Source organism: Dyadobacter psychrophilus, from assembly GCF_900167945.1.
Lineage (GTDB): Bacteria > Bacteroidota > Bacteroidia > Cytophagales > Spirosomataceae > Dyadobacter > Dyadobacter psychrophilus.
Genome location: NZ_FUZA01000002.1, coordinates 1,555,051 through 1,645,603, shown reverse-complemented (window position 1 = coordinate 1,645,603; position 90,553 = coordinate 1,555,051). Strand labels below are relative to the sequence as shown.

Annotated in this window: 73 protein-coding genes, 1 tRNA gene and 1 pseudogene (1 of these 75 cut by a window edge); 37 read left to right on the top strand and 38 right to left on the bottom strand. The window is 46.1% G+C overall.

The features are described from left to right. Positions 1-488: pseudogene (locus B5X68_RS13825) on the bottom strand (hypothetical protein); the annotation flags it as partial. Positions 489-1,065: 577 nt separating this feature from the next. Between B5X68_RS13825 and B5X68_RS13820 the strand changes: the two are divergent. From B5X68_RS13820 to B5X68_RS29225, 3 genes are all read left to right on the top strand, one after another. Further along, positions 1,066-1,138 (top strand) — tRNA-Lys (locus B5X68_RS13820). 250 nt (positions 1,139-1,388) lie between these two features. Next, complete coding sequence (locus B5X68_RS29230) at positions 1,389-2,156, top strand: phage integrase SAM-like domain-containing protein (RefSeq protein WP_229208403.1); 768 nt, start codon at positions 1,389-1,391, stop codon at positions 2,154-2,156. Next, on the top strand, positions 2,147-2,698 hold the full coding sequence (locus B5X68_RS29225) for a site-specific integrase (protein WP_229208402.1): 552 nt from the start codon (positions 2,147-2,149) through the stop codon (positions 2,696-2,698). The genes B5X68_RS29230 and B5X68_RS29225 overlap by 10 nt, the downstream gene beginning before the upstream one ends. A gap of 357 nt (positions 2,699-3,055) precedes the next feature. On the opposite strand, the gene B5X68_RS13805 is transcribed toward B5X68_RS29225, so the two are convergent. The 6 genes from B5X68_RS13805 to B5X68_RS29465 form a co-directional block, all read right to left on the bottom strand. Then, positions 3,056-3,322 (bottom strand): DNA-binding protein, encoded by a 267-nt coding sequence (locus tag B5X68_RS13805; protein ID WP_229208401.1) that lies wholly within the window; start codon positions 3,320-3,322, stop codon positions 3,056-3,058. A 180-nt stretch (positions 3,323-3,502) separates the two neighbouring features. Then, positions 3,503-4,060 carry an antirestriction protein ArdA gene (locus B5X68_RS13800; RefSeq protein ID WP_082215238.1) on the bottom strand — a complete coding sequence of 186 codons (558 nt, stop codon included), beginning with the start codon at positions 4,058-4,060 and terminating at the stop codon, positions 3,503-3,505. Positions 4,061-4,984: 924 nt separating this feature from the next. Beyond that, positions 4,985-5,620, bottom strand: coding sequence for an FISUMP domain-containing protein (locus tag B5X68_RS13795; RefSeq protein ID WP_082215237.1), 636 nt, complete (start codon positions 5,618-5,620; stop codon positions 4,985-4,987). Positions 5,621-5,764: 144 nt separating this feature from the next. Further along, positions 5,765-6,451: a hypothetical protein gene (locus B5X68_RS13790; RefSeq protein WP_082215236.1), complete on the bottom strand. Its 687-nt coding sequence runs from the start codon at positions 6,449-6,451 to the stop codon at positions 5,765-5,767. Between the two features lie 322 nt (positions 6,452-6,773). Continuing rightward, the gene (locus B5X68_RS13785) at positions 6,774-7,550 is read right to left on the bottom strand and encodes an ABC transporter permease (protein ID WP_082215235.1); all 777 of its coding nucleotides are present in this window, start codon (positions 7,548-7,550) and stop codon (positions 6,774-6,776) included. Between the two features lies 1 nt (position 7,551). Beyond that, the gene (locus tag B5X68_RS29465) at positions 7,552-7,890 is read right to left on the bottom strand and encodes an ABC transporter permease (protein WP_374754819.1); all 339 of its coding nucleotides are present in this window, start codon (positions 7,888-7,890) and stop codon (positions 7,552-7,554) included. Between the two features lie 361 nt (positions 7,891-8,251). On the opposite strand from B5X68_RS29465, the gene B5X68_RS13775 reads away from it, so the two are divergent. After that, on the top strand, positions 8,252-10,171 hold the full coding sequence (locus B5X68_RS13775; protein ID WP_082215233.1) for a T9SS type A sorting domain-containing protein: 1,920 nt from the start codon (positions 8,252-8,254) through the stop codon (positions 10,169-10,171). A 224-nt stretch (positions 10,172-10,395) separates the two neighbouring features. Here the strand turns inward: B5X68_RS13775 and B5X68_RS29215 are convergent, their stop codons facing one another. After that, on the bottom strand, positions 10,396-10,692 hold the full coding sequence (locus tag B5X68_RS29215) for a hypothetical protein (protein ID WP_229208399.1): 297 nt from the start codon (positions 10,690-10,692) through the stop codon (positions 10,396-10,398). Positions 10,693-11,560: 868 nt separating this feature from the next. On the opposite strand from B5X68_RS29215, the gene B5X68_RS13760 reads away from it, so the two are divergent. The 3 genes from B5X68_RS13760 to katG all read left to right on the top strand — a co-directional run bounded on the left by B5X68_RS13760 (position 11,561) and on the right by katG (position 17,041). Further along, positions 11,561-11,893, top strand: coding sequence for a PadR family transcriptional regulator (locus B5X68_RS13760; protein WP_082215231.1), 333 nt, complete (start codon positions 11,561-11,563; stop codon positions 11,891-11,893). Positions 11,894-11,895: 2 nt separating this feature from the next. Then, the gene (locus B5X68_RS13755) at positions 11,896-14,547 is read left to right on the top strand and encodes an ABC transporter permease (RefSeq protein WP_229208398.1); all 2,652 of its coding nucleotides are present in this window, start codon (positions 11,896-11,898) and stop codon (positions 14,545-14,547) included. 220 nt (positions 14,548-14,767) lie between these two features. Further along, entirely contained in the window at positions 14,768-17,041 is a 2,274-nt protein-coding gene (gene katG, locus B5X68_RS13750; protein ID WP_082215229.1) for a catalase/peroxidase HPI, read from the top strand. A gap of 55 nt (positions 17,042-17,096) precedes the next feature. On the opposite strand, the gene B5X68_RS13745 is transcribed toward katG, so the two are convergent. Both B5X68_RS13745 and B5X68_RS13740 read right to left on the bottom strand, forming a co-directional pair. After that, complete coding sequence (locus tag B5X68_RS13745) at positions 17,097-18,509, bottom strand: RNA polymerase sigma factor (protein ID WP_082215228.1); 1,413 nt, start codon at positions 18,507-18,509, stop codon at positions 17,097-17,099. Positions 18,510-18,589: 80 nt separating this feature from the next. After that, on the bottom strand, positions 18,590-20,662 hold the full coding sequence (locus B5X68_RS13740; protein ID WP_082215227.1) for a tetratricopeptide repeat-containing sensor histidine kinase: 2,073 nt from the start codon (positions 20,660-20,662) through the stop codon (positions 18,590-18,592). A 117-nt stretch (positions 20,663-20,779) separates the two neighbouring features. Here B5X68_RS13740 and B5X68_RS13735 point away from each other — a divergent pair, with 117 nt between their 5' ends. Genes B5X68_RS13735 through B5X68_RS13715 form a run of 5 tightly spaced genes read left to right on the top strand, consistent with a single transcriptional unit; the run spans position 20,780 to position 23,272 of the window. Beyond that, positions 20,780-21,103 carry an ArsR/SmtB family transcription factor gene (locus B5X68_RS13735; RefSeq protein WP_082215226.1) on the top strand — a complete coding sequence of 108 codons (324 nt, stop codon included), beginning with the start codon at positions 20,780-20,782 and terminating at the stop codon, positions 21,101-21,103. Between the two features lie 2 nt (positions 21,104-21,105). After that, entirely contained in the window at positions 21,106-21,588 is a 483-nt protein-coding gene (locus B5X68_RS13730; protein ID WP_082215225.1) for an SRPBCC family protein, read from the top strand. A gap of 7 nt (positions 21,589-21,595) precedes the next feature. Beyond that, the gene (locus tag B5X68_RS13725) at positions 21,596-21,976 is read left to right on the top strand and encodes a DoxX family protein (protein ID WP_082215224.1); all 381 of its coding nucleotides are present in this window, start codon (positions 21,596-21,598) and stop codon (positions 21,974-21,976) included. Between the two features lie 46 nt (positions 21,977-22,022). Further along, positions 22,023-22,589: a DUF4256 domain-containing protein gene (locus B5X68_RS13720; protein ID WP_082215223.1), complete on the top strand. Its 567-nt coding sequence runs from the start codon at positions 22,023-22,025 to the stop codon at positions 22,587-22,589. 17 nt (positions 22,590-22,606) lie between these two features. Next, entirely contained in the window at positions 22,607-23,272 is a 666-nt protein-coding gene (locus tag B5X68_RS13715; protein ID WP_082215222.1) for a DNA alkylation repair protein, read from the top strand. 4 nt (positions 23,273-23,276) lie between these two features. Here the strand turns inward: B5X68_RS13715 and B5X68_RS13710 are convergent, their stop codons facing one another. Together B5X68_RS13710 and B5X68_RS13705 are read right to left on the bottom strand one after the other, a co-directional pair. Continuing rightward, positions 23,277-24,017 carry a LytR/AlgR family response regulator transcription factor gene (locus tag B5X68_RS13710; protein ID WP_082215221.1) on the bottom strand — a complete coding sequence of 247 codons (741 nt, stop codon included), beginning with the start codon at positions 24,015-24,017 and terminating at the stop codon, positions 23,277-23,279. Positions 24,018-24,023: 6 nt separating this feature from the next. Further along, positions 24,024-27,221, bottom strand: coding sequence for a histidine kinase dimerization/phosphoacceptor domain -containing protein (locus B5X68_RS13705; RefSeq protein ID WP_082215220.1), 3,198 nt, complete (start codon positions 27,219-27,221; stop codon positions 24,024-24,026). Between the two features lie 107 nt (positions 27,222-27,328). On the opposite strand from B5X68_RS13705, the gene B5X68_RS13700 reads away from it, so the two are divergent. Continuing rightward, the gene (locus tag B5X68_RS13700) at positions 27,329-29,482 is read left to right on the top strand and encodes a xanthine dehydrogenase family protein molybdopterin-binding subunit (RefSeq protein WP_082215219.1); all 2,154 of its coding nucleotides are present in this window, start codon (positions 27,329-27,331) and stop codon (positions 29,480-29,482) included. A gap of 38 nt (positions 29,483-29,520) precedes the next feature. On the opposite strand, the gene B5X68_RS13695 is transcribed toward B5X68_RS13700, so the two are convergent. Continuing rightward, the gene (locus B5X68_RS13695) at positions 29,521-30,465 is read right to left on the bottom strand and encodes a LytR/AlgR family response regulator transcription factor (RefSeq protein ID WP_229208397.1); all 945 of its coding nucleotides are present in this window, start codon (positions 30,463-30,465) and stop codon (positions 29,521-29,523) included. Between the two features lie 103 nt (positions 30,466-30,568). Continuing rightward, complete coding sequence (locus tag B5X68_RS13690; RefSeq protein WP_082215218.1) at positions 30,569-31,507, bottom strand: proline dehydrogenase family protein; 939 nt, start codon at positions 31,505-31,507, stop codon at positions 30,569-30,571. Between the two features lie 406 nt (positions 31,508-31,913). Between B5X68_RS13690 and B5X68_RS13685 the strand changes: the two genes are divergently transcribed. Further along, entirely contained in the window at positions 31,914-34,271 is a 2,358-nt protein-coding gene (locus B5X68_RS13685) for an ABC transporter permease (RefSeq protein ID WP_082215217.1), read from the top strand. Between the two features lie 110 nt (positions 34,272-34,381). Beyond that, positions 34,382-39,751, top strand: a complete 5,370-nt coding sequence (locus B5X68_RS13680; protein WP_141110282.1) for a S8 family serine peptidase — start codon at positions 34,382-34,384, stop codon at positions 39,749-39,751. A gap of 29 nt (positions 39,752-39,780) precedes the next feature. Here the strand turns inward: B5X68_RS13680 and B5X68_RS13675 are convergent, their stop codons facing one another. Then, a complete protein-coding gene (locus B5X68_RS13675) occupies positions 39,781-42,561 on the bottom strand; it encodes a vWA domain-containing protein (protein WP_082215215.1) in 2,781 nt (926 codons plus the stop codon). Between the two features lie 159 nt (positions 42,562-42,720). Between B5X68_RS13675 and B5X68_RS13670 the strand changes: the two genes are divergently transcribed. The 4 genes from B5X68_RS13670 (at position 42,721) to B5X68_RS13655 (ending at position 49,534) form a co-directional block, all read left to right on the top strand. Further along, positions 42,721-43,728, top strand: a complete 1,008-nt coding sequence (locus B5X68_RS13670) for an aldo/keto reductase (RefSeq protein WP_082215214.1) — start codon at positions 42,721-42,723, stop codon at positions 43,726-43,728. Positions 43,729-43,731: 3 nt separating this feature from the next. Then, on the top strand, positions 43,732-44,643 hold the full coding sequence (locus B5X68_RS13665; protein WP_082215213.1) for a helix-turn-helix domain-containing protein: 912 nt from the start codon (positions 43,732-43,734) through the stop codon (positions 44,641-44,643). 142 nt (positions 44,644-44,785) lie between these two features. Beyond that, complete coding sequence (locus tag B5X68_RS13660; RefSeq protein ID WP_082215212.1) at positions 44,786-46,015, top strand: GDSL-type esterase/lipase family protein; 1,230 nt, start codon at positions 44,786-44,788, stop codon at positions 46,013-46,015. Between the two features lie 60 nt (positions 46,016-46,075). Further along, entirely contained in the window at positions 46,076-49,534 is a 3,459-nt protein-coding gene (locus tag B5X68_RS13655) for a PVC-type heme-binding CxxCH protein (protein ID WP_082215211.1), read from the top strand. Between the two features lie 71 nt (positions 49,535-49,605). Here B5X68_RS13655 and B5X68_RS13650 read toward each other — a convergent pair whose 3' ends face one another. Continuing rightward, positions 49,606-50,496 (bottom strand): NAD(P)H-binding protein, encoded by an 891-nt coding sequence (locus B5X68_RS13650; protein WP_082215210.1) that lies wholly within the window; start codon positions 50,494-50,496, stop codon positions 49,606-49,608. 80 nt (positions 50,497-50,576) lie between these two features. Here B5X68_RS13650 and B5X68_RS13645 point away from each other — a divergent pair, with 80 nt between their 5' ends. The 5 genes from B5X68_RS13645 to B5X68_RS13625 all read left to right on the top strand — a co-directional run bounded on the left by B5X68_RS13645 (position 50,577) and on the right by B5X68_RS13625 (position 54,394). After that, complete coding sequence (locus B5X68_RS13645; protein WP_082215209.1) at positions 50,577-50,942, top strand: winged helix-turn-helix transcriptional regulator; 366 nt, start codon at positions 50,577-50,579, stop codon at positions 50,940-50,942. Between the two features lie 43 nt (positions 50,943-50,985). Further along, complete coding sequence (locus tag B5X68_RS13640; RefSeq protein WP_082215208.1) at positions 50,986-51,768, top strand: class I SAM-dependent methyltransferase; 783 nt, start codon at positions 50,986-50,988, stop codon at positions 51,766-51,768. An 11-nt stretch (positions 51,769-51,779) separates the two neighbouring features. Then, the gene (locus tag B5X68_RS13635) at positions 51,780-53,096 is read left to right on the top strand and encodes a BNR-4 repeat-containing protein (protein ID WP_082215207.1); all 1,317 of its coding nucleotides are present in this window, start codon (positions 51,780-51,782) and stop codon (positions 53,094-53,096) included. A 74-nt stretch (positions 53,097-53,170) separates the two neighbouring features. Then, entirely contained in the window at positions 53,171-53,917 is a 747-nt protein-coding gene (locus B5X68_RS13630; protein WP_082215206.1) for a ThuA domain-containing protein, read from the top strand. A 114-nt stretch (positions 53,918-54,031) separates the two neighbouring features. Next, complete coding sequence (locus tag B5X68_RS13625) at positions 54,032-54,394, top strand: DUF1304 domain-containing protein (RefSeq protein ID WP_082215205.1); 363 nt, start codon at positions 54,032-54,034, stop codon at positions 54,392-54,394. A 62-nt stretch (positions 54,395-54,456) separates the two neighbouring features. Here B5X68_RS13625 and B5X68_RS13620 read toward each other — a convergent pair whose 3' ends face one another. Continuing rightward, a complete protein-coding gene (locus B5X68_RS13620) occupies positions 54,457-54,828 on the bottom strand; it encodes a hypothetical protein (RefSeq protein WP_082215204.1) in 372 nt (123 codons plus the stop codon). A 651-nt stretch (positions 54,829-55,479) separates the two neighbouring features. Between B5X68_RS13620 and B5X68_RS13615 the strand changes: the two genes are divergently transcribed. Then, positions 55,480-56,775 (top strand): AAA family ATPase, encoded by a 1,296-nt coding sequence (locus B5X68_RS13615; protein ID WP_082215203.1) that lies wholly within the window; start codon positions 55,480-55,482, stop codon positions 56,773-56,775. A gap of 1 nt (position 56,776) precedes the next feature. Further along, positions 56,777-57,622 carry a DUF4435 domain-containing protein gene (locus tag B5X68_RS13610; RefSeq protein WP_082215202.1) on the top strand — a complete coding sequence of 282 codons (846 nt, stop codon included), beginning with the start codon at positions 56,777-56,779 and terminating at the stop codon, positions 57,620-57,622. Positions 57,623-57,693: 71 nt separating this feature from the next. Here the strand turns inward: B5X68_RS13610 and B5X68_RS13605 are convergent, their stop codons facing one another. Then, positions 57,694-58,203: a DUF4411 family protein gene (locus tag B5X68_RS13605; RefSeq protein WP_082215201.1), complete on the bottom strand. Its 510-nt coding sequence runs from the start codon at positions 58,201-58,203 to the stop codon at positions 57,694-57,696. Further along, a complete protein-coding gene (locus B5X68_RS13600; protein ID WP_082215200.1) occupies positions 58,200-59,372 on the bottom strand; it encodes an XRE family transcriptional regulator in 1,173 nt (390 codons plus the stop codon). The genes B5X68_RS13605 and B5X68_RS13600 overlap by 4 nt, the downstream gene beginning before the upstream one ends. A gap of 337 nt (positions 59,373-59,709) precedes the next feature. Between B5X68_RS13600 and B5X68_RS13595 the strand changes: the two genes are divergently transcribed. Together B5X68_RS13595 and B5X68_RS13590 are read left to right on the top strand one after the other, a co-directional pair. Continuing rightward, complete coding sequence (locus B5X68_RS13595) at positions 59,710-59,958, top strand: SymE family type I addiction module toxin (protein ID WP_082215199.1); 249 nt, start codon at positions 59,710-59,712, stop codon at positions 59,956-59,958. Positions 59,959-60,078: 120 nt separating this feature from the next. Next, positions 60,079-60,687: a dihydrofolate reductase family protein gene (locus tag B5X68_RS13590; RefSeq protein WP_082215198.1), complete on the top strand. Its 609-nt coding sequence runs from the start codon at positions 60,079-60,081 to the stop codon at positions 60,685-60,687. 9 nt (positions 60,688-60,696) lie between these two features. Here B5X68_RS13590 and B5X68_RS13585 read toward each other — a convergent pair whose 3' ends face one another. Next, positions 60,697-61,773: a spore photoproduct lyase family protein gene (locus tag B5X68_RS13585; protein ID WP_082215197.1), complete on the bottom strand. Its 1,077-nt coding sequence runs from the start codon at positions 61,771-61,773 to the stop codon at positions 60,697-60,699. An 86-nt stretch (positions 61,774-61,859) separates the two neighbouring features. Next, the gene (locus B5X68_RS13580) at positions 61,860-62,435 is read right to left on the bottom strand and encodes a helix-turn-helix domain-containing protein (RefSeq protein ID WP_082215196.1); all 576 of its coding nucleotides are present in this window, start codon (positions 62,433-62,435) and stop codon (positions 61,860-61,862) included. Between the two features lie 134 nt (positions 62,436-62,569). Here B5X68_RS13580 and B5X68_RS13575 point away from each other — a divergent pair, with 134 nt between their 5' ends. The 3 genes from B5X68_RS13575 to B5X68_RS13565 all read left to right on the top strand — a co-directional run bounded on the left by B5X68_RS13575 (position 62,570) and on the right by B5X68_RS13565 (position 66,195). Then, the gene (locus B5X68_RS13575; RefSeq protein ID WP_082215195.1) at positions 62,570-64,813 is read left to right on the top strand and encodes a M28 family metallopeptidase; all 2,244 of its coding nucleotides are present in this window, start codon (positions 62,570-62,572) and stop codon (positions 64,811-64,813) included. Positions 64,814-64,976: 163 nt separating this feature from the next. Continuing rightward, a complete protein-coding gene (locus B5X68_RS13570; RefSeq protein WP_082215194.1) occupies positions 64,977-65,525 on the top strand; it encodes a dihydrofolate reductase family protein in 549 nt (182 codons plus the stop codon). A gap of 208 nt (positions 65,526-65,733) precedes the next feature. Continuing rightward, complete coding sequence (locus B5X68_RS13565) at positions 65,734-66,195, top strand: YMGG-like glycine zipper-containing protein (RefSeq protein ID WP_229208396.1); 462 nt, start codon at positions 65,734-65,736, stop codon at positions 66,193-66,195. Positions 66,196-66,289: 94 nt separating this feature from the next. On the opposite strand, the gene B5X68_RS13560 is transcribed toward B5X68_RS13565, so the two are convergent. Further along, entirely contained in the window at positions 66,290-67,861 is a 1,572-nt protein-coding gene (locus B5X68_RS13560; protein ID WP_082215193.1) for a M81 family metallopeptidase, read from the bottom strand. Between the two features lie 178 nt (positions 67,862-68,039). Between B5X68_RS13560 and B5X68_RS13555 the strand changes: the two genes are divergently transcribed. After that, complete coding sequence (locus tag B5X68_RS13555) at positions 68,040-69,323, top strand: Gfo/Idh/MocA family protein (RefSeq protein ID WP_082215192.1); 1,284 nt, start codon at positions 68,040-68,042, stop codon at positions 69,321-69,323. A gap of 301 nt (positions 69,324-69,624) precedes the next feature. Here B5X68_RS13555 and B5X68_RS13550 read toward each other — a convergent pair whose 3' ends face one another. Next, positions 69,625-70,953, bottom strand: a complete 1,329-nt coding sequence (locus tag B5X68_RS13550; protein WP_082215191.1) for a rhamnogalacturonidase — start codon at positions 70,951-70,953, stop codon at positions 69,625-69,627. Between the two features lie 137 nt (positions 70,954-71,090). Between B5X68_RS13550 and B5X68_RS13545 the strand changes: the two genes are divergently transcribed. Both B5X68_RS13545 and B5X68_RS13540 read left to right on the top strand, forming a co-directional pair. Beyond that, the gene (locus B5X68_RS13545; protein WP_082215190.1) at positions 71,091-71,627 is read left to right on the top strand and encodes a glycosyl-4,4'-diaponeurosporenoate acyltransferase CrtO family protein; all 537 of its coding nucleotides are present in this window, start codon (positions 71,091-71,093) and stop codon (positions 71,625-71,627) included. Between the two features lie 117 nt (positions 71,628-71,744). Further along, positions 71,745-72,173, top strand: coding sequence for an EthD family reductase (locus tag B5X68_RS13540; RefSeq protein WP_082215189.1), 429 nt, complete (start codon positions 71,745-71,747; stop codon positions 72,171-72,173). 14 nt (positions 72,174-72,187) lie between these two features. On the opposite strand, the gene B5X68_RS13535 is transcribed toward B5X68_RS13540, so the two are convergent. Continuing rightward, a complete protein-coding gene (locus B5X68_RS13535) occupies positions 72,188-72,640 on the bottom strand; it encodes a VOC family protein (RefSeq protein WP_082215188.1) in 453 nt (150 codons plus the stop codon). A gap of 275 nt (positions 72,641-72,915) precedes the next feature. Between B5X68_RS13535 and B5X68_RS13530 the strand changes: the two genes are divergently transcribed. Continuing rightward, the gene (locus tag B5X68_RS13530) at positions 72,916-73,293 is read left to right on the top strand and encodes a RidA family protein (protein ID WP_082215187.1); all 378 of its coding nucleotides are present in this window, start codon (positions 72,916-72,918) and stop codon (positions 73,291-73,293) included. 66 nt (positions 73,294-73,359) lie between these two features. Here B5X68_RS13530 and B5X68_RS13525 read toward each other — a convergent pair whose 3' ends face one another. The 8 genes from B5X68_RS13525 to B5X68_RS13490 all read right to left on the bottom strand — a co-directional run bounded on the left by B5X68_RS13525 (position 73,360) and on the right by B5X68_RS13490 (position 83,195). Beyond that, entirely contained in the window at positions 73,360-73,788 is a 429-nt protein-coding gene (locus B5X68_RS13525) for a VOC family protein (protein WP_082215186.1), read from the bottom strand. A gap of 281 nt (positions 73,789-74,069) precedes the next feature. Further along, positions 74,070-75,086, bottom strand: coding sequence for a hypothetical protein (locus B5X68_RS13520; RefSeq protein WP_082215185.1), 1,017 nt, complete (start codon positions 75,084-75,086; stop codon positions 74,070-74,072). 154 nt (positions 75,087-75,240) lie between these two features. Next, positions 75,241-75,453 (bottom strand): hypothetical protein, encoded by a 213-nt coding sequence (locus tag B5X68_RS13515; RefSeq protein ID WP_082215184.1) that lies wholly within the window; start codon positions 75,451-75,453, stop codon positions 75,241-75,243. Beyond that, positions 75,450-75,833: a hypothetical protein gene (locus B5X68_RS13510; RefSeq protein ID WP_082215183.1), complete on the bottom strand. Its 384-nt coding sequence runs from the start codon at positions 75,831-75,833 to the stop codon at positions 75,450-75,452. The genes B5X68_RS13515 and B5X68_RS13510 overlap by 4 nt, the downstream gene beginning before the upstream one ends. A 220-nt stretch (positions 75,834-76,053) precedes the next feature. Further along, a complete protein-coding gene (locus B5X68_RS13505; protein WP_082215182.1) occupies positions 76,054-80,223 on the bottom strand; it encodes a hybrid sensor histidine kinase/response regulator transcription factor in 4,170 nt (1,389 codons plus the stop codon). A 256-nt stretch (positions 80,224-80,479) separates the two neighbouring features. Then, positions 80,480-81,439 (bottom strand): alpha/beta hydrolase fold domain-containing protein, encoded by a 960-nt coding sequence (locus B5X68_RS13500; protein ID WP_170916641.1) that lies wholly within the window; start codon positions 81,437-81,439, stop codon positions 80,480-80,482. Positions 81,440-81,529: 90 nt separating this feature from the next. Continuing rightward, positions 81,530-82,846 (bottom strand): outer membrane protein assembly factor BamB family protein, encoded by a 1,317-nt coding sequence (locus B5X68_RS13495; RefSeq protein ID WP_082215180.1) that lies wholly within the window; start codon positions 82,844-82,846, stop codon positions 81,530-81,532. Continuing rightward, the gene (locus B5X68_RS13490; RefSeq protein WP_141110281.1) at positions 82,818-83,195 is read right to left on the bottom strand and encodes a DUF4890 domain-containing protein; all 378 of its coding nucleotides are present in this window, start codon (positions 83,193-83,195) and stop codon (positions 82,818-82,820) included. The genes B5X68_RS13495 and B5X68_RS13490 overlap by 29 nt, the downstream gene beginning before the upstream one ends. A 245-nt stretch (positions 83,196-83,440) precedes the next feature. Here B5X68_RS13490 and B5X68_RS13485 point away from each other — a divergent pair, with 245 nt between their 5' ends. Together B5X68_RS13485 and B5X68_RS13475 are read left to right on the top strand one after the other, a co-directional pair. Beyond that, complete coding sequence (locus B5X68_RS13485) at positions 83,441-84,199, top strand: histidine kinase (protein ID WP_170916640.1); 759 nt, start codon at positions 83,441-83,443, stop codon at positions 84,197-84,199. A gap of 265 nt (positions 84,200-84,464) precedes the next feature. After that, a complete protein-coding gene (locus tag B5X68_RS13475) occupies positions 84,465-85,214 on the top strand; it encodes a LytR/AlgR family response regulator transcription factor (RefSeq protein WP_082215176.1) in 750 nt (249 codons plus the stop codon). Here B5X68_RS13475 and B5X68_RS13470 read toward each other — a convergent pair. The 6 genes from B5X68_RS13470 to B5X68_RS13440 form a co-directional block, all read right to left on the bottom strand. Next, the gene (locus tag B5X68_RS13470) at positions 85,211-86,062 is read right to left on the bottom strand and encodes a sigma-70 family RNA polymerase sigma factor (RefSeq protein WP_082215175.1); all 852 of its coding nucleotides are present in this window, start codon (positions 86,060-86,062) and stop codon (positions 85,211-85,213) included. The two genes, B5X68_RS13475 and B5X68_RS13470, sit on opposite strands and share 4 nt — an antisense overlap. A 228-nt stretch (positions 86,063-86,290) precedes the next feature. Next, the gene (locus B5X68_RS13460) at positions 86,291-86,764 is read right to left on the bottom strand and encodes an OsmC family protein (RefSeq protein ID WP_082215173.1); all 474 of its coding nucleotides are present in this window, start codon (positions 86,762-86,764) and stop codon (positions 86,291-86,293) included. A 17-nt stretch (positions 86,765-86,781) separates the two neighbouring features. Beyond that, positions 86,782-89,010: a xanthine dehydrogenase family protein molybdopterin-binding subunit gene (locus B5X68_RS13455; protein ID WP_082215172.1), complete on the bottom strand. Its 2,229-nt coding sequence runs from the start codon at positions 89,008-89,010 to the stop codon at positions 86,782-86,784. Between the two features lie 5 nt (positions 89,011-89,015). Next, positions 89,016-89,483, bottom strand: coding sequence for a (2Fe-2S)-binding protein (locus B5X68_RS13450; RefSeq protein WP_082215361.1), 468 nt, complete (start codon positions 89,481-89,483; stop codon positions 89,016-89,018). Positions 89,484-89,647: 164 nt separating this feature from the next. Continuing rightward, positions 89,648-90,373 (bottom strand): LytR/AlgR family response regulator transcription factor, encoded by a 726-nt coding sequence (locus tag B5X68_RS13445; protein ID WP_082215171.1) that lies wholly within the window; start codon positions 90,371-90,373, stop codon positions 89,648-89,650. Further along, on the bottom strand, positions 90,354-90,553 hold the 3' portion of the coding sequence (locus B5X68_RS13440) for a sensor histidine kinase (RefSeq protein WP_082215170.1). 907 nt of this gene lie beyond the right edge of the window; the window shows 200 of its 1,107 coding nt (coding positions 908-1,107); its start codon lies off the right edge, out of view; the stop codon is at positions 90,354-90,356. The genes B5X68_RS13445 and B5X68_RS13440 overlap by 20 nt, the downstream gene beginning before the upstream one ends.

The window sequence follows — 90,553 nt, the reverse complement described above, 5'->3', positions numbered from 1 at the left end:
GTTCTCACACCATCGCCTCCGCGGAATGTACCCAGCATCAAACCATCTGTAATAGGCTTGTTGTTACAAGGGATCATGTTGCCTTGCTGTGTTCCCAGGTAATTGTTACCCATTGTACTTGGGTCAATGGAGTTGATACATGAGTTAACAATCCGGTTTCCGTCCGTGTTGTTAGGAAACTTATTGTTATCCATGTGCAGCAGAATGGCCGTGTTATCAAATGCCTGCGATTTGCGGCTCTGATCAGGGTTACCGTCCCATCTAATGTAGATCCTGTTCTGATGGATGATTGTGTATACAGGCTTTCCACCTACATTTCCCAGGAACTCGTCGTGAGTCCATACCATTGGCTGAGACGTTCCAGGTTTTGTTCCGCAGACTACCTGCGACGCCACAGCCATTTGCTCTTTCCGTAACGCATCATCCGAGGTTGCCGCCATGAGGCCCAGCAACCCGCTCGCGAAAATTAACTTCTGTAAAAATTTCATCAATCTTAATCAGGTAAATGTTGAAGAACTAAATTTTAATGGGAAAAAAAATGCGTAACAAGACTCCGGAACCGCCGAAGTTTGTCGTTTTCAGGTGAAAGGGGCGAGCCCTGATTTGAAAATTCTGACTGAAGAGTGTAACTCCTTGACAAAGAGTATGTAATGTTATTAGGTAATTTATTTTGTCACAGATAGAATATGTTTGTAGTAGAATAATCCCTCGAAATGTAGTAATAATTTATTTAGTAACAACGGGGAAAAATAAAAATTATGAATGCGTATATGAACCGTTAAATAAAAAGTTCCCCGCCTTCAATATAATTTTCAATACAAAAGCAGCGTCAGCGCCCACGGCAGGCTATTTTTTGGGAAGGATTAAGAAATTGTAAAATTTTTGAAAAATTTTTGGCCAGCCATATGTCTTTAAAACAGAAGGTTAGACACGTCTGAAAATTTACTGACACAAAAACTTTTGTCCTCGATTTGGAAGGAAATATTTAAAATGTACCTTTGCACCACGATTGAGGAACGGGACACGAGGTAAAAAAGCTGAGGCTAGCAGTTTAATTAGCAAAACGATTCCGTAGCTCAGCTGGTAGAGCAATACACTTTTAATGTATGGGTCCTGGGTTCGAATCCCAGCGGGATCACTGAAAGCGCCTCAAAGGGCGCTTTTCTTGTTTAAAATGGTCGGAAAATCAGCCTGTTGAAGATTTGTGAATCATTCCTGATCAAAGTAAACCAACCGATTCGGTTACCTTTTCGGTTACCTATCTGATTTTCTAAATTAGGTAACCGAATTTCCGATAATAGCTTGTGTGATGTGATTTTGAGGAAATCGATGCGTCGCCTGCGGGATGTCCCCATAGGGAAACATTAGATCACTTAAAAGTGTGAAGGATGAAAAGCAATCAGAAACTTTCGATCCTGTTCTGTCTCTTCAAGGCCAAAGCGACCAAAGACGGCAAAGCGCCAATCTATGTCCGGGTTACCATCGAGGGACTCGAAGATGAAATCTCCCTAGGAAAAAAGATGCACCCAGACGACTGGTGCTCCAAAACCAAAAAAGTGACCGCGCCTGGCATGGAAGGCAAATTGATCAATATTGCTATTGATCAGACACGGACTGCGCTTACTTCCCAATTCATGGTGCTGCAATCCCAGTTTGAAAGCATTACACCAACCATGCTGAAAAACGTCTTCAAAGGAAAGCCGGTAGAGGACAAGCCTGACGCCTGCAAGCAAGCTTTGAAGAAAGAACAGACGCTGCTCGAAGCATTTGATGAGCACATCGAAAAGTTTGAGCTGATGGTCGGACGCGGGATGCGTTCCGACAATACGCTTCGGCACTGGCGAAAGCTTAAAAGGCATGTCACTGCCTTTATTAAATATCAGTACAAATGCTCCGACCTCAAATTTCCGCAGCTGTCCGGCCTTTTTGCAGAAGAGCTCTATGACTACCTGACCCTTCATAAACCCAAACCGCTTGCCGAGGTTTCTGCCAGGAAAGATGTCAAGTCGACCAGGCAAATAGTAAGATCGGTGTCAAAAAGGATTTCATTACCAGAAACCCTATGGAAGGTTTCAAGTGCTCTGGTGGGGAAGTGGAGGTTATCCCGCTGGAATTCGAGCAGGTCGAGCGCATCTACCGAAAGAAGATGCACGTAGAAAGGCTCGCCGAGGTCCGGGATGCATTCATCTTCCAGTGTTTCACTGGATTTGCCTATCAGGATATCTATAACCTAACCCGCGACAGTATTGTGCTGGTCGGCACAACCAGGGAACGGTGGCTGTTGCGCAAACGCGGAAAGACCCAGGTCGGCGAAATGGTGCCTATCCTGCCGATCGTTGATGAACTGATCGACAAATACAGGGACCATCCTTACTGTATCACCTTTGACAAACTGATCCCTGTAAACAGCAATTTTCGCTACAATACCTATTTAAAGGAGATCGCAGACCTGTGTGATATCCGAGACATTACAGGAAGTATCCGAAAACTTGACACCCATGATGCCCGGCATTTCTTTGCAGATATAATGCTAAACAATGGCGTCCCCTTGGAAGATGTTAGTAAGATGCTTGGCCATAAGAACATCCGGACGACGATGCGGTACTGTCGCGTGAGAAAATCCAGGATCAGCGAAAATGTGGCAAAAGTCCGCCAAAAGCTCTTTTCAAAGACGGGCAGCCTTCGGCGTGTTGCGTAAATAAGCGAAGCCGTGGCCAGGCTTGGTCACGGCTTCCTATCAATACAGCTCATACCAGAGACGCTGAATATGTACTCGTCATTCATCCTAACCTCGGTACCAAATCCATGTCCAGGCAAGCTTCTTCCAGTTTCTCAGCGGCTTACTATGATCGTCTAGCCATTTGCGCTGCTGATAATGCATAAAGAAATCTATCGCCTGTCTATTTGGAGATGATTGTTGGGAGAAGTAAACGCTGACTTGACGCCAGCTGGGCGGGACCTGGCTGCCGAACCCATTCGCTGCCGTGTTGCGCTTATTTTTCATTTGCCCATGGGTATTTTGAAACGTTCAAACATCTTCTCGATATCCTCGCGGTCATAATAGATCACCCCCCCCAATGCGCATATAGCCCAGCTGACGATTTGCCCGAAGCTGGTGAAGTTTGCCAGGCGATATATCCAGCAGCTTTCTTACTTCCCTGGATTTGAGCCATTGCTTGGTTTGGGCCGCGCTGCTCGGTTTCAGCATTATCCGCAACTGCTCGAGCATTTGATCTTTACACTTTTCCAGATCTGCCAGTGTGACCAGCTGATTGGCGTAAACGGCGGCATTCTTTTCGCTTTTCTTTTCCTCTTTTACCATTGCCTGTTTCGTTTTCTTATTTGACCAAATTGAAGCACCACAAAGGCAGTCAGTGCCCTTCGCAATACTCGTTGGCTGAAAATAGTGCCGACAATCCAGATTTTTGTTCCCATTTTTCTCATGGAATAAAAAGAAAAAAGCTGCAAGATGCTGGCCTGCATCGTGCAGCTTAGACAATCTTCAATAATCAATGAATATGTGTCCACCGTACTCGCTATGTCCATCCAGGAATAGGTCCCTGGCGAAGGATTCATAATCAAAGTAACGCTCGAGAGCAGCTGGTGCTCCGAATAGCATCCCGGCATCTTCAACATATTGGTAAGCGTAATCGAGCTTGGCATCTTTCATCGCGCCTCCAAAGTATCCGCGGTAGTTCTCCCTGAAACATTCGAGTTGATCTTCCAACTCATATCCATTGGAGGGCCAGCTGTTAATGTGGTTGCTATAGATCTCAAATGCTTCGGCGGTATCTTCATCCATTTCGCTGATCGCTTCAAAGTATGCGAAAGCAATCTGGTGCAGGCTGCATTCAGAGATCAGGAAGTCCGGGATGTTCTCCCAGTCTTGAAACATCAATTCCGGATCCAGCTCATTCCGGTGGAATTCGAAGCAGTCTTGCAGATAGTCTTTGAGGTTTTCGTAATCTGAAAGGTCAAACCATTTACCAAACAGTGAACCGTTGTTGTATTGACCATAAGTACCAACGTAGATTCGTGGAGCTTTCTCGAAATCGTTCATGATTGAAAGGCATTTAAGTAGCTAAGGCCCCAGCTTCGTGCTCAGGGCAATCGCTGCCTTCCACTCAAAGAAGAAATGACGGGGCGAAGCCCCTTGGTGCAAGCCCATCCGGCGGTTTAAGGTGCGGCGGGCAAATGCGGGTTTAGCTAAAAAGCCGGATGACGGAGTGCAGGCTTGCAGCCGTCATTTTTTGCTTTGTAACTTTCGTTTGCGCCGGTCACAGTCTAAGTAAATTCAAATTATAAATTCTCATACAACTCATGCGAGGGCAAAATATCAGACGTTGATATATAAGATGGCAATTTGAGACACAAGCAATCATCTGTTGTTGTTTGGCTGACCTGTGTAAACTTCAGGACTCTTTTGCACGAAAATTTTAAAATTAAATTGCCCTGATATAGGCTTTACGACTTGCAATTGGAGGGAAAAGAAATCCAGGACAAGGCAAAATACTGCAATGCGGTTTGGGCCCGCGTCGGTAAAGCTGCCATGGAGGGCTAAGTCAGAAGGCAAAAGAAGAAGCGATTCACCCGGTGCAGCTGCCGATCCGGAACGAATGGGAAAGCAATCGGTGTCTCACTGAATGGCAACTACATAGCAGTTGGGACAAGGTTGGAATAGTGGTTGATTCTCAGTATCTTTCTTTTAGAAAACTACATGGCTATGAAAAAGCTACTTCGCTGGATACGCATAATTATATTCTACCCTTTCCGGTTATTTGGTATAACCAACGGGCGCATGATCATTTATAAATCGTTAGATGTAGAACCATGAAAAACAAGATCGTAAGCTGGCTCGTATTTATACTTTGCTTTCCTTTCTATGGGCCTATGAGATGGCGTAAATAAAGGAAAGTGTTTTTGAGTGATATTCAGGGAAGTGTCGTAATTCGACATAGTCGTTGCAAAAAGCTAATGGCTTGCCTTAATCCCGGACCAAACGAACTGAGATTCCGACAGGAACTTGAACATCCCAACGGAACGCTTTTTTTAAATTTCGTTTATTGCTACTTGGAGGGCCGCCATAGTGAAAGTTCCACCCCCAGACTTTATCAACCGAATTAGTAAGTGTGGACGTCCAAAAGATACCTAAAACACCTTGGGCAAAATAACTGCCATCAGGTTTCCGGTGACCTCCTGCTGGCGCGTCGAACCCGCTGCTATTTGTACCGTTACCGTCCTCATTCCAGCCTTTGGTGCTTTTTAACGCTTCACCGGCGCTGTCCTTGCCGCCAAAATGATTCACAAGAACAGCCCATTCGCTATCCGTCGCTAAATGCCAGCCGCAGGGGCAGGCTTTTTTCGCTGCCTCCCAGGTGTAAAGCAAGCCCAGCTCCTTCCGATTATTTTCATTATCATCATAAGCATAGCTGCCTTCCACTTTATAGTTCAGGTTTTGTGCCAACCAGGTAACGGTTTTGCCGGTTGAGTCTTCCTTAAAGCTCATCGTTTTATACGTTTGACCATCGCGCGAGTCAGTGAAGGTGCCAGTAGATTGGGCAATTCCTTCTTGTGTCAAAAACAAGGCAGCAAGCACGGTAAAGATGTATTGTTTCATCATTATTGTTTCAGATTAAACGTTCAGGAAAATTTGAACAAGCCTTGCAGGATTTTTTCAGCGGATCATCAGGATAATTTTTATTGCCAACGAATAACGCTGTTGGTTTTATTTGCGAAAACCAATATTGTGACGTGTTGCTACTGTCTAGTTATCTGCGTCTAAGTATGAAACAACCCTTTGAATATCAAGTAAATTTGAAAAGTCTATGTCAGTCGATCTCAGATATCTTTTTATATCCTTATTTTTTTTAGCATAAAGCTTAAAAAGGCTTTTTTGTGAAACTGATGAAATAATACCGTTAGAATCGACGAAATGATATGTTGTTTTCAAATGGCGCTTCAATGGTAAGACAGTGTTTTGCCAGTGAAATTCACTGTTGGCATTAGAAATATAGAGAGAGGTAGGTATTGACGAAGATGGGTTGTCTAAATATTTTGGGGACGAAGTAGATGCCGGATTGGTATTATCAACATACTTGGTGATCATGCCAATTCTACCCTGTGAGAAAGCAGATACAATTTCTAGGTCATTATCTTCATCTTTGGGAGCGAGTATAAACTCGCATCCACTTACTAATATGCGATCTATTAAATACTTATTAGTGAGCAGAAGTGTGTCACCATGACCATTGATAAACTGTAATTTACCGTATCCTAAGTGATAATTCACTAATACTTTACGAGACGTTTTATTTCGAAAGTAAATGACACTTTCTCTGAAGTTTTCAAACCTAAAAGCATGAAATACACTATCGACACTCTTAGGCACATTTGTTGGAGCAGGATATTTTAGTGATCCAAATAACAAAAGGGACATTAGAACATTTATCATACGCTTGTTATTGTTTGCATAAGTTCTTGACTATCAAACAAAAGATGCACGTTTAAGCCTCGTATACTCTATTGTACATAAAAATTTTATCGTTAGGCGCAATGCAGATCTGGAACTATCAACAGTTACCTCGTACCGCAGGCAACATCATTTAGAATCACCTGAGACAACCGCTGTTAAACAAACCTAGCACTGCTAAAAATCACCGTTAAAACGGTGCAAAACATTTCTAAAATTCACAGACAGACATTAATAGTAATTGTAACCATTTAAAAGTTATTCCAACAAGAAAGTAGTCATGTGACCATTGTTCATTGTGAGGCTAATCACTTTTTAACGATCTTACAGGGTTCATTAATGCCGCTTCTATACTTTGGAAACTGACCGTAATCAGAGCAATAACGATCGATAGCATCGCAGCAAATACCCACCATTCGCTATCAATCCGGTAATTAAAGTCTTGCAACCAGCGAGTCATCATATACCAGGCAATTGGGAAGGCAATCAGAATTGCAAATAATACAGGTCTAAGAAAGTCTGTTGACAGTAGCGTCACAATGCTCGCCACCGAGGCCCCCAGCACCTTTCGAACACCAATTTCTTTGGTGCGTTGCTCGGCTGTAAATGTGGCCAGACCAAATAAACATAAACAAGAAATGAGGATAGCAATTGTAGTAAATACAGTAAAAAGCACCTGAACACGTTGTTCAGCGCGATACATGTTGTCGAAACTTTCATTTAAAAAAGAGTATTCAAAAGGCTGACCTGGTGCAACTTTCTTCCATCTGCTTTCCAAAACGGATAGTAAGGATACCATATCTTCGGTTTCTAGTCTCAGTGATAGCGCATCCCTATTTTTGCCTGCGACGATATCCGTATCAAGCATAAGGCACAACGGTTCAATCTTAGTCCGTAGCGTTTCGTAATTGAAATCTTTCACAACCCCTACAATTGTTAATTGTTCACCACCTTGTTTGTGAATGGTTTTACCAACCGGCTGTTTATAGCCAAGCTGTTTGGCGGCACTTTCGTTGATCACTACACGATCAGAATCGGTCACTTGACCCTTTGTAAAATAGCGGCCTTGAAGCAACGTCATTTTAAATACCTGCCATTATGCCAATTGAAGCAGCGAACGAAAAAAGCCCGATTGCACTTGGGATACTCAAGAGCTCAGATAATGATAGACTTAGAGAAGTCAATGTGTTAAAAAGAGGCAGTAAAGAGAAGACCAGCCCCAATGCACAGAGCATGGATATGAAAGCTATCAACATGGATTCGGACAAGAATTGCGATACCAAACCTTTTCGGGTAGAGCCTAATACCCTCCGAACTCCAATTTCCCTGGCTCGCTTGATGGAGCGGGCTGTTGTCAGATTAATGAAATTGACAACAGCGATCAGTAAGATGAACAATCCAATACCAGTGAAGATATACACATACTCGATACTACCGTTTGGCGTTAGCTCGCCTGCCCTTGGGGAATGAAGGTGAATATCAGTCAACGGGATTAGCGAATATCGAAAGTAGTTTCCTTGCTTTCATGCTTCGGCTAATGATGTGCTGAAGAATCGCTCCTGGCTATGTTAATGATCTATTCAACCTATTTCTTGAACAGGATAGAACCTACTGCAAATTCTGCAAGGTATTCCATTCCGCCTGTCATAAAGTACTGACAACTAACGCATAAGTATAAAACATTTACTTAATACTTAACTATGAATGGCTATAATTTTGGGATAAGCCACAATTTCTGAAAAGTACGACACGAAATTTAACTTCAAAATAACCCTTTACGCTGTGAAAACAATACTACTGATATTGGCACTTATTTGTGCGAACCTGACTGGCCACGCACAATGGAGCACAGATCCGATGCAAAGCAATCTAATACGTCAGGGAACGAACACGATAAGAGAATTTACCCATCACACAGATAATAATGGTGGAACGTTCCTTGTCTGGGAAGATTGGAGAACGTTTGGGCCAAATATCTACGCACAACGCATTACAACGGAGGGGTTACCTCAATGGGGCGAAAATGAGGGCCACATCGTGCGTGCCATGCAAGGGAACGATGAACTGATTGCAACTATCGATGAAATCGGATCGATAAGTGATGGAAATGGCAATGCCATCATTGCATGGTCAGATACACGGGATGGCTCCCATGTTTATGTTCAAAAGATTAATGGAACTGGTCAGACACAATGGCAATTTAGGGGAATTAACATATGCACCGATTGCCATGGGGAAAGAGTTAAAATTGTAGGTGATGGAAATGGCGGAGCTATTATCGCCTGGAGAGGCATTAAGGGTACTGATTTTAGTCAACCATCAGAAGTTTATATTAATCGAATCAATAGTGACGGTGTAGGCGTATGGCAAAATGAGGTTATTAAAGTCACTCAGAGCGAAGAGTTTGGTAATGATTTTTTAAATATAGTTAGTGATGGAAACGGGGGCGCAATATTAACCTGGAAGCAAAACTCGGATTGGGAGTATAGCCCTAATCCAATGCTCGCACAACGAATCGATCAGAATGGCAATGCACTTTGGGACGCTGATGGGGTTCCTATGGGTATTATTAGTTCCGGCATACATCAACCTAGTTCCATTGCTGATGGCAATGGTGGAATAATAACAGTTTGGTATGACGTCCGTAATTCTTCCGGGAATCTGTATGCGCAAAGGATCAATTCGGACGGACAACCTCAATGGACACTTGGAGGACTGCCCGTTTGTACTGCGACTGAAGATCAGACTAATCCCAGGATCATCAGTGATGCGCAAGGAGGCGCGATCATCGCTTGGCAAGATGCGAGAAATGGCTCTTCTGATCATGACATCTACGCGCAACGGATCAATACAAGCGGCCAGGCTCAATGGACAGCTGACGGAATACTTGTATGTGCGCGACCTTCCAATCAAGTTGGTCCACAAATGACCCCTGACGGCGAAGGCGGGGCTGTCGTGGGTTGGACTGACTACCCGGTTGACGACATTTTCTATGACGAGGCAGATGCATACGCCCAGCGCCTGAATGGCGCAGGAGCTTTACTTTGGGGAAACAATGGCGCCCCGGTTGCCATTGGAGGAAGTCAGGGCCTCGTGGCAGTTACCAATGACGATAACGGAGGTTTCGTTGTTGTCTCGCGGACTGGTGACAGCATATTTGCATCCCGCCTCAACAAAGATGGCTCGCTTCCAGTAACCCTGGTCTCTTTTGAGGCCCACAAGGAAAATAACAACGCAGTTCTAACCTGGAAAACCAGTCAGGAAACCAATAACAAGGGTTTCGAAATCGAACGCAGTGATGATGGGAAGCATTTCGAAAAGATTGGCTTTGTAGACCCATACAGTTACAGCTCAGACACCATTCGCAGCTATCAGTATCTGGACACAAATCCTTTGTCAGGTTCCAACTACTATCGCCTGAAACAACTGGATCATGACGGAAAATCTGCGTACAGCAAAATCGCAAATGTTAATATCGGCAAGGTTTCCCGTATGTCCGTTTATCCAAACCCTACGATGGGAGATCTTTTTATCGAAACAGAGCGCGCCAGTGGACGTATACAGATCACAGACATGCTTGGCCGGACTGTTTTTGAAAAGCGTATGGTTAAGCCCAGGACATATATTGATGTCAAAGGTCTGTCGCCGGGAATGTATATTCTCAGGGAGGGGACATCCAGTCAGGTTTTTGTGAAGCAATAAATGTTGGACCAGCTGGCTGACCACAGACAAGCTAATGCGAAGCTAACTACTCTGAATCGGCGGCTGTCTTAGGTTTTCTTCCACGCGGCTTTCCGGTATATTCCGGTTTTGGTGCGGAATTTTCAAAGGTAGCTGATATCCTACAGCTCCTTCTTCATAACGAAACATTCTGACAGAGAAGTTCACCTTCGCACTTTCGAAATCAGTTCCTCCCTTCTTTAATATCAGTGCAAAGGAATAACATATCCGCCACGTCCGCTTCTTTCAAATGAAAAAGCCTGCTCAACACTTCCTGATGGAACCAGGTACAATGACTTGATTTTCCTTTTACCCATGTCTGTGCCGATCTTGAACTGGGTTGACGCAGCATTGATACCTAGTTCCTCTAAGGTAACAGACGGAAATACTAGTTTGCCAGTGGCAGAGATATAGCCGGTTGGCAATGGCTTCGCTTTGCGTGCCGATTTCTGAACCTGCACGTTTTCTTCTGGCGCAAAGAATTTTATTGATTTAATTTTCATTGGTGCTTTTTATGGGTTATTTCCCGCTAAAATAGGTTACTAAAAATCTGCTGAGCCTACAACCAGCTAGGGGACATTAATTACCGTAGAAGGTAATGGCCAGATGTACAATTGTAATACAATTGACTCTGGCCCGCCCAAACGCTCCGAAGTCGCTGGCGGAAGAATTTTATAAATTTTCCTATCTTTGAATCAATTGCAAGCTGACCACCACAATTTGGTGAGTGACAAGGTGAGTACCAGATTTGACAGGACGTAAAAACTTGATAAACAATTTGTTATCTTGAAAAATATGATCCCAGCGGGATCACTGAAAGCGCCTCAAAGGGCGCTTTTCTCGTTTAAAATAATCTGAAAATCAGCTTTCCGAAGATTATTAAACCATTCGTGATCAGAGTAAACCAACCGATCCCGTTACTCGTCTGATTATCCAAATTAGGTAACCGATTTCCAAAATAATTGGTATGATGCTGTTTTGAGGAAATCGATGCGTCACCCCGAGTATCTGGTGCTTCAAAGCTAACGCGACCAAACACGGCGAAACGCCAAGCTATGTCCGTATCATCATTGAGGGGCTCGGCGATGAAATTTCTTTGGGAAAAAGTGTGCACTCAGACCACTTGTGTTCCGAAGCCTAAAAATGACTGCTTGCAAAGGGTTCTGCCAGAAAAGAAATATATGAACACTAACTAAGTTCGAGCGGCAGCTGACCAGCCAGTTTTGCTCTCGATTCCGAACAACTTATGTTCGGAATCGGACATTGCGATATTTCAATTAATTAGTCAGGAGCGTCAGAGGACGCTTTTTTCTTGGCGAAAAAAACAGGCAAACTATTTGTATGACAAAATAGAGACTAATCATTTAAGTAATGAAAAGAACCAATTTAGGTGAATTTGAAGAGATTGTATTGCTTATTGTAGCCATACTGGACGGAGATGCATACGGTGCCACAATCAATCACGAATTGGAGCGTCATACAGGACGAAAGGTAACTTTTGGAACCGTCCATAATACATTGATCCGCCTGGAAGAAAAAGGGTGTTTAACATCAAAGCTTGGTGGAGCTACTACGGAAAGAGGGGGCCGGCGCAAGCGTATTTTTGTTGTAACAGCACTTGGTAGTCGCGCAATCAATGACATTCAGCAACTTCGAAACGAGCTTTGGCAGATGGTTCCTCCTCACTTTTTGAAACTTACTTGAATATGAAGCCAGGAACTGCACCCCATAATCAAACTCCCCCGCGCTGGGCTCAGCGACTTCTCTCGTGGCTTCATCCCTCCGACACCTTGGAGGAAGTGCAGGGAGATATGGAAGAATTGTATGGATGGTGGTATAAGGAAAGAGGCCGCCTTTATGCAAATATCCGTTATCTGATTAGCATCGTATCGGTAATGCCACCCTTTATCCGTCGTCGTCAAACCCGTCAAAATTATCGCCAACCCTTATTAATACATCCAGCCATGATTCGAAATTATTTCAAAGCCGCATTCAGGAGTCTATCGAAAAATAAACTCTATTCGTTTGTCAACCTTGCCGGACTTACACTGGGTCTTGGTGTTGCTATCACGCTGTTCTGGATTGTCCGCTTCGAGTATAGCTTTGACCGTTATCACTCAAAAGCAGATCGTATTTATCGCGTCAATTCAATAGATAGGTTTGGCGAGCAACAGCCGCACATTCATCAGACCATTATAAAAACATTAAAAACGCAGTTTCCCCAGATCGAAAAAGCGGCGAACTTGTACGGCTGGGGCGCCAAGACTGTCAAAGCAGGGACGAAAATTTTTAACCAGAACAATGTCTTTTTCACGTCTGGGGATATGTTTGATATCATTGATGCAGAATGGATTGAAGGATCGCCTAAACAGTCTTTGAACGCTCGGGGAAATGTGGTAATCGATGACGAAACTGCCCTAAAAATGTTTGGTGGAAACGCGATGGGCAAAACCTTTCGATTCGATAACCTTACCGATCTTACCGTATCTGGTATAATTCGCAAGCTTCCCGTCAATTCCGAATTTCCTCTGCAAATGATCATTTCCTGGGAGACCTTGAAGCAATTGCAGCCAGAATTCAAAAATGAAGATTCCTGGGGCGGCGGCGATTCGATGGATCAGGGATTTGTTTTGTTAAAAAAAGGCGCTTCTGCTGAACCTGTGAATAAAGGCCTGACAAGCTTGGCGCTGAAACACCAGGATGACACCGGTATAGCGAAGTTCGTGCTGCAACCATTGTCTGAAATGCATTTTGACACGGAAAAAGATGCATATAATTACTCCATGTCTAAGTGGATTATTTATTCGCTGGCCTGCATTGGCATGTTCCTCATATTGATCGCATGCATTAATTTTATCAATCTGGCTACCGTTCAGTCTATCCAGCGAGGCAGGGAAATTGCCATGCGAAAAGTATTGGGAAGTGGTAAAGGTCAGCTGATCGGACAGTTTTTTGGTGAAACGGCCATTCTGGTTTTCGTTGCGATCGTTTTTGGAAGCCTGCTTGCAGCAAACCTGATCCGGTATTCATCCGAAATGCTCAATACGCAGGCAGCGCAGTCGGAAATATGGCAAGGGAGCACGATTGTATTTTTATTGATCCTTGGAATTGCCGTAACCTTTCTTGCAGGCATTTATCCCGCCGTGATGCTCTCCAAGTTTGAACCGATAAGAGCATTGCAAAGTCGCCTTTCTGTTCCTTCCGGCCGTGGAGTTTCATTGCGTTCCAAATTGATCGTCCTGCAATTTGTGATAGCCCAGGTCCTGGTTATATGCACAATCCTGGGCGTGAAGCAAGTGAAATATTTTTATAGTAAAGACCTTGGGTTTGAAAAGAGCGGCATCATAACCGTTGCGATACCCGATCGTAATGCAGCCAACTGTGAAAGGTTAAGATCCCAGATAATGCAACACGGCCAGATCCGGGATGTAACGTTCGGACTTACCACCCCGGCCAGTCACCGCAATCATTGGTGGGGTAGGATTAAGCATCATGCGTTTGCCGATGGTGAAGAGACTTTTCGCATTCAGCATGTTGATACCAATTACTTCGATTTCTTCCATATCCCGTTGGTCGCAGGCAGGAAATTAACATCCACCGATACAACTTCCGAACTGGGAACAAGCAAGGAGAATACGGATGTGATCATTAATGAAAAAGCGGCTACTGACCTGGGATTCAAAAATCCGGAAAAGGCGATCGGTCAGAAACTTGAAATATGGGGATCAAAGGGCACGGTAGTGGGTGTTGTACGAAACTATATTTCAGAAGACTTGAAAAGTAAGCTGATGCCACACATTTACTTTTACACAACCTGGAACTTGCAATTAGCAAGTATCCGAATTGATCCGCAGCAGAAAGCGGCCGCATTAGCCGTCATTGAAAAATACTGGAAAGCGATGTATCCCAATCACTACTTTGAAGCGAAGTTTTTAGAAGACGATATCACCAAGTTTTATGATAACGAAAAGAAGCTTTCAAATTTTCTCCAGCTTTTTGCGGGGATAGGAATTTTGATCGGTTCTCTCGGTTTGTTTGGGCTTGTCTCATTTGTTGTGACACAACGCACGAAGGAAATCGGTGTTCGAAAAGTATTGGGAGCAACTGTTCCAAGCATTGTGAAATTACTATCCAAAGATTTCTTAAAGCTGGTATTAGTAGCTTTTATTATTGCCGTCCCGCTTGCATGGTATGCCATGAGCAGGTTTTTAGAAGGCTATACTTATAAAACGGACATTGAATGGTGGATTTTTGCAATGGCTGGAATGCTCTCTGTCGTGGTTGCATTCCTGACAATTAGTTTTCAAAGTATCAAAGCTGCATTGATGAACCCAGTTAAAAGTCTAAAATCAGAATAATTGGAAAACTGTTGAGGGATAATGCATGTGAAGTTGGGTCAGACCGAAGCCAACGGCAAAGTGTAAAGCCATTAAATGCGCTGTCGTCTTTTTTATAAATAGATTTTAACTATTAAAATATAGAATTAATCGATTGTTATTATCTTGTTCAAAACTATAACTTGCCATCCTGCAATTTATCTATCGCAGGAGAAAGTTTTAAAATCATGAACTTGTAACAATGGAAAAAGACTCAAATGACATTAGCAAATGCCCGTTCCATAACGGCACGATGAGCCATAATGTGGGCGGCGGCGGCACCAGGAACCGTGACTGGTGGCCTAACCAGTTAAAACTAAGCATTTTGCGTCAGCACTCGTCCAAAACGAACCCGCTGGAACCGGAATTTGATTATGCCGAAGCATTTAAAAGTCTCGATTTGCAAGCCGTTAAGGCTGATCTGCATGCGCTGATGACCAATTCGCAGGACTGGTGGCCGGCCGATTTTGGACACTATGGACCGCTTTTCATTCGCATGGCGTGGCATAGCGCAGGAACTTACCGCGTATTCGACGGTCGGGGCGGTGGTGGTTCCGGACAACAGCGTTTTGCGCCGCTGAATAGCTGGCCTGACAATGTGAGTCTGGATAAGGCCCGCCGTTTGCTTTGGCCTATCAAACAAAAATATGGGCAGAAACTTTCCTGGGCCGATTTAATGATCCTGACAGGAAATGTGGCGCTGGAATCGATGGGCTTTAAAACGTTCGGCTTCGCTGGCGGACGCGCTGACGTCTGGGAACCTGATGAAGACGTTTACTGGGGTGCGGAAACCACCTGGTTGGGTAATGACGAGCGTTATGCCAATGGCGTGGCAGGCGTTGCGGGCCATGGTGTGGTTTCGTCGGACGAAGATCCGGGAGAAGGGATCCACTCGCGCACCCTCGAAAAGCCGCTCGGTGCTGCACATATGGGTCTTATTTATGTGAATCCCGAAGGGCCGGACGGAAATCCCGATCCTGTTGCCGCTGCAAAGGATATCCGCGATACATTTGGCCGCATGGCCATGAATGATGAAGAGACCGTTGCCCTGATCGCGGGCGGACACAGTTTTGGTAAAACCCACGGAGCCGCGCCTTCGGACCACGTAGGCAATGAGCCTGAGGCTGCTGACGTAGAGTCGCAGGGATTGGGTTGGAGCAATAGCTTTGGTTCGGGACGCGGTGCAGATACGATTACCAGCGGATTGGAAGTGATCTGGACAACGACGCCAACGCAGTGGAGCAACAATTTCTTCGAAAACCTCTTCGCCTTTGAATGGGAATTAACCAAGAGCCCGGGCGGGGCACATCAGTGGGTTGCTAAAAACGCAGGTAACATTATCCCGGACGCATACGACAGCTCGAAAAAGCATGCGCCGACGATGTTAACGACGGATCTGGCGCTGAGGCTCGATCCCGCTTATGAAAAGATATCGAGGCATTTTCTGGAAAATCCGGATGCATTTGCGGACGCATTTGCCCGTGCATGGTTCAAGTTAACACACCGTGATATGGGCCCGCGTGCGCGTTACCTGGGTCCGGAAGTGCCGGCGGAAGTGCTTATCTGGCAAGATCCTATCCCGGCGGTTGACCATGCGCTGATCGATGAAAACGATATTTCGGCTTTAAAATCAAATATTCTGGCGTCTGGTTTGAGCGTGTCTGAGCTGGTTTCAGCGGCCTGGGCTTCGGCTTCGACATTCCGTGGTTCTGATAAGCGCGGCGGTGCAAATGGGGCACGTGTTCGCCTGGCTCCTCAAAAAGATTGGAAAGTAAATAATCCTGCTCAGTTGCAAAAAGTGCTTGGTACGCTGGAAAGCATTCAGGGTGAATTCAATAGCACCCAGTCAGCAGGCAAAAAAGTTTCACTGGCTGACCTGATCGTTCTTGCAGGTGGTGCCGCCATCGAAAAAGCAGCGAGCGATTTCGGACATTCGATCAGCGTTCCGTTTACACCTGGCCGTATGGATGCGTCCGCAGCGCAAACAGACATTGAATCGGTTAGTTACCTGGAACCGGCGGCTGATGGCTTCCGGAATTACCGCGGCAGCACTTACTCGGTCTCTACGGAAGAATTGCTGATCGACAAAGCGCAGTTGCTGACCCTTACTGCACCGGAATTGACCGTATTAGTAGGCGGGATGCGTGCATTAAGTACAAATTTCGATGGTTCTAAAAATGGTGTGTTCACATCACGTCCAGGTCAGTTAAGCAATGATTTCTTTGTTAACCTGCTGGATATGAATACGGCGTGGAAAGCGATGGGCGAGGACAAAGAGGTTTATTTGGGAAGTGACCGCACAACCGGCCAGCCTAAATGGACCGCCACACGCGCTGATCTGGTTTTCGGTTCGAATTCGGAGTTGCGCGCTATTGCGGAAGTGTACGCGAGCGCAGACGCGCAAGGCAAATTTGTGAAGGATTTCGTCGCTGCCTGGACGAAAGTAATGAATCTGGACAGATTCGATCTGGCTTGACCAGCATAATGTTCATTGCAAAAAGGGGCGTCTCGATTGTGAGATGCCCCTTTTACTATTTTCCCGAACGTTTATCGGCAAGCATAATTTCTACAACTCCATATTTCCCCTCATCGCCATATTTTTTCGCACCTTCCGCTTCATTAAGAACCTTGATATAATATTCCTGTTCCGTTAGTGCGATGGTCTCATTCAATTTCATGGGATTGCCGTTGATAACCATGTAATTGATTCCTTTGATAAATGAGAAGGTGCCGCTTCCCTTGAACTTCTGATTGGTCAGGTGAACCTTCACATCGTTTCCTTTCAGATATAACGCGCGATCTGCATCTGACCAGAATAGCTCTGACGCATGAAAGGTGCCCGCCAGCTTTGGAAGTTTTTGTGCGGTCAGCGGCTGGATGCTTTCGGGGATTTTCGGCATTGCCGGTGCGTTATTAGCCGTAATGCGTGGGTTCTTGAATGTGACGGGCAATGTTGTCGGTAAAGCTGAGGTGTCAAATGCCAGGCCTGCCATCAGTAGTCCCCCGAGCGTGTTCATAGTTTTCATTGGTTCTGATTTTTTGATTTTTTCAACTATGACGGGATTTTGCAGAATGGTGGCAGTTGTGGAATCATTTAATTGAGATAACTTCTTTGCCGTGGAATCCAGTGTGCGCGAAGTGATCACCGGAACCAAATTCTTCTTTTCAGAAATTACATCATATTTTAAAATCGCTATCAAAACCATTACAGAGGCAACGGATGAAATGCCGTACTTCAAATAGGTTTTATTTGACATGAACGGCCTTGAATTTGAAACTGGTGGCAAATCAAGCGCAATGTTTTCAGGACGGTTTTTCAGAGGTTCTATTTCAAATCCGTTCAATCCTTTTGTAATCAAGCTGTCAATATGCCAAAATCGGGAGGGAAAGAGTAGCAATAGGAATGTTCGTCTTCGTTTTTTATCTTCTTGAAGCTTAGCTTGAAGCAGTTGGCGTATCTTCTTTCTTGCACGTGCCAGATGTGATTTAGAAGTTCCTTCGCTGATGCTAAGCCTCGCGGCGATCTGTGCATGCGAAAAATTATCGATTACATAAAGATTAAAAACCAGGCGGTGGTGCTCTGGCAGATATCCGATGACCTCTAAAAGCTCGGCTTCGGAAAATGTATGGAGATCGTTATGGCTATTTTCATCCTCAACGTCGCTATAAATGAAGGTTGTGGCGGCTGGGCGATCCAGGTTATCCGATTTTTTCCGCTCCCTGAGATATTGAAGGGCTACGTTCACAACAATGCGTCGGAGCCAAGCCTCAAATGGTCCCTTGTTTTCAAAACTCGACGCTTTGTTGATTGCGACTACAAATGCATCGTGTGCCAGATCCTCAGCTGTTTGCCGGTCTTGCGTGTAACGCCAGCAAACGCCGATCATTTTGGCAATGTTCTGCCTGTATATGGATTCCCAAAAATTGTTTGACCTGTTGTCCATATCGAAAACTTACCTCCCTATGATGCCATCTCTTCAAATGGTTGCAGCTTAGATTCGGGAAAATTTACGCAATTGCAGCATCAAACAGGCAACTCAACAAAAAACACCGTCCCGGCGTCCTTAGCAGGTTCAAACCAGATATTGCCTCCGTGTGATTCCACGATTTGTTTACAGATAGAAAGACCAATTCCATACGATTGCTCACCAGCCGTTCCCGACCTTTTTGCACTGTTTAAAGGAAGAAAGATCTGGTCCTTCAAATTTTCAGGTATACCAATCCCATTGTCTTCCAAAGACAGCAAGACCATATCACTTTGCCGTTGCAGAGTGATCCGGATTGTGCCGCCGGATTGAGAAAATTTGATGGCATTGCTTAGCAGGTTACAGAAAACCCGCCAGATTTTTTCGCGGTCAACCGGGACTATGACAGGATCATAATGATAGTGAATTTTCTGCTGTTTGTCGTTGGCTTTGTGACTCAGCATATCAATGCAGGACTGCACAATTTCCTGTAAGGCAACCTCATGCTTGACAATGCGCTCGCGGTCCGACGTTGATTCCAGGATCTGGCTGATCAGTGTGTTTGCCTTTCCCGCCGAAAGCTGAATGCCGGATATAAGTACACCCTGTTCTTCCGAAGGCTCTTCGTCCCAGAAAAGCATGTGCGAAGCAGAAATGATGGACGCAATCGGGTTGCGAAGATCGTGCGCTACGATCTTCAGAACATGCTCGTTTTCCATTTCCGCCTGTTCCAATGCGTTGACTGTGTCCTGTAAAACAATGTTACTCTGGGTTATAACTTTATTCAACTCCGTGACAGCCCTTAAATTGACAATACTTTTTCGGGCATTCCGCCAGATCAGATAGGCAATGGTGCCGAGAGTGATAGAGAGGATAATGGTGAAATACAAAAACAATTTCTCGCGGGCGTCTTTTTCATTTTCCATCTCAATCTCGTGCTGCCGCCGGACTTGCTGCAGCAACTGCCCGACATCGATCCGGTTCTCCGCATTTTTTGCAAATTTGGCAGCGCGGTCCGCTTCCATGCTGGCGATCAGCAACCTGCCGGCATCTTCGAACCGGCCCTGCCCAAATAAGACCGATGCCTGCATTTTTTGATACGCGCTGGTATTAGCAGCTTGATCTGATGCCCCAGGCAGCGTTTTTAAGATTTTAAGCTGCGCATCAGCCTCGTTAAATTGTTTGGTTTCAATGTATATTTTTGCCAGCAACTCCCGCGACTCCCGTTCCACGTCTATGGACCAGTCAATCTCGTCATCATGCTGAAGGCAGCTCTTTACAAGTCTTTCCGCGGTTCTCCATTCGCCTTTTAACGCATAGGCCTCAGCCTGATTCTTTAAAATGACGATTTGGGCGAACTTGATAAAGTTCTTTTCCTTGGGGAATTCTGCTGCATGATTGTTGATGAAAGCCTTTGCCTGTTGAAGGTAATTTAAGGCCGTGTCAGGTTTGTTCAGCGAAAGATAGGACATTCCAATGTTCCGTAATGCACCCTGCATTTCAATAAATTCCAGTTGAAAACTTCCTGACTTTCCACATTCCGCCAATTCCTTCATTTCATGTTTCCAATATTCAATTGCCTGATAATAGTTTTCCTCCTGGTACGAAATATTTGCAATTCTGCTGCTGTAACGGGCACATTCACACGTTTGGCCGACGGCACTTAAAAAGGATTTTCCATGATAATAATTGTGGTATGCCTGGTAAAACCTTTTCTGTTTCAGCAGATCATCTCCCTTCAATAGCAAGGCCTTTGAATATTCAATCGGATATTGCTCGCGAATGCGGTCCGTGGGGAATAGTTGTAAAAGACTGTCCGTGTAACTCAGCGCCTCTTCGGACAATGTGGAATCCCTGTGACTGAGCACTTTCATAAACTTGTAGTAGCGCATCCTGTCGCCCAAACCTAGGTTGCCAAGTGTAGACGTCAGCGAATCAAAGGATTGAATGGCGGTCTTTATCCCGATTTTCCGTGAATTGCGATCCAGGCTGTCGATCCATACGCTCATTTGGTTTTTATGATCAATTTCCCTGGATTTTTGGCATCCTGTAAAACCCCAGATCAAAACAAACGAAAAAAAAATAATGCTGCCTTCGTTCAAATGTGTGAGCTGATAGAAATAATTCCTCATTAGTAGAATATGTTTTAGCAATTGGATGCTACCAACAAAGCAGCCTTTAAAAAAATTTACTGAAAAATTTGCGTAGCTAAATGACTACATGTATATTCGTAGCCAAATAACTACATAATGAATTTAAGACGAGACGTATTTCAGGCAATAGCAGACCCGACACGAAGAGCAATACTTCTGTTGGTTGCAACGCAAACGATGACCGCCGGCGCAATAGCCGCCAACTTTGATACTGCGCGGCCGACGGTTTCGAAACATTTGTCGATACTTACCGAGTGTGAGTTACTGGAACAACATCAGAATGGCCGGGAGGTTTACTATCACATTAATGCCAGGAAAATGAAAGAGGTGGCCGATTTTATTGAACCGTTCCGCAATATGTGGGACGACAGGTTCAACAAACTGGAATCGATTATGAAAAATTACAAATCCGACAAATAAATATGGAGCGCAAAACCAAAGTGCACGCCGAGGAAGGCAAACAGGAAATTATCATTACCAGGGAGTTTGATCTGCCTTTGGATTTACTTTTCAAGGCATACATGGAGCCGGAGATCGTGGCGCAATGGATGGGGACAAAAGTACTGAAACTCGAAAATAAAAAGCATGGCGCCTACGAGTTTGAAACGTCGGACCCACAGGGGAATGTGCTGGTAAGGATCAATGGTGTCTATCCCGAATTCATTCATGAGCAGCGCATTACGAGGACATTTGAAATGGAAAATACACCCGGTTCGCCATTCCAGTTCGAGATTCAACTAGAATTCCTTGATTTTGAGAAAGTCACCAGCGAGACCAGTAAACTCACCATGCAAATTGTTTATAAATCGGTGGAGCTCAGAGATCAAATGTTGAAAATGCCTTTTGCCCAGGGCATTAACATGGCGCATAACAGATTACAGGAAGTTGTAAACCATTTAAAATAACATAATCATGACGAAGCGAAACAAGATCATTTACTGGATTGCAACTCTCTGGCTTTCATTGGGAATGGTGTCGAGCGGCGCTGTGCAGCTAATCAAGCTGAAAGAGGAAGTAGATATGATGACGCATCTGGGCTATCCGCTTTATTTTCTGACCATTATCGGTGTTTGGAAAATGCTGGGCGTGATTGCCGTGCTTATTCCTCAATTTCCATTGGTAAAGGAATGGGCATATGCGGGTTTTTTCTTTGCCATGTCAGGAGCTGTTTTCTCACACATTGCGGCTGGTGACGGTGCTAAGGAGTTTTTTGGGCCAGTCTTATTAATCGTTCTTACGGTTGTGTCCTGGTATTTCAGGCCGGAATCGCGCCGGTTAAGGAGTGCTCTTTAAATTCTTTTCGCCACGGATACACGGATTTACACTAATTTAAATAGATATGAAAAATAACAAAAAACAGCTTTCCGAAGAACAGGCAAAGGAGCTTTTAAGTACATTGAAAAACCGCTTTGAGAAAAATATGGCCCGTCATAAGGGTTTGGAATGGAGTAAGATACAAGCAAAGCTGGAAGCTGGTCCGGAAAAGCTGTGGGTGCTGGACGAAATGGAAATCACAGGCGGTGAGCCGGATGTGGTTGGTTATGATGAGAAATCGGATGCGTATATCTTTTTTGATTGCTCCGCGGAAACTCCAAAGGATAGAAGAAGCCTTTGTTACGACCGCGCTGCGTGGGAATCGCGGAAAGCCAACAAACCGGAAGGCACGGCGATGGACAGGGCCGCCGAAATGGGCATTGAGCTTTTGACGGAAGCGGAATACCAGGAATTACAGACATTGGGGAAGTTCGATTTGAAAACATCAAGTTGGCTGAAAACCGGCGCGGATGTAAGGAAACTGGGTGGTGCCATTTTCGGTGACCGCCGCTTCGACAGGGTTTTTATTTACCACAACGGCGCCGATTCTTACTATGCAGCAAGAGGTTTCCGTGGCTCAATCAGGGTTTAATTTAAAAAAATAGCATTATGACGCTCAAAGAAACACTCGACCAGCTCGAATCGCTCGGCAGTGAGAAGATGCGGGATTTTTACCGGAAGCGTGGTGCGGGCGAGAACCAGTTTGGCATAAAATTGGGCGAGATCCGAAAGGTGGCAGACAAAATTAAGACGGACCATGCATTGGCAATGGCACTTTGGGACACCGAAAACATGGAAGCCCGGCTTTTGGCAACATTGATCATCGTTCCCAAAAAGCTATCGGCGGAGGAGCTGGACAGGATGGTAAAATCGGAGAAATATACCCAGGTTGCGGACTGGCTGTATTCCTATGTTATCAAAGATCATCCCGAACATGAATTCTTGCGGAGGGAGTGGATGAATTCCGATGATATTATGGCGGCCCGGGCCGGATGGAGCCTTACAAGCGGCTGTGTGGCGCGTAACCCCGAGGTGCTGGACCTGCCCGCGATCCTTGATCGAATTGAATCAGAAATGCCAGGTGCGGCGCCGGAAGTCCAGTGGACCATGAATTCAGCACTTGCTAATATTGGGATCAAATTTCCGGAGCACCGGGAACGCGCCCTTGCAATAGGGGAGCGGCTAGGCGTTTTTCGGGATTATCCCGTTTCCAAGGGCTGTACTTCGCCTTTCGCGCCGATATGGATCAATGAAATAGTCCGCAGGCAAGGGTGAAAACCTAGGAATGTTTGATGCCCAAAACATTGAACAGTCCATCCCGGAACGACTTGCCGATGGGCAACCTATGGCCTTGAAGCGAGACTTCATCAGGAAAAATATCTTCGATGAAATGTACATTGACCGAAAATCGGCGGTGTATACGAACGAAGCGGTCGGGATCCAGATGTTCCATGAAGTCATTGATCGTGGAACGCACCATTATTTTTTTGAGTGATTTCAGGTGGAGAAGCACATAGTTCGCCTCGCTTTCCAGATAAAGCAGTTCATCAAAAAATATTTTTCTGAAAACATAGCCGTCCTTGACAAACATAAAATTGCGGCCCTGGTGCGAAGCGCCCTTTTCGGGCTTCGTGTGGCTTCGATGGGCCGTGAAGTTGTTGAAAGCGATTTCAATGGCCGCATATAATTCCTCTTTTGTGAAAGGTTTTACAATGTATGCGTGCGGTTTCACCAGCTTGGCGCGGCCTATGGTTTCAAAGTCGCTATTCGCGGTAAGGAAAATAAAGGGGATCTTATAAGTCTCGTTGATCTTTTCGGCTACATCAAACCCGTCTTTCCGGCCAGCCAGCTGAATGTCCAGTAACACCAGGTCCGGCTTGTCATTATCGAGCATATCCACAGCTTCGGTGTAATTAATGGCCGGCCCGCAATGCGAGTAGCCGAGTTCTTCCAGGCTGTTCAGGATCGTACGGGCAATGACGAGTTCGTCTTCTACAACACCAATTTTTAAAACTGTCATGAGGGTCTAGTCTTGGTTCTTACGCACTTCGCGGTTGGTAAAATTAATTGTAAAAGCAGCACCATTCCTGGTCTCGTATTGAACCCTGCCGCCCATTTGCCGCGCAAGGTCATTAATGAGTTGCAGGCCAAGCGTTTTGGCTTTTGAAACATCAAAATCCACCGGTAGACCGGGCCCGTTATCAGCATAAGCCAACTGATATTTTCCTTCTTCCAATGTGTGCATTACAATGTCAATCTTGCCTGACTTGCCCTCCGTGAAAGCATATTTAAAGGAATTGGAAAGTAATTCATTTAAAATCAGACCGAGCGGAACGGCCGAGTCAATATCAAGGTTAAGCTCGGGGACATTTACTGTAACTGCTATCGTTTTTTGTCTTTGAAATACACTTTGCACCTGCTTGCATAAGTCATTGATAAATTGTCGGAGATCAATGCTGCTGAGATTTTCGAACTGGTAAAGGTTCTGGTGAATAAGCGCGATGCTTCTGACGCGGTTTCGACCTTCCCGCAACGCTTCTTTGGCGGTTTCGTCGGTTAATGTCTTGCTTTGCAGTTCGAGCAATCCCGAAATCACCTGTAAATTATTTTTTACCCGATGGTGGATCTCTTTCATCAGCACATCCTTTTCGAGCAGTAAAGCGGACTGTTCGGCCAGCGATTTTTTTAATTGGACAGTGCGTTCGTTCACCGTTTCTTCCAGCTTTTTTTTGTCCCGTGCCAATTGCTTCAGCCGCAGCTGGATGACCAGATAAATGGCCAGCAAAAATAGTAATGCGACAATCAGGATAAACCACCATTGCAGGTAAACAGGCTTCAAAACAGTAATTGGAATGCTTAATTCACGCGTATTCCAGGCGCCTTCCCGATTCTGGGCTTTGATCCGTAAAATATAGTGGCCATAAGGCAAGCCGCTGATCCGCACAGAATTTTCGCTAATATAATTCCAGGTTTCATCCAGGCCTTCCAGCTTGTATCCATACCGGTGCCCCTCATCTTTGGTGAAATCCAGCAATTGAAAGTCCAGCGTGAAGAACTTGTCATCCGGTTGAAGAATGATTTGCGGCTTACGCAAAAGCGCTGTGGTTTTGTTGATCAACTCATTTTTGGATCCAGCAAACTGATTAAATGCGATCACGCGCAACGGCACCTGAAACGCAGTGATATCGGCCCTGAAATCCTTCGGATCAAAAGCATTCACACCATTTAACCCACCAAAAAATAATTTGCCGTCGCTGCCTTTAAATGACGAAGTGCGGTTGAACTCATTATTGGTAATGCCGTCAATGGTCGTATAAGTTTTGACTGAAAAATCTTTCCGGTTGAAACGGATTAACCCGTAATCCGAGCTGATCCACAGGTTTCCGAATGCGTCGGACTCGATCCTGTATAAGACGTCGGAGGGAAAACCTGACGTAATGTTAAATTGCCTTGTTGCATTGTTTCCCGGATTCCAGTGATAGAGCCCTTCACCGTTTGTAGCCAGCCAGAACGAGCCATCCGCGTTCTGGTAGGCGTCCATCAATGTCAGTGCGTCGAGGAAAGGCGATTGCAACTTTGTGATAATTAGTTGACCATTGTTTCTCACGGTTTTATTCAGGATCAATTTGTAAAGCCCGTTCTCAGCCACTGCCCAAACGGCGCCTTGTTTGTCTCTGAAAAAGCGATATACAAAACGGGCATTGGGCATGGACGGATCGGATATAGATAATGTGTCAAACCTGCTTGTCTTGGAATTGAACAATGAGAAACCGTTTGTTCTTCCGAGCAGTAACAGGCTGTCATTCAGCGAATGCATAGCCCATATCTCCGAACCGAGCCCCGCAGGAAAGCTGATTATTTTGTTTTCACCCGGTTCATACCTGGAAAGACTATATCCACCGGTGTATAGTGCTGCGTGATGTTTGACCAGCGCATAATTTATCTCGGGATGCCGGATGGCCTGCATTTTCTCACGTTGCTGACCGAACGTATGTGCCCATATGTTAGCAAAAACATTCCCGTTTCCTTCGGCGTATATCCCGCGGGCCTGGCTGTTGGGTTCCATGGATTGCTGGCCGGTAGAAAAGTAAGGCTTGAAGCGGTTCTTCTTGAGCCTTATTTGAAGCACACCCAACGAAGTGCATGCCCAGAGATTTCCCAGTGCATCGGGAAAAAGGCGGTAAATAAACAAATTCTCAAACCCTTTCAACTCGGCTTTGTCAAGCACTTTGATAAATGCCTGTTTATTCCATACAAACAATGCATCATTGGCATTGTAAAAAAAAGACGCGCTGCCATCGGTTGCCGTCCCAGCCTGATACCAATATCGGCCTTTTACAGGGTTAAGTTGATATTGGTTCAAATCAGATACGGGTGTAAGCCGACCCTTTGGAGAGAGGAGATCAACGGCAAAATGGTCCGGGTCATCAGATGTGTTGTAAGTGATCAGCGCCTCATTTTGCTCTGTAAAACCGATCGGTAGTGAGCGTAGCACATTGTTCTGCCTGAAAGAAATGGCCGTGTCACCGGTCAACAGATATTGCTTTTCCTGATTGACCAGTTTGAGCAGGGCTTTTCCTTCGGCAAAGCTGCTGTATGGCCCCGTCGTGCGGCGGTCGCTTGCGCTGACGACATGATCCCAATCCTTCATTTCGTAGCGCAGCCGGAAACCTTTTTTGGAGGAGAATTTCCACAGCCGGAAGGGAAGTGCGGTCAGAAAACTCACTTCACCGGTGCCGTCATTGGCAATCCAGTAGACATCCTGCTCCTTAAATGGCAGGTTGGGGAAAGCCTCTGTGAGTGTCTTCACTTCATGGGTCGTGGCATCCATTACATCCACTTTCCCGTTTGTAGTGAGTTGGAAACCAGTGCTTCCATATTCGATAAAAAGGCGGTTCGCATCGTCCCTTGCCAGTTGCACCACCTTGTTATCCTGCAATCTGTTTCGTTGCCTTGTGAAAAGCAGTGAATTTTTCCCATCATACCGGTTTAAGCCATTCCTTGTGCCAAACCATAGAAACCCAGCCGCATCCTGCACTCCGCAGAACACTTCATGAGAAGCCAGGCCATCTTCAATAGAGAGCAACCTTTTTGTGACTGTGTAGTCGGCATTGGCCTGTGACGGATCACTTTGGGCCATCAACGAGCATCGGCTGGCCAAAAATGCCAGGGACCACAGCACCCGAATGAGAAAGGTTGATTGCTTTGACAGCTGAACCATCATATTGCTATAAGCTAAGCTTATAGCAATAATAGTGCATTTCGTCAATATTTTCCGGTCGTTGATCAATCCCGTTAAGTTTTTTTCCGTGTGTTGTTTTGTTTCGCAGCATGAGAGATGAATCAACTTTGAACCGGCGTAATTTTATTAAAAATAGTGGGATAGGGATTGGCGGACTCATTGTCGGCTTTTCTTTTTCCAACAAAGCAATGCCTTCCCGCGTACAAGCCGCGTCTGCCGATGGGGCGCAGCTGCATGCCTATCTGCGTATCAGCGAGGATAATGTTGTTCATATTGTTCTTCCCAAAGTTGAAATGGGCCAGGGCATTTGGACCACCATTCCAATGCTGATTGCGGAAGAGCTGGATTGTGACTGGGACCAGATAAGGGTGGAATCAAGCAAACCGGGAAGGGAAGAAGATTTCCGGGCTTCTGTCGTAGAAAGGTCAACGGGCGGTTCGGAATCTACGGTGAATGAATTTGATAAATGCCGGCAAGCGGGCGCAGCAGCACGGCTAATGCTGATCAATGCAGCGGCAAAGCGTTTCGGCGTGTTACCGGAACATTGCAAGACCGAAGCCGGATATGTGATTTCCGGAACGCAACGACTCAGTTATGGAGCCTTAGCCCGAGAAGCTGCAACATTAAAAATTCCATCCGAGGTTTTATTGAAAGATCCCAGAAAGTGGAAATATATTGGCAAGTCGAAAAAACGCTTGGATACGCCTGAAAAGATAACCGGGAAAGCAGTTTATGGAATGGATATTCAATTTCCTGGGTTGCTGACGGCCGTTGTAGCACATCCTCCTGTCTTTGGTGCAAAGGTTAAATCGTTTGACGCCGTCAAAGCGTCGCAGGTTCATGGTGTACGTCAGGTTTTAGAAATACCCAGTGGGATTGCAGTGATCGCAGATCATTATTGGAGTGCCAAAAAAGGAAGAGACGCTCTGACAATAGAATGGGACCCGGGTAAGGCATCGGTGATGGACAGCGAGACATTATTGCAGGAATACAGGGAGTTGGCAAAGACAAAGGGTGCATTAGTGGCTGCAAAAGGCAATGTTATGCAGGCTTTGGCAGAATCATTATTTAAAATTGAAGCAGAATTCAGCTTTCCATACCTGGCACATGCGCCTATGGAGCCATTAAACTGCACAGTCAGGATCGGTGCCGAAAGCTGCGAAGTCTGGACTGGTACACAATCACCTTTACAGCATCAAATCGAAATTGGCGCATTTCTGGGATTAAAGCCCGAGCAGGTTTTGCTTCACACGCCATATTTGGGAGGCAGCTTTGGCAGGCGGGGCTCATTCAATTCCGACTGGATTATGGAGGCTGTTCACATTGCCAAAGCCAGCGGCAAGTTCATTAAGCTGGTTTGGTCGCGCGAGGACGACATCCGGGGCGGTTATTACAGGCCAGCTTATGTTCATAATGTCCAGATCGGGATTGACAATGCGGGATTTCCTTCGGCCTGGCACCATAGCATTGTGGGGCAGTCGCTTTTCACCGGAACTCCCCTGGAATCACTTATCGCCCCAAACGGCATCGATTATAGTTCAGTCACGCGTGCTGCTCCATATTCCAATGCGTTCAAAGACTATTCTTTCGAGCTGCATACCACGTCAGTCAATATTCCGGTCCTGGCCTGGCGGTCCGTGGGCGCTACGCATACCACATTCGTTGTTGAAACGCTCATCGACGAGTTAGCCACAAAGGCCGGTATGGATCCCGTGGAATATCGCCGGATCTTACTCAGAAACGCCCCGAGGCATCTATCCGTATTAAATCTGGCGGCCGGGAAAGCAGGGTGGGGTAGTCCGCTTCCGCTGGGACGGTTCAGGGGCGTCGCTGTTTGTGAGGCAATGGCCAGCTTTGTATGCCAGATCGTTGAACTTTCGGTGGAAGACAAGCAAATTACTGTCCATAAGGTCGTTTGTGCAATTGATTGCGGATTAGCTGTTAACCCCGACGGAGTGCGTGCGCAAATGGAAGGAGGCATCGTATATGGGCTTACAGCAGCTCTTTTTGGAGAAATTACGATAAAAGACGGCGAAGTTCAGCAAAGCAACTTTCATGATTACCGCGTGATGCGCATGAACGAAATGCCCGTTATCGAAGTCCACATTGCGGAAAGCGCAGAGCGTATGGGCGGGGCTGGTGAGCCAGGGGTGGCACCCATTGCAGCAGCATTAGCTAATGCACTTTTTGCCGCTGTCGGAAAACGGGTCAGGCAGTTGCCAATTCAGCTGGGTGATGTTTGAAAGGTTTATATTTTCGATCCCGGACTTTGGTAGGAATATTATTTTTTGTCCAAAAGACGATTGTTCACCACCCGATCGAGCACCGCATCCCGATAACTGCGACTGATCGGGATGCGGTGCGATTGGATGAAGATCTCATTGCCTTCGATCATATCAATTTTTTTAATCGAAACCATATATGATTTGTGTACGCGCAGAAAGGAAGTTGCATCCAGATACTTTTCCAGACTTTTAAGATTGTTCAAAGTAGTGTAGCGTTTGCCTGCCGTGAAAATGTTGACATAATTTTGCATACTCTCCACATATAGTATTTCGTCAAAAATTACCTTTTCGTATTTCGTACCGCAACGGATAAAGAAATGATCTTCTGTGACGGCCTTCTTTTCATTGTCCAGTTTGTGCGCTGGTTCCGGCAAAAGGGGATAGTCACTAACATTATTCGCTGTCAGGAAGTGATTTTGGTAAGAGACAGTCAGTTGCTCTTCACTGGGCTTGCGTTTTTCAAGCTCCCGCTGCTGATTGATTTTCAGCAACTTAATAGTCATAGCCAAGGTCATACTTGCAAATGCTGATGGCAGCGCATATCCCATGAAATAGTAAAAGCAATTCGAATTTTCGCCGTACAGTTCACCAAGCGTTCTGCCGGTCGCCATTGAGCTGAAATAATAGCCGGAAACGATAAATAATGCGGTTGCAACGATAGTGAGCGACAAGTAGGCGAAGTAGGCTGTGTGTTGCCTTGTTTCAAGGTATTTTGGTATTAAAAAATAAAAATTAAAATACACAGCAAGTGCTTCAAATACGACGTAAAAGGCATATTTGAGTCCATATGGAAGGAAGGCAATGTTGGCCGCAGCTTTATAAGGATTGCCGAAAGCCACACTGAGCCAGATATAATGATACAGGCACCAAAAAGGAATATGGTGGAGCTTATAACTGAAAAACCAATGTTGTCCCACCTTTTTGCTCCATAATCTTTCCATCCTAATAATAACATTTGATATCACAAGTTAGATTTTCTCCGACAGCAATGCATCACTTATTGATGAATGGGTTCAAATTATGGATGAATGCCCATCCCGGGCCTCACTGCACCAAATCATCCAGCGCCTGAAAAATATTCAGCGGATATTCCGCGATCCTGTTGCATAAATAGAGATACCACTCTTTGCCGTAAACGAAATAGTGCTTGGTGGGGAAGCCTTCGCTTTTCAGCTGCTGCAATTGGTCATTGCGGATGCCATATAGACTTTCGAACTCGTACAATGTCCGGTCAGATCTGTGCAGTTCGATCAGTTTTTTGGCTTCTTGCTGGATCACATGATCGTGTGTGGCGATGGAGCAAAGGTGATCTTTTGATAAAAGAAGATCCAAATAGCCCAGATACGCATCATTAAGTGCCTTTCCACGTGGTAACGACAGGCCATTAGGTGTTTCAAAGGCACCTTTTACAAGCCTGATGCGGCCATTATTTTGCATAAGGTCATGAATGTCTTCCTGCGTCCGGTACAAATATGCCTGCAATGTAATGGCCACATTCTGGTGTTTCTTGGCAATGTCCTGATAGGTTTTCAAAACCGAATCGGTCCGGTCGGTTCCTTCGGCGCTGATTATTACTTCGGTCCCGGCTTTGGCGGCTTCTGTGCAGATCAGGTCCAGATGATGCAGGCATAACTCCGGGGAAATGGCCAGGCCAATGTGTGACAGATCAAGCGAAATCGTGGAATTGAGTTCAATATGGCTGATAGCACGGCATATGCTGACAAATTCGTCTGTCGCCGATAATGCTTCTACTTCGCTCCTGGTGCTTTCTCCGATGAATTCCAGCGAGCATTTAAATCCATCCTCACTAGCTACTTTAACCTTTTCGACGGCCTCGGTCAATGTATCGCCACCGATATATCGGTTTGCCGCTTTTTTCAGAATTTGAAACAATGTCTCATTTTCCAGCAGATATTCTTTTGCGGTTTCATTTAAGGCCGCTTTTCTAAGCGCGTTGGCTCCGATTTTCAATAAATCCTCCAATGTAATGTCGTTTAAAGTGGTCGGCCGGTTTGCCGGATGATTTATGACAAATATCGTCCCTTACGGCATCCAGGTCATTATGCCGAGCCTCCCAATGACTGATCGGCTTTATTTGACAGTGTTTTTTACAGCAATAGTCCGCGTGATTTTTGCTTCCTTATTCGGGATAAAATATTGATAATCAAATATTTATGTTAAATCAATAATGTGTCGATATCTGTAAGCGACTTCGTAAGTGGTAATAAGTCAAATCAGCATCCTTTCTGACGCTTCGGAAAACGAACATCTTCCGTTCGGAATCGTACAGTCCGAAAGGTTGAAATAGCTCTCACAGCACGTGATGCTCCTTTTTGAAAATGGTATAAAAGTTTTACAAATGCATTGAATAGCGACCTAAACCGATTCTATGTTACAGAACTACTTCAAAATTGCTGTAAGGAGCATTTGGAAACACAGGCTTTTTTCGATCATCAATATTTTTGGGCTGGCTTCCGGGCTGATGGTCTGTTTCCTCGCAATTGCTCACATCAAAGGAGCACTCGACTACGATAATTTTCACACAAACCGCGACCGTATCTACCGGATTATAACGGATGTCCATACAAAGGAAGATGACAAAACGGCCTTTGCGACGACGCCATTACCCTTGGCTGAAACACTCAAAAAAGACTATGGCTTTGTTGAAAATTCGGCAAGGATTGTCAGGACTTACGGGGAAGTGCTGGGTAATGAGAAGCGCCTGGATTTTCTCACATTCGCCGTTGACGCTTCCTTTTTTCAAATATTTGGTTATCCGGTTGCGCAGGGACATGTTCCGACCAGGCCGGGAACTGCTGTTATAAGCCAGCAAACGGCTGAAAAGCTTTTCGGCAAAAAGGATCCGATCGGCCAGGTTTTGGAGCAGGACGGCATCGCGCCTTCGATCATTACCGGTGTGATAGCTGATACAACTTCCCGCAGCCACCTTCGGTTTGACATTTTATTTGCGTTGCCCAAAGACAAAATGAATCTTTTTGATGAGGGTAAGGGCTGGAATGAATATGGGAAAAGTTATACATATGTGCTTGTAAAACAGGGGATTTTAGAATATCAGTTACAAAACATTCTTCCCGCAATTAGCAAAAGAGAAAGCGCTGGCCTGGCTCCTGGCGGGATAAAATCGCTCGGTTTCCGCGCACAACCGCTCACAAGGATTTCTCCGGCGATGGAGGAGTTAATGAACAGCACGTATGAGGCGCAACTCAGCGGATTAACAGTCGAAATGAGCGTCGGGCTGGTCACATTGATCATGGCGGCTTTCAATTACATTAATCTTACACTGGCCAGATCCATGAGCCGCGCCCGTGAGGTTGGGATACGCAAAACGTCCGGAGCGCTTCGGTGGCAGCTGTTAGGACAATTTATGGCTGAATCGGTTATTTTGTCGCTGCTTGCATTAGGCCTTGCTTACATTATGCTTGAACTCGTCAAGCCGATGGCTTTTGTGCAGCAATGGCTGATCGGTGGGGTGGTTTGGGACTGGAAATTGTGGGCATCGTTTGTCACATTCAGCATTGCAGCCGGATTGCTGGCGGGCTTGATCCCTGCAAAAGTGCTTTCTAATTTTCAGCCGGCAGAGGTGCTCCGCAGCCGAAACGGCCTAAAAATCATACGGGGTATATCTTTACGCAAAACGCTCATTGTCTTGCAGTTCAGTATTTCTCTGCTTGCGATGATCGCATTGGTGACCATGATGCGCCAGCAATATTACATGGCAACCGGTGATTATGGGTTTCAAAACAAAAATGTGCTGAATATCCCGCTAAACAACATTCCATACGAAAGGCTTTCCAACGAAATCGGCAAGTTGGCTGGCGTTGAGCACGTTTCGGGTATATCCGAGCCATTTGGCCACCACGGAGCAACGGAGCGCATTAAGACCAAGCGAGCGGACGAGAACACGGTCACTTCGTTCATCTTCGATGTAGCGCCGGATTTCACGAAAACATTGAAATTAACGCTCGTTGCCGGGAAAGATTTACCAGAAAAATTCACTGCGGGCCATCAGATCCTGATCAATGAAGAAGCCGTTAAAAAATTTGGTCTGGGCGACAGCAAATCGGCCGTGGGTAAATCCATCTGGTTGAATGACAGTACGGAAGTGGAGATTTCCGGGGTTGTAAAAGACTTTCGTTTCAAGAGTTTCAATTGGGAAATCAAACCGCTTATTCTCAGACCAGAGATTCCGGGACTCCGCTATATGCACGTGGCAGTCGCATCAGGATCAGAGGACAGGGTTTTGGCAGAAACAGAAAAGATTTACACAAAACTTAATTCCTACGAAACTTTCGAAGGCAAATGGTTCGACGACTTCCTCTACGAACGGCATGCCCATATTGACGATATCAGCTTTATGGCTTTGTTGCTGGGTATTTCATTTTCAATCGCCTGTCTAGGGCTGCTTGGAATGGTGACTTATAATACCCAAACTCGCATAAGGGAGGTTGGTATCCGCAAAGTAATGGGCGCCGAGGTTGCCCAGATCATCTGGCTTTTGTCGCGGGATTTTGTAAAACTGCTTAGCATTGCGGGGGCTATTGCGCTACCGCTCGGTTATTTGGCTGGTTATGCGTTCTTGATGAATTTTGCATATCATATTAACATTGGCTTTGAAACATTGGGACTTTGTTTTGGCGTGCTTCTTCTTCTCGGCGGGTTGATTATCAGTACCAGAACTTACAAGGCTGCGACCGGCAACCCCGTGGAGGCGCTTGGAAATGAATAGCGAACAAAACCATATGTTGTAGGCTCCGTATTATTTCAATTCCAATCTATTTGCGTTATTTGTATGGCTTTGATCGTCAGGTCAAAGCACTATACTCCTTCCTCGCAAATATGATGAAAATTTACACTTCCCTTCTACTGTTAATGGTTGGCTTACAGGTCTATGCCCAGGAAAAAGCCGCACCCAAGCTGTATCTGAGAAACGGTACGATCGTTCCCAAAAACAACATTATCAATGCTGATCCCCGAAGTGTGAACGCCCGGAAAACGGATGGGGAAGAGCGGGTTTTTATCATCATTCAATTCAACGGCATTCCGTCTGAAACAGACAAGGAAAAGCTACAAAATGCAGATATAACGCTTTTAGAATACATTCCTGAAAATGCATACACAGCCGTTGCGAACAAGGGGATCAACATGGCGACGCTGCAAAACACAAGTGCAAGGTCAGTGGTTTTCCTCAATCCCGAACAAAAGATTCAGCCCATCCTGCTCACCGGCAACATTCCGGATTACGCCACCCACGGCACGGATAAAGTGGATGTCAATATCAGTTTTCCACATTCATTTTCCTTCGAAGAAATTAGCCAAAATCTGGCGCAGAATGGCATCGAGGTTATTTCCGATGCCTTGAAAACGTACCAGATTATGGAAGTCAGGATAGCGAAGGACAGCCTGCGGGCATTTACACGTTTTCCATGGATCCAGTACATAGAATTGATCCCGCAACCGGAAGAACCGCTTCTGGATAAAAGCACTACCACCACCCGGGCCAATGCGTTGCATTCATCGAAATTGTCAGGTTACAGTTTGACGGGAGAAGGCGTTGTCATCGGGATCGGGGATTACGGAAATCCACGGCTTCATGCCGATGTCAGGAAAAGGATTATCAGCGACGTGCCCATGGCCAGCAACGCCCACGGGCAGCATATGACTGGCATTGCGGCGGGGGCAGGGATTATTAATGAGAAATACAAAGGTTATGCACCAAAAGCACTGGTCGTTTCGCGGGAGCATAGCGAGATATGGAAAAATGCTGCTGCGCTGGTGAGGGATTTCAATATGGTCGCCACCAACAATTCGTACGCGCCCGGTGAAGGTGGCGGCGGCTGTCCGGGTTTCGGTTCCTATACATTTTACTCTTATGTGCTGGACAGGCAGGCCTTTGAGCTTCCGTTTCTGCAACATGTATTCGCTGCGGGAAATAGTGGTTTAGCAGCGCCCTGCAATGGTTTTCCAGGTGGTTTTGGTAATGTGTTGGGCGAATATATGTCTGCCAAAAATGTCATTACGGTAGGCCAGACCTACACCGACGGCGTGATTTACCCGACATCAAGCAAAGGTCCTGTGCAGGACGGGCGCATTAAGCCCGAGCTAACTGCTCCCGGCACATCCATTGTTTCCACTGTGCCTGTGAACAGTTACCAGGGAGGAACGGGTACGAGTATGGCAGCGCCAGCCGTGGTTGGCGGGCTGGCATTGTTATACCAGCGTTACAGGCAGCTTAATAACCAGAGCAATCCCAAAAATGCGCTCATGAAAGCCCTGCTTTGCAATGGCGCGGCCGACCACGGGCCGGGCGGCCCGGATTTCAGCTACGGGTTTGGTAACATGAATTTGCTCCGCTCGGTGACGATGCTGGACAAAAGACATTATTTCACGGGAACACTGGCACATAAAGCGAGCGAAGTTCACCAGATAAACATCCCTGCCAACACCGCCGAGCTGAAAGTAATGTTGTATTGGAACGATCCGGCACCTTCGATCCTGGCAGGGGGCAAGACCCTGGTAAATAACCTGAACCTCACACTGACACCCAATGGCTCGTCCGCGAAATTGCCGCAGTTTCCGATGTCTTCCAACCCGGAAACGGCTGCGGTTACGGGAATAGATTCTGTTAACAATGTGGAGCAGATCGTGATTGAAAAGCCTGCGGCGGGTAATTATTCGCTAAAAGTGCTGGCTGAGAAAATACCGGACGGCACACAGGAATATTATCTCGTATACGACGTCATCGAGAATTCCACAACGCTCACATATCCCGTTGGCGCAGAACGACTTTCAAAAGGAGATGTGGTGAATATCTCATGGGATTCCTATGGTAACAAAACCAGCACATTCAGCATACTTTATTCCCTTAACAGCGGTGAATCGTGGACCTCGATTAATGCCAGTGTGGCCGCCAACCTTCGGCAACTGGCCTGGACTGTGCCCGACGCAGCGACCCGGCTGGCCAAAATTCGCATTGTCCAAAACGAAACCGGCGTCACCCGCGACAGCGATGTTTTCACGATTCTCGGAACCCCGGCGCTCAGCTTAACGCCTGCTCAGTGTGAAGGTTATGCCGCCATTCAGTGGACGGCCGTTCCGGGAGCAACGGAATACGAAGTAATGGTGCTGGATGGGGAACAAATGAAATCTGTCGCGAAAACCACTGAGCTCAAATATCTTTTCAGCGGGCTGGCCCCGGACTCAACGTACATTTTCTCGGTAAGGGCACGGAAAGACACGATCAACGGACGACGGGCCATTGCCATCAGCCGCCGGCCCAATACGGGAACCTGCGCAGGAGCGATTTCGGACAAAGATCTTAAAGTAGAATCGATTGTTTCGCCAGCCGAATCAGGTAGAATGTTTACCTCAACAAGTCTTTCGGCCGCACAAAAAATCACCGTAAGGATTAGAAATATAGATGACCAGACGACCACAGGCGTTGTGGAAGTAGGTTATGCCATCGGAAGCGGCGATCCGGCTGTACATTGGGAAACGCTCGGTTCTCCCGTTCCCGGTGGCAGCTATCTTGATTTCACATTCACGAAGGAAGTCAATATGCGCACTCCCGGGACTTACCCGATCAAGATTTTGGTCAAATACAGCGGCGACCCGGTTGAAACGAACAACATGCTCACCAAAACATTCAAACAGCTTCCGAATGCCGCGCTGACTTTGCCTTACTTCGAAAATTTTGAGTCGGTTCCGGCTCAGCAGATTACCGCAGACAAGGAGGAAGTGGTTGGGGCGGATGCTTATGTGTTTTCAAAATTAACAGCGGACGGGCGGCTAAGAACGTTTGTCGAGCCTGTTGCAGCCTACTCCGGTTCCAAAGCCCTCACTGTTGACGCGCAAAATATCACAGTAACATACAATCAGAACGTTATCACCGGCACTTACAACTTATCCGGTTACCAGATCAATTCGGACGAGTTAAGATTAACTTTCCGATACAAGGTCAATGGCCCGGACTACAACAAAGCTTACAGTGTTCAAGTAAGGGGAAATGAAAATGACATTTGGATTTCAGCTTACACCCTATACGTACGGGAGGATGAGGTGACCGATAAGGGATTCTCCGTAGCATCCATTGAACTTAGTGAAATACTGAAACAGAACAATCAGCAATACTCTGCTACTTTTCAGGTTAAATGGTTGCTGGAAGCCAATTATAACGCGCCCGGAGAAGGGCTGGTTTTGGATGATATCAGCTTATTCAAAGCGGTAAGCGATCTGGCGATCACGGACATTACGGCTCCGAACATTTCGCCCTGTGACTACGGCGGGCAAAACCAGTTCAGCCTCGTTGTTAAAAATAATGGTAACAGCGATTGCTATAATGTGCCCGTCAGATATTCTGGTAACCACAGTGCCCATCAGGCCGGCTGGATTCCTGTCATCCGGAAAGGTGAAAGCCTTAATATCAGTTATGCTTACCCATACGATATTTTTGTGAGCGGCACGCATAATTTCTCTGTTTGGGTGGAGAAAGCCAATGACATCAATAATCACAATGACACTGTGCACGTTGTGTTGCAGACGGCGGATCAGATCAGCCAATTTCCGTATCATCAGAACTTCGAAAATGGCGAGGGCGGCTGGTATAGTGGGGGAACCAATAATTCATGGCAGTTTGGCACACCCAGTGCACCCAAAACCAAAAGCGCTGCCAGCGGGACCAATGCCTGGAAGACAAGCCTGACAGGGAATTACAACAACAATGAGCTTTCATATCTTTACTCGCCTTGTTTCAGCATTCCGTTCATGGAAAATCCAAGGCTCAGTTTCAGCACTTCCATTGACTTCGCGAGTTGTCAGAGTGGCGTTTGCGATATGGCCTATGTAGAGTATAACGTGGGTAATGGCTGGCAAAGGCTCGGCTCGAGAGGTGCTGAGACCAACTGGTATACTGCCGAAGCAGAAGGTTCGGGCGTATGGAGCGTGCAGGATTATACGCGCTGGCATGTGAGCACAATTCCGCTGCCGGTACATAGTTACCAGACCATCCGCTTTCGGTTTGTGGTAAAAACAGACGGACAGAATAACCGGGAAGGCATTGCCATTGACGATATTCATATTTATGACCTACCCCAGGAAATTTTTGCGCAAGCTCCCGGATCCGTAAAAGTGGAGCAGTCGGGACTCATTCCAAACAACTGGAATTTCTTTTTACAGGATAATCGCCTCCTGGCAGCCATCAATCCGCGCGCGCAAGATATGGGCGTTGTCTCCTTACAGAGTTATCTCAACGACGGTGCGACCAAAAATAACAATGGTCAACATTATATGAACCGGAATTTCATCATTAGAGCAACTAATAAAAATCTGACTGATTTTGTGAGCGTCCGGCTTTATTTCACAGATAAGGAAGTTGAGAAATTGATCGGAGCTCCTGCGGTAAACGGCGTGGAGAAACCACAATCAGCGTATGACCTGGGGATAACCAAATATTCCGGCGCAAACGAGGACGCGGATTTATTAAATAATGCCAATTTCACCTGGTCTTTTTATCCAAAATCTGCCATTACAAAAGTGCCTTTTGGGCAGGGTTATTATTTGGAGTTTATGACAAAATCATTTTCTGAGTTCTGGTTCAGCAAGGAATATGCTGGAACAGGAACACCATTGCCGGTTGACCTGATTGCATTTTCAGCTAAAAAGATAAATGCAGCGGACGGCCCGGACCACGCCCGGCTCGATTGGAAAACAGCGTCCGAAAAATCATTCAGTCACTTTGAAATTCAAATGGCCGAGGGTAATCAAAAAATGCTTAAAAACGAATTTGCAACGATTGGAACATTGTCAGGAACAGGTGAATCATCCGCGGAAAACAATTATACATTCACGGACCGTTCTTTAAAGGGAAATCTTACTTACTATTACCGCCTTGCCATGATCGATACAGACAAAAGCGTCCGTTACTCCGCTGTACGCGCCGTTAGCTTCGAGCAGCAGCAATCCTGGCGAGTATTTCCTAATCCTTCCGACGGTAAATTCAACATTGAATTTAAGGCTGATAAGGGAGAAAATTTGCAGTTCCATGTGCATGACCTGAATGGCAGGCTGGTCAAAAGCGAACAGGTAAAGGCAACTGGTCTCATGCAAAAGCGGGAAATAATGCTTTCACCTATGGATATCGCCTCTGGTTTGTATCTCATTCAGGTAATTTCAAAAGACGCTGAACAAACTTTTAAAGTAGTTATGAAGTAACGGAACCAACATTCCGCAGCCATCCGATATCACTCTGTCGCGAGCTTTTTGCCCTGCGCTTCCAGAATCAGTTGCAGATCAGCACTTTCCTCTGTGACGTGTGCATATGATCCCTTGCCGATCTGGCTTAGCTTTTTAAGCTTTTGGCCGGTGTGCGCATTTCTGCCAAATGTGAAAATAGTCAGGTAAAGATCCTGCTTTGCATTCTGGCCAATCATTTGCATAACTTCATCACTGACTGGAAATTCACCATCCGTGGCGAGAATGATCCGGTTGTTCCCGCCGCGGATATACTGCTTGTTAGCCGTTTTGTAAGCCAGTCGGATTCCCTCATTGCCGTCAGTATCCCCGTCAGATTTCAGTAAATCGATCATCCGCGCGATTTCAGCCGATTTGGAGCCAGACGTTGGTTTCAAAACAACACGTGCTTTGCCGGAGTATAGCACAATCGAAATCTGGTCTTCCGGTCGCAGCAATGTTAACATGGATTTGATAGAACGTTTCAGCAGCGGCATTTTGTAAGGCGAATTCATAGAAGAAGAAACGTCCAGCAAAAGCACCATATTATTGGCCGCAAAGCCGTCCAATGATCTGGTAACCTGCTGATTTGTAATGCTGCGGTCAACAAAGACAGTGTCGATACGGACACGCTCGACATAAACGGTGTCGATTTTTGACTGCGTAACTTGCGCCGTAGCGGGAGCTCCCGGGTTTTCGGTCGGAACTTCCGGGTTTTTAGGCTTTCCCGTGGCAACAATTTCAGGCTCGGGATCGGTAACCTCTTGTTTTTGGCCCGGTGCAGACTGCCCCGGTTTAGCCGGGTTTAAGGTTTTTGATTTATCAGTTCTTGCAAAAACAAACAAATCCGGCTGGTTAACAACTTTGAGTAAACTTCCTTTCGACAGTTCAACGAATTTGTTGTATTGATAGACCAGCTCATTATTATAGAAGTAATAGAAAGCTTCAAACGGGTGGCGGTTTGAGCCGGAAGAAGCATTTTTTACCTTTTTTGTCAACTCCGCAAACCGGGCTGAATTTGCTGCCAGATCTTCATACGGCGAATACGGACACAAGCCATTACTGCGGCCATAACGCTGCAATCCCTTCAAATTCTGATATTCGTCAGCAATCAGTTGCTGCGCATTTTCTTCGATTTTTGCTGTTGCCGGAATCTGTGAAGTTTCCTGCCTTAACAATGCTTTTACACCAAACAAAACGTCCCGGTCATCGTCCATTGCGTTCTGCAAAGCCTTTCCAGATATGATCCACGAGCTTCTTGGATCGGCATTTGGGTAAGCTTCATAAATGCGCCTCAAATCGTTATAGAGCTGTTCTTTCTTTTTATCAAATGTGTCAAAAAGCACCAGATAACGATCCAAAATTGCGTCCGACCGCTGTAACTGATCTTTCAGATACTGCTTTTCGGATGTGTATGCGATGAGCTCAATGCTAAGGTTATCCATTTCTTTCAGCACATTCATCAGCACTTCGGTTTGTCGGTTAATGGATGCACGATATGGTTCAGGAACGGCCGCGCTGGCAGTCACGACGAGCGCATAAGCAGATGCCGGAATTTTGAAGTTTTCGTGCGAATATTCCAGATTGGCCCTTGCATTGCTTCGAACCGGATCCCGGTAATGTTCGGCAGAAAATTGATAATTGCGAAGCGTCAACTGCAACGAATGCATTTGTCGTAACGACTCGTTCACAAATTCAATGTGATCGTTAAGCGTCCGGATTAATGCTGCCGGAGCCGGTGCGCCGGCCTTTTTTGTGATGAACGACAAAAGGGCCTTGTCTTCAAATGCCGCTGTTTCAGCAGCATTTTTAGCTGCTTTTGCAGTTTTTTCTTTTGCAAAAACGGGGCTGAATGCAGGATAGTAAAGCAGCCTGCGTTTGCTTTGGCTATAATTGATAAAAGAAGCATGAAACGCAAGCAAATCCTGATTGAACTGGTTCATCAATAGCACGTAAGACTCGTTCCCATGCGCCGCCGACTGCTTCGCTGCAAACGTATAATTATCAATCGCCCGGCCCTTTAATGATTGCAAAGAGGCAATTGCCGTTTTGAAAGCGCTCAACATGTCGTCAGCCGGATATTCCAGTCTGGGCTTTGTGTTGTCAATGGTTGCTAAAAATTTCTCGTCCGCCAGCATGCTTCGCCGCACGGTTTCTACCGGCCAGTCGTTACGGCTTTCTACATTTAAATAATAAGGCAGCGAATCGAGTAACGCTTTCTGGCTAAGGATAACCTGCTCCATCGCCTTTTCGGTAAGCAAATACGGATCAGCAGCGGAGTAGGGCTGATGCTTTCGGTAAACGTGCTGAATCTCCTTATAAAACGCATCTTTTTCCTCACTAAACCGGCCGAACATTCTCTGGATTTTCTTCACCAATTCGTCTGATTGTTTCAGATTGTCATTCTGATATCCTTTCAAACGCACGTGTGTTTCGAGTTGTTTGCAGATCACATCTATATCATTAAACAGCTCCCAAATTACCCTCGCAGTTTTGTTCAACCGGTCCATTTCAGCAGCAGGCAAACCATTTCCAGTCATCGCTTTTTTGAAATAATATTCTTCCAAAGGTCCGGAAGATGGCAATCTGAGGTCGGAAACAGGCTTTTCCCTGAATTGACTTACTGCTTCCTGATATCCTGCCAGCATTTTGAAACGCCCGGTCAGCACTTCGGAAGACTTGTCGAGGAATGTTACATAATGGTTCAGAGATTGTACGGGCGCCTCATTTTGCGCCAGGGCGGCGCTGCATTTGGCAAGAAAAACGAACAGGAGGAGATAGCGGAATTTCATGATTTATAATGTATGCGGTGTATAGATTGACAATGCACGAATGTCGGAAAATTCACGGAAAAATGTCGTCCCGGCTTTTGGATACAACCTTCCCTGATTTGGATACACCAAATTTTTTAGCGTACGGTAGTTTTGTTATGTAATAAAAACACAAAAAAGATGAGCATTAAGAAAGTTAAGTTAGGAAACCAGGGGCTTGTAGTGCCCAACATAGGATTAGGTTGCATGGGCATGACGCAGATTGCCGGTGCGGATATTTATGGAAAAGCGGATGAAGGCGAGGCCATCAGAAGCATTCATCGCTCTCTGGAACTAGGCGGAAATTTTCTGGACACCGCCGACCTTTACGGTCCGTTATTGAACGAACGGCTCATTGCAAAAGCCATTAAAGGCAACCGCGACAGCTACATCCTCGCCACGAAATTTGGCTTCGAAATAGATGATAACGAGCAACTTACCTGGAAATTCAATGGTAAAGTGGATTATGTTAAAAAAGCCATTGAGCGGTCTTTGAAAAATTTGGGTACGGACTACATTGACTTATATTATCTCCACCGTCTGGATCCGGAAGTGCCTATTGAAGACACTGTTGGCGCGATGGCCGAACTGGTTAAAGAAGGAAAGGTGGGTTATCTCGGACTGTCTGAGGTTTCATCGCAAACGCTTCAAAAAGCGCACGCAACGCATCCGATCACCGCTTTGCAAACAGAATATTCGTTGTTTGAAAGAACTGTGGAGGAAGCCGGAATTCTGGATACATTGCAGGAACTGGGCATCGGTTTTGTTGCTTATTCACCGCTGGGACGCGGATTTATTTCCGGTGAAAGGATCAAGAGCCCGGACGATTTTCCTGCCAATGATTTCAGACGTTCGATCCCGCGTTTTCAGGGCGAGCAGTTTTACAAAAACCTTGAACTGGCCGATGCCATTGAAAAGCTGGCTTTGGAAAAAGGTGTATCTTCATCCCAGCTCGCGATTGCGTGGATCATTGCCAAAGGACATCTTCCCATTCCAGGAACCAAGCGGGTAAAATACATTGAAGAGAACATTGCAGCCGCGAACATTGTATTAACTGAAACGGAAGTCGAAAACCTGGAAAGCATCGTTCCGCTCGGCATTACGGGAGCACGTTACGACGAAGCAGGAATGGGCTGGATTGACGAATAAAATATGAAAAAGCATAGAAACAATCCTTTGGTAATCAGTTCCATAGCTGAAATTCATCGCATGTATGGGATCAAGGAGATAGAACACCCGATGGTGAGCGTGGTGCGGTTCGATGAAATCTACAATTCTCCCGTCGATATGAGCGACGGCTGCGTGCTGGATTTCTATATGATCGCTGTCAAGAAGGATTTCCAGGGTAAGGTTCGTTATGGGCAGAGTTACTATGATTTCGACGAAGGCGTTTTATCATTCATTTCTCCGGGCCAATTGTGCTGGGAGGAGCGTAACGACCGCCCTTGCTCTGGATTTATGCTGATGTTTCATGCCGATTTCTTGCTGGGCTATCCGCTCGCGAAGGAGATCAAAAACTATAAATATTTCTCCTATGCGGTCAATGAGGCGCTTTATTTATCCAAAAAGGAAGAGAATGTGATCTATAACATTCTTGAAAACATTGAGCAGGAATATAAGGCCAACATCGATAATTTCAGTCAGCGCGTTATCATTTCACAAATAGAAGTGCTGCTCAATTATGCCGACCGCTTTTATCACAGGCAATTTATAACCCGCAAAACAGCGCATAACGACGTGCTTGTTAAGCTCGAAGAATTGCTGGATGAACATTTCAACAACAATGCAAACCTCGCATTGCCAACCGTGAAGGACGTTGCGTTGAAACTGAACGTATCACCCGATTACCTCAGTGATATGCTGCGTACTTATACGGGACAAAACACCCAGCAACACATTCATAATAAACTCATTGACAAAGCAAAAGGCATTTTAAGCACCACAAATCTATCCATTGCCGAAATTGCTTATCAATTAGGATTTGAGCATCCTCAGTCTTTTAATAAGATTTTCAAACGTAAGACAACGCTCTCACCCCTGGAATTCAGACAGTCATTCAACTGATTTTCAATCCGATGCCCATACAGCTTAGCCTTAGCCGGTTTGAGAACTGCTGTGTGGGCATTTAATTTATGATATTCAACGGTTAGCTTATCTCAGCATTCTCCTTTATAGATTATAAATAATAATCCTAAACCCAGAATGCATGAGAAAGACCCGAGTAGCCGCTGTTTTTGGCTATATTTTATTCTTATTCAGTACATTACCAATCCCTTCCGCTTCCGCCCAAACAAAATCCAACGAAGCTTTCACCCTGAAAGACGGGGATCGCGTCGTATTTCTAGGGAATTCCATTTTCGAGAATGATTTCCAATATGGTTATCTGGAACTGGCCCTTACCACGCGTTTTGCTGATAAAGGCGTAACGTTCAGGAACCTGGGCTGGACGGGCGACAATGTTTGGGGAGAGGCGAGAAGCACTTACACCAATCCGCCGACACCTTACGAACATTTGATGGAAGACATCACCAAAACACAGCCTACGGTTGTTTTTCTGGGTTATGGAGGTGTGGAAGCACAGGATGGCCGGGCCGGAGTTCCACATTTTAAAGAAGGTTTGAACAAACTTCTGGACAAAATTGAAGAATTAGGAGCAAAAGCCGTATTACTATCTACAATTCCAGTTGTTTCCAGTGACACTGCGCAACGCATCGACCAGCGCAATGCCGATCTTGAATTGTATTCCAAAGCCATTTCAGAAGTCGCTTCACAACGTAACAAGCAATTTATCGACATTTATAATCCGATTTTGAACACCAGCAAAAAGGAGTCGATCATTGAAAACACTGTGCATCTGAACGAACTGGGCTACTATTACCTCGCAACAACGCTTGAAAAAGCATTGGGCCTGGATGCAGCGAAAGCCACGACGGGCATTACAATGTCAAATAACAAAGCCGAGGTTTCCAACGGCCGGTCCCTGACCCCTGACGAGGAAGGCGTTTTAGCAAAATTCGCGGTCGATAATAAATATCTGCCGTTGCCATCACCAAAGTCGGCCAGCTGGATAGTTGACAACGCCCGGATAGTGAGGATATCCGGACTCAAAAAAGGTTACTACACATTGGTTTCGGAAAACAACCAGGTTGCCTCGGCATCTGCAAAGGAATGGGAAAAAGGTGTTGAAATAAAGCAGGGGCCACAATTTGCACAGGTCGCTGAAATACGCAATATGATTTTGAAGAAGAACGAGTTACACTTTTTTCAATATCGCCCTTTGAACCAAACTTACATTATTGGCTTCCGCCGCTACGAACAAGGACGTCACGTGAAAGGGCTTGAAGAACAGAATATTCTGATTAAATGGCTCGAAGGCCAGATCATTCTCAACAGCGAGCCGAAGGAAGTGGTTTATGAGTTGAGAAAGATGGATTAACCCATTACAAATGATATTTATCAAAAATTATACAGGCAGTTGCGAGCTGCCTCCAAAAATATGAAAGCAACCAAGTTACTATACGGAGCGACGCTGATGGCGACGATCCTGCTTACCACCTCTTCTAACAAGGTTCAGAACATTAAGGAGGATCCCGATCCCGATGTTCAGAAAGAACTGGCTTCCTTCAAAGTGGCCGAGGGATTTGAAGTTACACTATTCGCCTCCGACCCGATGGTTGCCAAGCCGATCCAGATGAACTGGGACGCAGAAGGGCGCTTATGGGTCGTGAGCAGCACAGTTTATCCGCATTTAAAAACGGGCGAATCCGCCAATGACAAGATCTTTGTTCTGGAAGATACAGACGGGGACGGTAAAGCCGACAAGTCAACCGTTTTTGCCGAAGGACTTATTCAGCCAACCGGAATTTTGCCGGGTGATGGCGGCGTATATGTAGCCAATTCAACCGAAATTCTCCATTTCTCGGACACGGACGGCGATGGAAAAGCGGATAAAAAACGCCGCGTACTCAACGGTTTCGGAACGGGTGACACGCACCATTTGATCCATACGTTCCGCTGGGGGCCGGAAGGAAGAATGTATTTCAACCAGTCAATTTACATTTACAGTCACGTGGAGACGCCTTTTGGCATAAAACGGCTGGAAGGCGGCGGCGTGTGGGCGCTCAATACGCGTAACCTGGACATGGAAGTGTATGCGAAGGGCTTAGTAAATCCGTGGGGATTGCAATTTGACCGCTGGGGACAATCGTTCCTGACGGATGGAGCAGGCGGAGAGGGTATTAACTACGGTTTTCCGGGAGCAACATTTGTAACCGCCCCGGGTGCAGCGCGCATCATGCGGGGCCTCAATCCGGGCCAGCCCAAACACAGCGGCTTGGACGTGGTTTCGGGTAAACATTTGCCCGACGCATGGCAAGGCAGAATGATCACGAACGACTTCCGTGCCAACCGCATCAACAGTTTCAAACTCGAAGAACAAGGTGCAGGCTACGCTTCAAAACAAGCAGACGACCTCATGTGGACGGACAATGTTGCATTCCGTCCTGTGGATATCAACGTGGGCCCGGATGGCGCGATATACGTGGCCGACTGGTATAACCCTATCATTCAGCACGGTGAAGTGGATTTTCACGACCCGCGCCGTGACCAGCAGCATGGTCGTATCTGGCGGATCGTGGCGAAGAACCGTCCGCTTGTTACCAAGCCACAGCTGGCCAAAGCCAGCACAGCCGAACTTTTGGAATCATTGAAATTACCGGAAGAATGGACTCGCTTGCAGGCTAAGCAGGTTTTGAAGGCAAAAGGTGCAAAAGAAGTGGTCCCTGCTCTGGAAAAGTGGGTGCAGGGTTTGGACAAAAATGATGCGAATTACGAGCATAATTTGCTGGAAGCGCTTTGGGTTTATCAGACGCTTGAAACGTTTAATCAGCCGATTTTACTGGAATTGTTGAATGCAAAAAGCCATAATGCACGCGCAGCAGCGTTGCGGGCGCTGGAATTGTGGTTTCCAAAAGTGCAGAATGTGCCCACCTTGCTTGCTAAGGCTGTAAAAGACGAACATGCGCAGGTGAGAATGGAAGCAGTCATTGCATTGCGGAAAACCAAAACGGCTGATGCTGCCAAGAATGCATTGTCGGTTCTGGATGGCCAAATGGATGAGTTCCTGGATTTTGCATTGTGGCAAACTGTGCGTGAATTGGAGCCGATATGGCTTGCAAAACTGAATACGGACCCGAACCTGTTGGGCGATGCCAAGAAAACGGCTTATGCATTGAAGTCGGCCACAAGTCCCGAGGCGGCTTCGCTGCTTGTTCAGCTTTACCAGAAAGGCGATGTGCCTGAGGGTTATCAAAAAGATGTGCTAACGAGCATTGCAAGGTTAGGACAGCCGTCAGACCTGAATATGTTGCTGGATCTGGCATTAACAAATAAAGATAAGAATGTTGCTGCACAGCTCGCCGCATTGGAAGATGCTGCTGGCCAGCGGAATGTGAAGCCAGACAAGTCGCCGGAGCGCATCGCCAATTTTATTGGAAATGACGATGAAGCCGTAAGCCTGAGCGCAATCCGGTTGATCGGACTTTGGAAGCTGACACAGCTGAATGATCGCCTTACCGGTTTGATCCAGACAGGAACACCGAACACAAAGAGAGCCGCATTGGCGTCGCTGACAGCCGTTGACAAGGATAAGGCAACAAAACTGACGGTTGACATGACGGGCGCTAAAAATGCACCGGAAGTGCGGATGATCGCAGCAGCGCAACTGGCCAAACTGGACCCGAAAGAAGCGGCACGCATAGGAACAGAACTTATGCGGACATTGCCAGCAGACACGGATATGAGCGACCTTTTCATGGCATTTATCTCCACAAATCCGGGAGCAGCGGCATTAGCCGACGCCATTGCCGCCAAGAAAATCCCGGAAGCCACCGCAAAAGCCGGTCGCCGACTCGTGCAAACGCGCGCGGGCTGGACGCGCCAGAACATTGACGAAATGCTTGCGCTGAAAAAAGCATTGGAAGCCTCAGGTGGTTCGATGCCGACTCAGAAAATGCCACAGGATTTGAATGATGATCAGATTGCCGGACTTGCGAAACTGGTGAGAGAAAAAGGTGATCCTGCAAAAGGAGAGCAAATTTTCCGTCGCGTAGAGGCTAGCTGCACGACTTGTCACGCCATTGGCGGAGCGGGCGGATTGATCGGGCCGGATTTGAGCAGCTTAGGAACGAGTTCGCCGCCGGAAACGATCATTCGTTCTATTTTGTATCCTAATTTGTCAATCAAAGAAGGTTATGATCTGAAACGGGTGGTGAAGAAAGATGGCTCAGAAATGTTGGGTTACCTGGCTAGCGACGGTGCATCGGAGGTGATTATACGTGACGTGACGGGTAAGGAAGTTTCCATTGCCAAAAGCCAATTACAGGTAATGGAGAAAGTCCCAGGCTCCCTGATGCCTCCCGGCCTTACCGCCAGCCTCGACCAGACTGAGTTTATCAATCTCGTCGGCTTCCTGACAAAAATGGGAGAGTCAGGCGATTTCCGCGTTCCCAATACCAGGTTCGTAAGACGATGGGAAAGCGTTACTGCCGACAAGCAAACAGCCAGCAAAATGAGTGAAGGCGCGTTTACTGTAAACAAAAACGCAAAAGTCACTTACGCTCCGGTTTACAGCAAGGTTTCCGGCGAATTACCACTAGACGAAGTGCCGGTCGTAGAAACTACAGCCGGAAAATCATTCAGTATTGTGCGATTTGACATTGAAGTGCTAACAAAAGGCAATGTGACATTGACGTCAAACATTTCAAACGGAATAAGTGCTTACATCGCCAATAAACCAGTGAAAATGTCCGGCGAGAACATTACGGCCCCACTAAGCCCGGGAATCCAGCAGATTACGCTGGTTATTGATCGGGGCGTGGTAAAGGATGGCGGTTTGAAGATCGAGTTGAAAGACGCAGACGGCAGCGCGCAGACGCGGTTGCGGATGGGGAAGTGATTGGCGAGTAGTTAATTAATGTTTAAAGCAAAAGCGACCCTTGGCAATTTATGGGTCGCTTTTGTGTTTTATTAAGCTCCCGCGTACGCCCCGGCAAACTCCTTAGCGAAATCTTCCAATTTATAATCACCCAACTTCTCCGGCCGGTTTTTCCAATATTCCTCCTGCATTTTACCACTCCTGAGAGCTTGTCCCATAGCCAGATAGAGTTTGGCGAAGCTTTCATTCAGGCCTGCGCCTAGCATTCCTTTGTAGGCATCATCGTCGGAAAACGTGATCCAGGGCGTGTTTGGTTTGGCAACGGCGTTACCTAAGACTGCTGCGATTTCGCTCGGGTGGCGTTCGTCGTTGGCAATGTTTGTGATGTTTTTTCCTGTGAAGAGATGCAGTAGTGCATCCGTTGCCACTTCGGCAATGTGGTCGGTGTGTGTTAACACCAGTTTTTCATCTGTATCGCCGAAATTGTTTCCTGCAATGCCCGCGTGTTTGATCATTCCGGCGAGGCTGAACAGGTTTGAGAAGAAGTAGGAGGGGCGGAGGAAATTGACATTAAGATCAGGCAGTTCGGGTAATTTTTCTTCCAGATATCCCAATGCATCGATCGGCCCGGCACCTTTCCGCATCTGTGCGCCCAAGCTGCTGAGCAGCACGACGTGTTTGATGTTGCTGCTTTTTAATGCGTCTAAATATTTGTCAGCAACTTCCAGCTGGAATGCTGCGTAGTCAGTGAGTGCAAAGCTGCTTGGGATCATTAAATAAGCTACGTCTGCATTTTGAAATGTGGTTTTCAAAAATCCGGCGTCGGTTACAGAGCCGATGGCGGCTGTTGCGCCCAGCGATTCGATTTCTGATTTTTTATCTGCACTGCTGCTGATAACGGTTACGTCGTGTCCTGCTGCGACTAAGTTTTTGGTAACAGGTCTGCTGATATTTCCTAGTGACCCTGTGATGATATATTTCATGTTCTTTTTTTGTTTAATGATGTTGCAAAGCTATATTTGTACTTACTTTTAGACAAGTACTTACCCCAAAGTATGTATCAATGACAAAGGTCAAAGAAAGCTCGACGTACAATGCCAACCGGGAGATCGTGTTGCAGGAATGCCCGGTCACTTATGTGATGAATAAGATCGGCGGACATTGGAAACCCATTATTTTGTTTCACCTGCTGGCGGGCAGCAAGCGCTATTCGGAGATTAAGAAGGCTATGCCGCACATTACGGAGAAAATGCTCATTCAGCATTTGAAACAGCTCGAAAGCGACAAGTTATTGATCCGCGAAGCCAAGCCGGTTGTGCCGCCTTATGTGACTTACACGCTTACAGATTCGGGCCGGGATCTCGAACCAGTGATCAATGCCATGGCAGAATGGGCTTTTAAGGATATGAAAAGGCATGCATTTGTTTAAAGATGGGAAGCGGTTACATTTGTAAAAACCACTTGACTACGCCATGCACAATGAATCTTTGAGAGATCTTTTTTACAGCCACCGTGGAAATCTGATCCATAAGTGGGACCATTATTTTGATATTTATGAAAAATATTTCGCTAAATATCGTGGTCAGAAGGTTAATATGCTGGAAATCGGCATTTCGCATGGCGGTTCGATGCAGCTTTGGAAAAAATATTTCGGAGCAAATGTGCATGTCTATGCCATCGACATTAACCCCGATTGTAAAAAGTTAGAAGAAGAAAACACAACGATCTTTATTGGCTCTCAGAGTGACAAGGCGTTTTTAGAAAATGTTGCCAGCCAATTGCCTGAGCTCGACTTCATTATCGACGATGGCGGGCATACGATGAATCAGCAGCGTGTGTCGTTTGAAACCCTTTATATGAAGGTGAAAGAAGGTGGTTTGTATCTGGTTGAGGATACGCACACTTCCTATTGGGCCGAATTTCATGGCGGCCTCAAAAATCCGAACTCATTCATTGAACAGTCCAAACACCTGGTTGACTCGCTCTATGACAGTCACGTTATCGATAAAAGTAAGGTGACTATCAATGAAATAACCGATCACATTAACAGCATTGCATTCTACGATTCTATTGTCGTTTTCGAAAAGCAACTGCGCAAAAAGCCGTTTCACAAGCAAATTGGTAAAAAGACAATAAAGCCTTACGAACCAACGGAATTGAAGAAAGAGACCTGGTTTGAGTCTTTCATGTCCCGTTTTAAGAAAAAGGAGGAACACCCATTTGCCGCGAATGATGGCGGAATCACTGAATTATAATCAGATAAAATATGAAAATCCGCGTCTTGATGTTGGTATTGATTTGCTTAGCCGGCAAAATTCAAGCTCAAAATGTGTCTGCATTGACCGAAGACGGCGCCTGGTGCTGGTTCAGCGATCCGCGCGCCATTTATACCAACGATAAAAACGGGCAAGTCGTCACCGGCTGGGTGACCAAATCAGGCGATATCGTTGCGGCTTCCCTGGATCTTAAATCCGGAAAAACGGTTCAGAAAACGCTCTATACCAAGCTGGAAATCGATGATCACGACAATCCGGCTTTTCTGCAACTGCCGGACAAAACCATTTTAACCCAATACACATGGCACGGCGGAAGCAAAGACGCAATGGGCGTGATCCAGAATACTACTTTAAAACCACTGGACATCACAACATTCTCTGATTCAATCGTCTTTAAGCCACAAACAGCCGCGTTGCTAGCCAAATTCAAGCGCGAGACTTACACTTACGCCAATCCGTTTGTATTAAGTTCGGAAAATAACAAGGTGTACAGTTTCGGCCGTTGGGTGGGTTTCAAGCCAAATTTCATCACATCTACCGACAACGGCAAAACATGGTCTGATCCGGTTGTGGTGATCACTTCGAAGGCTTTGGATACCAATAACCGGCCTTATGTTAAATATTATTCCGATGGCAAATCAAAAATCCATCTCATTTTTACAGACGGTCATCCCAATGCCGAACCGCTGAATTCTGTTTACTATTGCTATTACGAAAAAGGCGCTTTCTGGCGCGCAGACGGCACAAAAATCGCGAACATTGACCAGCTGCCATTCCACCCGTCCGATGCCACGGTTGTTTACAAAGCCACGCCTGAAACCGGCAAGGCCTGGATATTTGACATTGTAATCGACCAGAAAGGAAGACCCGTTGTCGCTTACACGCGTTACCCGACCAATGAAAACCATCAATATTATTACACCGTTTTTGATGGTAAAAAATGGAATGACCATCATCTGATCGACTCCGGGAAATGGTTTCCGCAAACGCCCGAGGGCAAAAAAGAACGTGAAGAGAACTATTCCGGCGGCCTTACCATCGATCCGCTCGAACCTTCCATTGTCTATTTTTCACATGAGGTTAATAATGTGTTTGAGATCTCGAAAGGCGAAACGAAAGATCTCGGCAAAACCTGGAAAATAACGCCCGTTACCAGGGATTCGAAGCTGGATAATGTGCGCCCCGTGATCCCGCGTTACAAAAAGAAGGGCGACAAAAACATTCTGTTATGGATGCAAAACCACAAGTATGTGCATTATACCGATTACGACACGCGCATTGTCTGGAAAGAATTGACATCTCGCTAAAAGTATATTTCACGCCACTCTTGTTTTAATAGTAAACAGAAATTCCCCGTTTAAACACCGAATCCCAAAACATTATGTTCAAAAAATTACTGCCACTGCTTCTTGTCATTGTGAGCGCGGCATACGCCCAGGCGCAGCAGTTTAAAGTGTTATTATTTACCAAAACAGCAGGTTTTCACCACGTTTCCATCCACGAAGGCGTTGCCGGAATCAGAAACCTCGCTTCGCGCCACAATTTCTCAGTGGACTGGCAGGAAAATGCAGATGTTTTCAGTGAAAAAGGACTGGCCAATTATGCAGCCGTCATTTTTCTGAACACGACGGGCGACATTCTCAATGATGCACAACAGGCAACATTTGAAAAATACATCAAAAGCGGAAAAGGCTTCGTAGGGATCCACTCCGCGGCCGATACGGAATACGATTGGGCGTGGTATGGCAAGTTGGTAGGGATGTATTTCAAAACTCACCCGGCACAGCAAACCGCATTTCTGGACGTAAAAGACAGCAATTTCCCAGGCTTGGAGCGCTTCCCAAAACGCCTCCTCTGGACGGATGAATGGTACGAATACAAAAAGCCATACAACGCCGACGACCTCAAAATCCTGATAACACTCGACGAAAAATCATACGATCCAAAAACCAACCAAGGCACCGGAATGGGCGCAGAACACCCAATGGCCTGGTATCACAACTACGACGGCGGCCGCGCATTCTACACCGGGCTGGGCCACATCGGATTGGTTTACTCAGATCAATCATTCCTCGATCACCTGTACGGAGGCATTTACTGGGCCGCTACGGGGAAAGGTTTGAAGTAGAAATTGAATATTGAAATAAGCAAAAGAGCTGGCCATTTCCTGAATTAGAATGGTCAGCTATTTTTTTGTAATATTAATAAGTCATCCCATTTGTCAACCTAGCCCAATCCACTTATGGAAATCCTTGGCAAAATCCTCGTCGGCCTCGTGGCGCTTGAACATCTTTACATTCTCTACATCGAAATGTTTGCCTGGGAAACAAAAGGCAAGGAAATATTCAAAGGCTCGCTGGCGCCGGAGCTGTTTAAACCTACCAAAACGCTTGCCGCCAACCAGGGATTGTACAACGGATTTCTGGCAGCTGGCCTGATCTGGTATTTTTTTCTCGAAGGTCACTGGGCATTCCACATCGCCATTTTCTTCCTGACCTGCGTAATCGTCGCCGGCATTTACGGAGCCGTTACAGCCAGCAAAAAAATATTTTACGTACAGGCGTTACCGGCCATTGTGGCTTTGGTTGTTTTGCATTTTCGGTAGTACGCACTGTTAAATGAGCAACGCGGGCGCAACCAAGCACGCCCGCATTGCAATATCTGTTTTTAAGCGAAAAAGCTAGGTTTTTGCAAGTAACCTGGCTGCCAGCTGGCATCGCGGCGACGCAATGTGCGGGATATGGTAAGCACTTCGTGCAGACGTTCCTGTTGGTCACTGATAGAATCCTGGCTGTGAAAATACTGGCCAATGATCTCCCATTCAAAAGAATCCGTGTTAGAATCATAAATCCCAACCGGAACGCGGTTGCCATCTGTCATCAGCATGCCCAGTACATACTGCGCCTCTTCCTCCGACGAACATCCTACGTGCTGATACTGTCCCTTAAGCGTATAAAGTACAGAGTAACGGTTAGCCGAAGACTCCTGGCGCTGCTCTTTTGTCTTATTCTGTTTCGTGTGTTTTTGTAATCGTATCATGATAATGTCTGTTTCAATCGCCCCGGGTTTCTGTTAGGGGCTTTTTTTGTGGTATTAAAATAGTTATGGAATGAGGGAAATATTTACAGTTTTCAAAATGCATTTTATTGCCTTCAATTGTGTAAACGTAGATTGGTTGTCAATAGTTTACTTGGAAGGGTGGGGTGGGTGAAGTTCTTCTGATAGGGAAGGTGTTTGTTGGAATAGTGCAATTTCTATAAAATTAAAGAAGTTACACTAGATCAATACAGTAAAAATTCTGCCTCCCAATTTTTTATATCCTTTAACATGGAAATTGTTTCTGCTGAGAAACTTTACCTTTTCTTTGCCACCGTGATGTTTAAGCATTATATTATGAAGTTTACTGGCTTATAAACCTAATAACCAGCTTCATTTCACATGCGTAATTAGAATGGATGCCTTGAGTACTTAAGGTTGTGGTATCACTTCTTGTAAACTAGCTGGCTGGCTTATCTAAAAGCTCGGCTCATTTGTAGAAGACACAACACCTATTTCCAACTTCTTGAAGTGAAGGAAACTTAAATAATCTATGCCGTATTCGCGGCTTTAATAATAATGTAATAATTTTAATTGCTGTTTAAATCAGGATTCAGGTAAATAAACTTACAGATACTAATAATACTTTTAATTATGAAAATAACATCAATAAGAATAGAAAAACTCTTTGACATATTTAATTATTCCATATCCTTTAGAAATAACGAAAATATTTTAATAATCACTGGCCCAAATGGTTTTGGGAAAACGATGGTACTTAATATTATTTTCAACTTATTTAATAAAAATTTTTCATTTTTTGAGAGTTTAGTTTTTGAAAGAGTTGGTGTGTGGCTAGATGACTATACTTTAATTTCTATAACTAAGATCAAAGATTCTAAATCTGTTAAGATTAGATTTGAGGTAACACAGTATGGGCAAGTAGTAGCTACCATGAACTATCCTAGTAAAGTACAAAAAGAATTTGTATCATCACTTCATAGATATTTGCCAGTCAGTCGGATTGACGAGGACAAATGGATCGATCTTCGAACTGATAAAACTTTAAATATTACGGAGATTATTAACGAGTTTGGCGATCAACTGCCACCTGAAATATTAGATTCTGTCGGCCTATATAAATCCAACGAGATTAACAAATATCTTGATGCACTGAATGTACATTTGATAAAAGAACAGCGATTATTTAAAAAAGTAAAAAATAATGATAGAAATCCACGATATGAAAAGGATCATTCCCTCATGATTGAAACCATTCAAACATATGCCAAAGAATTGAAACAACTTATTTCTTATTATTCGCAGGAGTCATTTGTAATTTCTCAAAGACTCGACAGTAGTTATCCCGATCGCCTAATTAAAGAAAAAAACAAGCTTTCTGAGGCTGATTATTTATACCGATTTGCCAGTTTGAAAGAAACTCAGGAGAAACTTGCAAAGTATGGATTATATGAAAGAAAGCAACAAATGCTTAGATACAGTCCGGAGGATGCGAAGGCACTTTTAGTATATATAAATGATTTTGAACAAAAATTGGGTGTATTTGATGACCTTCTTGAAAAACTAGAATTGTTCACAGGCATATTAAATGATAGAAGATTTACATTTAAAACCATAGAAGTCGATAAGGAAAAAGGGTTTTACTTTAAACCGCACAAAGGAAAGGAGTTAGAGCTTTCGCAATTATCTTCCGGTGAGCAGCATGAAGTGGTGTTACTATATGAATTGATTTTCAATGCGCGACCCGGAGTGCTAGTTCTTATCGATGAACCGGAGATATCACTTCATATTACCTGGCAAAAGCAATTTTTAAATGATTTATTGAGAATTATTCGAATTCAGAGATTCCAAGTAATCGTGGCCACACACTCACCTTCGGTTATAAATGATAGATGGGATCTGGTATATAACCTAGAATCAACGTTTTAACATGATAAGAGGCTTTATAACCTATCAGGATAAGCTAAACGAACTACGACTTGACCTTTCGCATCCCAATAATAGGGGGATTGCATATGTACTTGTTGAAGGCGACACAGATATTCGGTTGTTTCGTAAAACGTTTGATTTAACAAAATGTCGAGTGGAAGCTGTTCCAGGGGGGAACGTGAAATTAGAAGAATGTGTCGCCACTCTATCTGATAAACACAAGCTTGTTATTGGAATAAGGGATGCAGACTTTTTACATTTGGAGGAAGCTCCATACGAAAAGAATAACATGTTTTTGACTGATTTTCATGATATGGAGATGTCCCTCATATATGAGGATGATATATTAAGTTCATTGTTGTTTGAAAATACAGATATGCCGCCAAGCGAGCATTCTAACATCAGATTAAGTATCTTTCAAATAATCGAAAACGTTAGTTACTTGAGATTGATTAATTATAAGCACAACGCTGAATTCTCATTTGAAGTCGGATTTCAAGATCTTCTATCGTTTCAAACAAATAGCCTGGATCTTGCTAAATTTTTCCAGCGTATTCTCGCAAAATCCGAGAATGCGAGATTCCTCAACCTGGATGACTTGCTCGAAATGATTGATACGGAAAAGCAAAAAGGAAATGACTATTATCAAGTTACGAATGGCCATGATTTTTTCAAGGCGCTGTCTGCGTATATAAATCAGTCAGGGGAAGCCTTGATTTCTGGCGATAAAGTTCTATGCATCACATCTCGTGTAACTTATTCACTAGCGCACTTCAAAAAGACAAATCTGTACAAAAATGTTAGACAGTGGGGCGAATCTGTTGGATGCGAAATTTGTCTTGTATGATGTCGTGACTTTATCATGTGAATCCTTTTTTGTTTACCCGATTGATCTTGCATGACATTATGTTTCAATGCCTAGATGCATCTAAGGCAATCAAATGCAATACCAATATCTTCAACCAATCCAAAATCATTCATCCACTCAACCCCCATATTTTCACAAACATTCGGAATCTTGACCCTACTTGCATTCAATGCAGTAACCTTCTCCTCCTTCGTAACCACAGCCGCACCCTCACACATTGCATGGGCAATTACCCAAGGATCGGCCAGAGATCTTCCTCTCACATTGTCAACTAATGTTTTGTGAATAGGATTTGCAGCCCAAATCATTTGCAGGCATTGAATCACCTTTTCATCGATGTCTCTAATTGCTATGCTGCTTTTTTTGAGCCATTTACATAAATCATCGTCGGTTCGGACGATTTCTTCATAGACCATATTTGGAACAAAGATTTTCCCGGCCTTTCCTAACTCATTCAGCACATCCCAATAGCTTGGGCAGAATTTTGGAGAATAATAGAAGTTCCAGGCCTGGATCAGCACGTTGGCGTCCAGGCAGTACTTTTTATTGTCATTACTCATTTATATAACTGGGCTTCTAAATTGTGAAAGTGATTGATTTTCACGTTGAGTAGCGAACTTGCCTGAGTTGGTTCAAGGCTGCCGCCACGAAAAGCGTCCAGAACGGTTTGAGTAAATAGTCGGCTGTTTTTTTGAATTTGCAATAAATAGTAGCTCGGCCCGCCAGCACTTTCTTTTTGTCTGGCTTTTTTCTCAGCTTCTTTGATAAGAAAAGCTTTGAACTCGGCATCGGCTGCCCTTTTTAGGCTTTTGTATTGATCTAAGGAAATCAAATTCAAATTCAATGCTCGGACAAGTAATGCAAATGAGCTTACCCCGAATGTTTTTGCTGCACTGAAAATTTGAGGTGCTGAATGGTAAATGTTACTGCCCAAGCTTGCTAATAAATTACCAGGTATCAATGCATTTGCAGCTACTTCGTTACAAAATAGCTCAATCGGGTGCATTCGATCGGCTTTCTGAAGGCTTGGCTCTACATCGGCAGAAATGCCCGTAGCCGCAATCCAGATATGAGCGAGCTCGTGAACAAGTGTAAATAATTGTGGGGCATTCCAGTCCTCGGAATTGATGAAGACAAATGGCGCATAAGGATCAGCAATCGCGAAGCCTTGTAATTCGTCACGATCTAATGTGAGGTGTGAGTTTATGAAACTTGTTCTTGAGATAAAAATGCCTTTCGCCTCTGCTTTATCTATCCATTCCTTCATCGCATTCCCATTGAGGTATTTGGCAGGAGAAATATCGAGCGTTTTCAGGATATCGTGCGCAACATCGGCCGGATTGTCTTTGATTGAAAATCGTCCCACAAATGCAAATCGTGATTCGCTGTTTCCTTCATTCGTTTCGCTGATCCAGACCTGTTTCTGCTGAATTTCGCGAATAATAAAGACGGAGCCTGTACTTAATGGTTTGGAATCGCTTCGACGAAAATCTTGCAATGGTTGAAAATCGCGAGGAATGTCGGGAAGGAAGAATAATGCAAATGGCCTTTTATAGGCTCTCGCTAATGTTTGGGCTTGCTTAATTGTTGGCTGAGTTGTGCCTGCTTCCCAATCTCGTAATCTTTCGACAGGAACATTAACTTTTGATGCCGCTGTTTCAACGGACATTTTTGCGGACTCGCGAGCCCATTTAAATACTATAGGTGTGATAAATGCTTTGTCTGCCATGCAGTTTGAGGAGGCTACTTTATGTTGTTAAGTCATGTAGGGGCGGCGTCTACTCAATGTTTAAATCAAAGACCTGCACCAAACAGAAACCTGATAAAGCTATGCACTTTCGGCAAATCAATTAAGCGAGCAATCAAGATTTTTTAGCAAAAAAAGAAATTTTGCAAAAGCACATGCATAGCATCAAACAATAATTACTTGGCGTTTCATGTATAAAAATAGGCGTTTAAAGTAATATCCATCAGTTATAAGTAGCTTATAATTAGTTTGTTATATATTATTTTCGTTTTCTTCTAAGTTTTTTCCTTGCTATAATTGCAATGTAACAACTACAAGTATGACACACGAAAAAGACATAGCACAAGAGGGCGAACGCCAGCTAAAAATCTACCAAAAATACCAGCGCCGCGAAAACACACCCGCCGTTTTCTTCCCTGAAATCCGCCTTTGCGGGAAGTGGCTCCAAGATTTGGGTTTTGCTTGTGGAGAGGAAGTGACAGTGAAGTATTTTAAAAATAAATTGGAGATCACGCTAAATCCCGTTGCCGAAGTCGAACCAGCGCAGGTTAGGAGGCGGAAAAGATAATAATGATTCTGCTGTCGCATTCCCCCCTCGCAATCGTCGGATTTACACCGCGTTTCTTGCTCGGCGTTTGCTGAACTTGCACATGTCAATTGAATCTTAAACATTTAATCTTGAAACGACATGAGAAGGATCATCATCAATGAACATTTGAGTTTGGACGGAGTAATTCAGGGACCGGGTGGGCCGGATGAGGATACAACGGGCGGTTTTGAGCTGGGCGGGTGGTCGGCGACTTATTCCGATGACGTTACGAGGGAAACGCTTTTTGCGGCACTGAATGAGGAGTACGATTTGCTTCTGGGACGTTTTACTTTTGATATTTGGGAGCCATACTGGCCCAATCAGTCCGGACCGATCGCGGAGAAATTTAATAAAATCAAAAAATATGTGGCTACGCAAACGTTGTCCGATGCCAATTGGGAGGGGACCGTTTTGCTTAATGGCGACACCATTGAACAGGTTAAAGCGCTGAAAGCCGGGGACGGGCCCGATCTGCACATGTGGGGCAGTGCTGATTTTATCCAGTCCTTGTTCCGGCACGGGCTGATAGACCAGATAAACCTGTGGATTTATCCCGTGGTGTTGGGAAAAGGGAAAAAACTTTTTGCCGGAGGGACGCTTCCTAGTGGCCTCAAATTGACGAAAAGCGCTGTGTCTTCCACGGGCGTGATCTGCGCCACATTCATACCCAATGGCGAAGTGCCGACTGGCAATGCTGCGGATGATTAGACAATCAGCTTAAAATGCGTAGCGGATCTGGCAATAAGGAAGTTGTGACGATACCGCATTCACAAGTTCGCCGACAATTTCGCGTTTGATGTTGTTTTTGTAACGCACATTTTTCTGGCCGGTCTGGCTGTATTTCACTTGCTGGATTTCTGGCTTCCAAAGCACTTCCTCGGCTTTGGGATGCCAGCCCAGGTTCACTTCGTGCAGCCGGTCGTTATGGGTCAGGAAAATGATTTCTGTGGCCAGCTGTGCTTTGGTGGCTTCATCCAAAACCTGGTTCATCTCGTCAAAGAGCGCATACCAGTCGTCCAGCCAGCCTTCGTAATAGATCACAGGCGCAAAGCTGACATTCACCTCGTAACCCGCTTCCCGAAATTCATTCATCACCGCAATGCGCTCGCTGATGGGCGTTGTGCGGACGTCGACGAGCTTGGACATTTGGTGCGGCATGAGGCTGAACCGGATACGGGTTTTACGCTGCGGATCATAGCTCAGCATCCCGCGGTTTACAAATTTCGTTGCGAAGGTGAGCTTGGCATTAGGCAGTTCTTTGTAGAGGTCGATCAGGTTTTTGACATTATCACAAATCGCCGCGTCCGCAGAGCAGTCGCCATTTTCGCCAATTTCATACACCCAATATTCCGGGTCTATGGCATCGGGTTCGGTTTTAATACCCTGGCGTCCGGCGTGGCCCCGGAGATATTTCATGATCTGTTCAATGTTCACAAAAATCGAAATCGGATTCGCATACCCTTTCCTGCGCGGAACATAGCAGTAGGAACACGACATGGTGCAGCCGTTGGACTGCGACGGTGCTACCCAATGTGAACTGCGCGTGTTTGCACGGCAAGTCAGGCCTTTTTTCGTGCCCAGGATCAGTACATTCTTTTTATTCCAAAGCCAGTCATCAACAGAACCTTCAAACCCGAAAAGCTCAGGAATTTTCCAGTGTGAATCAACTTCAATGCGCTTTGCATCAGGATATTTAGCTAAAATTTCCCGTCCGCGTTCATACGTGGGCACGTCGCGTTCCATGTAGATTTCATGGATAGTAAGCAGGTCGTCAATCGTTTTTTGATGAAGCATAGCAATGAAGTTTCCGGCCTTTGACAAAAAGTTTGCCAGAAGTGGCTTGGGACGGAAACGTTTACTGCTATGCGAAACCCGCGGATCTAAATTTGAGCATAAAGCTCGCTTTCATTACGGGTAATTTTTTTGGTGGCGACAATGATATAAACCGTGTTGGCGATGTATAACAGCAGCATAACCGGCATCATAATGAGCGGATTGACAAAAATTTGCCCAAATAAAACGGGTAGAATCAGAAATGCCGCCAATCCGTAAGTGAAGAGTGACCAGATGATCTGAAAGTTTACTATGCGTTTGCCAAGCTCGGCGACGCCATTGATTTTATTCTTTTTCAAAATCCAAAACGCGAGCGGCAGCAGGATATTTCCGAAAGGGATAAACCAAAAGCTCAGTGCGGAAAGGCTCATTAATTTCAAAAATCCAGGATCGTCCTCGGTTACCATAGCCGGTGCTTCGATCATTGCCGACATTTCCTGCACCGACACATCCAGTGCCCGCGCCAGCAGCCGCAACGTTTCTCCTCGCGGAATGGCATTTCCCGTTTCAATGCGCTGCAAAGTACGGAGGTTAATGCCCGCGTTTTCGGCCAGTGCTTCCTGCGAAAGGCCTTTGCTTTTCCGCAGCGTACGAATTTGGTCAGAGATGGTTAGTTTGCTCATAGTGAAGATGTTTTGAAGCAAATTTAATGGTTGAATTTAATGGTTTGTTGCGGTTTTATTGCGGCGTTTGGGCGGCAAATTGAACAAATCACTATCTTAGGCAATCCTGTTACTCAACCATTCACTCCCATCCGATGCACAAGATTTTCAGAAAAGCCTCAACCTGCATTTTCCTGTTTACCCTGACATTGACCACCAACTTGCATGCCCAGCAACTCATGGGTTTTGGGTCGGACGCAGCCAAAAAAGAAATAGACCTTGAAGCCACATTTGACAAGCAACTTCAAGCCAATAATTTGAAAGATTGGATGAAGCTCATGACCGCCTATCCGCATCAGGTAGGCTCGGCCTATGGCCTTAAAAATGCACTTTTTATCAAAGACAAACTAACTTCCTGGGGTTTTGATACAAAAATTGATACAGTTCACGTCCTATTCCCGACGCCAAAACTCAGGGTTTTGGAACTGACTGAGCCTACGAAGTTCAAAGCGTCTTTGATGGAAAAACCATTTAAGGAAGATGCAACTTCGGCGCAGACTAAGGATGTTCTACCGCCTTATCATGCCTATTCGGCCAATGGCGATGTGACAGCCGAGCTTGTGTTTGTAAATTATGGCATTCCTGATGATTATGAGGAGCTTGCAAAGATGGGAATTGATGTTAAGGGCAAAATTGTGATCGCCAAATATGGCAATTCCTGGCGGGGGATCAAGCCGAAAGTTGCTTACGAGCACGGCGCTATTGGCTGCATTATTTATTCGGATCCCAAGGAAGATGGTTATTTTCAGGGAGATGTGTATCCGAAAGGACCTTATAAAAATGAAACGGGAGCGCAGCGCGGCTCGGTAGTGGATCTGCCGCAAGCGCCCGGAGATCCTTTGACCAATGGATTTTATGCCGATGCGCAAAACAAGCGCCTCGCCGTCGAGCAAGCGCCTGCCATGATGAAAATCCCGGTTTTGCCGATTTCTTATGCCGACGCATTGCCATTATTGAAAGCATTGGGCGGACAAGTTGCACCTGCGGCCTGGCGCGGTGCATTGCCAATCACTTACCACATTGGTCCCGGCCCGGCAAAAGTGCATTTGAAACTGGAATTCAATTTTGACATTGTGGCTTGCTATAATGTGATCGCCACATTAAAAGGAAGCGAATTTCCGGATCAATGGATCATCCGCGGAAACCACCATGATGCGTGGGTCTTCGGGGCGGCGGATCCCGTGAGTGGCGCGGTGGCGGAGTTGGAAGAGGCGCGTGCATTGGGGGAGTTGGTCAAAACAGGCTGGAAGCCAAAAAGATCGATCGTTTATTGCTGGTGGGATGGCGAAGAGCCGGGTTTGCTTGGTTCGACCGAGTGGGTAGAAAAATACAAGACGTTATTGAATGATAAAGCAGTGATTTATATCAATTCCGATGGAAACGGTCGAGGTTATTTGGGCATGGGCGGCTCGCATACATTGGAAAAATTCATTAATCAGGTTGGCCGCGATGTGGTGGATCCCGAAAAAGGAACCAGCGTTCTCGAACGCCTGCGCTCCCGCACGATCATCAGCGGCAGCCCAACTGCCAAGCAGGAAGCCCGCAGCCGCTCCGACCTGCGCATTGGCGCATTGGGTTCCGGTTCCGACTATACGCCGTTTATCCAGCATTTGGGTATTGCCTCACTGAACCTGGGTTATGGCGGCGAAGACAGTGGAGGGGATTATCATTCCATTTTCGATTCGTATGATGATTATATTCGTTTCAAAGACGGCGATTTTGCTTACGGCGTAGCATTGGCTAAAACAGCAGGTCGCTCCGTGTTGCGCTTTGCGAACGCCGATATCCTGCCGTTCGAGTTTGGTAACTTTTCTAACACAGTTCAGATGTATGCTGCGGACGTAAAAAAGCAACTGGAAACAGCCCGCACAGCCGCCGAAGAACACAATAAGTTACTAGCAGAAGGCCGTTTCGAAGCCGTAGCCGACCCGAAAGAGCCCAAGCAAAACATTACAGCCCAGCCCGTTGCGCCTTACCTCAATTTCGCACCGCTGGACAATGCTCTGACCAAATTGCAGGAAAGTGCAAGCGCATTTACGGCAGCAACAGCAAAATCCGAAAACTTAACCGCCAAAAAGCTGGTCCAATTAAATGAGATCCTATACAAAACAGAGCGTTACCTTATTAACCAGGAAGGCCTGCCAAAACGCCCCTGGTACAAACACCAGATCTACGCCCCAGGCTTCTACACAGGTTACGGCGTAAAAACGTTGCCCATGATCCGCGAAGCCATCGAACAAAAAAACTGGACGGAGGCCGAGCACGGGATCACAAGAGTTTCCGAGGCTTTGAAGAATTTTGCAGGGGAGATTGATAAGGCGGTGGAAGTTGTGAAGTAGCTTACCAGATGGAGAGCCATAGGCCCGGCCGATTTGGTGACCCCGGGTTTCACCCCGGGGATTGGCACTACGTTTCTTTTGAGGTTGGCGAGTATTTTGGTGGGTGTGGTCGGATTATCAGATGATTTTATAATTTTGAAATTCACATTAGCCAAAAAATAAAATGAGAAAAGTAGTGCTTGACCTCGCTGTCACCCTGGACGGCTTTATTGAAGGTCCAAATGGTGAAATCGACTGGTGTATCATGGATGAAGATGTTCAGGCTACAAGTTTTACCGATTTTCTGGACAGCATTGACACCATTCTTTACGGACGCATCAGCTACGACATGTGGGGCCAATATCAGCCGGAACCAAATGCTGGTCCCGCCGAGCAAAAGCTGTGGGAAACAGTCCATAGCAAAGCGAAATACGTGTTTTCCAGAACTGCAACGCCGGATAGCAAAGCCACTTACATTCATTCCGACATTCTCGGTGAGATTGAAAAGTTAAAGGCAGCGCCTGGCAAAAATTTGTGGCTTTACGGTGGCGCAAATCTTATCACAACTTTTATTAACCTGGGTCTTGTCGATATTTTCAGGCTGGCGGTGCACCCGATCATTCTGGGCGCGGGTAAGCCTCTTTTTTCCAACATTCAGGATCGGGTCCCGCTCACATTGCAGGAAGTGAAAACAGCTAAATCAGGCGTTGCACTTATGACTTATATCCGATGAGATACCGCTTTTGATTCCTGTTGTTTCCTGCTTTGTTTTAGTACTTTTTCTTGCAATCAAGACGAAATTGTGGATAAGGTCGTCAATTTGGACAATCTCAGGATGGCTCTATCCGACCAAGGTGCCCCAAAATGTATTGTTTGCAGTGCATTGTGAGGTTGGCACGGTTTTAGGACTAATCCGTGATGTTAACCAACCTAACATCAAAATGAACAAATTACCCATTTCGATAATCAGTGCAGCAATCTTCATGGCATCCTGCAATAGCAGCGCTGATAAGGAAGCGACATTATTGAAAGAAAAGCAGTTTGCAATCGATTCCATGAAGCATGTTATGGAGAAGAAAGCAATTGTAGACTCTATGAATACGGTAATGGCCAACCGCGAAGCCGAAAAGAAAGCTGAGGAAGCAAAAGTTGCGGAAGAAAAAAGCGAAAGGACTGTTGCAGCCAATTCAACTGCCCCTGCACCCGCGGCGCGTAAAAAAGGATGGAACCATACGGCAAAAGGAGCAGTCGTTGGAGCCGGGACTGGCGCAATCACTGGTGCAATCGTTAACAAAAAGCGCGGTGAGGGAGCCCTGGTCGGAAGTTTGATCGGTGCTGGCGTAGGAGCTGGAACCGGTGCGATTGTTGATAATTCAAAAAAGAAGAAAAGAAATAATAACTAATCAGCACACACATATAATTAACACACACACATTAAGAGCAAACACACACAAACAGGCAGCGATCTCACAAACATGTGAGATCGCTTTTTTTGTCCTACTTCGTGTCCGATGACGGTACAAACTGCGCCTTCAAATCAGGCTCTTTCATGTCCTTGTCCAACGGGAACATGGGTCTTTTGATGCGTTTATAGCCCAATGTTTCCAGATTTTGATCGACGCCGCCGGGCGTTAATGCCAGGATCCAGTCTGCACGCATATTGTAAAGTTCTGGTTCCAGATAACCAATTTTCACAACTACAATGTCCGCTTTTCTTGGATTAAGCCCCAATCTGGTAAAGTCTGCTTCCTTATGGTAAGGCTTGCGTTTGGCAGTGACGATAATGTGTACGCTGCCCACTTTTACCACAACCTCGGTTTCCGCATTGCGGTCGCCGTGCTCGATCGCTTCCACCGTGCCGACAAGGTGCAGGGGAGGCGCTAAACGGAAATCTACTTTTGCGCCTGCGTAGCCATCTACTTTATTACCCACACCGGCTGCAATGGCCGCCTTTACAAGGTCCGGGCCAGGAATAGAAGCGTAGATCAGGGCCGGGCCGTTGTCGTTCTTAAACTCTGGTCGCGCCAATATTTCCTGCAATGTCCAGGTAACGTCTCCCGCACCGCCGGCTGTCGGGTTGTCGCCCGAATCGCTGATGAAGAACGGGTGTTTCTGACTTTTTACTGCTTTGTCCAATGCTTCTTTCAATGTGCCAGTCGGCGCAACGAATTCGAAGTCCGACCTTACTTTCCAAAAGCTCGCGGCCAGTTGTTCCGCCGTTTTTGAAACAACAGCCTTATCGTCGCCGGTTACCATTACAACGGCATGATTACGAGGCTCGTCCGCCCATGCATACCCAATCCAGATCGCGGCGTCTATCACACCAGCTTGCGCCGCAGCAGGCGCGACTTTGGAATATAATGTCTTTCCAGGCTCAATTCTGGTGCTTGTTTTTTCGCCTGGAAGGAGGATAGGAACCGGGATCCAGGCTTTGTAAGCAGGTTTTCCTTTACCACTTTCGAGCCTGGCCAGCAGATTATCAACTGCTCTTTTCTTAGACTGCATAGCATCTTCATGCGGAGCCATCCGGTAGCAAGTGATCAAATCCGTGTTTTGCGCGAGCCGCCAGGAAACGTTTCCGTGCAAGTCCATGGAAGTTGAAATAATGGTTTTTGTGCCAATAACAGCACGAATCCGAACAATGAAATCACCTTCCGGATCATCAAGCCCCACTACGCTCATCGCGCCATGAATGTCGAAGAAAAGGCCGTCATAAGGTCCGTTCTTTTTCAGCAATGCCAATGTCTGCTTAACCAGCGACTCATAGGCTTCGCGTGTAACCGCCCCGCCGGGAAGCGATTTGCCCATCAGGGCCGGGATCCAGTTGGCGCGTCCGCGGTCAACTGAATCCTTTGCTAAAAACGGGTAGGAAGTGAAAATATCATCGCCATATTTCGCTTTGAAAGCTTCTTCGGTGGTTAATGCAGGTGAAAATGTGCTGGACTCGATCCCTAATCCGGCAATAGCAATGCGTGGAAGCGCTTTTTCAGGTATTCTCCCGATTTCGGCCGCATTGATCTGGCTTATGGTGAGACAAAAACTTAAAATCAGGAGAAAAGAATGTTTCATATCCGATATGTTACAAAAATAAGGTTAGGACTGCTTTGCTTTGAAAAATAGTCAAAAAAGGGGAGAAAATGCGCCGTTAACCTGCGTCGTAACGCGGGAGTATTAAAATAGAGTAATTTCTGCTTCCTAACGGCCTTTAACTCAAATAACAACTACCTAAAACCTTAATCCCACATCCATGAGTGTGCATACCAACAGGAGAGATTTTGTAAAAATGGCGGGTCTCGGCGCGCTTGGGTTCACCATTTTACCTTCCCTTTATGGCAAAGCGCCAGCCAGCGACCGCCTGCGTATAGCCCATATCGGTGTCGGCGGAATGGGGAATAATCACATGAAATGGTTTGCTGATTTGCCGGAAGTGGAAATTGTAGCACTTTGCGATGTGGATGAATTGCACCTGGGCGAAACGAAAACCAAGCTGGAAGGCATGAAGCCCGGCATTAAAGTGGACACTTACGGGGATTTCAGGAAAATACTGGACCGCAAGGACATTGACGCTATCACCATCGCTACGCCGGATCACTGGCATGCACAGATCGCGGCGCTGGCGTTTCAGGCCGGGAAAGATGTGTATGGTGAAAAACCGCTTTCCTACTGTCAGCGTGAAGGGAAAATGATGTTGAAAAACATGGAAAAGAACAACCGCATCTTTCAGATGGGTAACCAGATCCATGCCGGTGACAACTTTCACAGGGTGGTTGAAATTATCAAATCCGGCGCAATAGGAAATGTGCATACGGTACGCCTATGGAAGCAGTCGACGACCAAAGAACTGGGTTCGCCCACGGTTCAGGCTGTCCCGAAAACCCTGAACTGGGATATGTGGCTTGGGCCGGCGCCTTTTACGGAATACATTCCGGAAAAATGCCATTTCACCTACCGCTATTTTCTCGATTATTCGGGAGGGGAGTTTGCCGATTTCTGGTGCCATATTGCCGATGTCGTTTACTCGTCCATCCAGCCAAAGGGTTTGAAAAAAATAAAAGCGACCGGTGAGGCTTACACTGGCATTGCCGATGCGCCAAAAACATTGAATGTGGATTATGAATTTGATGGTTTGAAAATCCTTTGGACGTCTCTGCCGCCCGATATTCCCGGTGCTGCTGATCAGGGGATTGGGGCATTTTTTGAAGGAGATAAAGGAACGCTGATGTGTGATTATAACACCCGCAAAATCAACATTAACGGTGAAACTATGACCGACATTGCAAGCGTTCCCATCACCAATCCACGGTCACCGGGCCATCAGCAAAACTTCGTCGACGCCGTCAAAGCAAGAACGCAGCCCGAATCCAACCTTGCATATGCCCGCGAACTCACCATGCCAATGCACCTCGGCCTCATTTCCTACCGCCTCAAAAGAGAACTAACCTGGAATGCAGAGAAAGAGAAGTTTGTAGGGGACAAAGAAGCAAACAAGCTCCTTTCCAGGAAACCGCGGAAGGAGTGGGATTTGGTGTAGCCGATGCTAAAACTTGTCCGGATCGGCCCCTCATAAAGTCTAATTTACACCCTGTCTGATCAACATTAAGTCTTTAATTTTGAAGATATGATGAAAATGAAATCAGCCGAGTTTATTGCTTTGTCTGCCTGCGCCATGACCCTTACTGCTCTGGGTATCGATATCATGCTACCTGCATTCGGGGAGCTCCGTACGTCAGTTTTTTTGTGATCGGTGTAATCTCACTGTTACTGGCATTCAGCGACTTGCGACCAATTGAGGGTTGATTGTCCTGGCGTCGGCTGCTAATATCGAAAATCGCCTAATTGATCACCTTTTCATTTACCTTAACATTGGTCAGCTTGAAGTCCTGCACCACGCTCTTATCGTAAGCGGCATTTTTAGCAGTTATATTCAAATCCTCAAAAATGAATCTCGACAGCTTATCATAGTCACCGGGACTGACGTCGAAAAACACTTCGCAGCGCAGGTTAATGTTTTTCAGGCTAATATTGTCGCAGTAGGACAGGGGCACGTCTTTTCTTCCTTTCAAATCAAAGAATTGCTTCCAGGGCTTTACGTAAATCAAACTGTACGCATAACCATCGATATTTTCCACGCTGACGAACTCGTATTTTTGCGGCGTATCAGGTCTCATTTTAAGCCAAAGCACTCGCATTGCATTGGTAATGTGACAATTACGCATGACAATGTTTTTGTTGTGAATGGCTTCACTGCCGCAGGTCAAAGCGGCATGGCAAAAACCGAATTCGCTGTCTTCGATGATCACATTTGTATTTGCTCCATTTCCTTTGTCCGTGTCCGCGTAGGGACCTTTTCCGCCTTTTAATGCAATTGCGTCGTCATTTACGGCCAGATAGCAGCCTTTTATCAACACATTATTACAAACATCAAGGTCGATCGCGTCCGTACTGGGTGCTTTTATGGGTTCGTGGGGCGCGGTAATGCGTACGTTCAGGATTTTAATGTTGTTGCATTGATAATAGTGGCTTGTCCAGAAACCTGAATTTTGCAATCTTACATCCTGGACCTGCACATCATTGCTTTTCCAAATGAAAACCAGTCGTGGACGGGAAACTTCGAGGTTGGTGCAATTCGGGTTTTCTTTTCTCCTTTGCCAAAATGCTTTCCAGTAATTCAGCCCGTTTCCGTCAATGACGCCTTTCCCGGAAATAGTGAAACCGTCAACGCCATATGCATTCACGAGCGCAGGAAAGTAATCCAGGTTTTGCCCTTCCATTCTCGACGGCATACTTGGGTAATCGGCTATCTTATCGGACCCTTTTAATGTTGCGCCTTCGGAAACGTATAAATGCGTTTTTGGTTTGAAAAATAATGCACCGCTTAGAAATGTGCCTTTCGGGATGACAATCACACCGCCGCCTTGCTGATGGGCGAGATCGATGATTTTTTGGATAACGGCGGTTTGCACCAAATTGCTATCGCTTGATGCCCCGTGTTTTGTGATGACAAACTGTTTGCCCAAATCTTCCAACCTTATCTTTGAACTGTCTGAAAACCAAGCCGGTATTTTTGTTCCATCCGGAAAATTAAGAGATTTCTCAGCCTGTGAAAAGGAAAGATAGGAGGCAAGAAGGAGGTGTAAGAGCAGCAGACAAGATTTTGTCATAACAAAGGTTTGCGTTTTAATGTCAGAGACAATTTAAGAATTTCTTACCATTATCTTTACGCTGTCCGACATAGGGCGGGTTGCGAAAACTGTTTGTCAAAAAAATTGCGGCAGGAATTTACCAGACAAAATAATCAATGAGAAGAGCCTTTACTTTGATTCTTATTCCAATAGTTACCATTGCCTTAGTCTACGCCTTAATTCATTTTATTGGTGTGCAGGGCTTTGCATTTGCCTGGGCTCTCAATTTCCTGCTGATGGCATGCGCCCTCACTTTTACCGAAACCTTAAAAAGCCCACTTACATCACCCTATTTCAACGAAAAAGAGTGGGAGTGCAAAGGAAAAATATATGAATCTTTTGGAGTAAATTTCTATCGAAAATTACTGGTTTGGACGGGCTGGGAAAAATTGAACAAAAAATCCAATCCAATAGAAAAGAATACAAAGGCCCTCACACATCTGCATTACCGAACCAAGCACTCTGAATTAGGGCATTTGATTATCTTCATTATCGTTTTGGGTTTCAATATTTTTGTGGCAATTGAGTTTGGGATTATACAGTCTTTATGGTTGTTGATATTAAATATCTTGCTAAACCTATATCCTGTTTTTCTGCAACGATATAACCGGCCACGAATAGAAAGAGCCATTCATTTGAGTCGGCGCAGGTGATGTTGCTTCCACAACATTCGGGTTGATAATTTTCCGTACGGGCGACAATAATTTGGGTCAATTTAATGTATATATTACGAATAATTTATCTGTTAAATAACTAAAAATCAACTAGCCATGAAGTTTACACTAATTTTATCGTTTCTCCTTTTAGCCACTTTTTTTGTTTCATTTGGTCAAGAAAAGCAACCTTCGAAATCTGGAAATAATGAAGTTAATGTTGCAGAAAAAGGTTTGACCAAGATATCCATCATGTATCCTTTTGCAGAGGGTAAAACCTTCAATATGGAGTATTACGAAACGAAACATATGCCCATGGTAGCGGGTTACTTGGGAGCAAATTTGGTTAAATACACCATTGAGAAAGGCCTGGCCAGTGGAATTCCAAACCAACCTTTACCTTTTCTGGCAATTGGGACATTTTATGTAAAAAGCCTGAGCGAATATCAGGCAGCTGTGGCGCCAAACAGGGATGCCATTCGCGCAGATTTTGCAAACTATACCAATGTTGTTCCTGTCATTTTGGTGAGCGAAGTTGTAAAATAAAGACAACGTTTCGCTTATTTTTTACCAATTTCTTCTGCCAATCCGATGAGCAGTCCTTCGGTTCCGCGAATGTAGCAAAGCCGGTACGCATTCTCATACTGAACGATTTCTCCGACCACCTGGGCGCCGTGCTTGGTTAGTCTGGACACCATTTCGTCGATGTCTTCAACGGTGAACATGACACGCAGATAACCAAGCGCGTTCACAGGTGCGGTCCGGTGATCCGATATAGTAGGAGGTGTGACAAATCTCGAAAGTTCGAGGCGACTATGGCCATCCGGAGTAACCATCATGGCGATCTCGACGGACTGGGAACCGAGTCCTGTAACGCGGCCAGCCCATTCTCCTTCTACTTTTCCCCGTCCTTCGAGTTTTAAACCTATCTCCGAGAAAAACGAAATAGCGTCATCGAGTGATTCCACCACGATGCCGACATTGTCCATCCTTAGTAATTTATTTTCTGTCATAATTTATTCTTTTTAAAGTCTCATTCATCAGGCCGTTATCTGTGTGCCCAGGTTGTTACAAAGATGCTCACATTAAGCGAATTGGCACATTTTCTAAGTCGCATGAGCCTTGGATTGCTGTATTGTTGTAGAGGAAGAGTGCGGTAAAATATACTTATGATGTCTGCCTGAGATCCGGAAGTTGTTGATTTTTTAATTTGAGCAAGATCGATTTCTTTTGAGCAAAGGGCATAACTTGGTGCTGAGATGCAAACATTTTAATAACAATTTATCCTATGAGTACAAATGAAAATGCTGCTGCACCGGCAGTTCCAATTTCAAAAGCTTTGGTGTCCAACGGATTCCTTTTTATTTCGGGTCAGATCGGCTCCGCTGGTGGACAGCTGGTAACTACTTCCTTCCAGGACGAGGTTAGGCAGGTGTTTACAAATATTGAAACAGTACTCAACGAGCACAATTTGACATTCAGCCATATTGTGAGCGTTACGGTATATCTCACAGATATGCGGTATTTCGACGAACTGAACGCAGTATACCAAACCTATTTCACCGACCGCTACCCAACCCGCACCTGCATAGCCGTAGCAGGTTTGCCAAAGCAAGCGCGTGTAGAGCTGACCACAATGGCCAGTTTGGAGCTGGAAGCGAACTAGTGCTGAACAGAAAAATGCCGCGCCGGAAATCCGAGACGGCATTTTTTCTTTAGTTAAACTTACCCCTTATAAATTCGGGTCGAATTCCACGATCCATTCAATGCCGTATTTGTCCCGGAACATTGCGGCGTACGTGCCCCAGGGGCTTTCGTCCATTGGCCCTTCAACACTTCCACCTGCTGATAGTCCGTTGAAAATTCTGTCTGCTTCTTCACGACTTTCTGCACTAATTGATATTTTAGACCTGTTTTCGTTTTCGTTTACTGGTCCCATAAATTCGGGGACGTCATTCGCTATCAACACATTGTGTCTTCCCAAAGGCAATGCAATGGTCATTATTTTATCTGCCTCATTTTCCGGCACGGGAAATTCGGCACTTGCTAAGTCTTTAAAACGAATGATTTTTGTGAATTCTCCGCCAAAAACTGATTTGTAAAATGTGAATGCCTCTTCAGCATTTCCATTGAAGTTGATCCAGGGATTGATTGTTCTCATAATATGTTAGATTTTGAATGTATTTATGACGTAATCCTGCATTCCCGTTGTCAATGTGTTTGTTAATTCCCTTCACATAATCGCTGTGATGAGGCTAACAACTGTTTTCTCACTATACCGCACACAGCTGATTTGTAGTTTGTTAGTGTTGACAATGCAAAGGTGGAATTTATTACGGCATTTAAACCTGTGCAAATGCGACATTTTAGAGGGTAAATTCCGCCAAAACTTTCTAATCTGGCCTTGTTTATTGAGGTATTTTGAAAAGTAATCATGCCATGTTACGGCATTCTCGGCACTTCCCAAACCTTAAAGACCTGATCGTTTACCAGCTTTGTCACATTCTCATCGGTTCCTTTTACAAAATGAAGTTTCCAGTTGTCGCCTTTGACGAATAGGTCAGTTTCGGAGGTTGCACCGAGTTCCCATTTGGGATTTCCGGGTAATTGCAAGTAGAGTATTCCGCCCTCACGGCTGACCGTTAAATGCCATTTTTGATCTTCGTAATTACCTACAAGTAGGTCACCTTGCGCGTCCGTGAGCTTGATTTCAGGTAACCGCTCCACAAATGGCGTGATCGCAGTAAACCAGAAATGGTGCCAGCCGGGAGAGCCCCAACTCAGCGTGATACCGGTTTGAAAAATGACGATGACCAACGTGCCAAACCAGGTAATAAAATGAATGCGTCTGAGGCTGAGCCAGTCGTAGATGAACAGAGGGATCAGCAAAATATCGAGATAGATAAATCGGATAAAAACGGCTATTTCAAGACCTGGCAGAAATCTTATCCGATCAATGCCGGCCTGAATGACGATCAGCGTTGCCAGTAAAAGTAGTCTTTTGTGTGCGGCCGCCTGCTTTCTTACGCGCATTCCCCAGGCAAAGAAAATCCCGAAAAGAACCAGTAAGTAAAGCTGAATAAACAAAATGTCGAACTGCCCGCCCGATTCCGGCGGATTGTTGACGATCAAGGCGCGAACAGTAATTCCTACCAGCGACGCCCACACCAGAATGCCAAATACAAATCCGATTGGCCCGAGCTTCCGGTGAAGTTTCACATTATCCTTTGCGATCAGTAACGTTTGCGCCAGAAAGATTCCCAGCCAGGCAGTCATAATGAGACCATGAACGTGCAAAAACCAATGCAAGTGAATGTTCTCCTGCGCGAACATCTGGTAATCCGGTACAAATCCAAGTGCAGTCAGAATTGGAAAAAGAATAGCCATTGAAACAAAGAAGTACCGGCCTTTTCGAATGGTAATGCTTTTGGGATTCGTATTTTCTAGTGCAATTTCCATGGTGCTGGCGTGAGAGGTTTGGATGAGTTCGAAAGGAGTGAATGTGAATTTGACGGCAGATTTTTAGAAATAATGCGCAGAACAGCCACATCATTACCACGGACAAGTATCTTCCAGGGCCTTTTGGGATGAAAATTTTGCTGATTCTGACTGTTTATTTTCCTGAAAGAAACTGATCATGGCCGTTGTTTGAAGTGAGATTTGTGTGAGAAAGAATGTACCTGAAAAATTGCAGCACGCTGTCGAATGCAAGAAAGCAGATGATCAGGATCACGATCGCGTAGACAATGATCAGGATGAGCAGCAGCTTTTTGTCCTGGTCGGTTGAGTTGGTTTTCATGGGAGTTGAGATGATTGCAGATGTCATTCGTGCTCGTTGTTTATCTTATTAAATTTCAAATGCTTCACTCCGAATGCATTGACTTCGAAGCCCGTAATGTGGCTTTTGGAATCCCGTAGCATGGTTAAGTGGCTCATCCACCAGTTCTCGTTGAGCAGGTGATGAAAGATGGTTTCAGGGGTGTTGGCAACATGGTATTCCAGGTTCGCCAAACCATAGCCTTTCGAATAAATGAGCGTGTCGTTTCTCACAATACCGATCGAGCAGCCCGGGCTCCTGTTGGTAGTCCAGTTTGCGAATAAGCTGTCGATTCGCGTGATCGTTTTTGCTGGTAAGGCTTGTGTAAATGCATTCGTCACAAATTGAATGACAATCATCGCGGTGAGTAGCAATTTTTTGCTGGTCATAGTCTTACTTTCTGTTAAATGCGAAACGGAGCGTGCTGTAATGCTTTTGTGAAGGTAATTATCCTTGAAAAGCCTCAGTTAGCACGATCAGCCCTCAATGTAACACGCTCGTAACACGCAGAAAACCCAGGTTTTCGAGATTGAAAAGACTGTAACAGTTGTTACAAAAGCTGTAAAACTGGTAACCGGTGAGGTGTAAACGTCAGTAAGTCGGCGCAGCTTAAAGTGTGCGGTCGAGTTCTGCGACGAATGCGGACGGCGTCTTGCCAAACTGTTCCTGGAAGCATTTGGAGAAGTAGGAGTGCGAGGCAAAACCGACCTGATCGGCGATCTGAGATACGGTGCCTGCATTGGAAGATAACAGCTGCGCGGCGCGTTGGAGGCGGATGGTTCTTATAAAATCGCTTGGAGATTGGCCCGTTAATGCTTGCAGCTTACGGTAGAGCTGCATCCGGCTCATGCCGATTTCTTTGCCAAATGTTTCAACATTGAAATTTTCATCAGACATATACTGCTCGATGATGGCCATTGCCCGACCTAAAAACTGCTCGTCAACGGAGGAAATCGCAATGTTGGCAGGCTGCAAAATAACCTCGCGACTGTATCTTTCTTTAAGCTGGCGGCGGCCCTCGATCAGGTTAGCGACGCGGATGAGAAGCTCCCGTACTTCGAATGGTTTGGTCAGATAATCATCGGCGCCCGTGCCCAATCCCTGCAACTTGTTCTCGACCGTAGTTTTGGCGGTAAGTAAAATAACCGGAATGTGACTCGTATTCTGATCGTTTTTTAAACGCCGGCATAAGTCCAAACCATCCATTTTTATACCCGTCTGGGATGGCATCATGATATCCGAAATGATCAGATCCGGAATTTGTTCCTGGGCGAGTTTGTAACCTTCGGCACCATTGACGGCTTTTATAACCCGGTAAATTCCATTTTCCGTCAACGAGCGCTTTATGAAATCGCGAAGATCAGCATGATCTTCTACGACCAGAATCAGCGGAATTTCGGAATTTAGATATGAACTTTCCAGTATCTCTTTTTCCGAAATACTCGTCTCAACATTTTCAGAGAACTGACTGGTTTTTGCAACGACTGGCGAGGTACTTAGCTGCCCGGCTTGCGCAGCATGAAGCATTTCCAGCGGCAACAATACCACAAACTCACTTCCCTGACCCGGCGTGCTGGATACCTTAATCGTTCCCTGATGCAATTCCACCAGCTCGCGTGCGAGCGCCAGACCAATGCCTGAGCCCTCGTGCTCGCGAGCGGGTGAATGATCAATTTGATAAAACCGATCGAAAACGCGGTCGAGCTGGTCAGCCGAAATCCCGGTACCATTGTCCTTAATTTTTATTTCTGCCCAAAGGGTTGGTTTGTCAGAATATTTTTGCCGAATCTCCTGAACCGGCAATAATTGCAACGACACCAAAACCTGCCCATTGTCCTGCGTAAACTTGAATGCATTAGAAAGCAGGTTATTTAACACTTTTTCCAGCTTATCTGCATCGAATTTCAACCAGAGATTTCCCTCCGGCGCCACGACCTGAAATTGAATCCCACGACTTTCAGCAAGAGAATGGAACGAGCCTGCGACCCGGTTTACGAAATGGATCAGATCGCCTGGCTGCGTATCGAGTGGCATTTTGCCTTCTTCCAGCCTGGAAAGGTCAAGTAACTGATTCACCAGATGCAACAAACTCTTGCCATTCCGCAGCATGCTTCGGAACTGGGGAGCGTAGGGATCATTTTCAGGAATTTTGGATAACCAATGTTCTAATGGGCTCAAAATGAGCGTCAATGGCGTGCGAAATTCGTGGGTTACATTGGTAAAGAAATCGGACTTCAGCCGGTCCATTTCCAGCAATTGCTGCGCTTTGATCTCCCGGATCTTCAATGCGTTTTTTGCTCGTTCCCGGCGTAGCAAAGCTTGCCAGCCGCCAAAGAAAAATCCGCTCAGGATCAGGACATACATGGCATAAGCCCAGCCGGTTCGCCACCACGGAGGCGAAATGTGAATAGACATGGATTTTTCAACCCAGATTCCATCACTATTGGCTGCCCGAACGCGGAATTTATAGCTTCCCGGCGGCACATTGGAATAATCTGCCGTGCGTGCCGCGCTGATCGGATGCCATTCCAGATCGTAATTTTCAAGCTTATAGGTATATAAATGCAGCTCCAGATGCCGGAAATCGATGGCCGCAAAATCGATGGAAAACACATTCTGATGATGAGCCAGCTCAACGGAGCTGCTGCCGGGCGTAATGACACGGTTATGTACCCGAAAAGCGGCAAAATGAAGTATTGGAGCGATCGGTTGATGCTTTAACAATTCTTCCGGCTGGAAATGGAAATACCTGTCCATGCTGCCGAAATAAATGCTGCCGTCACGCCTTTTGTAGCTCCCGCCAAAAAAGAAATCTTCGCCGGGCGAGATGCCGTAATTGGTACCAAAAAGCCGAAACGAGCGCCTGTCAGCACCAATTACAGCAATACCTCTAGTGACAGCTAACCACAAGTTTCTCTGATCATCCTCGATCATTGCTCTTATAAATGGAAAGGGTTTGCCGGTGCCCGGATCATTGAACGCCACAAAATTCCCACGTTTGCGATCGAAATAATGGAGCCCGGCGGTGGAGGCTACCCACAAAGTACCCGCCGCATCTTCCACCAGCTGGGTAACAATTGTCCATGGTAAAAAATGTTTGAACTTTCCCGATTTCCGGTCCATCAGGTTCAATCCGCCGCTGTTTGTCCCGACCCAAAATGCTCCGGTATGGTCTTCAATGACAGCCAGAATGTAATTATTGCTAATTGAAGTACTGTCACGCTCGTCGTGCCGGTAATGTGTGAATTTTCCGGAACGAGTGTCCAGCTTGTCCAGACCTCCCGCTGTGAGCACCCAATTCGTCCCCGCCCGGTCCTGATAATAGCCAGCCGCCTCGCCTGGACTGATGCTCGACATATTAGTTGAATCGTGTAAATAATGCGTGAATTTTCCCGCGGAATGCCCGCCATTCGTGTGTTCATACCAATATAACCCATTGTTCCAGGTAGAAATCCAGCGGTTTCCTTGCCTGTCGCGGTTAAGCCGGGTTACATGATCGCTCATCAGTGAGGTTTGGTTTGCCTCGCTGAGCCATTCAGAGGCACTTTTTGAAACAAAATCACCGGTTAGCAAGCCCACAATCGACCCGATCCAAAGTGTATTCGTCGAATCTTCCTCAAAATAATGAATGCCCGATCGCATTTTTACTTCCGTGATCGGGCTCTCCTTCGTTGTGATTTTGATCAAATGTCCCGGTATGCTCCCCACCCAAAGCGTACCGTCCCGGGTGCGGCACGCCGAAAGAAGGTTGAAATCGGGCATGCCGTTTTCCGCGGTTTTGTACGTGGTTACCATCCCCGATTTTGGATCGTAGCGGTTTGCGCCGGCATCGAGCGTCCCGATCCAGATGCCGCCAGCCGGGTCTTCCAAAATAAACCGGATTCCGGTCGTGGGAAATGAACGCAGGTTTTTTTCTTTGGGAAACGGGCGGCTGAGCCTGTCGGGATGTGCATCCTGAAACGGGTGCCGGGTGAATTTGCCGGTTTTTCGATCAAAGGTATGCAAGCCGTCACCACCCGTTCCCACCCAGAATGTACCTCGGCTGTCTTCAAAAATGGCGAATATCCGGTTCTCAACCAGGCTGTTCGGATCTCCGGGGATGTGGAGGTAACGCGTGAATGTGGATGTTTTCCGGTCAAGCTTGTTGAGGCCGCCTTCCATTGGCTTCGTGCTGCCCTGTTGACCTGTTCCGACCCAGATTGTGCCCTCTTTATCCTCGAAAATACTCGCGACTTCCGGGTGACTTATCGTCTTAGGGTCTTTTGCAATGGATTTATAACTTACAAATGTGCCCGTGGACTTCTCAAAACGGTATAGTCCACCTACTGTACCAACCCAGAGATTGCCCAGATGATCTTCCACCAACGCGCTGATTGCATTGTCTTCGTACTCGTATTCTTTTCGTTTGACAACCTGATAATGTGTGAACTTTCCGGTTTGGGGGTCCAGGCAATCCAGTCCCGCGCTCCATCCACCGATCCATATCAACCCGTCGCGTGTTGGACAAATACTTCTTACCTGGTCGCCAGCCAGCGAATTAGCGTTTTTTGGGTCGTGCTGGTACACCGTCCAGTTATAGCCATCAAACCGGAGCAGCCCCGAGCCAGTCGCGAGCCAGAGATATCCGCGGCTGTCCTGACGAATGTCGGCGATCTCGTGCGGATCGATACCCGGAGGCATACTGACCGTTTCTACTATCGTTTTTTGGGCAAAAAGACTTGCTCCGCTATAAAAGAAGAGTAAGGAAGCGAACCAGAGCCGGATAGCAAACCTGATCATGACGATCGTAGCGAGATTTACTTCAAGCTAGTTTATTTTTCTTGAAATCAGCTAGTTATATATCAACAAATTAGGTAATGGTAAGATGCTGTCATGCCATTAAGCCCGTGATTTTCGTATAAGGCTGCTTCGTGTGCACTTCGCAAAACCCCTAGTTCTCGAATCATATCGCGATAACCATCTTTCGCAAGATGGGCAGCGTAGTTTCCAGCTGCATGGTAGCTGTAGGTCTTGAACCAGGTCATTTTGTGACAAGCTAGCGGGCCGTAAGCCTTCTTATCTCCACGCCATCGCTCCACTTGCCCATGAACGTCTGTTCTTTTGAATCGGTGAAGGCGGTGGAACATCCTTTATTGTTTCTGCTGCAATCGATCAGCGCGTCGGCTAGGCGCCAGTAGCAATAATAGTCGGTGGCATCTACTTCGGGAGACGCGGCCAATTTGCCATCCTTGCTGTCAAAATCCAGGTCTGCGCACGTTGGTTCATTGTGTCCGGCGGTGATTGAGTCGCTTCCGTAGACATCGGGATAATGCGTCAGCATCGCTTTGCTGGCAGCTTGTACCAATCTCGACTCAGCATACACTTTTTTCATAAAAACGCTGTCCACCGTCGTATCCTGCTTCTCAATGACCATTAGTAATTTCAATGATGCAGGCAGCCCGGCATAGGATTTTGCCTGACCGGAGGGCACTGGACCCACACCAGCAGCGGCCAAAAAGATGCCTTTGGGCTGCGGTATGCCCATTTCGGCAGCGTTGAGTGCCAGATTCGCGGTCACCACACCCCCATAGGAATGGCCAATGATCACAAGTTGATCGGTCTCGGCTTTGATTTTCAATTCACCGGATGCCAGGACCTGCAAAGCCCTTTTGATCCCAGCCGCCGCATTGGGCGTAAATTCTACCGGCTTCGTCCGTGCGTCCTTTTGATAACGGGGATAAATCACAATGTTGCCCTGCCGCACCAAATGCTTTATCCAGGCACCATAATTGGCCGGATTCCAGCCTCCGTAACCGTGATTAAACACAATAACCGGGGCCGAAGCTGGCGCGGGAGAAGCAGGCAAATACAACCAGTAACCGGTAGGCCCGTCATCATAATTTTTCTTGATCACCTCGGCGTGCTCGTACGAACTGCCTCCATAACCGGACGTCGGCTGCCCTGGCTGGAAGAGTTTGCCGGGATCAGGCGTGCTGTTTTGGCAACTGGTAGCCATGGATACAAGCAATATTAATTCAAAAATCAATCGCATTATTTTCATGTTATTTTATTTTTCTGACTAAAAATTCAATGTATGTAACTAAAATCACCTCGGCCCGAAAGCAAACAGAGTCCCGTCAAAGGCAGGTATGTATACATTACCTTCTGGCCCAATGGTAGTGCCGACAGTAAAGAGCGTTTTGCCGGGAAATTGCACGCGATCGAGGACTTCACCTGTTTTTGTATCAACCACTACGAGATCTTTATATGATTTGCCCTGAGAACCTGCAACGGTAGCAAAAGCCAGGTTTCCGGCTGTCTGCATCGGTAATCCCAGGTGATTCAGGCTGTCATTTTTCCAAACCTGTTTTGCTTCCCGGCCGACATCCTGAATGCACATTAGTGGCGCTGTACCGCCACCGGCAGGCATAATAAGGCCTTCTGGCGAAGTGGACTGGCTCCCGCCAGGCTCATAACCAATGTTGTATTTCCATAAACTATTGCCAGTGGCCGCGTCGATGGCATGGAGGCCGCCCGCATTATCATTCACATAAATCCGCGAACCGTCTGCCGAAATATCCGGGCTGGAAGCGCTGCCACCTGGAAGCGCGGTTTGCTCCCAAAGTGGTTTGATCGAAGACCCGTTCTTTTCAGAGTACAACATTGCCCGCACGCCGGCCTGGGCCGCCCCTGGTGCCCAGTAAGTAAAAAAGAACCGGCCCGTTTGCTGGTCAATAGCAAGTGTGTTTGCGCAGGGGCAGTCCGCAGTGCCACGCATACAAGCCCTCGGATCGAAGTTCGGATCAGACGGTAGCTCGCCTGAAAGCAGATGCGGTTCTAAAACAAAGGCGCCATTCGTTCTGTCGAGCACATAAATAATGCCGATGTGCGTAATGAAGATCAGTCTGCCCGTCTGCGTGAATTGAGCGGAGAATGGAAAGCCCTTGATCTTCGTTTCCCAAAGCAGGTTTCCCAACGCGTCGAACGCATGCATGGCTTCGTTATCCGCGATAAAAAGTCGTCCCTGCTCATCAAGGAGCGCTGACGAGGCGACAGCGAATTTGTTTACTTTATCCGTACACCAGACTGTTTTGCCCGTCTGCGGATCCAATGCGTACAAGTGGCAGTCTCCGGCATTGGTCGTCACGTAAACTTGTCCCTGCCTGCCAATAGTCGGGCCCAGGTTAATGGTCCCGTCGAACTTGCGATTCCACGCAAGCTCCACTTTGCGGGGACCTTGCGAAGTCGAGTAATCGGAATTGCGGCTGTCGGCATGCACGGCCGACCAGCCCGGGCCATATGCGGGATCCAGGATCTCCGATCCGCCCGGTTCGCTGGTTTTACAGCCTGCCACAAGCAATCCTGCCATCAGCAAGCTCCACGCAAAGAACTTGTTAAGACTTCCTGTTTTTCCTGATTTCATCTTTTCGCTCCTGTTGCTGTTGTTTAAACTGGTCGAATTGTTCCTTACTCAAAACCTGTTTCAGCTCGGCCTCTTTTTCGTTTTGAAGTGCCCTTACCGCTTTCAGCTTAGCCATTTTGCTGGCGTTGCCGAGCATGATCGGGTCCATTTTTTGGGCATACGTTAAATTGATTTTTTCAACTTTTCCCGTTTCCGCAGAATCCAGTTTGAGGGTCGTAGCCATGCGTTGCGTTTGCATTTTTGCTCGTTCAGAAGCGGGCTTTTCCATCAGCAACTTCTGTGCGAATAAGGGATTTGAGAGGAGTAGCATCCCAAAAAGCGCGGTAAGGATCACATGTTTCTTTTCCATGGTTTTACAGATTTTGATTATTTCTGTTTCAAACCAACTTTGTAAATTTTGGAAAAGAAAAAACATTCATCGGGCGCGGCGATTTCTGGCATGAACTCACAAAAACGACCGATAAGCAGCGTGAAACGGTTATTCACAACCTTCGTGTGGAAAAAAGCGAAGTTCACAGGAGGAATTGGTAAGTTCAGCGGACAATTTTTTATGTAAATCGCTTTTGTCTTACACTTGCAAAAAATATGAAGACAATGGACAGTACGGAGCGCAATTATCATCTGGCCAATCCCTATTTGTTCTGGGTTTGTTATTGGCTGATCTGGCTATTCCTGTTATCCAGTTTTCAACCGTTTGGAAATGCGGTTTTGGCTGCTTCCGTCAATGTAGCAGCTCAGGGGGTTATTGCCTTCGCGACCATCCGCTTCTTAATCCCGCATTATCTTGAAAAGAGAAAATATCTGGCTTACGCGGCACTGGTTGCGATCCTGATTCTGCTGCTTGCGGTGCTTTATATGAAGCTTACGGAGCCCGGCTTGCAATTGTTGACAGGCAAACGTGAAATCAGATTTCCGCGGGCATTCCAGTTTGGCAGGATGTATTTTTTCCTTTTTGTAGTCCACATTGTCAGTACGGCTTACAAGTTTGCTTCCGACCGCTTTTATGCCTTGCAACGCCAGTCGGAGCTGCACCGAAAGCAATTGGAAACGGAATTGCAAGTCCTTAAAAACCAGATCAACCCCCATTTTCTTTTTAATACATTGAACAATGTTTACACCCTGGCGTACCTGAAAGATGACAATGCTGCGCCTATGATCATGAAGCTTTCGGAACTGCTGCGTTACACCCTTTATGACTGCCAGGCCGACCGCGTTAAGCTTGAAAAAGAGGTGGGTTTTTGCACAACATTGTTGCGATGCAAAAGCTTAAATCGGATGTTTATCAAACGCGTGTTTTGCTTGAAACCTCCGGCGTGCAGCCCAACCATTTCATCGCGCCGTTGCTCCTGTTAGTATTTATTGAAAACAGCTTTAAATTTTCAGACCTGGATACGAATCCGGACGGGTATATCCATATTTCATTGCACGTGGATTCGGCACGAACAATGCATTTCGAATGCAGGAATACAAAAAAACAGCCCTCAAATGAAGAGCGACCAGCAGGAATCGGGCTGGCCAATGTGCGCAAAAGATTGCAGTTGATATATCCTGAAAATCATGAATTGCAGATAGTTGACATAGATTCTGAATTTCTGGTCAGCTTAAAAATATTTCATTTATGACTGTAAACTGCCTGATCGTCGATGATGAGCTGCTTGCCCGGCGGCTGCTGACGGATTATGTTTCTAAGATACCGGAATTAAACCTGGTTGCTGCGTGCGCATTGGCCATGGAAGCGCAAGGTTATTTACAGAAACAACGCATTGATTTATTATTTCTGGACATTCAGATGCCGGATGTTACCGGGCTTTCTTTTCTCCGTTCTTTGCAAAACAAGGCGGTAACGATTTTCACAACCGCCTACACCGAATATGCATTGCAAGGTTATGAGCTTTTTGTGCTGGATTATTTGCTTAAACCCATTTCCTTTGAGCGGTTTTTCCAGGCAGCCAGCCGGGCGACCGAGTATATTAGTCTTTTAAACAAAAGTGTGCCCGCGGAAGCAGGTTGCAATGTTATTTTAACGAAAAACGATGGACAAGAAAATGCATATCTGTTTGTTAAAGCCGATTCGAAAATCCATAAAGTTGCGCATACCAACATTGACTTCGTCGAAGCATATGGAGAATATGTACTTATTTTCTGTGGAAAGGAAAAGATCATGACCTTGGGGCAATTAGGAAAAATGGAACAAATGCTGCGTGGGCCCGGGTTTGTGCGAGTACACCGCTCCTTTATCGTAAATTTTGCGAAAGTGGATGCCATTCAGGGAAACACCATTTATATAGGAGAAAGAGAAATCCCGCTTAGCAAAACTTACCGGGAAGCATTCATGGAGCTGGTGCAAAATGGCAGGCTTTTTTCCTAGATGCTACCCATTTTTATCTTGTCCGGGTTTCGTATGATGTACATTTTTGAGAAGCACATTTCATCTGCATCAAAATAGAAAATCGTCTCGGGTTTCTGATTTGAAATAAATACAAGTCCGTGGTGCCCATTAATCCTCACAATCTGCACAGTTTGCGCCTGAACGGCTTCCATGCGCGAAATTGCTTCAAGGAGCTGCATCACGTTATCCGATCCTGTTATCGGCTTTAACGCTGCCGAAGCCTTGCCTCCACCATCGGAATAAACAATAATGTCTTCTTTCAGCAGCGATGCCAGTGATTTGATATCTCCGTGTTGATGCGCCCTCAGAAATGCATCGAGCAATTCACGGTATGACTTTGCATCAGTCTGCCTCAATGGCTCGGATCTGAGTTTCCCGCGTGCCCTTGAAAGGATCTTGCGACAATTGGTTTCACTGGTCTGTAAAATTTCAGATAATGAAGCATAGGAGTAGTCAAAAGCCTCTCGGAGGACAAACACGGCCCTTTCGACCGGGTTAAGCTGTTCAATCAGGCTCATCAAGCCATAAGAAAGTATATCGATTTTTTCTTCGTCGACGGCCGGCGTTTCCGGTTGCAGGTAGGGTTCAGGCAGCCATGTTCCGGGATACTGTTCTCGTTCTTTTTGGAGCTTCTTCAAACGGTCGATCGACTTGTTGGCAACAACGCGGGTCAGATATGCTTTTTCATTCTGCACTTCCCTGTCGGGAGTGCTTAAAATATCTTCGAAACAATCCTGGACTACATCCTCGGCGTCCTGAATCTGCCCAAGGATATTGTAGGCTACGGAAAACAAGTGGGATTTATATGATGGCAATGCTTCTTTCATATGTAAATGCTAACGCGAACGAACCGGTAACGAATTTGTTGCGCACAAAGACAAAGTGATCATACTGGGTGACGATGCCTTTACTTTAAAGAAAAACGATCGGACTTTCCGAAGCCCTTACGCCATGATCGTCACTTTTGATCGTGGCTTGATTACCGATATTCTGATCATTCAGGATTTGTCCGGCTTCCTCGAAGTATATTGTAACAATACAAATGAGCAGCCGATTTACTCTGCCACATGAACCTCTGCACGGTGCAAAACAGGGAAATTGACCGAGTTGGCGATAAAGCACAATTCGTTGGCCTTCTCATGTAAGCCGATCGCCTTTTCAATCATGGAGGGATCAGATACGCGCACTACGGGATTGAGTGTAACTTCCGCAAACCGCCCTCCGCCATTTGACGTTTCAACCATAATTCCGGTAGCCTTATCCACGTACTCGGTCACCCTCACAGACGCGTCCGAGCAAAGGTGCAGGTACCATAACATATGACAGGACGACAATGAGGATAACAGCAGATCTTCCGGGTTATGCCTGGTGCGGTCCCCTCTGAAAGCCGGATCGGAAGAAGCGTGTAACACGGGCTTGTTTTCAATTTCGATGACATGATCGCGTCCGTAGGCCTGATAACCGGATGTTCCGGTACCCTTGTTGCCTGTCCAGATGATAGTCGCTGCGTAGTGATGTTCTTTACCCATATGTTGAGATTAAAAGTTTACTTAATGGGTTCCCTTAAAGTCGTACCAATCCCCTGCATTTCCAGCGGGATCTTCCGGATCCTTTTGCCGCTGGCAGCGAAGATCGCATTCAGCACTGCCGGTACACCCAGCGGACTGGACACTTCGCCGACACCGCCCGGCGTTTGTTCATCCGTATCAACGAAATGCACTTCCATTGGCGGGCATTCGTTCATGCGCAGCAGCTTGTTTTCGTGGAAATTGGTATGCATGGCCCGGCCATTTTTGATGGGCAGCCCACCATATAACAATGCCGTAAGGCTCCATACAATGCCACCGATCATTTGTTGTTCGACACCCGACGGATTAATGACTTTTCCGCAGTCGATAGCAATGGTCATTTTGTTGATCACAAGCTTGTTGTCGTGCATAGTCACGTCTGCAATAACTGCACAATAGCTGTATCCGAATGTACTTACTGCAATGCCTTTTCCCCTGCCAGGCGTCAAAGTTTCGCCCCATTTCGCTTTCTCAGCAGCCATTTGCAATACCCGAAGAATCCTCGAACCATGAACGGGTATTGCGTCCCCGACATAAGTATCTTTTCCACCGTTTAAAAGCGACACGCGGAATTCGAACGGGTCGCGTTTCAATTCCGCAGCTACTTCATCCAGGAAACATTCTCCATAAAACCGGCCATGTCCGTCTACGCCTCGCCAGGCAGATGAATGCACCAGTTCCTGCTGGATCATGTCTTCAAAATCATAGCGCACATTGGGAATTGCATAGGCCATTGACGGCAGTTTTGGGTCCATATATCTGGCCGACCAGGTGTAGGTCCTGATCTCCTTTTCGTACCACGCATACAAATTGTTGTCCTTATCCAACGCAGCCTGATACTCCATATGCTGAAAAAGATGCGCCAAATTCGCCTGATGATCGTCCTCGCGCGTCCAGATCATTTTCACGGGCAAATTACCCGCCTGCCTGGAAATAAATGCCGCTTCTACCGCCATATCCGGATAATACCGTCTGCCAAAACCGCCTCCGGAAGGAAAAAGGTGCATCTTGATCTTTTCCTGAGAAAACCCGAAAACGCGGCGTATTTCGCTGTCAATCAGGTGCGGCGCCTGCGTCCCGATCCAGATTTCACATCCATTTTCGCCCGTATGCGCAGTGCAGTTGAGCGGTTCCATGCACGAATGTAGCTGCTGCGGAAAAACGTAGGAAGCGCGCAGTGTTTTTCGAACGTGGCTGAGGTTAGCCACAGCATTTGCATTGCCCGTGAAGCCGGTGGGATCGGTGCGGTGGGTGGCGCGATTCCATGCCATTTCTTCAAAATCCTCCGAACTCAGCTTTCCGTTCCCGCCTTCATCCCATTCAATGATGAGTTTAGCCTGCATTTGTCTGGCTGCCCAGAATGAATCTGCGACCACGGCGACGCCTTCGCGGATATCGTACGGCATGTATGGCGCATTCAGCTGCAAACCCGCAATCCGCTGCGTGCTGAAAACTTTTCTGGCCCCTGCGACTTTCATTGCTTCCGCAGCGTCGAAAGATTTTAGTTTCCCTTTAAAAACCGGACAACGCGCAATAACCGCATAAAGCATCCCAGGCACCTTAATATCCATCCCATATTTGAGTTCGCCAGTAACAATTTTGGGTATAAGCTTCGCCGGTTTTGACTTTCCGATGATCTGATGATCGCTCGCTTTTTTTAGCTCGACCCTAGCCGGGACCGGCAACCTGGCAGCTGACAAGGCCAATGCTCCGAAAGCGAGTTTCTTCGAAGTGTTCCTTTGAAACACATAATGTTTTTCAGCATAACACTGCTCCGGAGTTGTGTTCCATTGCTTTGCTGCGGCTGCGATGAGCATTTGCTTTACCGTCGCGCCCGCTTTGCGAAGCAGGTCCCATTGATAAATGATCGTGCAGCTTCCGCCGGTGTCATGCCCGCCATTCCGGTCATTCTGATAGCGCTGCATATCGGCGTTGGGGAAGTCGATCCTGACTTTTTCCCAATCTGCGCAAAGTTCTTCAGCCAGGATCTGCGCCATAGCCGTGGCGACGCCCTGTCCCATTTCGTGCTTTACAAATTGGAACAGGATATCGCCACTGGCGTCGATTCGTACAAAATCACCCAGGGCTGGGCTGGCCGCGCCGGGCGCAACCAGCTTTGTCTCCCAAGACCCGGCTATTAATTCCTGGAATGATAACAGCAATCCACCGGCGACGCCGGCCGAACGGATAAAATCTCTTCTTTCCATGGCTTTCAGGATTTACTATTCATAGTTGATGCAGTTTTAATGGCCTTGTGAATGCGCTGGTAAGTCCCGCAGCGACAAAGGTTGCCCGACATGGCCGTGGTAATTTCGCTGTCGGTCGGCCTGGCATTCCCGCGGAGCAGCGCAGCGGCGTTCATGATCTGACCGGCCTGACAGTAACCGCATTGCGGAACATCTTCCTGCTGCCAGGCAAGTTGCAGCGGGTGATCGCCTTTTTCGGACAAACCTTCTATGGTCGTGATCTTTTGGCTGCCTACTACCGAAACCGGCACCGAACACGAGCGGATTGCATTGCCATCCAAATGGACTGTGCAGGCACCACATTGACCGATTCCACAGCCATATTTGGTCCCGGTTAATCCCACAAAATCACGGATAGCCCACAGGAGCGGCATATCCGGGTCGACGTCGATGTTGACTTTACGCGTATTGATGTGTAGCTCTACTGTTGCCATATCTGCCATGTTTATGCACGGGCGTGCCATGTTTTATGCAAATCAATGCGAAACAGGCATTTAAAACCTGGCAATTGGACTAGCGTTTTAATTCCTGCGACAGAAACTTACTTTGCCTGACGAAAGGCGTTTGTCGGGCTGGGGTGGTTTGGCACGAAAACCGATCAGGATTGCATGATATCATGCTTTGTCAGCGCTTTGAGGGTTTCATTCTTGTAGTTTCGCCCGATCGGAATGGTGAATTCACTTACTTTAATGCTTTGCGGTGTAAAGGTCACGATCTGATCGAGCGGGACGATGAAGGAACGGTGAACGCGCTTGAATTTGGTTTCGGGAAGCTTTTGTTCCAGATAGCTGATCTTATTGTAAGAAATGATCTGGCCGTTGACCGTTTTCACCCGCACATAATCACGAAGGCTTTCGATATATAAAATGTCTTTCAAAAAAACCTTCACCATTTCCCGTTCCGCACGCAGGTAAATGTAGGATTCGTTGAAGTCGTGCAACAATTTGTATTCCGCTCCTGACTGAAATGCAGGCTCTTTAAATCCATATACTTTGCTGATGGCTTTGAAAAACCGCTCAAAAGTGATCGGTTTCAACAAATAGTCAACCACATCCAGATCGAAAGCTTCGATGGCATAATCCCGGTAAGCTGTTGTGAAAATGACCTTCGTTTTGACCGGCAATGACTTGATCAGATCTATACCGGTGATCTTGGGCATCTGAATGTCCAGGAAAAGCAGGTCAGCCGGCGTGCTATGGAGATATGTAAGTGCCTCCACGGCATTGGAACAGCATTTTGCCAGGTGGAGCCAGTCGACGCGCTCAATGTAGGAGGAGATCAGTTCAGTCGCCAGTGGCTCGTCGTCAATTACCAGGCAGTTCATTTTCGCTAATTTTTATTTTCAAAATGACCAGATAAGTCTCTTCGTTGATGATATTCAGTTCGTACCGATCCTTGTATATTAATTCCAGCCGCTTCCTGACATTCGCTAGCCCGATACCGCCCAATGCTTCGGTGGTGTAAGCCGAAGGGGATTGACTTTTACTATTTTCAACTTTGATAA

Coding starts and splice junctions, on each gene's coding strand:
- B5X68_RS29230 (WP_229208403.1), top strand. CDS start 1,389: ATGAAAAGCAATCAGAAACTTTCGATCCTGTTCTGTCTCTTCAAGGCC.
- B5X68_RS29225 (WP_229208402.1), top strand. CDS start 2,147: ATGCACGTAGAAAGGCTCGCCGAGGTCCGGGATGCATTCATCTTCCAG.
- B5X68_RS13805 (WP_229208401.1), bottom strand. CDS start 3,322: ATGGTAAAAGAGGAAAAGAAAAGCGAAAAGAATGCCGCCGTTTACGCC.
- B5X68_RS13800 (WP_082215238.1), bottom strand. CDS start 4,060: ATGAACGATTTCGAGAAAGCTCCACGAATCTACGTTGGTACTTATGGT.
- B5X68_RS13795 (WP_082215237.1), bottom strand. CDS start 5,620: ATGATGAAACAATACATCTTTACCGTGCTTGCTGCCTTGTTTTTGACA.
- B5X68_RS13790 (WP_082215236.1), bottom strand. CDS start 6,451: ATGATAAATGTTCTAATGTCCCTTTTGTTATTTGGATCACTAAAATAT.
- B5X68_RS13785 (WP_082215235.1), bottom strand. CDS start 7,550: ATGACGTTGCTTCAAGGCCGCTATTTTACAAAGGGTCAAGTGACCGAT.
- B5X68_RS29215 (WP_229208399.1), bottom strand. CDS start 10,692: ATGAAAATTAAATCAATAAAATTCTTTGCGCCAGAAGAAAACGTGCAG.
- B5X68_RS13760 (WP_082215231.1), top strand. CDS start 11,561: ATGAAAAGAACCAATTTAGGTGAATTTGAAGAGATTGTATTGCTTATT.
- B5X68_RS13755 (WP_229208398.1), top strand. CDS start 11,896: ATGAAGCCAGGAACTGCACCCCATAATCAAACTCCCCCGCGCTGGGCT.
- katG (WP_082215229.1), top strand. CDS start 14,768: ATGGAAAAAGACTCAAATGACATTAGCAAATGCCCGTTCCATAACGGC.
- B5X68_RS13745 (WP_082215228.1), bottom strand. CDS start 18,509: ATGGACAACAGGTCAAACAATTTTTGGGAATCCATATACAGGCAGAAC.
- B5X68_RS13740 (WP_082215227.1), bottom strand. CDS start 20,662: ATGAGGAATTATTTCTATCAGCTCACACATTTGAACGAAGGCAGCATT.
- B5X68_RS13735 (WP_082215226.1), top strand. CDS start 20,780: ATGAATTTAAGACGAGACGTATTTCAGGCAATAGCAGACCCGACACGA.
- B5X68_RS13730 (WP_082215225.1), top strand. CDS start 21,106: ATGGAGCGCAAAACCAAAGTGCACGCCGAGGAAGGCAAACAGGAAATT.
- B5X68_RS13725 (WP_082215224.1), top strand. CDS start 21,596: ATGACGAAGCGAAACAAGATCATTTACTGGATTGCAACTCTCTGGCTT.
- B5X68_RS13720 (WP_082215223.1), top strand. CDS start 22,023: ATGAAAAATAACAAAAAACAGCTTTCCGAAGAACAGGCAAAGGAGCTT.
- B5X68_RS13715 (WP_082215222.1), top strand. CDS start 22,607: ATGACGCTCAAAGAAACACTCGACCAGCTCGAATCGCTCGGCAGTGAG.
- B5X68_RS13710 (WP_082215221.1), bottom strand. CDS start 24,017: ATGACAGTTTTAAAAATTGGTGTTGTAGAAGACGAACTCGTCATTGCC.
- B5X68_RS13705 (WP_082215220.1), bottom strand. CDS start 27,221: ATGATGGTTCAGCTGTCAAAGCAATCAACCTTTCTCATTCGGGTGCTG.
- B5X68_RS13700 (WP_082215219.1), top strand. CDS start 27,329: ATGAGAGATGAATCAACTTTGAACCGGCGTAATTTTATTAAAAATAGT.
- B5X68_RS13695 (WP_229208397.1), bottom strand. CDS start 30,465: ATGGAAAGATTATGGAGCAAAAAGGTGGGACAACATTGGTTTTTCAGT.
- B5X68_RS13685 (WP_082215217.1), top strand. CDS start 31,914: ATGTTACAGAACTACTTCAAAATTGCTGTAAGGAGCATTTGGAAACAC.
- B5X68_RS13680 (WP_141110282.1), top strand. CDS start 34,382: ATGATGAAAATTTACACTTCCCTTCTACTGTTAATGGTTGGCTTACAG.
- B5X68_RS13675 (WP_082215215.1), bottom strand. CDS start 42,561: ATGAAATTCCGCTATCTCCTCCTGTTCGTTTTTCTTGCCAAATGCAGC.
- B5X68_RS13670 (WP_082215214.1), top strand. CDS start 42,721: ATGAGCATTAAGAAAGTTAAGTTAGGAAACCAGGGGCTTGTAGTGCCC.
- B5X68_RS13665 (WP_082215213.1), top strand. CDS start 43,732: ATGAAAAAGCATAGAAACAATCCTTTGGTAATCAGTTCCATAGCTGAA.
- B5X68_RS13660 (WP_082215212.1), top strand. CDS start 44,786: ATGAGAAAGACCCGAGTAGCCGCTGTTTTTGGCTATATTTTATTCTTA.
- B5X68_RS13655 (WP_082215211.1), top strand. CDS start 46,076: ATGAAAGCAACCAAGTTACTATACGGAGCGACGCTGATGGCGACGATC.
- B5X68_RS13650 (WP_082215210.1), bottom strand. CDS start 50,496: ATGAAATATATCATCACAGGGTCACTAGGAAATATCAGCAGACCTGTT.
- B5X68_RS13645 (WP_082215209.1), top strand. CDS start 50,577: ATGACAAAGGTCAAAGAAAGCTCGACGTACAATGCCAACCGGGAGATC.
- B5X68_RS13640 (WP_082215208.1), top strand. CDS start 50,986: ATGCACAATGAATCTTTGAGAGATCTTTTTTACAGCCACCGTGGAAAT.
- B5X68_RS13635 (WP_082215207.1), top strand. CDS start 51,780: ATGAAAATCCGCGTCTTGATGTTGGTATTGATTTGCTTAGCCGGCAAA.
- B5X68_RS13630 (WP_082215206.1), top strand. CDS start 53,171: ATGTTCAAAAAATTACTGCCACTGCTTCTTGTCATTGTGAGCGCGGCA.
- B5X68_RS13625 (WP_082215205.1), top strand. CDS start 54,032: ATGGAAATCCTTGGCAAAATCCTCGTCGGCCTCGTGGCGCTTGAACAT.
- B5X68_RS13620 (WP_082215204.1), bottom strand. CDS start 54,828: ATGATACGATTACAAAAACACACGAAACAGAATAAGACAAAAGAGCAG.
- B5X68_RS13615 (WP_082215203.1), top strand. CDS start 55,480: ATGAAAATAACATCAATAAGAATAGAAAAACTCTTTGACATATTTAAT.
- B5X68_RS13610 (WP_082215202.1), top strand. CDS start 56,777: ATGATAAGAGGCTTTATAACCTATCAGGATAAGCTAAACGAACTACGA.
- B5X68_RS13605 (WP_082215201.1), bottom strand. CDS start 58,203: ATGAGTAATGACAATAAAAAGTACTGCCTGGACGCCAACGTGCTGATC.
- B5X68_RS13600 (WP_082215200.1), bottom strand. CDS start 59,372: ATGGCAGACAAAGCATTTATCACACCTATAGTATTTAAATGGGCTCGC.
- B5X68_RS13595 (WP_082215199.1), top strand. CDS start 59,710: ATGACACACGAAAAAGACATAGCACAAGAGGGCGAACGCCAGCTAAAA.
- B5X68_RS13590 (WP_082215198.1), top strand. CDS start 60,079: ATGAGAAGGATCATCATCAATGAACATTTGAGTTTGGACGGAGTAATT.
- B5X68_RS13585 (WP_082215197.1), bottom strand. CDS start 61,773: ATGCTTCATCAAAAAACGATTGACGACCTGCTTACTATCCATGAAATC.
- B5X68_RS13580 (WP_082215196.1), bottom strand. CDS start 62,435: ATGAGCAAACTAACCATCTCTGACCAAATTCGTACGCTGCGGAAAAGC.
- B5X68_RS13575 (WP_082215195.1), top strand. CDS start 62,570: ATGCACAAGATTTTCAGAAAAGCCTCAACCTGCATTTTCCTGTTTACC.
- B5X68_RS13570 (WP_082215194.1), top strand. CDS start 64,977: ATGAGAAAAGTAGTGCTTGACCTCGCTGTCACCCTGGACGGCTTTATT.
- B5X68_RS13565 (WP_229208396.1), top strand. CDS start 65,734: ATGAACAAATTACCCATTTCGATAATCAGTGCAGCAATCTTCATGGCA.
- B5X68_RS13560 (WP_082215193.1), bottom strand. CDS start 67,861: ATGAAACATTCTTTTCTCCTGATTTTAAGTTTTTGTCTCACCATAAGC.
- B5X68_RS13555 (WP_082215192.1), top strand. CDS start 68,040: ATGAGTGTGCATACCAACAGGAGAGATTTTGTAAAAATGGCGGGTCTC.
- B5X68_RS13550 (WP_082215191.1), bottom strand. CDS start 70,953: ATGACAAAATCTTGTCTGCTGCTCTTACACCTCCTTCTTGCCTCCTAT.
- B5X68_RS13545 (WP_082215190.1), top strand. CDS start 71,091: ATGAGAAGAGCCTTTACTTTGATTCTTATTCCAATAGTTACCATTGCC.
- B5X68_RS13540 (WP_082215189.1), top strand. CDS start 71,745: ATGAAGTTTACACTAATTTTATCGTTTCTCCTTTTAGCCACTTTTTTT.
- B5X68_RS13535 (WP_082215188.1), bottom strand. CDS start 72,640: ATGACAGAAAATAAATTACTAAGGATGGACAATGTCGGCATCGTGGTG.
- B5X68_RS13530 (WP_082215187.1), top strand. CDS start 72,916: ATGAGTACAAATGAAAATGCTGCTGCACCGGCAGTTCCAATTTCAAAA.
- B5X68_RS13525 (WP_082215186.1), bottom strand. CDS start 73,788: ATGAGAACAATCAATCCCTGGATCAACTTCAATGGAAATGCTGAAGAG.
- B5X68_RS13520 (WP_082215185.1), bottom strand. CDS start 75,086: ATGGAAATTGCACTAGAAAATACGAATCCCAAAAGCATTACCATTCGA.
- B5X68_RS13515 (WP_082215184.1), bottom strand. CDS start 75,453: ATGACATCTGCAATCATCTCAACTCCCATGAAAACCAACTCAACCGAC.
- B5X68_RS13510 (WP_082215183.1), bottom strand. CDS start 75,833: ATGACCAGCAAAAAATTGCTACTCACCGCGATGATTGTCATTCAATTT.
- B5X68_RS13505 (WP_082215182.1), bottom strand. CDS start 80,223: ATGATCAGGTTTGCTATCCGGCTCTGGTTCGCTTCCTTACTCTTCTTT.
- B5X68_RS13500 (WP_170916641.1), bottom strand. CDS start 81,439: ATGGCTACCAGTTGCCAAAACAGCACGCCTGATCCCGGCAAACTCTTC.
- B5X68_RS13495 (WP_082215180.1), bottom strand. CDS start 82,846: ATGAAATCAGGAAAAACAGGAAGTCTTAACAAGTTCTTTGCGTGGAGC.
- B5X68_RS13490 (WP_141110281.1), bottom strand. CDS start 83,195: ATGGAAAAGAAACATGTGATCCTTACCGCGCTTTTTGGGATGCTACTC.
- B5X68_RS13485 (WP_170916640.1), top strand. CDS start 83,441: ATGGACAGTACGGAGCGCAATTATCATCTGGCCAATCCCTATTTGTTC.
- B5X68_RS13475 (WP_082215176.1), top strand. CDS start 84,465: ATGACTGTAAACTGCCTGATCGTCGATGATGAGCTGCTTGCCCGGCGG.
- B5X68_RS13470 (WP_082215175.1), bottom strand. CDS start 86,062: ATGAAAGAAGCATTGCCATCATATAAATCCCACTTGTTTTCCGTAGCC.
- B5X68_RS13460 (WP_082215173.1), bottom strand. CDS start 86,764: ATGGGTAAAGAACATCACTACGCAGCGACTATCATCTGGACAGGCAAC.
- B5X68_RS13455 (WP_082215172.1), bottom strand. CDS start 89,010: ATGGAAAGAAGAGATTTTATCCGTTCGGCCGGCGTCGCCGGTGGATTG.
- B5X68_RS13450 (WP_082215361.1), bottom strand. CDS start 89,483: ATGGCAACAGTAGAGCTACACATCAATACGCGTAAAGTCAACATCGAC.
- B5X68_RS13445 (WP_082215171.1), bottom strand. CDS start 90,373: ATGAACTGCCTGGTAATTGACGACGAGCCACTGGCGACTGAACTGATC.